This window comes from Nesterenkonia sphaerica (assembly GCF_005771565.1).
Taxonomy (GTDB): Bacteria; Actinomycetota; Actinomycetes; order Actinomycetales; family Micrococcaceae; genus Nesterenkonia; species Nesterenkonia sphaerica.
Genome location: NZ_VAWA01000004.1, coordinates 1 through 115,343 on the forward strand (window position 1 = coordinate 1; position 115,343 = coordinate 115,343).

At 66.0% G+C, this 115,343-nt stretch carries 101 protein-coding genes, 6 tRNA genes, 1 other RNA gene and 1 riboswitch (1 of these 109 running past the window's edge); of the genes, 74 read left to right on the forward strand and 34 right to left on the reverse strand.

What is annotated here, in order from left to right:
• Nucleotides 1-310 precede the first annotated feature (310 nt).
• From prfB to smpB, 4 genes are read left to right on the forward strand one after another with little or no spacing between them, the layout of a single operon-like run.
• Nucleotides 311-1,423, forward strand: a complete 1,113-nt coding sequence (gene prfB, locus FEF27_RS04100; protein ID WP_138169594.1) for a peptide chain release factor 2 — start codon at nt 311-313, stop codon at nt 1,421-1,423.
• A gap of 23 nt (nt 1,424-1,446) precedes the next feature.
• Entirely contained in the window at nt 1,447-2,601 is a 1,155-nt protein-coding gene (gene ftsE / locus FEF27_RS04105) for a cell division ATP-binding protein FtsE (protein ID WP_138169595.1), read from the forward strand.
• Nucleotides 2,598-3,515, forward strand: a complete 918-nt coding sequence (gene ftsX, locus FEF27_RS04110; RefSeq protein WP_138169596.1) for a permease-like cell division protein FtsX — start codon at nt 2,598-2,600, stop codon at nt 3,513-3,515. The genes ftsE and ftsX overlap by 4 nt, the downstream gene beginning before the upstream one ends.
• 34 nt (nt 3,516-3,549) lie before the next feature.
• Nucleotides 3,550-4,068 (forward strand): SsrA-binding protein SmpB, encoded by a 519-nt coding sequence (gene smpB / locus FEF27_RS04115; RefSeq protein ID WP_138169597.1) that lies wholly within the window; start codon nt 3,550-3,552, stop codon nt 4,066-4,068.
• A gap of 38 nt (nt 4,069-4,106) precedes the next feature.
• Here smpB and FEF27_RS04120 read toward each other — a convergent pair whose 3' ends face one another.
• Nucleotides 4,107-4,364 (reverse strand): DUF6480 family protein, encoded by a 258-nt coding sequence (locus FEF27_RS04120; RefSeq protein ID WP_138169598.1) that lies wholly within the window; start codon nt 4,362-4,364, stop codon nt 4,107-4,109.
• Between the two features lie 111 nt (nt 4,365-4,475).
• Between FEF27_RS04120 and FEF27_RS04125 the strand changes: the two genes are divergently transcribed.
• Nucleotides 4,476-6,080 (forward strand): DNA-3-methyladenine glycosylase 2 family protein, encoded by a 1,605-nt coding sequence (locus tag FEF27_RS04125; protein WP_138169599.1) that lies wholly within the window; start codon nt 4,476-4,478, stop codon nt 6,078-6,080.
• On the opposite strand, the gene FEF27_RS04130 is transcribed toward FEF27_RS04125, so the two are convergent.
• The 12 genes from FEF27_RS04130 to FEF27_RS04185 all read right to left on the reverse strand — a co-directional run bounded on the left by FEF27_RS04130 (nt 6,046) and on the right by FEF27_RS04185 (nt 15,264).
• Nucleotides 6,046-6,537, reverse strand: a complete 492-nt coding sequence (locus FEF27_RS04130; protein ID WP_138169600.1) for a methylated-DNA--[protein]-cysteine S-methyltransferase — start codon at nt 6,535-6,537, stop codon at nt 6,046-6,048. The two genes, FEF27_RS04125 and FEF27_RS04130, sit on opposite strands and share 35 nt — an antisense overlap.
• A 114-nt stretch (nt 6,538-6,651) precedes the next feature.
• Nucleotides 6,652-7,027: a transfer-messenger RNA gene (gene ssrA / locus FEF27_RS04135) on the reverse strand.
• 93 nt (nt 7,028-7,120) lie between these two features.
• On the reverse strand, nt 7,121-7,525 hold the full coding sequence (locus FEF27_RS04140) for a CrcB family protein (RefSeq protein WP_138169601.1): 405 nt from the start codon (nt 7,523-7,525) through the stop codon (nt 7,121-7,123).
• On the reverse strand, nt 7,522-8,040 hold the full coding sequence (locus FEF27_RS04145) for a fluoride efflux transporter FluC (RefSeq protein WP_166429906.1): 519 nt from the start codon (nt 8,038-8,040) through the stop codon (nt 7,522-7,524). Before FEF27_RS04145 ends, FEF27_RS04140 begins: the two co-directional genes overlap by 4 nt.
• 22 nt (nt 8,041-8,062) lie before the next feature.
• Entirely contained in the window at nt 8,063-8,782 is a 720-nt protein-coding gene (locus tag FEF27_RS13765) for a metal-dependent transcriptional regulator (protein ID WP_138169603.1), read from the reverse strand.
• 4 nt (nt 8,783-8,786) lie between these two features.
• Nucleotides 8,787-9,650: a metal ABC transporter permease gene (locus FEF27_RS04155; protein WP_243729068.1), complete on the reverse strand. Its 864-nt coding sequence runs from the start codon at nt 9,648-9,650 to the stop codon at nt 8,787-8,789.
• Nucleotides 9,647-10,378, reverse strand: coding sequence for a metal ABC transporter ATP-binding protein (locus FEF27_RS04160; RefSeq protein ID WP_138169604.1), 732 nt, complete (start codon nt 10,376-10,378; stop codon nt 9,647-9,649). Before FEF27_RS04160 ends, FEF27_RS04155 begins: the two co-directional genes overlap by 4 nt.
• Before the next feature lie 6 nt (nt 10,379-10,384).
• Nucleotides 10,385-11,299: a metal ABC transporter solute-binding protein, Zn/Mn family gene (locus FEF27_RS04165; protein ID WP_138169605.1), complete on the reverse strand. Its 915-nt coding sequence runs from the start codon at nt 11,297-11,299 to the stop codon at nt 10,385-10,387.
• 25 nt (nt 11,300-11,324) lie between these two features.
• A complete protein-coding gene (hisN, locus tag FEF27_RS04170) occupies nt 11,325-12,146 on the reverse strand; it encodes a histidinol-phosphatase (protein WP_138169606.1) in 822 nt (273 codons plus the stop codon).
• 9 nt (nt 12,147-12,155) lie between these two features.
• A complete protein-coding gene (gene rsgA / locus FEF27_RS04175; RefSeq protein ID WP_138169607.1) occupies nt 12,156-13,232 on the reverse strand; it encodes a ribosome small subunit-dependent GTPase A in 1,077 nt (358 codons plus the stop codon).
• Entirely contained in the window at nt 13,229-14,509 is a 1,281-nt protein-coding gene (aroA, locus tag FEF27_RS04180) for a 3-phosphoshikimate 1-carboxyvinyltransferase (RefSeq protein ID WP_243729070.1), read from the reverse strand. Before aroA ends, rsgA begins: the two co-directional genes overlap by 4 nt.
• 113 nt (nt 14,510-14,622) lie before the next feature.
• A complete protein-coding gene (locus FEF27_RS04185; protein ID WP_138169609.1) occupies nt 14,623-15,264 on the reverse strand; it encodes a DoxX family protein in 642 nt (213 codons plus the stop codon).
• A gap of 169 nt (nt 15,265-15,433) precedes the next feature.
• Between FEF27_RS04185 and FEF27_RS04190 the strand changes: the two genes are divergently transcribed.
• The 3 genes from FEF27_RS04190 to FEF27_RS13845 are packed head-to-tail and all read left to right on the forward strand — an operon-like array spanning nt 15,434 to nt 16,463.
• Entirely contained in the window at nt 15,434-16,066 is a 633-nt protein-coding gene (locus tag FEF27_RS04190; RefSeq protein ID WP_138169610.1) for a sigma-70 family RNA polymerase sigma factor, read from the forward strand.
• The gene (gene rsrA, locus FEF27_RS04195; RefSeq protein WP_138169611.1) at nt 16,066-16,341 is read left to right on the forward strand and encodes a mycothiol system anti-sigma-R factor; all 276 of its coding nucleotides are present in this window, start codon (nt 16,066-16,068) and stop codon (nt 16,339-16,341) included. Before FEF27_RS04190 ends, rsrA begins: the two co-directional genes overlap by 1 nt.
• Nucleotides 16,342-16,388: 47 nt before the next feature.
• Complete coding sequence (locus FEF27_RS13845; protein WP_373868394.1) at nt 16,389-16,463, forward strand: 50S ribosomal protein bL37; 75 nt, start codon at nt 16,389-16,391, stop codon at nt 16,461-16,463.
• Between the two features lie 45 nt (nt 16,464-16,508).
• Here the strand turns inward: FEF27_RS13845 and FEF27_RS04200 are convergent, their stop codons facing one another.
• Nucleotides 16,509-17,126, reverse strand: coding sequence for a GDSL-type esterase/lipase family protein (locus FEF27_RS04200; RefSeq protein ID WP_138169612.1), 618 nt, complete (start codon nt 17,124-17,126; stop codon nt 16,509-16,511).
• Nucleotides 17,126-20,992 (reverse strand): multifunctional oxoglutarate decarboxylase/oxoglutarate dehydrogenase thiamine pyrophosphate-binding subunit/dihydrolipoyllysine-residue succinyltransferase subunit, encoded by a 3,867-nt coding sequence (locus FEF27_RS04205; RefSeq protein WP_138169613.1) that lies wholly within the window; start codon nt 20,990-20,992, stop codon nt 17,126-17,128. Before FEF27_RS04205 ends, FEF27_RS04200 begins: the two co-directional genes overlap by 1 nt.
• A 126-nt stretch (nt 20,993-21,118) precedes the next feature.
• Here FEF27_RS04205 and guaB1 point away from each other — a divergent pair, with 126 nt between their 5' ends.
• The 6 genes from guaB1 (at nt 21,119) to FEF27_RS04235 (ending at nt 27,832) form a co-directional block, all read left to right on the forward strand.
• Nucleotides 21,119-22,597 carry a GMP reductase gene (gene guaB1, locus FEF27_RS04210; protein ID WP_138169614.1) on the forward strand — a complete coding sequence of 493 codons (1,479 nt, stop codon included), beginning with the start codon at nt 21,119-21,121 and terminating at the stop codon, nt 22,595-22,597.
• Between the two features lie 153 nt (nt 22,598-22,750).
• The gene (locus tag FEF27_RS04215) at nt 22,751-24,139 is read left to right on the forward strand and encodes a hemolysin family protein (RefSeq protein ID WP_138169615.1); all 1,389 of its coding nucleotides are present in this window, start codon (nt 22,751-22,753) and stop codon (nt 24,137-24,139) included.
• Nucleotides 24,136-25,209: a hemolysin family protein gene (locus FEF27_RS04220; protein WP_138169616.1), complete on the forward strand. Its 1,074-nt coding sequence runs from the start codon at nt 24,136-24,138 to the stop codon at nt 25,207-25,209. Before FEF27_RS04215 ends, FEF27_RS04220 begins: the two co-directional genes overlap by 4 nt.
• A gap of 52 nt (nt 25,210-25,261) precedes the next feature.
• Complete coding sequence (locus tag FEF27_RS04225) at nt 25,262-26,188, forward strand: metal ABC transporter substrate-binding protein (protein WP_166429908.1); 927 nt, start codon at nt 25,262-25,264, stop codon at nt 26,186-26,188.
• Nucleotides 26,185-26,970 carry a metal ABC transporter ATP-binding protein gene (locus FEF27_RS04230; RefSeq protein ID WP_243729072.1) on the forward strand — a complete coding sequence of 262 codons (786 nt, stop codon included), beginning with the start codon at nt 26,185-26,187 and terminating at the stop codon, nt 26,968-26,970. The genes FEF27_RS04225 and FEF27_RS04230 overlap by 4 nt, the downstream gene beginning before the upstream one ends.
• The gene (locus FEF27_RS04235; RefSeq protein WP_138169618.1) at nt 26,963-27,832 is read left to right on the forward strand and encodes a metal ABC transporter permease; all 870 of its coding nucleotides are present in this window, start codon (nt 26,963-26,965) and stop codon (nt 27,830-27,832) included. The genes FEF27_RS04230 and FEF27_RS04235 overlap by 8 nt, the downstream gene beginning before the upstream one ends.
• On the opposite strand, the gene FEF27_RS04240 is transcribed toward FEF27_RS04235, so the two are convergent.
• Together FEF27_RS04240 and FEF27_RS13295 are read right to left on the reverse strand one after the other, a co-directional pair.
• Nucleotides 27,787-28,524, reverse strand: coding sequence for an alpha/beta hydrolase (locus tag FEF27_RS04240; protein ID WP_166429909.1), 738 nt, complete (start codon nt 28,522-28,524; stop codon nt 27,787-27,789). The genes FEF27_RS04235 and FEF27_RS04240 overlap by 46 nt on opposite strands.
• Nucleotides 28,525-28,531: 7 nt before the next feature.
• A complete protein-coding gene (locus FEF27_RS13295; protein ID WP_166429910.1) occupies nt 28,532-28,948 on the reverse strand; it encodes a Fur family transcriptional regulator in 417 nt (138 codons plus the stop codon).
• Nucleotides 28,949-29,010: 62 nt separating this feature from the next.
• Here FEF27_RS13295 and FEF27_RS04245 point away from each other — a divergent pair, with 62 nt between their 5' ends.
• On the forward strand, nt 29,011-29,445 hold the full coding sequence (locus FEF27_RS04245) for an HIT family protein (RefSeq protein WP_138169620.1): 435 nt from the start codon (nt 29,011-29,013) through the stop codon (nt 29,443-29,445).
• A gap of 25 nt (nt 29,446-29,470) precedes the next feature.
• Here the strand turns inward: FEF27_RS04245 and hrpA are convergent, their stop codons facing one another.
• A complete protein-coding gene (gene hrpA / locus FEF27_RS04250; protein ID WP_138169621.1) occupies nt 29,471-33,346 on the reverse strand; it encodes an ATP-dependent RNA helicase HrpA in 3,876 nt (1,291 codons plus the stop codon).
• 128 nt (nt 33,347-33,474) lie between these two features.
• On the opposite strand from hrpA, the gene FEF27_RS04255 reads away from it, so the two are divergent.
• A tRNA-Leu gene (locus FEF27_RS04255) sits at nt 33,475-33,558 on the forward strand.
• A gap of 73 nt (nt 33,559-33,631) precedes the next feature.
• Here the strand turns inward: FEF27_RS04255 and FEF27_RS04260 are convergent.
• Nucleotides 33,632-34,348: a lysophospholipid acyltransferase family protein gene (locus tag FEF27_RS04260; RefSeq protein WP_138169622.1), complete on the reverse strand. Its 717-nt coding sequence runs from the start codon at nt 34,346-34,348 to the stop codon at nt 33,632-33,634.
• Between the two features lie 71 nt (nt 34,349-34,419).
• On the opposite strand from FEF27_RS04260, the gene FEF27_RS04265 reads away from it, so the two are divergent.
• The 3 genes from FEF27_RS04265 to FEF27_RS04275 all read left to right on the forward strand — a co-directional run bounded on the left by FEF27_RS04265 (nt 34,420) and on the right by FEF27_RS04275 (nt 38,212).
• Nucleotides 34,420-34,788 carry a hypothetical protein gene (locus FEF27_RS04265; protein WP_138169623.1) on the forward strand — a complete coding sequence of 123 codons (369 nt, stop codon included), beginning with the start codon at nt 34,420-34,422 and terminating at the stop codon, nt 34,786-34,788.
• A 96-nt stretch (nt 34,789-34,884) separates the two neighbouring features.
• On the forward strand, nt 34,885-36,714 hold the full coding sequence (locus FEF27_RS04270) for an AMP-dependent synthetase/ligase (RefSeq protein WP_138169624.1): 1,830 nt from the start codon (nt 34,885-34,887) through the stop codon (nt 36,712-36,714).
• A gap of 154 nt (nt 36,715-36,868) precedes the next feature.
• Nucleotides 36,869-38,212 carry a class II 3-deoxy-7-phosphoheptulonate synthase gene (locus FEF27_RS04275; RefSeq protein ID WP_138169767.1) on the forward strand — a complete coding sequence of 448 codons (1,344 nt, stop codon included), beginning with the start codon at nt 36,869-36,871 and terminating at the stop codon, nt 38,210-38,212.
• Between the two features lie 11 nt (nt 38,213-38,223).
• Here FEF27_RS04275 and FEF27_RS04280 read toward each other — a convergent pair whose 3' ends face one another.
• Both FEF27_RS04280 and FEF27_RS04285 read right to left on the reverse strand, forming a co-directional pair.
• On the reverse strand, nt 38,224-39,696 hold the full coding sequence (locus tag FEF27_RS04280; protein ID WP_138169625.1) for a protein kinase domain-containing protein: 1,473 nt from the start codon (nt 39,694-39,696) through the stop codon (nt 38,224-38,226).
• A gap of 33 nt (nt 39,697-39,729) precedes the next feature.
• A complete protein-coding gene (locus tag FEF27_RS04285) occupies nt 39,730-40,848 on the reverse strand; it encodes a polyprenyl synthetase family protein (protein WP_138169626.1) in 1,119 nt (372 codons plus the stop codon).
• A 12-nt stretch (nt 40,849-40,860) separates the two neighbouring features.
• On the opposite strand from FEF27_RS04285, the gene dinB reads away from it, so the two are divergent.
• The 24 genes from dinB to nrdR all read left to right on the forward strand — a co-directional run bounded on the left by dinB (nt 40,861) and on the right by nrdR (nt 68,388).
• Nucleotides 40,861-42,075 carry a DNA polymerase IV gene (gene dinB / locus FEF27_RS04290; protein WP_138169627.1) on the forward strand — a complete coding sequence of 405 codons (1,215 nt, stop codon included), beginning with the start codon at nt 40,861-40,863 and terminating at the stop codon, nt 42,073-42,075.
• A gap of 125 nt (nt 42,076-42,200) precedes the next feature.
• Nucleotides 42,201-42,614, forward strand: a complete 414-nt coding sequence (locus FEF27_RS04295; RefSeq protein WP_138169628.1) for a DUF3040 domain-containing protein — start codon at nt 42,201-42,203, stop codon at nt 42,612-42,614.
• A gap of 334 nt (nt 42,615-42,948) precedes the next feature.
• Nucleotides 42,949-43,380 carry a division/cell wall cluster transcriptional repressor MraZ gene (gene mraZ, locus FEF27_RS04300; RefSeq protein ID WP_138169629.1) on the forward strand — a complete coding sequence of 144 codons (432 nt, stop codon included), beginning with the start codon at nt 42,949-42,951 and terminating at the stop codon, nt 43,378-43,380.
• Nucleotides 43,381-43,523: 143 nt separating this feature from the next.
• Nucleotides 43,524-44,525 (forward strand): 16S rRNA (cytosine(1402)-N(4))-methyltransferase RsmH, encoded by a 1,002-nt coding sequence (rsmH, locus tag FEF27_RS04305; RefSeq protein WP_138169630.1) that lies wholly within the window; start codon nt 43,524-43,526, stop codon nt 44,523-44,525.
• The gene (gene ftsL / locus FEF27_RS04310) at nt 44,522-45,166 is read left to right on the forward strand and encodes a cell division protein FtsL (protein ID WP_138169631.1); all 645 of its coding nucleotides are present in this window, start codon (nt 44,522-44,524) and stop codon (nt 45,164-45,166) included. Before rsmH ends, ftsL begins: the two co-directional genes overlap by 4 nt.
• Before the next feature lie 21 nt (nt 45,167-45,187).
• A complete protein-coding gene (locus FEF27_RS04315) occupies nt 45,188-46,963 on the forward strand; it encodes a peptidoglycan D,D-transpeptidase FtsI family protein (RefSeq protein ID WP_138169632.1) in 1,776 nt (591 codons plus the stop codon).
• A complete protein-coding gene (locus FEF27_RS04320; protein WP_138169633.1) occupies nt 46,957-48,570 on the forward strand; it encodes a UDP-N-acetylmuramoyl-L-alanyl-D-glutamate--2,6-diaminopimelate ligase in 1,614 nt (537 codons plus the stop codon). The genes FEF27_RS04315 and FEF27_RS04320 overlap by 7 nt, the downstream gene beginning before the upstream one ends.
• Nucleotides 48,570-50,027 carry a UDP-N-acetylmuramoyl-tripeptide--D-alanyl-D-alanine ligase gene (locus FEF27_RS04325; RefSeq protein WP_138169634.1) on the forward strand — a complete coding sequence of 486 codons (1,458 nt, stop codon included), beginning with the start codon at nt 48,570-48,572 and terminating at the stop codon, nt 50,025-50,027. The genes FEF27_RS04320 and FEF27_RS04325 overlap by 1 nt, the downstream gene beginning before the upstream one ends.
• Nucleotides 50,028-51,134, forward strand: coding sequence for a phospho-N-acetylmuramoyl-pentapeptide-transferase (mraY, locus tag FEF27_RS04330; RefSeq protein ID WP_138169635.1), 1,107 nt, complete (start codon nt 50,028-50,030; stop codon nt 51,132-51,134).
• The gene (gene murD, locus FEF27_RS04335) at nt 51,116-52,657 is read left to right on the forward strand and encodes a UDP-N-acetylmuramoyl-L-alanine--D-glutamate ligase (protein WP_138169636.1); all 1,542 of its coding nucleotides are present in this window, start codon (nt 51,116-51,118) and stop codon (nt 52,655-52,657) included. The genes mraY and murD overlap by 19 nt, the downstream gene beginning before the upstream one ends.
• A gap of 11 nt (nt 52,658-52,668) precedes the next feature.
• On the forward strand, nt 52,669-54,135 hold the full coding sequence (locus FEF27_RS04340) for an FtsW/RodA/SpoVE family cell cycle protein (RefSeq protein WP_138169637.1): 1,467 nt from the start codon (nt 52,669-52,671) through the stop codon (nt 54,133-54,135).
• A gap of 18 nt (nt 54,136-54,153) precedes the next feature.
• Nucleotides 54,154-55,248: an undecaprenyldiphospho-muramoylpentapeptide beta-N-acetylglucosaminyltransferase gene (gene murG / locus FEF27_RS04345; RefSeq protein ID WP_138169638.1), complete on the forward strand. Its 1,095-nt coding sequence runs from the start codon at nt 54,154-54,156 to the stop codon at nt 55,246-55,248.
• Nucleotides 55,245-56,651, forward strand: a complete 1,407-nt coding sequence (gene murC, locus FEF27_RS04350; RefSeq protein ID WP_138169639.1) for a UDP-N-acetylmuramate--L-alanine ligase — start codon at nt 55,245-55,247, stop codon at nt 56,649-56,651. The genes murG and murC overlap by 4 nt, the downstream gene beginning before the upstream one ends.
• A complete protein-coding gene (locus FEF27_RS04355) occupies nt 56,648-57,409 on the forward strand; it encodes a cell division protein FtsQ/DivIB (protein ID WP_138169640.1) in 762 nt (253 codons plus the stop codon). Before murC ends, FEF27_RS04355 begins: the two co-directional genes overlap by 4 nt.
• Before the next feature lie 322 nt (nt 57,410-57,731).
• On the forward strand, nt 57,732-58,922 hold the full coding sequence (gene ftsZ, locus FEF27_RS04360; protein ID WP_138169641.1) for a cell division protein FtsZ: 1,191 nt from the start codon (nt 57,732-57,734) through the stop codon (nt 58,920-58,922).
• A 33-nt stretch (nt 58,923-58,955) separates the two neighbouring features.
• Nucleotides 58,956-59,666, forward strand: a complete 711-nt coding sequence (locus tag FEF27_RS04365) for a purine nucleoside phosphorylase YfiH/LACC1 family protein (RefSeq protein ID WP_243729074.1) — start codon at nt 58,956-58,958, stop codon at nt 59,664-59,666.
• A 41-nt stretch (nt 59,667-59,707) separates the two neighbouring features.
• On the forward strand, nt 59,708-60,532 hold the full coding sequence (locus tag FEF27_RS04370) for a YggS family pyridoxal phosphate enzyme (protein ID WP_138169642.1): 825 nt from the start codon (nt 59,708-59,710) through the stop codon (nt 60,530-60,532).
• 49 nt (nt 60,533-60,581) lie between these two features.
• On the forward strand, nt 60,582-61,208 hold the full coding sequence (locus FEF27_RS04375) for a cell division protein SepF (RefSeq protein ID WP_138169643.1): 627 nt from the start codon (nt 60,582-60,584) through the stop codon (nt 61,206-61,208).
• Nucleotides 61,209-61,261: 53 nt separating this feature from the next.
• Nucleotides 61,262-61,549 (forward strand): YggT family protein, encoded by a 288-nt coding sequence (locus FEF27_RS04380; RefSeq protein WP_138169644.1) that lies wholly within the window; start codon nt 61,262-61,264, stop codon nt 61,547-61,549.
• Between the two features lie 134 nt (nt 61,550-61,683).
• Complete coding sequence (locus tag FEF27_RS04385; RefSeq protein ID WP_166429911.1) at nt 61,684-62,583, forward strand: DivIVA domain-containing protein; 900 nt, start codon at nt 61,684-61,686, stop codon at nt 62,581-62,583.
• Nucleotides 62,584-62,688: 105 nt separating this feature from the next.
• Nucleotides 62,689-63,309 (forward strand): signal peptidase II, encoded by a 621-nt coding sequence (gene lspA, locus FEF27_RS04390; RefSeq protein WP_138169646.1) that lies wholly within the window; start codon nt 62,689-62,691, stop codon nt 63,307-63,309.
• Nucleotides 63,306-64,247: an RluA family pseudouridine synthase gene (locus tag FEF27_RS04395; RefSeq protein WP_138169647.1), complete on the forward strand. Its 942-nt coding sequence runs from the start codon at nt 63,306-63,308 to the stop codon at nt 64,245-64,247. Before lspA ends, FEF27_RS04395 begins: the two co-directional genes overlap by 4 nt.
• An 8-nt stretch (nt 64,248-64,255) precedes the next feature.
• Complete coding sequence (gene dnaE, locus FEF27_RS04400) at nt 64,256-67,804, forward strand: DNA polymerase III subunit alpha (protein WP_138169648.1); 3,549 nt, start codon at nt 64,256-64,258, stop codon at nt 67,802-67,804.
• Nucleotides 67,805-67,887: 83 nt separating this feature from the next.
• A complete protein-coding gene (gene nrdR, locus FEF27_RS04405; protein WP_138169649.1) occupies nt 67,888-68,388 on the forward strand; it encodes a transcriptional regulator NrdR in 501 nt (166 codons plus the stop codon).
• Between the two features lie 72 nt (nt 68,389-68,460).
• On the opposite strand, the gene rpe is transcribed toward nrdR, so the two are convergent.
• The 5 genes from rpe to FEF27_RS04430 are packed head-to-tail and all read right to left on the reverse strand — an operon-like array spanning nt 68,461 to nt 73,019.
• The gene (gene rpe / locus FEF27_RS04410; protein WP_138169650.1) at nt 68,461-69,108 is read right to left on the reverse strand and encodes a ribulose-phosphate 3-epimerase; all 648 of its coding nucleotides are present in this window, start codon (nt 69,106-69,108) and stop codon (nt 68,461-68,463) included.
• Nucleotides 69,105-70,613, reverse strand: a complete 1,509-nt coding sequence (locus tag FEF27_RS04415; protein WP_138169651.1) for an RsmB/NOP family class I SAM-dependent RNA methyltransferase — start codon at nt 70,611-70,613, stop codon at nt 69,105-69,107. Before FEF27_RS04415 ends, rpe begins: the two co-directional genes overlap by 4 nt.
• Entirely contained in the window at nt 70,610-71,560 is a 951-nt protein-coding gene (gene fmt / locus FEF27_RS04420; RefSeq protein WP_138169652.1) for a methionyl-tRNA formyltransferase, read from the reverse strand. Before fmt ends, FEF27_RS04415 begins: the two co-directional genes overlap by 4 nt.
• Nucleotides 71,557-72,096, reverse strand: coding sequence for a peptide deformylase (gene def, locus FEF27_RS04425; RefSeq protein ID WP_138169653.1), 540 nt, complete (start codon nt 72,094-72,096; stop codon nt 71,557-71,559). The genes fmt and def overlap by 4 nt, the downstream gene beginning before the upstream one ends.
• 50 nt (nt 72,097-72,146) lie before the next feature.
• The gene (locus FEF27_RS04430) at nt 72,147-73,019 is read right to left on the reverse strand and encodes a cytochrome (RefSeq protein ID WP_138169654.1); all 873 of its coding nucleotides are present in this window, start codon (nt 73,017-73,019) and stop codon (nt 72,147-72,149) included.
• Between the two features lie 116 nt (nt 73,020-73,135).
• On the opposite strand from FEF27_RS04430, the gene FEF27_RS04435 reads away from it, so the two are divergent.
• From FEF27_RS04435 to ilvD, 26 genes are all read left to right on the forward strand, one after another.
• Nucleotides 73,136-73,209, forward strand: a tRNA-Gly gene (locus tag FEF27_RS04435).
• Between the two features lie 30 nt (nt 73,210-73,239).
• Nucleotides 73,240-73,310 (forward strand) — tRNA-Cys (locus FEF27_RS04440).
• A 28-nt stretch (nt 73,311-73,338) separates the two neighbouring features.
• Nucleotides 73,339-73,410: transfer RNA gene (locus FEF27_RS04445), tRNA-Val, on the forward strand.
• Nucleotides 73,411-73,431: 21 nt separating this feature from the next.
• Nucleotides 73,432-73,505 (forward strand) — tRNA-Gly (locus tag FEF27_RS04450).
• Between the two features lie 71 nt (nt 73,506-73,576).
• Nucleotides 73,577-73,701: riboswitch (FMN riboswitch) on the forward strand.
• 14 nt (nt 73,702-73,715) lie between these two features.
• On the forward strand, nt 73,716-74,795 hold the full coding sequence (gene ribD, locus FEF27_RS04455) for a bifunctional diaminohydroxyphosphoribosylaminopyrimidine deaminase/5-amino-6-(5-phosphoribosylamino)uracil reductase RibD (protein ID WP_243729084.1): 1,080 nt from the start codon (nt 73,716-73,718) through the stop codon (nt 74,793-74,795).
• On the forward strand, nt 74,796-76,808 hold the full coding sequence (ribB, locus tag FEF27_RS13815) for a 3,4-dihydroxy-2-butanone-4-phosphate synthase (RefSeq protein WP_138169655.1): 2,013 nt from the start codon (nt 74,796-74,798) through the stop codon (nt 76,806-76,808).
• Complete coding sequence (ribH, locus tag FEF27_RS04465; protein ID WP_138169656.1) at nt 76,805-77,302, forward strand: 6,7-dimethyl-8-ribityllumazine synthase; 498 nt, start codon at nt 76,805-76,807, stop codon at nt 77,300-77,302. The genes ribB and ribH overlap by 4 nt, the downstream gene beginning before the upstream one ends.
• Before the next feature lie 23 nt (nt 77,303-77,325).
• Nucleotides 77,326-77,589 (forward strand): phosphoribosyl-ATP diphosphatase, encoded by a 264-nt coding sequence (locus tag FEF27_RS04470; protein WP_138169657.1) that lies wholly within the window; start codon nt 77,326-77,328, stop codon nt 77,587-77,589.
• An 11-nt stretch (nt 77,590-77,600) separates the two neighbouring features.
• Nucleotides 77,601-78,527, forward strand: a complete 927-nt coding sequence (gene hisG / locus FEF27_RS04475; protein ID WP_138169658.1) for an ATP phosphoribosyltransferase — start codon at nt 77,601-77,603, stop codon at nt 78,525-78,527.
• Between the two features lie 44 nt (nt 78,528-78,571).
• Entirely contained in the window at nt 78,572-79,336 is a 765-nt protein-coding gene (gene hisF, locus FEF27_RS04480) for an imidazole glycerol phosphate synthase subunit HisF (RefSeq protein WP_138169659.1), read from the forward strand.
• A gap of 13 nt (nt 79,337-79,349) precedes the next feature.
• On the forward strand, nt 79,350-79,673 hold the full coding sequence (hisI, locus tag FEF27_RS04485; RefSeq protein ID WP_138169660.1) for a phosphoribosyl-AMP cyclohydrolase: 324 nt from the start codon (nt 79,350-79,352) through the stop codon (nt 79,671-79,673).
• Complete coding sequence (gene trpE, locus FEF27_RS04490; RefSeq protein WP_138169661.1) at nt 79,673-81,316, forward strand: anthranilate synthase component I; 1,644 nt, start codon at nt 79,673-79,675, stop codon at nt 81,314-81,316. The genes hisI and trpE overlap by 1 nt, the downstream gene beginning before the upstream one ends.
• A 12-nt stretch (nt 81,317-81,328) precedes the next feature.
• A complete protein-coding gene (locus FEF27_RS04495) occupies nt 81,329-81,913 on the forward strand; it encodes a Trp biosynthesis-associated membrane protein (protein WP_138169662.1) in 585 nt (194 codons plus the stop codon).
• An 82-nt stretch (nt 81,914-81,995) separates the two neighbouring features.
• Nucleotides 81,996-82,406: an HGxxPAAW family protein gene (locus tag FEF27_RS04500; RefSeq protein WP_138169663.1), complete on the forward strand. Its 411-nt coding sequence runs from the start codon at nt 81,996-81,998 to the stop codon at nt 82,404-82,406.
• Between the two features lie 11 nt (nt 82,407-82,417).
• Entirely contained in the window at nt 82,418-83,233 is an 816-nt protein-coding gene (gene trpC / locus FEF27_RS04505) for an indole-3-glycerol phosphate synthase TrpC (protein WP_138169664.1), read from the forward strand.
• A 56-nt stretch (nt 83,234-83,289) separates the two neighbouring features.
• Nucleotides 83,290-84,498 carry a tryptophan synthase subunit beta gene (gene trpB / locus FEF27_RS04510; RefSeq protein WP_208009681.1) on the forward strand — a complete coding sequence of 403 codons (1,209 nt, stop codon included), beginning with the start codon at nt 83,290-83,292 and terminating at the stop codon, nt 84,496-84,498.
• A complete protein-coding gene (trpA, locus tag FEF27_RS04515) occupies nt 84,495-85,286 on the forward strand; it encodes a tryptophan synthase subunit alpha (RefSeq protein ID WP_138169666.1) in 792 nt (263 codons plus the stop codon). The genes trpB and trpA overlap by 4 nt, the downstream gene beginning before the upstream one ends.
• A 13-nt stretch (nt 85,287-85,299) precedes the next feature.
• Complete coding sequence (gene lgt, locus FEF27_RS04520) at nt 85,300-86,355, forward strand: prolipoprotein diacylglyceryl transferase (protein WP_138169667.1); 1,056 nt, start codon at nt 85,300-85,302, stop codon at nt 86,353-86,355.
• 219 nt (nt 86,356-86,574) lie between these two features.
• The gene (gltB, locus tag FEF27_RS04525) at nt 86,575-91,176 is read left to right on the forward strand and encodes a glutamate synthase large subunit (RefSeq protein WP_243729093.1); all 4,602 of its coding nucleotides are present in this window, start codon (nt 86,575-86,577) and stop codon (nt 91,174-91,176) included.
• Nucleotides 91,169-92,635 (forward strand): glutamate synthase subunit beta, encoded by a 1,467-nt coding sequence (locus tag FEF27_RS04530; protein ID WP_138169668.1) that lies wholly within the window; start codon nt 91,169-91,171, stop codon nt 92,633-92,635. Before gltB ends, FEF27_RS04530 begins: the two co-directional genes overlap by 8 nt.
• A 100-nt stretch (nt 92,636-92,735) precedes the next feature.
• Nucleotides 92,736-94,268, forward strand: coding sequence for a pyruvate kinase (gene pyk / locus FEF27_RS04535; RefSeq protein ID WP_138169669.1), 1,533 nt, complete (start codon nt 92,736-92,738; stop codon nt 94,266-94,268).
• Nucleotides 94,269-94,368: 100 nt separating this feature from the next.
• A tRNA-Leu gene (locus FEF27_RS04540) sits at nt 94,369-94,451 on the forward strand.
• Nucleotides 94,452-94,492: 41 nt separating this feature from the next.
• A complete protein-coding gene (locus FEF27_RS04545; protein ID WP_138169670.1) occupies nt 94,493-96,550 on the forward strand; it encodes a DEAD/DEAH box helicase in 2,058 nt (685 codons plus the stop codon).
• A gap of 127 nt (nt 96,551-96,677) precedes the next feature.
• A complete protein-coding gene (locus FEF27_RS04550) occupies nt 96,678-97,292 on the forward strand; it encodes an ANTAR domain-containing response regulator (protein WP_138169671.1) in 615 nt (204 codons plus the stop codon).
• A gap of 12 nt (nt 97,293-97,304) precedes the next feature.
• Nucleotides 97,305-98,204 (forward strand): EamA family transporter, encoded by a 900-nt coding sequence (locus tag FEF27_RS04555; RefSeq protein ID WP_138169672.1) that lies wholly within the window; start codon nt 97,305-97,307, stop codon nt 98,202-98,204.
• An 82-nt stretch (nt 98,205-98,286) separates the two neighbouring features.
• Nucleotides 98,287-100,053: a dihydroxy-acid dehydratase gene (ilvD, locus tag FEF27_RS04560; protein WP_138169673.1), complete on the forward strand. Its 1,767-nt coding sequence runs from the start codon at nt 98,287-98,289 to the stop codon at nt 100,051-100,053.
• 24 nt (nt 100,054-100,077) lie between these two features.
• Here the strand turns inward: ilvD and FEF27_RS04565 are convergent, their stop codons facing one another.
• Genes FEF27_RS04565 through FEF27_RS04600 form a run of 8 tightly spaced genes read right to left on the reverse strand, consistent with a single transcriptional unit; the run spans nt 100,078 to nt 109,760 of the window.
• The gene (locus FEF27_RS04565) at nt 100,078-100,863 is read right to left on the reverse strand and encodes a FadR/GntR family transcriptional regulator (protein WP_138169674.1); all 786 of its coding nucleotides are present in this window, start codon (nt 100,861-100,863) and stop codon (nt 100,078-100,080) included.
• Complete coding sequence (locus FEF27_RS04570) at nt 100,864-102,648, reverse strand: dipeptide ABC transporter ATP-binding protein (RefSeq protein ID WP_138169675.1); 1,785 nt, start codon at nt 102,646-102,648, stop codon at nt 100,864-100,866.
• Nucleotides 102,645-103,532, reverse strand: coding sequence for an ABC transporter permease (locus FEF27_RS04575; RefSeq protein ID WP_138169676.1), 888 nt, complete (start codon nt 103,530-103,532; stop codon nt 102,645-102,647). The genes FEF27_RS04570 and FEF27_RS04575 overlap by 4 nt, the downstream gene beginning before the upstream one ends.
• Nucleotides 103,529-104,473 (reverse strand): ABC transporter permease, encoded by a 945-nt coding sequence (locus FEF27_RS04580; protein WP_138169677.1) that lies wholly within the window; start codon nt 104,471-104,473, stop codon nt 103,529-103,531. Before FEF27_RS04580 ends, FEF27_RS04575 begins: the two co-directional genes overlap by 4 nt.
• Nucleotides 104,474-104,495: 22 nt before the next feature.
• Nucleotides 104,496-106,040, reverse strand: a complete 1,545-nt coding sequence (locus FEF27_RS04585) for an ABC transporter substrate-binding protein (protein ID WP_138169678.1) — start codon at nt 106,038-106,040, stop codon at nt 104,496-104,498.
• 13 nt (nt 106,041-106,053) lie between these two features.
• On the reverse strand, nt 106,054-107,490 hold the full coding sequence (locus FEF27_RS04590; RefSeq protein WP_138169679.1) for an amidase: 1,437 nt from the start codon (nt 107,488-107,490) through the stop codon (nt 106,054-106,056).
• Nucleotides 107,491-108,282 (reverse strand): SDR family NAD(P)-dependent oxidoreductase, encoded by a 792-nt coding sequence (locus FEF27_RS04595; RefSeq protein WP_138169680.1) that lies wholly within the window; start codon nt 108,280-108,282, stop codon nt 107,491-107,493.
• A 14-nt stretch (nt 108,283-108,296) separates the two neighbouring features.
• Nucleotides 108,297-109,760 (reverse strand): aldehyde dehydrogenase family protein, encoded by a 1,464-nt coding sequence (locus FEF27_RS04600; protein WP_138169681.1) that lies wholly within the window; start codon nt 109,758-109,760, stop codon nt 108,297-108,299.
• A gap of 144 nt (nt 109,761-109,904) precedes the next feature.
• Here FEF27_RS04600 and FEF27_RS04605 point away from each other — a divergent pair, with 144 nt between their 5' ends.
• The 5 genes from FEF27_RS04605 to serA all read left to right on the forward strand — a co-directional run.
• Entirely contained in the window at nt 109,905-111,050 is a 1,146-nt protein-coding gene (locus FEF27_RS04605) for a 3-isopropylmalate dehydrogenase (protein WP_138169682.1), read from the forward strand.
• 235 nt (nt 111,051-111,285) lie between these two features.
• On the forward strand, nt 111,286-113,109 hold the full coding sequence (locus FEF27_RS04610) for an acetolactate synthase large subunit (protein ID WP_138169683.1): 1,824 nt from the start codon (nt 111,286-111,288) through the stop codon (nt 113,107-113,109).
• Nucleotides 113,110-113,112: 3 nt separating this feature from the next.
• Nucleotides 113,113-113,658, forward strand: a complete 546-nt coding sequence (gene ilvN, locus FEF27_RS04615) for an acetolactate synthase small subunit (protein ID WP_138169684.1) — start codon at nt 113,113-113,115, stop codon at nt 113,656-113,658.
• A 35-nt stretch (nt 113,659-113,693) separates the two neighbouring features.
• Nucleotides 113,694-114,719 carry a ketol-acid reductoisomerase gene (ilvC, locus tag FEF27_RS04620; protein WP_138169685.1) on the forward strand — a complete coding sequence of 342 codons (1,026 nt, stop codon included), beginning with the start codon at nt 113,694-113,696 and terminating at the stop codon, nt 114,717-114,719.
• A gap of 101 nt (nt 114,720-114,820) precedes the next feature.
• A protein-coding gene (serA, locus tag FEF27_RS04625) for a phosphoglycerate dehydrogenase (protein ID WP_138169686.1) crosses the window boundary here: on the forward strand, nt 114,821-115,343 show its start. 1,073 nt of this gene lie beyond the right edge of the window; only the first 523 of its 1,596 coding nucleotides appear in the window; the start codon lies at nt 114,821-114,823; its stop codon lies off the right edge, out of view.

The window sequence follows — 115,343 nt, forward strand, 5'->3', positions numbered from 1 at the left end:
CACCACCAACTGAAATCCCACGGATACTTCCACCCACCACCAGGCACGGAACCACCACCGGGATCGCACGGTAAAGCCCCGCCAGGGCCACTTCCACCAGGGACACACCCACCAGATTCACTACCCGGATCACTGCGCCCCACCCTGACCTGGAACCCCACCCCCGTCACCATCCGCTACTGACCACCTCCACCGCAGGGGCCTGCGGTCCTGAGCGGGCACCGGGCTGCCCTAACACCGAACCCGGCGCCTCGGCGCGCCAGTGCTGTTGGTGCTGCCACTGGAGTGAGCCCGGTACTGTAGATACGTTATGGCAGAAATAGACTTTCCCGCCGAGCTCGCCGAACTGCGCGACACGCTGCGGCGCATCACCGACGTCATCGACGTCGACGCCCTTGCTGCTGAGGTCTCTGACCTTGAGCAGGAGGCCGCCGACCCCAACCTCTGGGACAACCAGGAGAACGCCCAGAAGGTGAACTCCCAGCTCAGCCACAAGCAGGCCCAGCTCAACCGCGTCCGGTCGTTGGATGCGCGTATCGAAGATGCTGAAGTGATGGCTGAGATGGCCGCCGAGGAGAACGACGCGGAGACGGCCGCAGAGGCAGCAAATGAACTCGTCTCCATTCGCAAGGCATTGGCTTCTCTTGAGATTGTCACTCTCATGTCCGGGGAGTATGACGAGTACGACGCCGTGGTCACCATCAGGTCCGGTGCCGGGGGAGTGGATGCGGCAGACTTCGCCGAGATGCTGCTTCGGATGTACACCCGCTGGGCAGAGCGCCGTGACTGGAACGTCAAGATCCTCGACACCTCCTACGCAGAAGAGGCTGGCATCAAATCCGCCACCTTCGAGGTACAGGCGCCCTACGCTTACGGCACCCTCTCGGTAGAAGCCGGCACACACCGGCTGGTGCGCATCTCGCCGTTCGACAACCAGGGCCGGCGGCAGACCGGGTTCGCAGCAGTGGAAGTCATCCCGCTGCTTGAGGGCACTGAGTCCATCGACATCGATGAAAACGATCTGAAGATTGATGTCTTCCGCTCCTCCGGCCCCGGCGGGCAGTCCGTCAACACCACCGACTCTGCGGTGCGCATCACCCACCTCCCTTCCGGCATTGTGGTCTCGATGCAGAATGAGAAATCGCAAATCCAAAACCGAGCTGCAGCACTGCGGGTTCTTGAGTCACGCCTCCTGCTGCTGAAGAAGGAGGAGGAGAAGGCCCAGGAGAACGAAATGAAGGGTGATGTGAAGGCCAGCTGGGGGGACCAGATGCGCTCCTACGTTCTGCATCCCTTCCAAATGGTCAAAGACCTGCGTACCGGTCACGAGGTCGGCAATGCCCAAGCCGTCTTTGACGGCGACCTCGACGGCTTCGTCGAAGCAGGCATCCGTTGGCGCGCTCAAGGCTCCTCCAGCAACTGACCCCTCAAGGCTGACTTCCCCCTATGATCCGCTTCGAAAACGTCACACGGACGTACCGCTCCGGCGGCAAACCGGCACTCGACGACGTCTCTGTGGAGTTCCACCGCGGCGATTTCGTCTTCCTGATTGGAGCCTCCGGCTCCGGCAAATCCACCCTGCTTCGCATGATCCTGCGTGAGGGCCTGCCCCAGAAGGGGAAGGTCACCGTGGCGGGGCAGAACCTCGTGCTCATGCTCGAGCGTCGGGTGCCGCACTACCGGCGCAGCATCGGGATGGTGTTCCAGGACTTTCGGCTGCTGCCGGACAAGACTGTTTACGACAATGTGGCCTTCGCCATGCGTGTCATTGCCGCGCCCCGGGGACAGATCAAGAAGCAGGTCATGAAGACCCTGGAACGGGTCCAGCTGGACCATTTGGCTCGCCGCTACCCCCATGAAATCTCCGGGGGAGAACAGCAGCGAGCCGCCATCGCCCGGGCCATCGTCAACCAGCCCGCGATTGTCCTTGCCGATGAGCCGACCGGGAACTTGGACCCGCGGGCCTCGGCAGAAGTGATGAAGATCCTGCGCTGGATCAACGCCTCCGGGGCCACGGTGGTCATGGCCACCCACGACCGGGCGATCGTCGATGAAGCACAGCGCCGAGTGGTACAACTGCATAAGGGCAAGCTGGTCCGCGACGAACCCCGCGGCGCCTACGACCCCCCGGAAGGCTCACCGGCTTGGGAGGTCCTCTCCGAGGAGCTGGAAAACAGCGGACTCCAGGCATCAGATCCGATGCCGATGCTCACCCAGCCGCTTCCCGTCCTTCCGGAGCCGCAGCCGGAGCCGGAGCCCAACCAGCCCGCAGCGGCCAAGGAGTCACCAGGGTTCAGAGTGCGCGAGTACCAGGTCACCTTCCCAGAGGATGACCCGCAGCACGACGACGCCGAGGCCGAGGAGCCCGCCGCTGAAGTCGATGCCGCAGCCGTCCCCGAATTCGAAGACGACGAGGACACCGACACCTTGGCCCCAGTAGAGCAGCCCTCGGCCCTGCCCTCACCTGCGGAGTCTGCCGCACCCAAGGTGCCGCGTCCGCGGGCTTCCGCCGCAGAGGCCACCTTCACAGATACCCAACACACCGTCGATCAGCTTCGATCCTCACAGCCGCGGGGCATCTTCGGCAGGAGGAAGCGATGAACCAGCTGATGTACCAGCTGGGGGAAACCTTCAGCTCCTTGCGCAAGAACGTGGCCATGGTGGCCTCCGTCGTGCTGGTGACATTCATCTCGCTGACATTTGTCGGTACCGCAGCGCTGATGCAGCTGCAGATCAACCAGATGACTCAAGACTTCTACGATCGGCTGGAAATCTCCGTCTTCCTGTGTACTGACGCCTCTGCGGAGGCCGTATGCCCCACCGGCGCGGTGACCGATTCCCAGCGAGAGTCGATTGAAGAGATGATCGACACCGGAGCGGCGAATCAGTACGTCGACTCCTACCGCTACGAAAGCCAGGAGGAGGCACTGGAGAACTTCCTGGCCGACCGGGAAGACAGTGTACGAGCCGCAAACGTGACGGCTGAAGATATGACCGAGTCCTTCCGGCTGCTGTTGGTGGACCCCCAGGACTTCGGGATCGTCAATGAACTCTTCGCAGGAGTCCCCGGGGTGGAGAACGTGGCGGACCAGCAAGCGGTGCTGGACCAGATATTCGGGATCCTCAATGGCCTGACCGTAGTGGCACTGATCATTGCCGGGGTGATGATTGTGTGCACCGTGCTGCTGGTCTCCACGACCATCAGGCTCTCGGCGTTCAGCCGCCGGCGCGAAACCTCCATTATGCGAATGGTCGGGGCGTCGAAGTCCATGATCCGCACACCATTCATCTTCGAAGGGATCATCGCCGCGCTCGTGGGGGCGGCGCTGGCCTGCGCGGCCACGTGGGTCGTCGCGGAGTTCCTCATAGGGCAGTGGTTGGCCCAGCAGGTGACCGGGATCGTCTTCATCGGTGCGGCAGAGTCCTGGTTGGTGATGCCCGGCCTGGTGCTTTCGGCCATGCTGCTGGCCGGGCTGGCATCCTGGGTGACGGTCAGGAAACACCTCCGGGTATAGTAGAGGGTTAGCTTTGTGGGCGCTGACGTGATCTATGAGGAGGTGCGCCGTGGCGAAGAAGAAAAAACCGGAGGCCAAAGACCCCAATAACAATGTGGTGGCTCGGAATCGGCGCGCCTACCATGACTTCACTATCCTCGACACCTACGAGGCCGGGATTGTGCTGACCGGCACAGAGGTGAAGTCACTGCGCGAGGGACAAGCTTCGCTGGTGGATGGATTCGCGGCGTTCGACAACCGCCACGAGTTGTGGCTGGAGCAGGTGCACATCCCCGAATACCTCAACGGGACGTGGACCAACCACGCCGTGCGGCGCAAGCGGAAACTTCTGCTCCACGGCAAAGAGCTGATCAAGATCTCGCGCCAGATCCAAGATCCGGGTCTCACGATCGTGCCGCTGAGCCTGTATTTCAAAGATGGTCGGGCAAAGGTCGAGATCGGCATCGCCAAAGGTAAGCGGGAGTTTGACAAACGGCAGACCCTGCGCGAGAAGCAGGATAACCGGGAGGCGCAGCGGGCTATGCGCATCCGGAACCGGCACGCCGCGGACTGACAAGCGGTAGGTGCTGTGCCGGGCTCACCGCAATAGGGTCAGCCCAACGCCCCTGCAAAGTAGGCGATAATCAGCAGCAGCACCAGGAAGCCGACCACACCGACGAGGATCATCATCACGACTTTCGACTTCGGTGGTCGCGACGGTGCCGGCGCTGGAGGTGTAGCCAGCTCAGCATCGGATTCGGGAGGGGTCTGGCCGGGTTCTAAGTCCTCGGCACGGCGCAGGCCCGGGTTGTGGCCCTGCGGGGGCTGAGTTCCCCTCTCGCCAGAATTGTCCGTGGGATGGTTCGTCATGACTGATCACCCTCTCCAAGAGCGGCGTACTCTTGTCCTATTCGCGGTCATTGTGTGCGAGAGCTGGATCACACCAGCATAAACATCAGTTACTCCAGGTCAGGTGGATGCATGCTCAACACAGCCTCCAATCCCGTAGAGGAGGCCTCATCCCGGGTGTTTGCTGAACGCTTCCGCGCCGTGCAGGCCAGGGACCGCCGCTTTGACGGTCAGTTCGTCACAGCGGTGCAGACCACCGGCATATACTGCCGGCCATCCTGCCCAGCCGTGACGCCCAAACCCTCCAATGTGCAGTTCTTCTCCACCTCAGCGGCCGCCCATGAAGCTGGATTCCGGGCCTGCAAACGGTGCCTGCCCGACGCGTCTCCGGGCAGCCCCGAATGGAACCGGCGTCAGGACCTAGCTGGCCGGGCGATGCGGCTGATCCGCGAAGGCGCACTCAACGACGGCGACGTGACCACTTTAAGCAGCCACCTCGGATACAGCTCCCGGCACATTCACCGCACGTTGGTGGCTGAACTCGGAGCCGGCCCTGCCGCATTAGCCCGAGCGCACCGGGCGCAGGTGGCCCGCAACTTGCTGGTCAGCTCCGAGCTGAGCATTGCTGAGGTCGCGTTCTCTGCCGGATTCGGCTCCGTCCGGCAGTTCAATGACACCATCCGCCAGATCTACGCCGTCACACCCAGTGAAATCCGGGCTCAGGCCTGCCCTAACCCGGAGCCGGCTGAGAGTGAGCCTGCTGCGATGCAGCTGCGGCTGAGCCTTCCGGTCCGGCAGCCCTTCGATGCCCGCGGGGTATTCGGCTTTCTGGCTGAGCGTGCGCTTCCGGGGGTCGAGGAGGCTCAGCTGGAAGACCGACGGCTGCGCTACAGCCGATCTGTGCGGCTTCCGCATGGGCCCGGGGCGGTGGAGGTCACCGCAGTGGCCGATGAAGATACCAACTGGCGACTGTCCATGAGGTGTGAGGTGGCCTCCTTGGCTGATGTCGGCGTCGTGCTGGCCAGGGTGCGCCGGATGTTTGATCTGGATGCCGACCCCCAGGCGGTGGACAGCGCGCTCATGGCTGATCCTGCGCTGGGGCCGCTGGTGGAGGATGTCCCCGGCACGCGGCTGGTCGGCACCCCCGAGGCCGAGGAGTATGTAGTCCGAGCCGTGGTGGGCCAGCAGATCTCTGTCAAGGCCGCGCGCACCCACCTCAGCCGGCTGGTTCAGCGCATCGGCCGCCCTGTGGAGTCGTCTTTCGCAGGGGTGGACAGGCTCTTCCCCGCGCCCGAGGAGATTTTGTCCGCCGTGCCGGAGCCACCGTCAGAGGGCCCTTTGGACCCGGATCGGCCGCTGAAACTTGCTCGGCGGTCTATCCGGACGGTGCGAGCGGTGTGCCAGGCGCTCGGCGAGGGAGCGCTGAGTCTGCACCCGGGGGTGCATCCGGATCAGCTTCGCACTGCGTTGGTCGCACTACCGGGAATCGGGCAGTGGACTGCCGCCTACTTGGCCCTGCGAGTACTCGGTGACCCGGATGCCTGGATGACCGGCGACGTCGCGCTGGTTGCCGGGGCGCGCCGACTGCGGCTGCTGGAGCCGGAAACGTCCCCGGACGCGGCTCACCGCCAGTTGGAGCAGCGGGCTCGGCAGTGGGCGCCATGGCGGTCCTACGCTGCGATGCACCTCTGGCGTGCTGCCGCTAACGGAGCTCCCGGTCCAGCAGACGCCGTTTGAGCTCCGGGCCGTAGCGGAACCCGCCGAGCGTGCCGTCAGCGCGCAGCACGCGGTGGCAGGGCACGAACAGTGCTGCGGCGTTGCGCGCGCATGCACCGGCGGCTGCGCGGACCGCGGCCGGGCTTCCGGAGCGCTGTGCGAACTCGGTGTAGCTGACCGGGTTTCCGGGCTTGACCAGTCGGAGGGTCTCCCACGCGCGTTCGCGGTAGGGTCCGGACTGCTGCCGGACCGGGACGGTGCTGGGGGCTTCCACGTCTCCCGCGTAGTAGGCGTCGACGGCTTCCACGGCTTGGCGCATCACCAGCTCAGCTCCGGTGGGCTGCAGCCCCGCTCTGAGCCGCGGGTGAATGAGCCCGCCGAGCGCCTTGGGATCGGCCGTCCACCCTGAGGCCAGGACCCACCGGTCATCGGCGATGATGGTGAAAGGCCCATCGGGGGTGGTGATCGTCGAGTGCACAAGTCTATTTCACCGTCTGCGGTGCTTCCCGTCTAGCGGAAATCGGACCTGTGCGTGGCGCCTGGGAAGCACTTGGGCACAAAAAACCCGAGCGGGGTGACCCGCTCGGGCAATCTGTGGAGACGGCGGGAATTGAACCCGCGTCCGACCTGGATTTTCGTGGACTTCTACGTGTGTAGTCCGCTGAGCGTGTTGCTCGGTCCCAGGTGTCTCACGGACAAGCACCTGACGGACCCAGCCGCATTTGGTGTCGAACACTCTCCCTGCGGCGGGAAGAGTGTTCCATTGGCCATCTAGCTGATGCCAGACACTGAGCCGATGGCGAACTCAGGCTGACAGACTCGCGTCGCTGCTATCAGGCAGCGAGGGCGAAGTCAGTGCGCTTAGATTCGGCACTTATTGGGTTGCGCAAGGGGTATTAACGTGGTCACTTGGCGTCCACGACACGCTTCTCCACGATCACCTCAGATCGTCGAAACCGATCGTCCCCGTATTGAGTTTTCAAACTCGTACCCCGCATGCTGCGGGTGTATCAGTCTATCTCAACAGGAAAGGTGCTTCCAGCATTCCCGCTGGGCTGACGTCATTTCCCCAATTGCCACCCCAGCGCCAGCCCTACCACGGCTGCCAACACTCCGCAGACCACAGAGATGCCCCACATGCCGACTGCTGTCCAGCGCGCGCCCGATGTCCACTTCTGCGCGGCCCGCAGCGCCACTGTAGCGAATGTGCTCAGGGCACCGGTGAGCCCCATGGCCAACAGCCCGACCGTCATAGGCTGCCAAGCGACCTGCTCGTCTGCTGTGCCGCTGGCGGCGACCCCGCTGACGAAGCCCACCAGCAGGCCGAGGCCGAGACAACCCAGTGTGTTCGCCAGCAGTATGCCAGCGCGCAGGTAGCGATCGAGTAGAAATCGCGCGATGGCGCCCACTGCACCACCGACAGCCCCGGCGATCACCACGCCGACGGTCAGCTCGGGCATCATCATGGGCGGTCCTCCTGCAGGACCGGCGCCGAACCCCCGGCAGGCCCCAGGATGGCCTTGCCTATGGTGATCCCCGCGGCCGCAGCTGCGGTGCAGAAGACCATGGAAATCATCAGATAGGCCCCGGCCTCCCAGATTTCCGGTGGGACCACCAGGTCCGATGTGAGCTGGGCGAAGACGTCGGGCCGCTGCACTGAGGTGCCGGCCAGGATTACCGAGGAGAACGTGGTGAATGACCCCAGGAAACCGGTCCCGATCACCGGCAGCGTCCAACGCGGCAAGCCCGGCCACGCCTGGGAGAAGCCGAAGAGCAGGCCCAGTCCGGCGGATCCGGCCAGGTTCACCAACAGCGTGATCCATGGAAACCGCATGAACTGTTCGTCCGAGAGCTGTACCAGCAGCAGCCGGAGCACAGCCCCGCAGGCCCCCGCCACCGCGATGCACGCCACCAAGGCCGGCAGCGACAGCTCTGTGCTGCCAGAGGGCTCTGCTCGGGCGTGTTCCTCGGAAATGGGCACGACGTCCAGGATAGACCGTCGGTCAGCGGGCCGTGACGCTGACGCGCACAGCGTGGGCGATCTCGTGGCCGATCGAGACGGTCTTGTCTCCATCCGGCCCGCTGATCACCACATCCCCGTCAGCGGAGGTCACCACCGTCACCGCTGAACCGATGGGCACTTCCTGCTCATCGAGCACGCGGAGAGCCGCCGGAACCCCGTCATCGACCTGCTCCACGCGCACTTCAGCTTTGGGCGGGACCTGGCACAGCAGCGTGGTCTCCGGGTAGCTCAGGCTCAGGTCTCGGGTGGGAATGGGATCTCCGTGCGGGTCGGTGGCAGGATGCCCCAGCCGGGCGTCGAGCCGCTCCACGAAGGTCTCTGAGACTGCGTGCTCCAAACGCTCCGCCTCATCGTGGACCTCGTCCCAGCCGTAGCCCATTTCGCGCACCAGCCAGGTCTCGATCAGCCGGTGCCGGCGCACCATCGCCAGGGCCAGCCGGCGGCCCTGCTCCGTGAGCCGCACCGGGGCATAGGGCGTATGGTCCACCAGCCCTTGTTCCGCCATCTTGCGAATCATCAGCGAGACCGAGGGATTGGACACCCCGAGGGTCTTGGCCAGCGCGCTGGCGGTGACATCAGCACCTTCCCATTCGGCCAGCCCATAGATGGTCTTCGCGTAGTCCTCCACAGAAGTCGTCGCCGGCGCGGACGCCCCCGTGGTGGGGAGCGTCGAACGGCCCTGGGCTGAGGTGCGTGGCATAGGACTATTCTGCCAGCCTCGGCGCGGGCCGACGACGCCGCCAGGCACGAGCGATGAGGCCCCGCCGGGGTGAGAAGAGGTAGGCCAGCGTGAACTGTGCGGTCGCTGCGAGCACAATCGAGCCGCCGGTGGAGACGTCCCACCAGTAACTGGCGTAGACACCGGTCACCGCAGCGACGGCGCCCACGGCAGCTGAGAGCGCCAGCATCGCTCCGAAGCTGCGCACCACCAGGAAAGCGGTCGCCCCCGGTATGACCAGGGCGGCGACTACCAGAATGACACCGAGGGTCTGCAGTGCGGTGACCGTGGTGAGCGCCAGCAGCACCAGCAGCACACCGGTCAGCGCACCCACAGGCAGACCGATGGCCCGAGCGTAGGTCCGATCGAAGGCCAGCAGGGTGAAGTCCCGGCGCTTCAGCAGCAGGACGGTCGTGGTGACTGCTCCGAGTGCGGCCACCTGATAGAGGTCTGCCCGTGAGGTGCCCAGCACATTGCCGAAGAGGATGTGCTGCAGGTGCGTCAGTGTTGTCACCGTCGACATCAGCACCAGGCCCAGGGCGAACAGCGAGGTGAAGACGACCCCGATGGTCGTATCGCGTTTCAGTGCTGTGGTCTGTCCCAGGAGGCCGATCAGCGCCACCGCGGACATTCCGAAGACGAAGGCACCGACACCCAGTGGCAGACCCACGATGAAGGCCAGCACGATGCCGGGCAGAATGGAGTTCGCGACCGCTTCGCCCATCAGTGACCACCCCATGAGCACCAGCCACGCCGAGAGCATGCCGCAGACAGCAGCGGAGATGACGGCCACGGCGAGGGCGTTCTGCATGAAGGGATACTGCAGCGGCGTCAGCAGCAGCTCGATCACGACAGCGCCTCCCCAAAGGCCTGGGCCAGCTGCTCATCGGTGAGCACCGTCTCCGGTGGGCCAGCGGCCAGGATCTTGCGGTGCAGCAGAATCACCTCATCGGCCAGACGGTGCACTCCCTCCAGGTGGTGGGTGGAGATCAGCACAGTGGTCCCTGCCGCTCGGAGGTTGTGCAGCACACCGGTGATGAGCCGCTCGCTGGTCCGGTCCACCCCCGCAAATGGCTCGTCCAAGAGCATCAGGGGGGCCTGCTGAGCCAGGGCGCGGGCGACGAAGGCTCGTTTGCGCTGCCCCCCGGAGAGCTCCCCGATCGACCGTCTGCGGTATTCACTCAGTTGCGTCTGGGCAAGCGCCTCATCCACTGCGTCCCGGTCAGCGGGGCGGCTCAGCCGCACGAAACCCATATGCGGGTATCTGCCCATCATCACCACTTGTTCCACGGTGATGGGGAAGGTGGGGTCGATCTGCTCGTGCTGGGGCACATAGGAGACCAGATTGCGACGTCGCGCCCGGGCCGAGTCGGTGCCGAAGATGCGGATGCGGCCGCTGGAGGCCGGCACCATTCCCAACAGCGCGGAGAACAGAGTGGACTTACCGGAACCGTTGGCCCCCAGCAGCGCAGTCACCGTAGCAGGCGCCAGACTCAGGCTGACCTCCTCCAGGGCTGTGACACCTGGATAGCCTGCGGTCAGGGAGTCGACGACGACTGGTGTGGGGTGGGTGCTCACCTGGGGTCACTCCGTCTGGCCCAGGATGGTGCCGGTGGTGTGCTGGAGCAGCTCCAGGTGGGTGGCTGCGGGGCCATCGGCCTCGGTCAGGGAATCCACGTACAAGGGTCCGGCGAGCTCAGCGCCGGTGGTCTCGGCCACCTGGGACTGGGCCCCCTCATTGACTGTGGATTCGCAGAAGATCGTCTCCACCTCGTTCTCCTCAACGAACCGGATCTGCGCCTCGACCTGCTGGGGGGTGCCTTCATTCTCTGCGTTGAGCGGCCACAAGTAGTGCTCGCTGAACCCGAGGTCGTCAGCAAGATAGCCGAAGGCGCCTTCACATGTCACCAGCACGGGGGCGGGGGCTGCCGCAGCCTGGGCGCGGGACTCCTCCGTGAAAGTCTCGAGCTGCTCTCGGTAGTCTGCGGCGCGCTGCGCGAACTGCTCCGCGTCCTCGGGAGCGAGTTCGGTCAGTGCGGCCTCAATGTTGTCGATGTAGATCTGCGACTGTTCGGGGGAGACCCAGCCGTGCGGATCTTCCGGCAGGTCAGCACCGGGTCCAGGATCGTCCGGATGGCCGGGCAGCCGGGTGATCGGCCGGGTCTGGATGCCCTCAGATGCGGTGACCGTGGGGGCGTCGGAATGGGCGATGAACTGCTCGAACCATTCCTCCAGCCCCAGGCCGTTCTTAATGATCAGGTCCGCATCGGCTGCGGCTTGGACGTCCGAGGGGGTGGGGTCGTAGGCGTGGACTTCGGCTCCGATGGGAGTGATGGAGCGGACCTCGACGCTGTCGCCGCCGATGGTCTCGGCCATGTCCGCCAAGACCGAGAAGGTGGTCACCACTAACGGGGGTCCGTCGGCCTCCGGCTGGTCGAGTCCGCAGCCGGTCAGGGCCAGGAGGCTGAGGCCTGGCAGGACGAGGAGATGTTTAGGCATACCTACACATTAGAGTTAGACATGCCTAAAAGTCGAATGCGGGTTCCTGAGTCTGTGCCTGCAGCGCTTCCAGGGCCTGCCGGTGCAGCCGGCCGTTGGTGGCCAGCGCATTGGGTCCGGTGCACCCGGGGTCGTTGTCCAGCGAGGTGAACTCACCGCCGGCTTCGGTGACGATGGGGACCAGGGCTGCCATGTCATAGAGCTCCAGCTCAGGCTCGGCGGCGATGTCGACACTTCCTTCGGCGACCATGCAGTATGACCAGAAGTCGCCATAGGCACGTGTGCGCCAGACGCTCTCCGCCAGGTTCAGGAACTGGGGGAGGCGGTCGATGTCCCGCCACCCCTCCAGGGAGGAGTAGGAGAAGCTCGCGTCGCTGAGCGTGGAGACCTGGGAAACACCGAGGTGTTTGGCGGCTGAGAGTGATTTGCCGGTATAGGCGCCACCGCCCTCGGCGGCCCACCAGCGCCGGCCCAGGGCCGGGGCGGAGACCAGTCCCACCACCGGCTTGCCGTGGTCAGTCAGGGCGATCAGCGTGGCCCAGACCGGCACTCCCCGAATGAAGTTCTTGGTTCCGTCGATGGGGTCCAGGACCCAGCGCCGTGGACCGGAGCCGGTCTCCCCATACTCCTCGCCGTAGACGGCGTCCCTGCCGCGGGCTCGGGCCAGCTGAGCACGGATCAGATCCTCGGCCTCCCGGTCGGCGACCGTCACCGGGGTCAGATCCGGTTTGGTCTCCACGGTGAAGTCCATCCGGTGGAAGTGCCGCATGGTTTGTGCATCGACCGCGTCAGCGATCATATGGGCCAGACGGAGGTCTTCGGTGTAGGGACTGGAGGCGAGGCTCATGACTTTACTCTACGGTGCACCGAGGTGTTTCTCGGTTTCATCCTCGGGGCTGCCCTGGAGTGAGTGGAGCAGGTTCCGCAGACTTCTTAGGCGTGCTGGGCCGTGGTCGCCGGCATGGCCCTGCTCCACCCATTCGTCCAGCGCGCAACCCCCGGCGGGGGATTCATGCCGGCAGCCTGGCTCACAGGAGGCAGAACCCTCCACGAGATCCTCAAAGGCGGCAAGGACATCATCGGGGTGCACATGCGCCAGGCCGAAGCTGCGGACACCCGGGGTGTCGACCACCCACCCGTCGGGCTCCACGCGCAGAGCCACTGCTGACGATGACGTGTGCCGTCCCCGCCCGGTGACTGCGTTGACGCCGCCGGTGGCGCGGTCGGCGCCGGTGAGAGCATTGACCATGGTCGACTTCCCCACCCCTGAGTGCCCGATGAGCACGGTCACCTTCCCGGCCAGCATAGTGCGCAGCTGCTCCTGGGCGGCGGCAGCGAGCTGCTGATCCGCGGTGTGGCCGGAGATGACAGTGGGCAGATCGAGCTCGGCGTAGTGGGACACCAGCCCGGCGGGGTCCGTAGGGTCGGGGGCGAGGTCCGCCTTGGTGATCAGCAGTATCGGTTCGATGCCGGCGTCGTAGGCGGCGGCGAGGGCCCGGTCGATGAACCCGGTTCGCGGTTCGGGATCCGCAGAGGCCACGACAATCAGCAGCTGGTCTGCATTGGCGACGATGACTCGCTCGGCCTCGTCGGTGTCGTCGGCGGAGCGACGCAGCAGGGTACGCCGCTCTTCGATGCTCACCAGGCGGGCCAGGGTGCCCGGGGCGGCGGAGGTGTCACCGGCAAGCCGCACTATGTCCCCGGGGACCACTGGAGAGCGGCGCAGCGCTTTGGCCCGCATGGCTGTCACCACGCGCTCCGGGGCAGAAGCATCGGCCTCCAGGAAACAGGTGTAACGACCTCGGTCCACCTGGACTACGCGGGCCAGCGGAGCGCTGGAGTAGTCAGGTGTCTCTTTGGTGCGGGGACGGGAGCCACGCTTGTTCGGCCGCACCCGCACCCGGGATTCATCCCAGGAGTCCCAACGGCTCATGCGCCTACCAGAGCGGACCACCGGTGCGGAAAATCAGGCATGGTCTTGGCGGTGCTGCCGATGTCCTCCACCACGACACCGGGGACGGCAAGCCCCAGCACTGCTGCGAAAGTCGCCATCCGGTGATCGGCGTAGCTCAGCACGGTGGCCGGGGATCTGACCGGGGAGAGGATCCGGAAACCGTCTGCGGTCTCCTCAGCGGTACCGCCCAGGCGGCGCACCTCACGCACCAGCGCGGCGATCCGGTCGGTCTCGTGGCCGCGCAGGTGCCCCACGGAGGTGAACGTGGTCTCACCGGCGCACAGTGCGGCCAGGGCGGCGACGGTCGGCGTCAGCTCTGCGGTGCCATCGATGGCACCCGGGCTCACCAGCTGTGTCGGCCCGCGGACGGTGAGCGTACCGGTGGTCTCCGAGGTCGGGGTCAATGACACTTCGCAGCCGAAGTCGCTCAGCAGCTTCGGCCACCGGCGTCCGATCTGCGTGGACTCCAGCGGCCATCCGGGCATACTCACCTCGCCGGAGGTGACGGCTGCGGCGCACAGGAAGGGTCCGGCGTTGGAGAGATCGGGTTCGACCCGGACGGTGAAGGGAGCGATGGGCCCCGGTTCCACACGCCAGGTGAATGGGGCTGGAGAGCTGGTCTCCACGCCCAGCTCCGCCAGGACTTGCAGCGTCATCTCCACATGCTCCAACGAGGGAACCTCGGTGCCGGTGTGGCGCAGGGTGAGCCCCTGCGGCATGCTGGGTGCGGCCAGCAGCAGCCCGGAGACGAACTGGCTCGAGGCAGAGGCATCGATGCTGACCTCGCCGCCGCTGATGCCCTCCGGGGCGTGGACCACGAAGGGGAGGTGCCCGGCGGTGCCCTCCTCCTGGACCTGCGCACTGAGTGCGCGCAGCCCCTCAAGGACCGCGCCCATGGGGCGTATTCGAGCCTCAGGGTCGCCGTCGAACCGCACTCGCCGCCGTGTGAGCGCGGCGACGGCGGGCAAGAACCTCATCACGGTGCCGGCCAGGCCGCAGTCGACCGAGACCGGCTCGCTGCTCGGTGGCCGCGGGTTCAGGCTTAGCGGGGTCAGGCCCAGCGGGGTCAGGCGCACGGCAGCCTCACCGCTGGCGTCCCATCTCTCGATGTGCTCTGTCCCTGCACCGAGGGCCTCCAGGGCGCCCAGCATCAGGGAGGAGTCGCGGGAGTCCAGCGGGTGAACCACCACGCTGGGCCCCTGCGCCAAAGCCGCCAGCAGCAGGTACCGGTTGGTCAGTGACTTGGAGGCAGGCACCGTCACCTGCCCGTGCACCGGCGAAGAGCGGTGTGGAGCTGGCCACCCAGGGTCCGATTCCGGGACTGACGGCGCGGCGGTGTGCTGGTGCGTATTCACCGGAGGCTCTGGGTTCAGGACACCTTGTCCTTGGCTTTGTTCGCCTGAGCAGCAGCCGAGCGCACGGCTTTTCGCGCCTGCTTCTCGGTCTTCTTGAAGCTCTTCTTCGCGTCCTTCTCCCAGGAGCTCAGCGTCTTGGCCGCGTCATCGCCGAGGTGTTCGGCCCATTTGCGGGTGTTGTCCCCGAACCGGGTGCCCTGTTTCTTGGCGCGCTTGGAGATGTGCTCCGCCCGCCAAGCCAGGGACGGCCGACCGTTGAGGTCCACCAGCGCGAAGCTCAAGCCACCGAGTATGGCGATGTTCTTCAGCAGGATCTTCCGCTGCACTACCTCATCACCGGGAGACTGCAGTTCGGCGGAGCGGAACTCGGCGTAGGAGTTCAACTTATGCGCCCCGCTGAGCGCGAAGGCTGCCACGCGGGGGAACTTGCCTACAGCCAGCGCGAGTCCCGCAGCGACCTGGACCCCGCCGAGCACCTGTGCGGTGAGGCGGGGGTTCGCTGACAGCTGCTCAGCTTGCGGAACGAAGCCGGAAATGTCGTTCAGAGCGGGTGAGAGCTCCTCCGCAGCCTCATCGGGGTTGCGCAGCTTCTCCACACCGTCATAGATGAAGGTGGCGCCGAGCAGCGGCCGGGCGAATTTGCGGATCAGAGTCATGCTAGTTCCTCCTTGAGGCTTCAGTCCCGCGCCTTAAAACGCTTGTCCGGGTCTAATCTACCAACTGGTGAGGAATGTGGGAGCCCCTGCGGTGGTTCTCACTAGCATGAATGTGGCCGTGTTAGACCGTCCCGCGAAGGATCAGGTGGTGGGCGTAGACTCGGCAGTGATGAGTGAGCACACTGCCCCTGCCTCCACATTGTCCGAGGAGATCGACGTTGCTGCGGAGACCGAGGCCGCGCGCCGGACCAGGTTCGAGCGTGAGGCGCTGCAGTACGTGGATCAGCTGTACTCGGCGGCGATGCGCATGACCCGTAATCCTCAGGACGCCGAGGATCTGGTCCAGGAGGCGTACACGAAGGCGTATTCGGCGTTCCACCAGTACAAGCCTGGCACCAATCTCAAAGCATGGCTGTACAGGATCCTCACCAACACCTACATCAACATCTACCGCAAGAAGCAGCGCCAGCCGCAGCAGGCCAACACCGACACGGTCGAGGACTGGCAGATGGCCCAAGCGGCTGAGCACACCAGTTCGGGACTGCGCTCGGCCGAGGCGGAGGCGCTCGACCACCTTCCGGACACCGACGTCAAAGAAGCGCTTCAGCAGATTCCCGAGGAGTTCCGGCTGGCGGTGTACTTCTCCGACGTGGAGGGGTTCGCCTACAAAGAGATTGCGGAGATCCTCAACATCCCCATCGGGACAGTGATGTCCCGACTGCACCGGGGAAGGAAACTGCTGCGGAATCTGTTATCGGACTACGCGCGGGAGCGCGGCTTTAGGCGGCCGGAGGAAACCTGATGGGCACTGAGAACTGCAGGGACTGCGAGTCGACGGCGGAGGCCGTAGAACGCCTGGAACGCATTTACGAGTACTTGGACGGAGCACTGTCCCGGGACGACATCAATGATGTCCAAGATCACCTCAGCGACTGCCCGGAGTGCGCCTCGGACTACGATCTCGAGTGCCTGATCCGCTCCGTGGTCAAACGCTCCTGCACCGAGCAGGCTCCGGAGACACTGAAGCTGACCATCATCCAGCGCATCAGTCAGATCAAGGTTGAAGCCCGCCACTGAAGATGTTCCTGTAAACTTGGGCGGGTTGTCGACGAAAGGAGTCCACTATGGGTAAGCGTGGACGTAAGCGTAAGGCGCGCCGCAAGAACAGTGCCAACCACGGCAAGCGGCCGAACGCCTGAGCATCATCAGCGACGTAGAGCTCCATCAGGTCAACTGGTGGAGCTCTACTCGTTAATGCCCAGCCAGGCGTACCAGCCGCGGTGCAGCACCAGCCAGGCGATCAGGCCGAAGGCTGCCTGTCCGGGCCGGCCTTCATTGGCAGTGAGATCCGTGCGCCACTGGGCATGATCGGCAAGCGGGGTGAAGGCGTCCACATAGGTGTGTCCGCGGCGTTCGGCGACGTCCATATAGGCCCGGTTGAGCTCAGCCACGCGCCGGTTGTGGTCCGGATCCAATCCGGGCACCGGTCCCACCACGAAGCACCTGATGCCCTGCTGGGACGCCCGGTCCAGAATGTTGGCCAGGTTCAGCCGAGCCCGCGCTGAGGAGGCGTCTCGCAGGTCCTTATCGTTCAGCGCCACCAGGAGGTAACGCTCGGCGGCCTCGCTGCCGGCAATGGGCCCGAACCGCGACGCCGCCTCCGCCTCCCAGCGCTTGGAGAGAGCTTCTACGCCCTCCCCGGGCACGGCGAGGACATAGGGCTCCAGCTGGAGGCCCTCCAACGGCGTCTTCGACAGCACACGGCCGAACCATCCCAGAGCGCGGGGGTCGGCCGCAGGGGTCAACAGCTCGTCGCCGACGGCCACCAGCCTGACCCTCCGCGAGGGCGACTCCTCATCCATCACTGATCCAGGTGCGGGAAGGCTTGGGCGAGCAGCGCGTCCAGCTCCTCAGCATGGCGCTTCGCCTGCCCGACCGAGGTGGCCGCGGACTCAGGCCGTGCCACCAGGGAGAAATCCTGGGACAGCTGGGGAGCGAAGTTCATTCCGAAGAACGGCCATGGGCCCTGGTTCACGGGCTCATCCTGGGCGTAGATGAAGGACTCTGCCTCGGTGTACTTGTCGAGTTCCTGCTGCAGGGTCTCCACCGGCATCGGATAGAGCTGCTCGAGCCGCACGATGGCGGTGGTGTCGTCGTCGTGCTTGTTGCGTTTGGCCACCAGGTCGTAGTACAGCCGCCCGGAGACCACGACCACTCGCTTGACCTTCTTGGGATCCACGTCCCGGTCCGGGATGACTTCCTGGAACGTCCCGGTGGTGAAGTCCTCGACCGAGTTGGCCGCTGCCTTCAGCCGCAGCAGCTGCTTGGGGCTGAACACGATGAGCGGGCGGCGCGGACGAGCCACGGCCTGCCGGCGCAGCAGGTGGAACACATTGGCCCCGGTGGAGGGCATGACCACAGTCATGTTGTCTTCGGCGCACAGCTGAAGGAAACGCTCGGGGCGCCCGGAGGAGTGGTCGGGACCCTGCCCCTCATAGCCGTGCGGGAGCAGCATGACCAGGGAGGAGCGCTGGCCCCACTTCTGCTCCGCAGTGGCCACGAACTCGTCGATGATGATCTGGCCACCGTTGACGAAGTCGCCGAACTGGGCCTCCCACAGCACCAGCGAGTTGGGGCTCTCCACCGAATAGCCGTATTCGAAGCCCAGCGCCGCGTACTCCGAGAGATGGGAGTCGTAGATGAAGAACCTGCCCTGGTCGTCACTGAGGTTCTTCAACGGGTACCACTCGTCGCCGTTGTTGCGGTCGTGGAAGACCGCGTGGCGCTGCACGAAGGTGCCGCGGCGCGAGTCCTGACCCGACATCCGTACCGGGATGCCCTCCATGAGCAGGGAGCCAAACGCGGCGATCTCGGCGAAGCCCCAGTCGATGCCGCCTTCGCGTGACATCTTCGCGCGTTTCTCCAGCAGGGACTTCAGCTTCGGGTGCGGAGTGAATCCGTCGGGAATGTTGGTGTGGACCTCGCCGATGTGCGCCAGCTGCTCGCTGCTGATGGCGGTGTCCTGCGGCGAACGCTCCGGAGTCTCCTCCTCCTCCTGGGAGGCGGTGGGAGCGAGGTCGCTGCTGGAGGGTCCCCCGCTTCGCTCGACAGTGGAGATCGGCTGTGTCTGTGCCGCATGGGTCTCGGTGAAGACGCGCTCCAGCCGCTGGCGGTAGTCCGCCAGGGCTTGGTCGGCCTCCTCCTGCGTGATGTCACCGCGTCCGACCAGAGCTTCGGTGTAGAGCCGGCGGGTGGTGCGCTTGGCCTCGACGAGGTTGTACATCTTCGGCTGGGTCATCGAGGGGTCGTCGCCTTCGTTGTGACCGCGGCGGCGGTAGCAGACCAGGTCGATCACCACGTCCTTGTTGAACCGCTGCCGGTACCGGAAGGCCAGCTGGGCCACGCGGGCGACGGATTCCGGGTCATCGGAGTTCACGTGGAAGATCGGAGCCTGGATGGCCTTGGCCATATCCGTGCAGTAGGTCATGGACCGCGCCGCAGAGGGCGCAGTGGTGAAACCGACCTGGTTGTTGACCACCACATGTACGGTGCCGCCGGTGCGGTAGCCGCGCAGCTGGGACATGTTCAGCGTCTCCGCCACCACGCCCTGTCCGGCGAAGGCTGCGTCGCCGTGGATCAGCAGCGGCATCACCGAGAAGCTGTCGAGCTTGTCCGCTCCGCGGTCCAGCCGGTCCTGCATGGCACGCACGACGCCTTCAAGGACTGGATTGACTGCCTCCAGGTGGGAGGGGTTGGCGGCCAGATACACGCGGGTCGTGTTCCCGCGGTCGGAGGTGAAGGACCCCCGGGTGCCCAGGTGGTACTTCACGTCACCGGAGCCGGTGCCGGCTTCCCGTCCCTCGAACTCGCGGAAGACCTGCGCATAGGTCTTCCCTGCGATGTTGGTGAGCACGTTGAGGCGCCCGCGGTGGGCCATGCCGATGGCCACCTCGTCGAGTCCCTCATCGGCCGCACCGGAGAGGATGGTGTCCAGCAGCGGAATGAGCGACTCGCCACCTTCGAGGGAGAAGCGCTTCTGGCCCACGAACTTCGTCTGCAGGAAGGTCTCAAACGCCTCTGCTGAGTTCAGTCGGGCCAGAATCCGGAACTGTTCGTCCCGGCTGGGCTTGGTGTAGGGGTGCTCGACCTCCTCCTGGAACCAATCCCGCTCCTCAGGCGACTGCAGGTGCATGAATTCGATGCCGGTGTTGCGGCAGTAGGTGTCGCGCAGCACACCGAGGATGGAGCGCAGCGGCAGGGACTGCTTCCCCCCGAAGCCCCCGGTGGGCCATTCGCGGTCGAGGTCCCACAGGGTCAGCCCGTGGTTCTCGATGTCCAGGTCCGGGTGGGCCCGCATCTTGTACTCCAGCGGGTCCACCGAAGCCATCAGGTGGCCCCGGACCCGATAGGAGTGGATGAGCTGCTGGATCCGCGCGACCTTGTTGATCTGCTCCTCAGGATTGACCTGAATATCGGCTGACCAATGGATGGGCTGATAGGGGATGCGGAGAGCCTCAAAGATCTCCTCGTAGAAATCGTCCCTGCCCAGCAGCATCTCGTGGATGGTCTTGAGGAACTCCCCGGATCCGGCACCCTGGATCACGCGGTGGTCGTAGGTGGAGGTCAAGGTGATGACCTTGGAAACCGCCAGATTGTTCAGCGTCTTCTCCGAGGCGCCCTGGAATTCCGCCGGGTACTCCAGTGCACCAACACCCACAATGACGGCCTGTCCCTTGGACAGCCGGGGGACCGAGTGCACGGTGCCGATGCCGCCGGGGTTGGTCAGGCTCACGGTGGTCCCGGAGTAGTCCTCGGGGGAGAGCTTGTTATCACGGGCGCGCTTGACGAGATCGTCATACGCGGCCCACCACTGGGTGAAGCTGAGCTGCTCGGCTGCTTTGATGTTCGGCACGATCAGTGCGCGGGTCCCGTCGGGGCGCGGCATGTCGATCGCGAGCCCGAAGTTCACATGCGCGGGGTGCACTGCGGTGGGCTTGCCATCGACCACGTCATAGGTGACGTTCATCGAGGGGTGCCCCCGCAGCGCCTTGAGCATTGCATAGCCGACCAGGTGCGTGAAGGAGACCTTCCCGCCACGGGTGCGCCGGAGGTGATTGTTGATCACCGTGCGGTTGTCGATCAGCAGCTTCGCCGGGACTGCACGCACTGTGGTCGCGGTGGGCACCTCCAGCGAGGCGTCCATATTTGCGGCGATCGCCTTCGCGATGCCCTTGAGGACTTTGTGCTCATCCTCCTGGGGCTTCGGCGCCTTCTCGCTGGAGCCACCCTTGGCTGGCTCCGAGGGGATGGGGCGGGTGGGATCAGCGCGGCGCGTGGCCGCCTGGCGGCGTGCCGGCGGCTTGGAGGCCGGTGCGGAGCTCTTCTCCGCCTGAGGCTTCTGCGAGGCCTCAGGCTCAGCAGGCTTGGCGGTGGACGGGGTGGTCTCATCCACCGGCTTCTGATTGCTGGCATCCGGCTCAGAGTCGACGCTCTTCCGGGGTGTTTTCTCGGCGGCGTCGCCGGAGGCGGGTTTCTGCTGCGCTGCAGTGTCCGCCTGAGCTTGGTCTGGACCACCGTTGGCCGATTCAGCCTCCAGGTTGCGGAAGATGTCCGCCCATTTCCGGTCTACCGAGTCCGGGTCTAGTCGGAACTGGTCATAAATGTCGGCGACCAGCCATTCGTTGCCGGGAAATTCTTCCGCGAGACGGCTGGACGTTAGCTCTGGCACTGTGAATACGCCTCTTCCATTGCGATCTGGTTGCCGGGCACAGCGTCGTGCCTCAGTGGATCATTCGCCATCAAGCATAATGACTTTCTCCGGTTGGTTGCCACCGTTCACGGTATCGTGTCCGTGATGCAACTGATCAGTGACCCCGACTACGACCTCACCTACGCGGACGTGTTCCTCATTCCGTCCCGCTCCGCGGCGTCTTCGCGCTTCGAGGTGGACCTCTCCGCCGACGACGGGACCGGCAGCTCCACGCCGCTGATCGCAGCGAATATGACAGCGGTGACCGGCCGGCGCATGGTGGAGACCATGGCCCGCCGCGGCGGCCTGGGGGTGCTGCCGCAGGATGTGCCCACCGGAATCATCCGGGAGGTCACCGACTGGGTGAAGTCCCGGCACCCGGTGCTGGAGACCCCCCTGAAGGTCACCGGCAGCGACACTGCTCTTGACGTCCTGCATCTGCTGGACAAGCGCAATCACGGGGCGGTGTGCGTGGTGGACGACGCCGGCCAGCTGGCCGGAGTGGTCACCGCCGCGGACACCGCCGGGGTGGACAGGTTCTCCTCGGTAGCCTCGCTGATGCGGATGCCGCAGGTGCAGTTCACCGACCAGGACCTGCTGCCCGACGACGCCGCCTCCGCAGTGGCCCTCGAGCCGGCCTTCGCGGCCATGGAGTCGGCCGGGACCAACTACGCGCCGGTCACCACCGCCTCCGGGGAGCTGCTGGGAGTCCTCACCCGAGCAGGCGCTCTGCGCTCGACCATCTACCGCCCGAACGTGGACCGGTCCGGACGGCTGAAGGTCGCCGCGGCGGTGGGCATCAACGGGGACGTGCGCGGAAACGCCGAGTCGCTGCTGGAGTCCGGTGTGGATGTGCTGGTGGTCGACACCGCCCACGGGCACCAGCAGAAAATGATCGAGGCCCTGGGTGAGGTGCGGCGTGTCGTGCAGGCGCTGGAGCAGCCCGTGCCCGTGGTCGCCGGGAACGTAGTTACCGCCGCGGGAACCCGTGAACTGATCGAGGCAGGGGCGGACATCGTCAAAGTGGGCGTAGGGCCGGGGGCGATGTGCACCACCCGAATGATGACGGCGGTGGGCAGACCGCAGTTCTCGTCCGTGCTGGAGTGTGCCCAAGCCGCCCGGGAGCTCAATGCCCACGTCTGGGCCGATGGAGGCGTGCGATACCCCCGAGACATCGCACTGGCCCTGGCCGCAGGCGCCTCCCAGGTGATGATCGGCTCCTGGCTGGCCGGGACCTATGAGTCTCCCGGGGACCTGCTCACCGCTGCCGACGGGCGCCGGTACAAGGAGAGCTACGGGATGGCCTCGGCCCGTGCGGTTCAGCACCGCACCTCGACGGAGTCGGCGTTCTCCCGTGCCCGGAAGGGCATGTTCGAAGAGGGAATCTCCACCTCCACCATGTTCCTGGACCCGGCGCGGCCCGGCGTTGAGGACGTGATGGACTCCATCACCGCCGGTGTCCGCTCCTCCTTCACCTATGCCGGTGCCCGCACCCAGGTGGAGTTCCGCCAGCGTGCAGTCGTCGGCGTCCAATCAGCTGCCGGCTACGAGGAGGGCAAGCCCGTTCCCACCGGCTGGACGTGAGGCCCAGCGGCTCGCCACTGACCAGCGGCAGCGGAGGAGTCCGCGCCCCGGGCGCGGTGTAGAATCAGGATTCTTATGGAGTATCGACAACCCGGCGTTCCCCGGACTGGCTTGCTGTCTCTCATTAGTCCAGCGCGGAGGTGGCTGCGCTAAGTGGAGTGGATCCTCCTTCTGGTCGGCATTCTGCTGATCCTCGGCAACGGGTTCTTCGTCGCCGTTGAATTCGCCCTGGTGGCGCTCGACCAGCCGACAGTTCAGCGCGCAGTGGATCTGGGCGATAAGCGTGCGGTGCCGCTGATGCGATGCCTGAAGTCTCTGTCGACCCAGCTCTCCAGCTGCCAGCTGGGCATCACCCTGAACACCCTCCTGATCGGCTATGTGACAGAACCGGCGCTGGGCACGCTGCTGCGGCCTGTCATCGAGGCCGCCGGAGTTCCGGATGCCGCGGCCTTCGGCGTCTCACTATTCGTGGCGATGATCATTGCCACTCTGGCCACCATGCTGATGGGTGAGCTGGTGCCGAAAAACCTGGCAGTGGCTGAATCTTTCCGGATCGGGCGCGCTCTGGCCCGCCCCCAGCTTGTCTTCACCGCAGTGTTCAGACCGCTGATCATCGTGCTCAACGGTTTCTCCAACAAAGTGCTTCACCGGTTCGGACTCGAGGTCAAGGAGGAGCTCTCCGGGGCGCGCACTCCCGAGGAGCTCTCGGCCATGGTCCGCCGCTCCGCCAGCCTCGGTACTTTGGATGAGCAGGCCGCCACCTTTCTGGACCGGACACTCCGCTTCGCCGACCAGACTGCCACTGATGTGATGACTCCGCGGCCGCGGATGGTCACCATCGACGCCGAGGCCTCCCTGGACGAGCTGATCGACACCGCCCGGCGCACCGGCCATTCCCGGTTTCCCGTGCTGGGCGAGTCGGGGATCGACGAGGTGCGCGGCGTCGTCCATGTGAAGAAGGCGGTGGCCGTTCCGCGCGGCAAACGCGAACCGCTGGTGGCCGCCACGGTGATGAGTGAGGTGGCGCGAGTCCCGGAGACCATTCACCTTGACGCCCTGCTGGCCGAGCTGCGCCGGGCGCCCCTGCAGATGGCAGTGGTGGAGGACGAATATGGGGGGACTGCCGGGGTGGTGACCCTGGAGGATCTGGTGGAGGAGATCGTCGGCGAAGTCGCCGACGAGCATGACGCCCTCACACCCGGGGTGCTCCAGTCCGCCGCAGGGGAGTGGTACTTCCCGGGCCTGATGCGCCCTGATGAGATCAATGCGCAGATCTTGGAGTTGGAGATCCCGGAGAATTCCGCCTATGAAACGGTGGCCGGATTCATCCTCAATGAGCTGGGGCGGGTGGCCGCCCTGGGGGACGAGGTGGAGTTCCCGGCCGGACGGCTCCGGGTGGTCGGCATCGACGGCCGGCGGATCGACCGATTGAAGTTCCTGCCTGACCCCGAGGCCCGCCGCGCAGCCTTGGAGGCGCATGCCGAGCAAGTCCGGAAGCTTGCCGAAGAGCGCGCCGAACGGCAACGGACGGGGGGACGATGACCTCAGAGCTGTGGGGCCTGGTATGGCTGGTGGTGCTGTTAGCCGGCAACGCGTTCTTCGTGGCCGGGGAGTTCGCCGTGCTTTCGGCCCGGCGCAGCCAGATCGAACCCAAAGCCGACGCGGGGTCGAAGCGGGCAAAGACGGCGCTCTATGCCATGGAGCACGTCAGCCAGATGCTGGCCATCGCCCAGCTGGGCATCACCGTCTGCTCGCTGCTGCTGCTGCTGATGGCCGAACCCGCCATCCACCATATGCTCGAGGTGCCGTTCGAGGCGCTGCGGCTGCCGGATGCGGCCAGCTATGCCGTCAGTCTGGTGGTGGCGCTGATGCTGGTCAGCTTCCTGCACGTCACCTTCGGGGAGATGGTCCCGAAGAATTTTGCCGTCTCAGTGGCTGACCGGGCGGTGCTGCTGCTGGCCCCGCCCCTGGTGCTGCTCTACCGGGTGTTCATGCCGGTGATCTGGCTGCTGAACAGCTTCGCGAACCTGACTCTGCGGGCCTTGGGGGTCACCCCGCGCGATGAGGTGATCTCCACCTTCACCCTCGAGGAGCTGGAGTCCATCGTCGCGGAGTCCAAACGTGGTGGGACGATGACGGACGAGGCCGGGATCATCGCCGGGGCGCTGGACTTCACCGAGCACACGGCTGAAGAAATCATGGTTCCGGTGGAGGAACTGGTCACCGTCCCCCAGGACGTGACCCCGACCAAGGTGGAGAAGGCCGTCGGGCGCACAGGGTTCTCCCGATTCGTCGTCGAGTCCGAATCCGGCGCGTACTCTGGGTACCTGCACCTCAAGGACGTCATGGCGCTGCCGGAGGCTTCAGTCGACGCGCCGGTCCCGGTCACTGTGGTGCGCTCGCTGGGCAATATGCGCACCCGTGATGACCTCGACAGCTGCCTGGCGGCGATGCAGGCCTCCGGCTCGCACCTTGCGCGCGTGATGGACGACGCCGGGGAGACAGTGGGCATCCTGTTCCTGGAGGACATCCTGGAAGTGCTCGTCGGCGAGATTCATGACATCACTCAGGCCCGCGACAGCAGGCGCCAGCATTCGGTGGACAACGCCTGAGGGCGCGCCTGCTGACATTGAGAACAGTTTGCAACAAGTGTACTCTGGGCGAATGCAAAAATCTTTTCTGGCCGCCGCTGCGTGTGTCGGGATGCTGCTGCTCGCAGGCTGCGGAGACGATTCTCAGGACGCTGCTGCCCCGGAGTCAGATGCTTCAGCAGAAGAGACCGGACTGACCGTGGTGGCCTCCATTGACGTCTATACCGACCTCGTGCAGGGGATTGCCGGAGACACCGTGGAGGTGGTGCCGATGGTCGACTCCACGGCGGTGGACCCCCACTCCTACGAGGCCACGCCGCAGGACCGGCTGCAGGTGGAGAATTCAGACGTGATCATCGCCAACGGTGGCGGCTACGACGCTTTTATGACGCTGCTGGCCTCCGCCGCCGACAAGGATGACCAGGTCTATCAGCTGATCCCAGGGGACAACCAGCACGGGGAGGACGCCGGCGGAGACTGGGAGAACGAGCACATCTGGTACGACCTGACCCAGATGAGCGAGTTCGTGCTCGATTTCGCTGAGCATCTGGGCCAGCTGGCTCCCGAGAACGCGGACTTCTACTCCGAGAACGCTGAGGCGCTCGCCGGTGATCTCGACGCCCTGGCCCAGCGGAACCGTGAGCTGAGCGCTGAGGGTCTGAGCTATTTGGCCACCGAGGCCGTCAGCGGGTTCCTGCTGGATGATGCCGGTTTTGACAACGCGACCCCGGTGGAGTTCCTCAGTGCCGTGGAGCACGGCGACGATGTCTCACCACGGCTGTACTCTGAGGCGCTCGGCCTGGCGGAAGAGGTGGACCTGCTGGTGTTCAACCCCCAGACCGAGACCCAGCAGGCAGCCCGGATCCGCGATGCCGCCGAGTCCGCCGACGCGGTGGTGCTCGAGTTCACCGAGACCCTGCCGGAGGACTCGGACGGGTATCTGGAGTGGATGGAGGCCAACCTCGACCTCCTGGAAGGCGCCCTGGAGGAGATGCGTTGACCGACCCAGCACTGCAGCTGGAGGCCGCTGCTGTCGGATTCGGCGCGCGCAGTCTCTGGTCGGAGGTCGACATCTCCCTACAGCGTGGGGAGTTCCTGGCCGTGCTGGGCCCCAACGGGGCCGGCAAATCCACCTTCCTCAAAGTGCTGCTGGGGCTGCAGCGGCTCACCGCCGGCACCGTCGAGGTGATGGGAAGACCTGTACGCCGGGGGTCGTCGCAGGTGGGCTACATACCGCAGCACCACCAGTTGGAGCTGGAGACCCCGCTGCGCGCCCGCGACCTGGTGGCCCTGGGCCTCGAAGGGCATAAGTACGGGCTGCCATGGGTCAGCCGCCGAGCCCGAAGACGCATCGACGAACTGATCGAGCAGGTCGGCGCACAGGACTATGCCCAGCGCCCGGTGGGGGTTCTCTCCGGAGGTGAGCAGCAGCGGCTGCGGGCCGCCCAGGCGCTGGCCGGTGACCCCGGGCTGCTGCTGTGCGACGAGCCGCTGCACTCGCTGGACCTGAACCATCAGCGCGCGATCACCGAGCTGATCCGCCAGCAGGCGGTGGACCGCGGAGCTGCGGTCGTCTTCGTCACCCATGAGATCAATCCGGTCATCGAGCATGTCGACCGTGTTCTGTACTTCGCACGCGGAGCCCACCGGGTCGGTACTGTGCAGGAGGTGATGCGCTCCGAGGTGCTGACCGAGCTGTATCAATCACCTGTGGAAGTGATCGAACACAGAGGGCGACTGGTCGTGATGGGCGAACACTCCGAGGGGACCCACCATGCTTGAGCGACTGGCCGCCTCATTCAGCACAGAGAACTACTGGGAGCTGTTCCAACTGGTGCAGAACTCGGTGCTCACCGCCGCTGTGCTGGGCCTGATGGGCGGAATCATCGGCGTCTTCATCAACCTGCGCCGCGCCGGTCTGGTCGTCCATGGGATCGCCGAAATCAGCTTCGCCGGGGCCGCACTGTTCCTGCTGATGGGCCTCGACGTGGTTCTGGGCTCCACCCTGGGAGCGGTCGCGGCGGCTGCGCTGATCGGTGTGCTCAGCATCCGTGACCGGGAGGTCAGCGCAGTGACCGCGGTGCTGATGCCGTTCGGGATGGGACTCGGTATCCTCTTCCTCTACCTGTATCAGGGCCGGACCGCGAATAAGTTCGGTCTGCTCACCGGTCAGATCGTCGGCGTTGACGATATGCAGACCCGGACGCTGATCTCCGTGGCGGTGCTGATCAGTGTGATCCTTATCCTCATCTGGCGCCCGCTGATGTTCTCCTCAGTGGATCCGCAGCTGGCGGCCGCCCGCGGCGTCCACGTCAACCTGCTGACCATCGCATTCATGGTCCTGCTCGGCGGGGCCGTGGCCATGAGTGTGCAGGTGGTGGGGGCGCTGCTGGTGCTGGCGCTGCTGGTGGTCCCCAGTGCGGCAGCACTGAAAGTCGCACGCCGCCCCGTGGTGGTGGTGCTGCTCTCCTGCGGCTTCGCCCTGTTCTCAGCGGTGGCCGGCATTATGATCGCCATTATGGGGACGGTGCCCATCAGCCCTTATATCACCACGATCAGCTTCCTGATCTACGTGGTGTGCCTGCTGGTGGGCCGGCGTCAGCGGGCCCGGTTCGCCGCCGTCACAGCGGACTCAATGAACTGAGTGGTGCGTCTGCCTATCAGCTGCGCATCATGATCCAGTGGTGCCACGTGCCGGCTGCGGCGCAGAATCGCCTCCTGGGTCTGCGGCACTGAGCGTTTCAGCAACTCTGCTGAGCCGGAGCCGACCACATTGTCGATGGGGGAACGCAGCAGCAGCACAGGAGTTCCTGCACAGGCCAGGATGGGAAGTGCAGCCCGAGCCCGGGCGAAGATCCGGTCCAGCTGAACCACCGCGCGCAGCGGCGTGACCTCGTAGGCCTCCTCGGTGACGCCGGGCTTGGCGATGTCCCCGGCGACTGCCGCGACGGTCGGTTTGGCTCGCCACAGGATCCGGGCCAGCCGTCCAGTGCCCGGCTTCAGCCGCAGCCCCGGGTTAATGACGACGACGCCTGCGGACTTCTCCTGCGCGGCGACCCACAGTGCCAGCGCCCCGCCCATGGACAGCCCCACAGGAACCACGACGTCGCAGTCCGCACGCAGCCGCGCATAGGCGTCAGTGACGGCTTCCCACAGTGCTTCGGCCGGAGTGGCCGCCAAGTCCTGCCACTGGGTGCCGTGTCCGGGAAGCAGCGGCAGCTCCACCTGGTAACCAGCCGCGGCGGCAGCATCTGCCACCGGGCGCATGGACTCGCGCGTGGAGGTGAAGCCGTGCAGGATCAGGGCACCTGCTCGCTGCTGCGGATGCTCGCTCATCAGCGCTCTAGGCTGCGGAGCAGCTCTGGCAGAGGCCGTAAACCTCCAGGGTGTGCCGCACTTCGGTGAACCCGTTGGCCCCGGCCAGCCGGGCGACCCAGGACTCCATTTCCGGGGCTTCGAACTCCACGGCGAGCCCGCAGCTGCGGCATACCAGGTGGTGGTGGTGGACCTCCGCGGCGCAGCGGCGGTAGATCGCCTCCCCATCATCGGGCCGCAGGACATCCAGCAGCCCCTCCTCCTGGTGGTTCTGCAGCACCCGGTAGACCGTGGCCAGGGACACCTTTTCTCCGCGGTCACTGAGAATCCGGTGCAGCTCCTGGGCGGAGACAAAGTCCTCCAGCTCGCTCAGCGCGGCCCACACAGCCCGCTTCTGACGGGTGGATCTGCCCTTCACCGGAGGGGTTGAGATGCTTGTGCTCATGGTGTCACCAGGGTAGCAGGCAACCCTGTTCACGCTCCGGAACGGAGGGATACAGTGGAGCCATGAGTACTGTGTTCAGCAAGGTGATCAGTGGCGAGCTCCCGGCCCGTTTTGTGTGGCAGGACGAGCTCTGCGTGGGGTTCTTTTCGATAGCTCCGCTGGCCTACGGCCACACCTTGGTCGTTCCCCGCACGGAGGTGGACCGGTGGACCGATGCTGACAGTGAGCTGATGGCGCATCTGACCACCGTGGCCCAGCGAATCGGCAAAGCGCAGGTGGAGACCTTCGGCTCCGCCCGGGCCGGCCTGGTCGTGGCCGGATATGAAGTGCCGCACCTGCACCTGCACGTGTGGCCCTCGAACTCGTTGGCAGACTTCGACTTCTCGAAGGCCATGCAGGATCCCGACCCGGCGCAGATGGATGAGTCCGCAGAGAAGCTGCGCGTGGCGCTGCGCCTGATGGGCGACGCTGAGCACGTCCCGGCGGAGCAGGACTGAACGGCCACTTCCCCAGTGCCCGGGGCTACTGCCCGCCAGTCTGAGCCTGCTTGAGCGCCCGGCGGAGCCGCTTCACGCTCACCGGCTCGGCGGTGCCCAGCTGCTGAGCGAAGAAGTTGACCCGCAGCTCCTCAATCATCCACTTCACCCCGGTCAGCTCGGCAGGCACCGGCAGCTGCGGGGGCACCGCCTCCACCGCGGCGTCGAACTCATCCTCCACCTGCTGGACCTGCTGCATGTCTGTGGCATCCCGCGCCACGCCCTGACCGGACTCCAGCCGATCCAGCCGCACCAGCATCGCCCGGAGATACCGAGGCAGGTGGCGCATCCGGGCGAAGCCGGTACTGGTGACGAACCCCGGATAGATCAGCTGTGCGATCTGCGCCTGCATATCGGCCACCGCCGGCTGCAGCGCGGCGGACTTCACCGCACTGAGCCGGGCGCGGACCTCCGTGTGCAGGGTGAGGACCTGGGCCAGCACGTCCGTCAGTGAGAGCACCGTCTCAATCAGATCAGCTCGCGCCTGCCGGGCCAGCTGCTGGAAGGCATCAGCGGTGTAGGGCAGCTGCTGGGGCACCAGATGGTCCAGTACGGCAGCGGTGGACTCGCTCACCAGCTCCTCCACCTCGCCGAACTGCCCGAAGGCCAGCCGTTCCCGGTTGCTCAGATGCTCGACCACATAGCGCTGCGGGGAGGGAAGCACCTCGCTCAGCAGTGCGACGACGCCGCGCCGGTGGGTCCGCTGCTGCTCGTGGGGGGACTGGGTGATGGTGACCCGGACCCCGGATGTGCCCTGACCAGTCGAGGGGTCCGGGGTCAGGGCGGGGTAGCCGGTGACCTGCCGGCCTTCAGCTTCGGCGGAGACCTGCTGGGGCAGGGTGCCGAACGTCCACGAGGTCTGGTGACGCTGCCCCAGATCAGCACCCAGCGGCACGGCTTGGGCGGGGCGGCCCTGCTGTGCAGGGGAGGGGGCAGGCTTCTGGGTGACCGAACGGCCGATGGCTTCGCGGCTCTCACCGCTGAAGCGCACTTGAAGCTCAGCGAGGTCGAATCCGGAGTCCAGGAGCCGGCCCCGGTCGCTGATCACCCCGAAAGTGAATCGCAGGTGGTCCGGCAGCGACTCGAAGTCCAGGTCTCCGGGCTCCACCACCACACCCTTGAGCCGTCTCAGCACAGTGGCGAGGGCGGTGCGCAGAGGTGTGCTGGCGGCGTCGTACTCCTGCTCCACCTGTTGGCGTGCCTGGGCTGCGACATCCGGGGCGGGAACGAAATTGCGCCGCAGCTGCTTGGGCATGGACCGGATCAGGGCGGTGATCATCTCGGTGCGCCGGCCGGGAATGAACCACTCAAACCGGTGGGGTTCGAGCTGGTTCAGGAACAGCACAGGAATCCGGACGGTCACCCCGGCTTCGTAGGCGTAGGTGAGCTCCAGCTTCAGCCCGTCGTGGTCAAAGTGCTCCGGGAAGGCCTCGAGGTCCACCTGCTCGGCCTCCGGCGCCAGCAGGGTCGAATCCGGGAGGTCCAGCAGATCTGGGGTGTCATGGCGCTGCTTCTTCCACCAGGCGTCGAAGGCTCGCTGGGAGGTGATGTGCGGCGGCAGCCTTTCGGCGAAGAATTCCACCAGATGGTGGTCCGCTGCGCGGAGATCCTTGCGGCGGGTGCGGTCCTCCAGCTCGGCGATCTCCTTGAACCGCGCCCGGTTGCGCTGGTCGAAATGATGCCGGGTGTTCCAGTCGCCTTCGATCAGCGCGTGCCGGATGAACTCCTGGGCGGCGAACTCGGGGTCGATCTTCCCGTAGAGGACGCTGCGGTCGGCCACCAGGGGAACGCCGAAGAGGGTGACTCGTTCAGTGGCCACCACCGCTCCACGCTTGGCGGACCAGACGGGGTCGGTGTAGCTGCGTTTGACCAGGTGTCCGCCGATCTCCTCGGCCCACGCCGGGTCCACCGCCGCCACTCCACGGGCCCACAGGCGGGAAGTCTCCACCAGCTCAGCGGCCATGACCATATCCGGGTTCTTCTTGAACAGGCCGGAGCCGGGGAAGATCGCGAAGCGGGTGCCGCGTGCCCCCTGGTAGTCGCGGGTGCGCGGGCTATACACGCCCAGGTGGCTGAGCAGTCCCGCCAGCAGCGACTTGTGGATCTGGTCATGCTTGCTCACGTGGTCCACCGGGTCGCGGGTGCGGATCCGCCGGGGAGAGAGTTTCCCCTGCTGGGCCAGCTCTCCGAGCTGATGGACCAGGTCCTGCCACTCGCGGATGCGCAGCCAGTTCAGATGCTCCCGGCGGCACAGCTTGCGGAACTGGCTGGAGGAGAGCTCGGCCTGCTTCTCGGTGAGGTAGCGCCAGAGGTTCAGCAGGGCGGAGAAGTCGGATTTCTCATCGGTGAAACGGGCGTGCAACTGGTCTGCGGCGTCGCGCTGTTCGGCGGGGCGCTCGCGCACGTCTTGGATGGACAGCCCCGCTGCCAGCACGGTGACCTCGGTGAGGCACTCTCGGCGTGCGGCTTCGACCATCATGCGGGCCAGACGGGGATCCACCGGCAGCGCGGCGATCCGTCGGCCGGTGGAGGTCACCCGGCCCGAGCGCTCCAGGGCGCCGAGCTCAGAGAGCAGCCGCACCGCGTCATTGACCGCCTTGGCATCAGGCTTCTGCACGAAGGGGAAGTCCAGCAGCTCCTGGGGCGTGGTGGTGATGCCCATCGCCGACATCTGCAGCAGCACGCTGGCCAGTGAGGTCCGCAGGATCTCCGGGTCGGTGAATTCTGGGCGGGACTCGAAGTCCTGCTGGGCGTAGAGCCTGATGCAGATGCCGTCGCTGGTGCGTCCGCATCTGCCGGCACGCTGATTGGCGCTGGCTTGGCTGATCGGCTCGATCGGCAGTCGCTGCACCTTGGTACGTGTGGAGTACCGGGAGATTCGTGCGGTGCCGGTGTCGATCACGTACTTGATGCCCGGCACCGTCAGCGAGGTCTCTGCCACATTGGTCGCCAGCACAATACGCCGGCGCCCGCCGGGGTTGAATACCCGCTTCTGCTCCTGTAGGGACAGCCGCCCGAACAGGGGCAGAATGTCCGCACCGGCCAGCCTCCGGTGGTGACGTACGGTCTCGGCCAAGGCCTCGGCGGCGTCACGGATTTCGCGCTCACCGGGGAAGAAGACGAGGATGTCGCCATCTGGCTCGGCGCTGAGCTCCACCACCGCATCGCAGACGGCGTCGAGTTCGTCGCGCTCGGCAACCGGGGTGGGCTCCTCATCACTGGCCGCATCCAGGTCAGTGAGCGGCCGGTAGCGGATCTCCACCGGATAGGTGCGCCCGGAGACCTCAATGATGGGGCAGCCGCCGAAGTGTTCACTGAAACGCTCCGGATCGATGGTCGCCGAGGTGATGATCACCTTCAGGTCAGGACGCTCAGGCAGGAGCCGTTTCAGATAGCCCAGGATCACATCAATGTTGAGGCTGCGCTCATGGGCTTCATCAATGATGATCGCCGAATACTTCCGCAGCTGCGGGTCACGCTGGATCTCGGCCAGCAGGATCCCGTCGGTCATGAGCTTCACTGAGGTCTCCGCCCCGACTTCCGCAGTGAAGCGAACTTGGTACCCGACGGTGCTGCCGAGATCCGAGCCGAGCTCTTCGGCCAATCGCTCGGCCACCGACCGTGCCGCCAGCCTCCGGGGCTGGGTGTGACCGATCAGGCCCTTCCGGTCCAGCCCCAGCTCCAGCAGCATTTTCGGCAGCTGAGTGGTCTTTCCGGAGCCGGTCTCTCCGGCGATGACCACCACTTGGTGCTCACGCACCGCATCCAGGATGGTGCCACGCTCATGGGTGACCGGCAGCTGGTCGGGGTAATTGAGGCTCTCGGCCGTGTGGTCGGCAGCGGTGTAGGCGGTGGCGGACATATGCTGCCGAGTCTATCGGTCTGCTCGATTAGGAACTTCCGCTGTGCTCGGGTTAGGATGATTCTCGCTGTTTTCAGCAGATTCAGGCCCCCAGGGGCTCGGAGAAATCCGGGATAACGGGGGCCATTGCGCGAGTGGCGGAATTGGTAGACGCGCTGGCTTCAGGTGCCAGTGCCTTCACGGGCGTGGGGGTTCAAGTCCCCCCTCGCGCACCCGGGTATAAAGCAGGACCCCCTGACCTTCGGGTCTGGGGGTCCTGCTTCTTTCCAGATGAGAGAGTGCCGCTCAGGAGCTGGACGGGCTCCCTTGACCGCCTGCGTCCATCCTTTTCTTGACCGAGGCATAGATGTCGACATATTCCTGCCCGGAGAGCCTCATGATCTGCGACATAATCTTGTCGGTCACCGCCCGCTGGGCGAACCGGTCATCCGCATTGGCGTAATACGCATCGAAGTGCAGCGGCTCACCGATGATCAGGCCCACTCGGTGCACCCGAGGAATGGTGCGATTGATGGGCTGGACCTTGTCGGTGCCGATCAGCGCCATCGGAATGACGGGGACACGGGTGCGCAGCGCCAAATGCGCCACACCGAGCTTGCCTCGGTAGAGACGGCCATCAGGGCTGCGGGTGCCTTCGGGGTAGATGCCGAGCAGATCTCCGTGCCGCAGTGCCTCCTCACCGGCGGCCAGCGAGTTCTGGCTTGCGGCTCCACCGGACCGATCCATGGGAATCTGCCCGGTGATGTCGAAGAACCAGCGATTCCACTTCCCGGTGAACCCCTTGCCCTTCCAATAGTCATTCTTCGCCAGGAACCTCACTGGTCGCGGCACAGCCACCGGGATGAACACCGAATCGGAGAAAGACATGTGGTTGCAGGCCAGAATCGCCGGGCCTTCGGCAGGGATGTTGTCCAGCCCCTTAACCCAGGGGCGGAACACAGTGTTGATCGCCGGACCGACCAGGAACCTTTTTGCATTTCGGTAGAAGGTTAGCGACGCCACGGTCAGTCTCTTCCTCTCGAGCCGGGGACAGGCGCTACTACTCTACTGGCGCGAACCGATAGTCTGACTCTATGAGCAATTCACGTGAGGACGGTCACCACTACCGCCGCCGCACCGCCCGGCCGCAGCCGGGGCGCCCGGTCCCGAAGAACCTCGGTCAGCGCGGCCCTCGTGACTTCACCCCGGCGGCCGAGGAGGAGGAAGACTTTCGTCCGCCGAACCCCAAGAGTCCGGTGGCCGGGGCCAAACCCGGGGTAGTCGTTGGCGCCCTGCTGGTCCTGGGCGGGATCGTGTGCCTGATTGTCTTCCCGTTCCTCCCGGTAGGTTTTCCGGGCTGGACCACCGCAGCGCTGATTGCCGCCATCCTGCTGGGTCTGGTGGTCCTGTTCATGCAGATGCCCGCCAAACGGGCCGGCAGCGACGACGGCGCGCGGGTCTGAGCTGTCACACCGCGCGTGCTGATAGTGTGAGTTGAAGCACATATACTGGGCAGTAAGTGCTCGTCATCCGTACATCACCTGGGAGGAGAAGCACCTGTGAAGGAATACGCAGTGCCAGCCGCGGTGGAGGTCGACCAGGACCTCAACATCACTGATCTGCTTGAGCGGCAGGTCACCGAAAATCCCGGCAACGTCCTCTTCGGCCGTCAGCTGAGTCCGGGGGAGTGGACCGACGTCTCCGCCGCCAGCTTCCGAGACGACGTCGTCTCCCTGGCCAAGGGCATGATGGCCAAGGGCATCGGCGCAGGTGACCGCGTGGCGATCATGGCCGCCACCCGATATGAGTGGACGCTGCTGGACTTCGCGATCTGGTACGCCGGTGGCGTGACAGTGCCGATCTATGAGACATCCTCGCCCTCCCAAATTGCGTGGATCGTGGAAGATTCCCAGGTCAAGATGGTCTTCGCGGAGACGGATTCGCACGCGAAAGCCGTCGACCGGGCTATCACGCAGGAGAAGTTGGACTCGGTGGAGCACCTGCTGACCATCGACAGCGAGGACTTGAATGAACTGCGCCGCCTAGGCAGTGATGTCTCCGATCTCGAGGTGGAGACCCGGCGGTCTGCCGCGACACTGGCGGACCTCTCGACCATCATCTACACCTCCGGAACCACCGGTAAGCCCAAGGGCTGTGAGCTGACCCACGGCAACTTCGTGGAGCTGAGCCTCAATGGGACGGCCTCACTGCACGAAGCGATCAACTCCAGCTCCTCCACGGTGCTCTTCATTCCGCTGGCACACGTCTTTGCCCGGTTCATCTCCGTGATCTGTGTGGCGGCCGGCGCCCGCGTGGGTCACACTGCGGACATCAAGGAACTGGTCGACGACCTCGGCACCTTCAAGCCCACGTTCCTGCTGGCCGTCCCGCGCGTGTTCGAGAAGATCTACAACGCTGCGATGATGAAGGCTGAAGGGGATGGGAAGGGCAAGATTTTCCAGAAGGCCGCACAGACCGCCATCGACTACTCCAAGGCGCAGGAGAGCGGCTCGGCAGGGTTGGGCCTGAAGCTCAAGCACGCCGTCTTTGACAAGCTCGTCTACTCCAAGCTGCGTGCCCGCATGGGTGGGGAAGTGAAATACGCCGTCTCCGGCGGCTCCCCGCTGGGAGCCCGGCTCGGGCACTTCTTCCACGGTGTCGGACTGCACGTGTTGGAGGGCTACGGCCTGACCGAAACCACCGCGCCGCTGACCGTCAACGCACCGCAGGCCACCAAAATCGGCACCGTCGGCCAACCACTGCCCGGCTGTGCGGTGAAGATCGCCGACGACGGGGAGATCCTCGGCAAGGGCGTCTGCGTCTTCCGCGGCTACCGGAACCGGCCCGACCTGGCAGACGAGACCTTCGATCAGGACGGCTGGTACCGCACCGGGGACATCGGCTCGCTCGACGATGAGGGCTACCTCAGCATCACCGGGCGCAAGAAGGAGATCCTGGTGACTGCGGCCGGGAAGAATGTGGCACCGGCGCAGCTGGAGGACCAGATCCGTGCCGACGCGATCGTCTCACAGGTAGTGGTGGTCGGAGACGGCAGGCCGTTTGTGGCGGCACTGATCACCTTGGATCCCGAAACGCTTCCGGTGTGGCTGCAGCGTCACGACATTGCCGAGGACACCCCGATGGCGGAGCTGATCAAGCACCCGACGATCATCAACCACATCCAATCGGTGGTCGACGCAGCCAATGAGTCCGTCTCCCGGGCAGAGTCCATCCGCACCTTCCGGCTGCTGGAAGATGATTTCACCATCGAGTCCGGGCATCTGACCCCGTCTATGAAGATTCGCCGGGCAGACGTGATGCGGGACTACGCCGAGGTGGTGGAGAACCTCTACGCCGACGCGGCCCAGGCGCGCGCCGAACAGTCCTGAACCGGTCCTGTTCGCTCCGCGGCGCGCCCACCATATGGAACATCACTGAAGGTATTAGGCGGGCTGTTACGGGGACCATTAGGCTGTGAGGGTGAATGCTGCAAACGATTCCCGCACTGAAACCCCACTGACCGCCCCAGGTGAGATTGTTCACATGGGTGCCGCAGAGTATCCGGGGTTGGACGCATGGCGTGACCTTCCGCTGCAGCAGCAGCCCGACTGGCGGGACCACCCCGACTTCGCATCAGCCACCGCTGAGCTGTCGGCGAATCCGCCGCTGGTGTTTGCCGGTGAGGTGGACAAGCTGAAACGTCGGTTGGCTCATGTCGCCAATGGTGAGGCGTTTCTGCTGCAGGGCGGGGACTGTGCCGAGACTTTCGCCGACGTCACCGCAGACAAGATCAGCGCCAAAGTCAAGACCCTGCTGCAGATGGCCGTGGTGCTCACCTACGGCGCTTCGCTCCCTGTGGTGAAGATGGGCCGGATGGCCGGGCAGTATGCGAAACCGCGCAGCTCGGACATGGAGACCCGTGGAGACGTCACGCTGCCCAGCTTCCGCGGAGAGATCGTCAACGGTTTCGACTTCACCCCCGAGGAGCGCCTTCCGGACCCCAAACGGATGCTGAAGGCTTACCATAAGTCCGCCGCCACTTTGAACCTGATCCGCGCGTTCACCGAAGGCGGCTTCGCGGACCTGCGCGCAGTGCAGCAGTGGAACAAGGGTTTCATGGAGAACCCCGCGCACGCCCGGTACGAGCAGATCGCTGGGGAGATCGACCGAGCGGTCCGGTTCATGAGCGCCTGCGGAGTCGAGTTTGAGAGTCTCAAGCGCACCGAGTTCTACGCCGCCCACGAGGCGCTGCTGCTGGACTACGAACGAGCCCTGACCCGCATCGATTCGCGCACTGCCAAACCCTATGTGACCTCGGGCCACTTTGTGTGGATCGGGGAGCGGACCCGAGACCTCGACGGCGCGCACGTCGACTACCTCTCCCGGGTGCGCAATCCGCTGGGGGTCAAGCTGGGCCCCTCGACCACGCCGAGCACCGCCCTAGAGCTGATCGAGAAGCTGGATCCGCAGCGCGAGCCGGGACGGTTGACGTTCATTGCCCGGATGGGCGCGGGCAATGTCCGCGAAAAGCTGCCTCCGCTGGTGGAAGCCGTGCGCGATGCCGGTGCCAAGGTGGTGTGGGTGACCGATCCCATGCACGGCAACACCATCACCGCGAAGAACGGCTACAAGACACGACGGTTCGACGACGTCCTCGACGAGGTCCGTGGATTCTTCGAGGTCCATCAGGCCGCGGGCACCTATCCGGGCGGTCTCCATGTGGAGATGACCGGTGACGACGTCGCCGAATGCCTCGGCGGCTCAGACGTCATTGACGAATCAGCCTTCAACACCGGTTACGAGTCTCTGGTGGACCCCCGGCTGAATCACAAGCAATCTCTGGAACTGGCCTTCCTGGTGGCCGAGGAACTCACCCGGGTCACCTGAGCCGGCGGATCTCAGCCGCCCAGGGAGGGGATGAAGCGGTTGCTGATGCCCAGCTGGTAGCCCAACAGCATCAGCACAGCCATGAGCATCAGCACAATGACAAATGCCACGATCTGCCGCACCTGGGATGGGCCATGGAGCTGTTCCAGCGGGCGCTGCCGCTGCCGCTTGTCCGCGTAGGGATCATAGCTGCGCCGGCGTGCCTGGCTGGTCCGGGGCTGCACACCGGTGGGAGGATCCTGCACGCTGAGCCAGCCCAGCTGCAGGGGCACTTCCGCGACGGTCTGCCGGTCCTCCACCGCGAGGCTGCCCCATGATTCCTGCCCAGCCTCCTGCGCAGCCGCCTTCCCGGAGGCGGGGGCCTGTGGCCGGGGCGCGGGGGGCACATCTGCTGCTGAGTGCCCCAAGGCGGTGGTGACGTCGTCGTCCCAGCTGTTCCGGTCCTCCACCGCAGTGGGGAAATCCTCGGCGTTCATCGCTGCGGTGGCGGCCTCAGGCTCCGGCTCTGGCTCCGGCTCCGGTTCCGGCTTCGCCGCGGGCGGGGTGGCCGGCAGCAGATGGGTCGAGGTGCTGGGGGCGTCCTCGTCCCCTGCACCGGAGCCGTGATGCCGCTGGTGCTTCACCAGCGCGCCGTCGAAGTCCAGCTGCTCGGCCGTGAGCTGTTCCCGGACAGTCTCGAGCAGCTGAAGCATCTCATCAGCGTTCTTGGGCCGTTGGGCGGTTTCTGCGCGCGTAGCGGCGCGGACGAGGTCATCCAATGGAGTGGCCAGCCCGGGCACATAAGCGGAGGGCGCTGGCACCGTGGAGTTCACGTGCTGAAAGGCCACGCGTACTGGGGTGTCACCGGTGAAAGGTTGGACCCCGGTGAGCAGCTCGTAGAGCAGGATGCCCACCGCGTAGATGTCTGCCCGCTCGTCGGCGCCTTCGCCGGAGAGCAGCTCCGGGGCGATGTAGGCCACCGTCCCCATCAGAGTGGACGTCCCGGAATGATGGGTCGCGGCCCGCGCCAAACCGAAGTCGGCCAGTTTGATGCGCCCTTCCGGGGAGACTAAGACATTCTCCGGCTTGATGTCCCGGTGCACCAGCCCCGCGCGGTGAGCGGCGGAGAGCCCACCGAGGATGGCCTGGGCATAGGCCAACGCCAGCCGGGGGGTCATCGGACCCCGTTTGAGCAGGGTGCGGAGAGTGGCCCCGGGGACATACTCCATGACCATGTATGCCGTCTCCCGCGTCTGACCCTGATCGAGGACCTGGACCACATTGGGGTGACTGATCAGCGCCGAGTTGCGCGCCTCCTGCTCAAAGCGCTGGACAACCTTCCTGTCCTCCGCCATATGAGGAAAGAGCACCTTGATGGCGACGTTGCGGTGGAGGCGCTCATCGTGGGCCAGGTACACCGTGGACATACCGCCACGAGCCACACGTTTGTCGATGGTGTACCGCTCGCCGATAGTGGCGCCGATCCAACTTTCTTCGGAGCTCATTGGATCAGGGTACCGAAGTTGACCGGGCGGATCTCATGAGGTGCGCGAGACCAGCAGCTCAGCCACGGTGTCCAAGTCACGGAGCACCTGCGGGCTCACGCCCAGCTCCGCCAGATGCGCCCTTGCGGCAGCGCTGCGGGCGGTCAGCTGGCTGATGTCCGCTTCGACTTCCGCCACCGCACCGGCGGCGGTGAGGATCTGCTGAATGCGCACCGCCTGCGACTCCGTGAGGCTGGGGTCACCGAGCAGGGCCTCCAGCTCGGCGGCCTCAGCGGCAGGCGCCCGGTGCAGCCCGTAGGCAATGAGTTCAGTGCGCTTTCCCTCCCGCAGATCATCGCCGACCGGCTTCCCCGTCACGCGGGCGTCGCCGAAGACTCCCAGGAGATCATCGCGCAGCTGGAAGGCGATGCCCAGGGGCAAGGCTGCCTCCGCCAGCGCTGCCCCGAGCTCGGCGGATCCGCCGGCCAAGGCGCAGCCAAGTTCGATGGGGTGCTGCGTGGAATACTTGGCTGACTTGAAGGTCAGAACCGTACGTGCCTGGGCCAGCGCCTCAGCCTCGGTGGCAGGCGGATGCGCGACCTCAGCCACCACATCCAAGTACTGCCCGGTGATGACCTCGGTGTGCATGCGCCGGAAGACTTCACCGGCACGCCGGGCATGCGCCGGTGCGGACTGGCTAGCCCGTTCGAACAGCTCAGAGGCCCAGGACAGGGCGAGATCTCCACTGAGGATGGCACCCGTGGTGCCGAAATGCGCCCCGTCTGCGCCCCACCCCGCCTGACGGTGATGCTGTTGGAACTTCACATGCACACTGGGCTGGGCGCGCCGGGTAGCGGAACGGTCGATGACGTCATCGTGGACCAGCGCAGCAGCCTGGAAAAGTTCCAGGGCGGCTGCCAGGTGAAGCAGCGCCTCATTGGCAGGGTGCTCGTCGCTGTGACCGTCGGCAGCGGCCCGCCAGCCAATCCAAGCCAGCACGGGCCGAAGTTTCTTGCCACCAGTGCTCAGTGCGATCAGTGAATCAATCAGCGGTGCGGAGGCGGAGGCGATGGCGGCGAGCTGATCCTTCTTCTCGACCAGGAATGCGTCGAGGTGGGCATTGACCGCCGCGACGAACTGAGCCTGGCCGGAGGGAGGTCCTGGGGTGGGCATACCCTTGATCCTATGGGTTCCGAGCAGGCGAAGTCTCCAGGGCGTGGCTCGCCGATCTTCGCCCACGTGGACATGGATGCCTTCTACGTGGAGGCGGAGCTGTTGGACAAGCCGCAGCTGCGTGGCAGGAAGGTGATTGTCGCCGGAGAGGGCCGGTCGGTGGTGCTTTCCGCCTCCTACCCTGCCCGGGCCGATGGCGTTCGTTCGGCCATGCCGCTGGCCCGCGCCTGCCGCCTGAGCCCGGAGGCTGTGGTGATTCCGCCGCAGATGCAGCGATACCGGCAACTCTCAGCTGAGATCATGGGCTATTTCGACACACTGACACACCGAAAGGAGCAGCTCAGCGTCGATGAGGCGTTCCTAGACCTCACCGGTGCTCGACGGCGGCTGGGCACGCCGGAACGGATGGGACAGATGATCCGCACCGGCCTGCGGGAGCGAGTCGGCCTGCCGGCTTCGGTGGGCATCGCCGACCGGAAATTCATCTCCAAGATCGCCTCCACCCGCGCCAAGCCTGACGGGTTGCTGGTGGTGCCCCCGCACCGCAGACTGGAGTTTCTGCACAGTCTGCAGGCGGATCAGCTGTGGGGGGTCGGCCCCAAGACCGCGGAGGTGCTGGCTCATATGGGTCTGCGCACGGTCCGGCAGATCGCGGAAACTCCCCAGGAGGTGCTGGTTCACCGGTTCGGGGCTGTGGGAGACCATCTTTACGCTCTGGCCTGGGGGATTGACCCGCGCCAGGTGGAGCCCCAGCGTGCTGATAAGAGCATCGGGGCCGAGGAAACCTTTGACACCGATCTCAGCGCAGACTCCGAGCTGCACCGCGAGCTGCTGCGCCTGGCGCACCGGGTCGCAGCACGGTTGCGAGCTGCCGACCTCAGCGCCAGCGGCGTCAGTCTGAAGCTGCGGTGGAAGGATTTCTCCTCCCTGACCCGCTCAGCCTCGCTGTCCCACCCGACCCAGTCCGCACCTGAATTGCATCGGCACGCGGTACGCCTGTTGGAGCGGCTCGGACCGCGAAAGCAGCCGGTGCGGCTGATTGGGATCCGCGCTGACCGACTTACGGGAGCAGATGGGAGCCTGCAGCTGAGCTTCGACGCCCATGACGATGACTGGGTGGCAGCTCAGCGGGCGCTGGACGAGGTGGCGGGGAAATTTCCGCAGGCTGCGCTGCGTCCTGCCACGCTGCTGGACCCCCGCACCAGGCGCAGCGGCGGTGCAGCCTGAGGTGCGGCTGGGAATTGCGTGGCAAATTCGTGACAGCGTCAGCCCGGGCTATGAGGACAGGCGCTACAGAAGATAGACTGGATATCCACAGATTTTGACACAACAGGACGACATAGGAGCATCCCATGCCACTTTCGGAGCGCGAACAGCGGCTGCTGAAAGAGCTGGAGCAGCAGCTCCAGTCCGATGACCCTGGCTTCGCCAGCTCTCTCGAGGACTCAACAGTCGGTGGGGCGTTCAATGTGCGCAACCTGGTGCTCGGTCTGTTGGTGACAGTAGTCGGCGTCGGGGTCCTGATCGCCGGTATCTATCAGCAGTGGATTCCGCTGGGCATCGTGGGCTTCCTCATCATGGGGCTGGGCGTCTACTTCGCCACAGCTGGCGGACCCATCGGGCCCAAGCGAGGCAACGGCGGCGGCAACGGCGACGGCGGCGGCGGTTCAGGCGGCTCGGGGCCGCGCAGCTCCACACCCAGCCCCTCGGGCGGGAACTTCATGAGCACCTTGGAACAGAAATGGGAGGAGCGCCGCCGCCCCTAGTCGCGGACCTCCACTTTCCACCACACTCTCCACTTTCCACCACGCGAAGGAAAAACCCCCGCTGCGGCGGGGGTTTTTCTCGTCTCGGGCTCTGAGGCCCCGGCCCTGATGAGGCAGGGCCTCCACCGCGCTCCACTGCGCACCCACCTCCGACCAAACCGGCAAAACTGCTGCTCAGAAGCATGTGCAGCGTGCCAGTCCGGTGGCCGAGCGGCGCTATTTCGGCACGGAATGGTGGTGTCTGGTTGGTTTGTGGTGGAAAGTGGAGTAAAGTGGAGCGCGATGGGACGAAGTGTCCTGATCGTCCAGACTGAGGCAACGAGGGGACGGCGCCATGTTTCTCGGCACCTACACTCCGCGCCTGGACGAGAAGGGGCGTCTGATCCTTCCGGCGAAATACCGGGACGAGCTCTCAGCGGGGCTGGTCCTGACTCGCGGGCAGGAGCGCTGCATCTACGTCTTCAGCACTGGTCAGTTCGCGGCAGTGCACGAGCAGATGCGGCAAGCGCCGCTGACCTCCCGTCAGGCACGGGACTACATCCGCGTATTCCTCTCCGGAGCCTCGGACGAGACTCCGGACAAACAGGGGCGAATCACCATTCCCCCCGGGTTGCGTGAATACGCAGGACTTGACCGAGAGGTCACGGTGATCGGAGCGGGCGACCGCGCTGAGATCTGGGACTCCACGGCCTGGAACACCTACCTGGAGGAAAAGGAGTCAGAGTTCTCCTCCACCGACGAGGAGGCCATCCCCGGCCTCTTCTGATGACAACTTCATACGGGCCCTTGAGTGAGCCTCCTTACCGGACTGAGCAGTCCTGACTTCACTTCCCCGATGTCAGGCCGGGTGAAGTCCGGTGGGGGAGCCGATTCAGGGGCCCGATTTCGTCCAGAGGTGCGGAGGTGAGGATGAGCGCTCAGTCAGCAGCCAGCCGGCACACGCCGGTCATGGTGCAGCGCTGCACCGAACTGCTCGCTGAAGCCTGCCGCGGGGTCGAATTCGGCAAGGTGCCGGTGGTCATCGATGCCACCCTAGGCATGGGCGGACACTCAGAGGCAATGCTGACCGAGCTGCCGGAGGTCGTCGTGGTCGGAATCGACCGTGATCCCCAGGCCCTGGAGATGGCCACCCAGCGACTTGAACGGTTCGGCTCGCGATTCCGCGCAGTTCGAGCCGTCTACGACTCGGTCGCGGAGGTGGCCGAAGAGCTGGCAGAGGACGAAGTCCTCGCCGGGGTGCTGTTCGATCTGGGTGTGTCCTCCCTTCAGCTCGACGAGGCCGAGCGCGGTTTCGCCTACTCCTATGATGCGCCCCTGGACATGCGGATGGATGCCGCGGCTGACTCGGCCGACCCCACCGCGGCAGAGCTGCTGGAAGAGATCTCAGAACCGGAGCTGAAGCGCATCCTCTCCGAATTCGGGGAAGAGCGCTATTCAGGCAGAATCGCAGCAGCCATCGTCCGGGAGCGGAAGCGCTCACCACTGCGCACCACGGCTCAGCTGGCCGCCGTGATCGACGCTGCGGTGCCGGCGGCCAGCAAGCGCACCGGGGGCCATCCAGCAAAACGAAGCTTCCAGGCCATTCGGATCGCGGTCAACCGGGAGCTGGAGGTGCTCACCCGGGCAGTGCCAGCAGCACTGGATGCGGTCGACGTCGGCGGGGTGGTCGTGGTGCTGTCCTATCACTCACTCGAAGACCGCATCGTGAAACGGGCCTTCGCTGCGCGCACCACCTCCTCAGCGCCGCCGGGTCTGCCGGTGGAGTTTGAGGAGCACAAACCCACCTTCGAGTCGCTGCTGCGGGGTGCCATCGCCCCCACCGAGGCCGAAATCACAGCGAATCCGCGAGCAGCCTCTGCCAAGCTGCGCGCTGTCCGAAAGACCAGACCACAGTCAAGGAACCGAGTATGAGCGTGCTACCCCTCGCAGCGTCACGGCCCGCCGCGCGCCTGAGCCAGAGCGCTTCAGCGCAGAAGGCGGCGGATACTCCCGCGCTGCGTGCGCTGCCCAAAGTGCGGCGCCGCCAGCGCGGTCTCATGGTGGGAGTGCTCACCCTGCTCATCGCGGCCCTGGCAGCGGTGCTGGCGACCAACATCTACGTCGCCAATGCGCAGTACGAAGTGGTCCAGCTGACCAACGAACACCGCGACCTGGCCCACCAGAACCAAGCTCTCGCGCAGCAGGTGCAGTTCCTGGAGTCCCCGCAGGCCCTGTCGAACTCTGCGGTGACCATCGGAATGGTGATGCCCGCCACGGCCGGAACCTTCGATCTGAGCACCGGAGAGATCGTCAGCAGCGCCGAGCGCGCCTCCAGCTCCGAGGTTCCCTCAAGCTTTGTCAGCACTCCGACCGCGGCTCAACCTGACCTTGCGGCTGTGGAAGTGGCCGACCCGGCGGCCAGCGCGGTCAGCGGACTGCTCGGTACCGGCGCGTTGCACACCCTCCGCCAGCCCACCGCAGGAGACAATGGAGCCGGCACTGCCGCTGGGGTGCCCCGCTCAGAGACCGGACTGCACGGTGGGACCATACCCGCCCCTGACCTGACCAACTGACACCGCAAGGAGTACGCACGGATGGCGCGAACCCTGTCGTTGCGGATGCGCATCGGGCTGGCCATTGTGCTGGCGCTGCTGGTGGTCCTTGGGGGGCGCCTGTTTCACATTCAGGGACTGGATCCGGCCGGACACGCCCACCAAGCGGTGTCGAACCGCCTCCACACCGTCGAACTTCCGGCAGCCCGCGGGGACATCCTCGACACCCAGGGTCGGCTGCTGGCCGGCAGCGCGGACCGCTATGACATTGTCGCCGACCCCCGGCTCGCCGGCGACTACACCGTGCCGGACCCCGACCTGGGGATGCAGCGGCCGGTCACTGTGGAGCAGACAGCGGAGGAGCTGGCGGCCCTGTTGGACGCCGAGCCTGCCGACGTGCTGGACCGCCTCACCGCTGAGGACACGCACTACTCCACCATTGCGCGAAACGTCACCCCGGAGGTCCACCAGCGGGTCATGGAGCTGCGCGCCCCAGGGGTCTATTCCGAGCCGGTCTCGGAACGGACATACCCCTCGGGTCCGGTGGCCGGTTCCATCATTGGATTCGTCGGATCGGACGGTCCTCTTGAAGGACTGGAGTCGCAGGCCGATGACGCGCTCTCAGGAGCCCCCGGCGAACGGATCTACGAGGTGGGCGCCGACGGAGTACGCATTCCCACCGCCACCTATGAAGAAATCCCCGCTGAGGATGGCCAGGATGTGCGCCTGACCATCGACCAGGACATTCAGTGGTTCGCCCAAGAGGCTATTGCGGAGAAGACCAACGAGTACAACGCCCAGTGGGGCAACGCCACCGTAGTCGACCTCCGCGAAGGTCGGGAGGGCGAGATCCTGGCCATGGCCGACTCCGAGACAGTGGACCCCTCGGATCCGGCGGCCACCGACGAGCTCTTCCGCAGGCCGCTTGCGCTGACTCAGGACTTCGAACCGGGCTCCGGGGGCAAGTCCGTGACGTTCGCCGCCGCACTCGAGGAGGGCGTCGTCGGGCCAGAAACTGAGTTTCGGGTGCCCTACCGGATGACCGTCAACGGCGAAACCATCCGCAACGCGCGCTCCCACGCCGACTACGACATGACCACCGCCGGTATCTACGCCCGGTCCTACAACACCGGCACCCTGATGATCGGCGACCGCATGGAGGAACAGACCCGGTACGACTACCTCCGCAAGGTCGGTTACGGCGAACCCATCGACATCGGGCTCGGTGTGGAGGGCCAGTCCATCCTGCGGCCTCCGGAGGAGTGGGACCGCCGCCAGCCGCTGACCACACAATTCGGCCAGGGATACACCGGCAGCGTGCTGCACAACGTGCAGCTCTATCAGATGCTCGCCCAGGACGGGGTCAAACATCCATTGCGGATAGTCGATGCACACCTCGACCCCGATGGTCAGGAGCACCCGGTGACCACCGACCCCGAACGGATCTTCTCCTCCGACACCTCGCAGGAGATGCTCAAGCTCATGGAGGGCGTGGTGGAGTACGGCTCCGCCATGGGTGCCAAGATTGAGGGATACCGGGTCGGCGGCAAGAGCGGTACCGCCGAGGCCGCCGGGGCGGCAGGCGGATTTGACGGCTACACGGTCAACTTCATCGGCGTCGCCCCGTTGGACGACCCGCAGTTCGTGGTCTCGATCACGGTGCACAGGCCGGTCGGAGAGTTCGGCGACTGGGACCTCACCAACACCTTCCGTGACATCATGACCCACGCGCTGACCAGCTACGATGTGGCGCCCTCGGAGGCGGAGTCGGGGGCCTATGATGGGTTCGTGGGCCAACGTCAGGATTATCCGTGGTGAATCGCACAGGTGCCAGTGTGGGCACCTTGACCGAGCAGCTGATCGCTGCCGGGTACCACCCCATCGTGACCCCAGTGGCCCAGTCCGCTGACCAGGTGCGGCTTACCGGGGCCGCTATGAGTCCGCAGAGCGTTGAACCCGGAGACCTGTTCGTGGCCGTCACCGGGGCCCGCGCCCATGGTGCCGACTTCATCAGCGAAGTCATTGACCGCGGGGCTGCTGCGGTGCTCACCGACCCGGCAGGGGTGGTCAAGGTGCGCCAGGCCGCCGGATACCGTGTGCCCGTCATTGAGGTAGCGGGAGTCCGGGACGCCGCCGGACCTGCCGCTGCGGCGATCTACGGCACTACCGCGACCTCTGACCCGGCACTGTTCGGCGTCACTGGCACCAATGGCAAGACCACCACCACGTACTTCCTGCGCTCCCTGCTCCGAGCGGTGCTGACTCCCCAAGGCAGGAAGACCGGGCTGATCGGGACTATCGAGATTGCCGCAGGGGAGGAGCGGATCGCCTCAGAGATGACCACCCCGGAAGCGGTGGCACTGCACAAACTGATGCATTCGTTCCGTGAGCGCAACGTCGCCGCTGCCGCCATGGAGGTCTCCTCACACGCCATCAGTTACCAGCGCATCTCCGGGCTCTACTACGACGTCGCAGGTTTCACCAATCTCACTCAGGACCACTTGGATCTGCACGGGACCATGGAAGCCTACTTCGCGGCGAAAGCGGAGCTCTTCCGCCGGGCGCGCACCCGGACCTCGGTCATCACCGTCGACGACGCCGCCGGGCACCGCATGGCTGCGGAGGCCACCGGTCACGTGGTCACGCTGGCGACCACCGGCCAACCCGCTCAGGCGCACTGGGAAGTGACCGACGTCGCTCCGGCCGGGCTGGGCAGCGCCTTCACCCTGGTCTGCCGCCGCACCGGTGAACGGATCCGTACCTCCACCGCTCTGCCGGGGGCGTTCAACGTCTCCAACGCCGCGCTGGCGGCAGTGATGGTGCTCGAAGCCGCCACCAGCAGCGAACGCACCCAGGACTTCCAGCGTGAGGATGTGGTGGAAGCGCTGCAGACCGCCCAGCCTTTCCACATTCAAGTCCCCGGCAGGATGCAGGTGATCGCCGAGCAGCCGGCAGCCATTGTCGACTTCGCCCACAACCCCGACGCGATGATCCGTGCGCTGGAGGCGGTGCGCCGCCCCACCGGACGGCTGATCATGGTCATCGGCGCCGCCGGGGAGCGTGACGTCACCAAACGCCCCACGATGGGTGCGATCGCGGTGCGCATGGCAGACCACGTCATCATCAGCGACGACGACCCCCATGGGGAGGACCCCGCGGAGATTCGGGCGGGCCTGCTGCACGGAGCCCGCGACGCTATCGCCACCGGCGGTCTGACCACCCACCTGGAGGAGATCCACCCCCGGGAGGAAGCCATCAGGGCGGCGGTCGCAGCCGCCGGTCCGCAGGACACCATCCTGCTGGCCGGCCGCGGCCATGAGGTCCACCAGGATGTGGCGGGCACCCGGGTTGAGATCGACGACCGGGAAGAACTCACCCGAGCCCTGCAGGCCAGGGGTTATTCCACACTGGACGGAGGCGCCTGATGATAGAGCTGACTGCCGCAGAGGTCGCCGAGGCGGTCGCCGGACGGCTCCGCGGGGTCACCGACGCCCACCAGCTGAGACTGACCCACGCCGACACCGACTCCCGGACGATGCAGGCCTCGGCGCTGTTCATCGCCAAACCGGGCGAGGTCACCGACGGCCACCGTTTCATTGACGACGCTCTGGCTGCCGGGGCTGTGCTGGTGCTTGCCGAGCGGGAGACTGACGACCCCGCAGGGCGTCCCCACCCGGCGGTGCTAGTCGACGACGTGGTACAGGCCATGGGGATGCTGGCGCACGAGATCGTCCGGCGGATCCGACGGCATTCGGCGACCACCGTGATCGGAATCACCGGCTCCGCGGGCAAGACCACCACCAAAGACCTGCTGGCGGCTCTGCTGCGGCCGGAGGGTCCCACCGTCGCTCCGCAAGGCTCCTACAACGGCGAGGTTGGAGTGCCGCTGACGGTTTTCAGCGCCGAACTGGACACTCGTTACCTCGTCATCGAGATGGGCGCTGATGCGCCCGGAAACATCCGCGAGCTGTGCACCATGGTGCCACCGGACATCGGGGTGGTGCTGATGGTGGGCACCGCGCATGCCGGCAAGTTCGGCGGCGCGGACAGGATCGCACAGACCAAAGGGGAACTGGCTGAACTCGCCGGCGCACACGTCATTCTCAACGCCGACGACGCGCAGGTCGCGGCCATGGCGCGGCGGGCCTCGGCTCCAGTGACCTGGTTCGGTTCCGCCGCAGCAGACTCCGACGGACTGACAGTTGCCGCCCGGGAGGTGACGCAGCGGCCCGACGGCCGATTGGAGCTGACGCTGGTGTTCAACCCGGCCCAGGCATCCAGCTCTGAATTCCGTGTTGCCAGTGGGCTCATCGGTAGTCATCACCTCACCAACCTCCTCGCTGCGGCAGCGGCTGCCTACCGTGCCGGCGTGGCTGCCGAGGACATCGCCGACCGGCTCAGCGGATTGGGCCCCAGCTCCCGGTGGCGAATGGAAAGCACACAGATCCCCTGGGAGGGCCAGCGGAACGCGGTCACGATCCTCAATGACGCCTACAACGCCAACCCGGAGTCCATGCGGGAGGCCCTGCGCACCCTGGCCGTGCTGATGCGCGACAATCACAGGCGCGGTGTCGCAGTGCTGGGGCCGATGTACGAACTGGGTGAGGACTCGGTGTGGCTCCACCATCAGATGGGCGAGACGGTGGTGCGGCTGAATATCGATCTGACTCTGGTGGTGGGCGAAGCCGCATACGCCCTCTACCGCGGGGCTGTCGCTGAAGGCTCGTGGGGAGCGGAGGTGCACTGGGTGGCCACGCTCGAGGAGGCCGAAAGGTGGCTCCGCACCGCCCTCCGACCAGGGGACATCGTGCTTTTTAAGTCTTCCAACTCTGCGGGGCTTAGACTTTTGGGTGACAAATTTGCCGCCGACGGAAGGAACTGAGTGATCGCCGTTGTCATCGGTGCTGCCGCTGGGCTGATCCTCACCCTTCTCGGTACGCCCCTCTTCATCCGTTTCCTGGTCAAGCGCGGGTACGGGCAATTCATCCGTGACGATGGACCCACCACCCATCATGTGAAGCGGGGAACGCCCACCATGGGCGGGGCCGTGATCATTGTGGCGGTGATCCTGGCCTATGCCGCGACCCATGCTGTGCTGCTGCTCACCGGCGACACCGCCTCTGGGCCCAGTGCCTCCGGTCTGCTTCTGCTGTTGCTGATGGCCGGAATGGGACTGGTGGGCTTCTTTGACGACGCCGCGAAGATCACCAAGAAGCAGTCGTTGGGGCTCACCCCGTGGGCGAAGATCACCGGGCAGGGGGCAGTCGGTGTGCTGTTCGCCGTGCTGGCGCTGCAGTTTCCCAACGCCCAAGGCATCACCCCAGGCTCCACCGCGATCTCCTTCGTCCGCGAAACGGTGGTGGACTTCGCCGTCGTCGGCGCCGTGGCCGGAGGCATCCTCTTTGTCCTGTGGGCGAACCTCATCAACACTGCCGCCACCAATGCGGTCAACCTCACGGACGGGCTGGACGGGCTGGCCAGCGCCGCCACCGCCATGGTCACCGCCGCCTATGTGATCATCTCCATCTGGCAGTACAACCAGTCCTGCGGTCGGGCCCGCGCGGTGGATGCGGTCTGCTACTCGGTGCGGGACCCCATGGACATGGCCACCGTGGCTGCGATCATCACCGGGGCACTGATCGGTTTCCTCTGGTGGAACACCTCCCCGGCGAAGATCTTCATGGGCGACACCGGCTCCCTGGCATTGGGCGGAGCGCTGGCCGGTTTCGCCATCCTGACCCACACCCAGCTGCTGTTCGTCATCCTGTGCGGACTGTTCGTGATCATCACCGCCAGCGTGATCATCCAAGTTGGTTACTTCAAACTCAGCAAAGGCAAACGCGTATTCCTCATGGCACCCCTGCAGCACCACTTTGAGCTCAAAGGATGGGCCGAGGTGACCGTCGTGGTGCGTTTCTGGATCATCGGCGCCCTCGCAGTCGGTATAGGGCTGGCAGTCTTCTATGGCGAATGGGTCCTCGCGCAGTGAGCGCCCACCCCGTGACCCTTCCCCAGCTGCGCGGCTGGGACGGCCCCTGGGCGGGGTTGCGAGTCCTGGTCACCGGCTTCGGAGTCACCGGCTTCTCCGTAGCCGACACGCTGGCCGAGCTCGGCGCGCAGGTCGTGGTGGTGGACGGTCAGGAGACAGACACCCGGCGCGACGACGCCGCCACACTGGCCACCATGTGGGGAGACCGCCTGGACTTCCGGTTCGGTGAGCCGCACACCAGCACACTGCGGCACTTCGGAGCGGAGGCTCCCACCGGGGGGCTGCCGGAACTGATTGTCACCTCACCGGGATGGCGGCCGGATTCCGCGCTGATCCAGGCCGCAGCAGCGGAGCAGGTGCCAGTGTGGTCAGATATCCAGCTGGCCCGCCGGCTCGGAGCCCGCCCCGGCGCCCGGGAGCCGGACTGGCTGGTGCTCACCGGCACCAACGGCAAGACCACCACGGTGAAGATGCTTGAGGCGATGCTCCTGGCCGATGGGCGCCGCGCTGTGGCCTGCGGGAACATCGGCATGCCGATCCTTGACGCGATCCGCGACCCGGAAGGCTACCACGTGCTGGCGGTCGAATTGTCCAGCTTCCAGCTGCACTACACCGAACCGCTGCATCCAGCTGCCGCCGCGGTGCTGAACATCGCTGAGGACCACATGGACTGGCACGGCGGGTTCGAAAGCTATGTGGCGGATAAGGCCAAGATCTACGAATCCACCCGGCTGGCGTGCGTCTACAACGCCGAGGATCCCGTCACTGAGCGGATGGTCGCCGCCGCCGAGGTCCAAGAGGGTGCGCGCGCCATCGGATTCACCACCGACTCCCCAGACGTCTCCATGCTCGGGCTGGTGGACGACATCCTGGTCGACCGCGCCTTCCTCGACAACCGCCGCCACCAGGCCCTCGAGCTGGCCACGCGTGCCGACTTCGGCACCCTCGCTCCCCGGCACCTGGTGGCCAACGCCCTGGCTGCGGCTGCGCTGGCGCGCGCGGTCGACGTCGCCCCGGCTGCCGTGCAGCAGGCCATCCAGTCCTACGCGCCGGCCGAGCACCGGATCCAGCCGGTGGCCCAAGCCGACGATGTGCTCTGGGTCAATGACACCAAGGCCACCAATCCGCACGCCGCCGCCGCTTCCCTAGCGAGCTTCACCGATGTGGTGTGGATCGCCGGCGGGCTGTCTAAAGGGGTGGATTACGACCCGCTGGTGCAGCAGGTCGCAGCGCGGCTTCGGCACGTGATCCTCATCGGTACAGACACCACTCAGCTGCGATCCAGCCTTCAGCGACACGCCCCGCAGGTGCCTGTCACAGAAGCTTCCGGCGGTGATGATGGAGAGACCGTCATGCGCAGCGCCGTGGAAGCAGCACATCGCTATGCCCAACCCGGGCAGGCAGTGGTGCTGGCCCCCGCGGCGGCATCGATGGACCAGTTCGCCTCCTACATCAGCCGGGGCGAGCAGTTCATCGCCGCAGTGACGGCGCTGATGCGGGACAAAGGATTCACCCCACCTTAGGGAGGAGCACCATGGACAAGCGGTCACCGCGTCTGCCCTCCTCCCAGCCGCTGCGCGGCCGCGGCGAATCCGCGGTCCTGACCCCGGCCAGCGCAGGCTCCCCGCAGGAGCCCGCCCGGGCTGAGGAGACCAGCTCCATCCGCAGCCACCTGCGGCTGGTCGATGATCCCGACCAGGACGACGCTGCAGATGCCGTGGAGGAGGCACCCTCCGATGGGTCCCTGGGACGTGCCTGGAAGGCGCGGCAGGCGCAGCGCCGTGCCGAGCGCATCACCAAGTTCTGGGGCCTGTTCGAAGGTGGCAATCCATACACCAACTACTGGCTGGTACTGGGTCCCACCATCGCGCTGGCGGTCTTCGGCCTGACCATGGTCCTGTCCTCGACCTCCGTCGATGCTGGCGGCCAGCCCTTCACCACCGCCACACGGCAGGCGGTCTGGGCCGGAATCGGACTGCTGGGCATGCTGGTCATGACGGTGGTGCCCACCCGGTGGATCGGCGGAATCGGCTGGGCGGCCATGATCATCGCCAGCGTGCTGCTGGCACTGGTGGCGTTCTCCCCCTGGGGATACACCAGCGGTGGATCCACCAACTGGCTCCGCATCGGACCAGTGCAGGGGCAGCCCTCCGAGGTCGCCAAACTGGCGCTGGTCCTGTGGGGAGCAGCGGTGCTGGCCCGGAAGGGGAAGCTGGTCAGCCAGTTCACCCACTGGATGATGCCCTTGGTCGCCCCTGGAGCGCTGTCGGTACTGGTCCTGGTCCTCGCCGGCGGCGACCTCGGAACCAGCCTGGTGATCATCCTCATCGTGGCCGCACTGCTGTTCACCGCAGGAATCGGGATGCGCTGGTTTGCGCTGGCCGGACTGATGGCCTCCGGCGCGGTGGCGCTGCTGATGTGGATCACCCCCTACCGGATGATGCGGGTCTACGCCTGGCTGGGGATGAACTGTGACCATCCCACCGAGCCGTGCTACCAGACCGAGCAGGGTCTCTACGCCCTGGCCTCAGGAGGCTTCTGGGGGGTGGGCCTGGGCCAGTCCCGGCAGAAGTGGGACTACATCCCGGAGGTGCACAACGACTTCATCTTCACCATCATCGGTGAAGAGCTGGGGCTGCTCGGCACAGTCACCGTCCTGGGCCTGTTTGCGGTGCTGGTGGTCGGGATCTTCCGGGTCGCCAACGGCATCACCGGCCAGACCTACCACGCGCGCTTCGTCAAATTGGTCTGCATCGGTGTCATTTCATGGCTGGTCGGTCAAGCCTTTATCAACATCGCTATGGTCACCGGGCTCATCCCCGTGGTGGGGGTCCCGCTGCCCTTCATCTCCTACGGCGGCTCCGCGCTCACCATCGCCCTGATCGCGATCGGAGTGATCCTCAACTTCGCTCGCCGGCAACGCATTGAGTCCAGGACCCCCCGCCGGCGGACCAGAAAACGGCGCAAGCGGTCTACACTGGCACGGCCGGACACCACCTGAACCACGCAAAGGAACCACATGACAGCTGCCACCGTCGTCCTCGCCGGCGGAGGAACAGCCGGGCATATCAGCCCCCTGCTCGCCATCGCCTCCGCTGCCGAACGTCTCGACCCCACCGCGCAGTTGTCCGTCATCGGCACCTCCGCCGGATTGGAGACACGGCTGGTGCCCGAGGCCGGGTATGAGCTGGACCTGATCGAGAAGGTGCCGTTCCCGCGCAGACCCAACCGTGACCTGTGGCGCTTCCCCCGCCGGTTTGCGCAGGCGAGCCGGCAGGCCGAGCAGATACTGCGGAGACGGCGGGCCGACGTCGTGGTGGGGGTCGGTGGTTACGTCTGCCCTCCGGTCTACCGGGCTGCGCAGAAGCTCAACATCCCTGTCGTGCTGCACGAAGCCAACGCCCGCCCCGGGCTGGCCAACCGTTGGGGTGCCCGGCAGGCCGCCTTCGTCGGCACCGCGTTCCCGCACACACCGCTCAAGTCCGCCACGCACGTCGGTATGCCGATGTCGAGGGACGTCTCGCAGTTGGATCGCGACCAGCTCCGGGTCCAAGCCCGTCAGCAGCTGGGCCTGGACACCGAACGCACCACTCTGGTCGTCACCGGCGGCTCCTCGGGGGCGCGGAGCCTCAACGAGGCGATTGCCGACGCCCTCGAGGATCTGCTGGCCACCGGCGCGCAGGTGCTGCACCTGACCGGGCCGCAGAAGGCAGTCCGCGACGCCGGGGGAGCGGTCCGTGCCAAGGCCGGATACCACCAGCGCGAATACCTCGACGGGATGCACCTGGCCTACGCCGCAGCCGATCTCATCGTCGCCCGCGCCGGGGCAGCCACCGTCTGCGAAGTCGCCGCCGTCGGCTTGCCCGCAGCATTCGTGCCGCTGCCCATTGGCAACGGCGAACAGGAGCTCAACGCGCGCAGCCTCGTGGAGGCCGGCGGGGCGCTGCTGGTGAAGGACCAGCACTTCACCCGGGACTGGATCCGCCGCAACCTGGTGCCGCTGCTGGAGACTCCGCGGCTGCTCGCCGCCATGACGCAGCAGTCAGCTTCCCGGGGAATCACCGACGCCGATGAGCGGATGGCCCGCGCCGCACTGGAGGCTGCTTCGCGATGAGCCTGCACCATCTCGGCCGCGTCCATTTCCTCGGCCTCGCCGGCGTCGGCGTCTCAGCGGTCGCCCGGCTGATGCTCGCCGCTGGAGTCCCCATCTCCGGCACCGACGCCAAAGAACTCCCGGTACTCGATGAGTTCCGCGCCGCAGGAGTCCCGGTGCGGGTCGGCTACAGTGCACAGAACATCGACTCACTGCAGGCCGAAACCGGCGAACGCATTTCCACCGTCATCGCTTCCTCGGTGGCCACCGCCGGCAACCCGGAATATGACGCCGCCGCAGCAGCAGGGGTGCGTGTACTGCACCGCTCCCAGGGACTGGCCGCCTGTATGGCGGACAGACGCGCCATCGCAGTCGCAGGCACGCACGGGAAGACCACCACCAGTTCCATGACGGCGACCATGCTGGAGGCGGCCGGGTACGACCCCAGTTTCGCCATCGGTGCCACCGTGGCGGGATTCGACACCAATGCCCGGCTGGGTGCGGGGGACTGGTTCGTGGCCGAAGCCGATGAATCCGACGGGTCGCTGCTGAACTACACCCCGGAAATCTCTGTGGTGACCAACGTGGAGCCTGACCACCTGGACCACTACGGCACCGCCGAAGCAGTCCAACAGGTGTTCATCGACTTCACGGAGCGGATCCAACCCGGCGGCACCCTGGTGCTCTGTCTCGACGACCCGGGGGCACGGGCCCTGTTGAAGGAGGTGCAGCAGCCGCTGACCGCCCGCGGTGTGCGACTCCTGACCTATGGCACAGACCCGCACGCCGACCTCAGGCTCAGCGCGGTGCAGCCGGAGAATTTCCGGCAGCAGGCTACGCTCAGCCTGCGCCGCGCCGGCGAGCAGGAGACGAGCTGTGCCATGGTGCTGCAGGTACCAGGGCTGCACAACGCCCTCAACGCCACCGCAGCGGTCGCCGTGGGGCTGGCCGCAGGACTCGGACTCGCCCCGGCGGCCTCCGCCGTGGGCCGGTTCAGCGGCAGCTCCAGACGATTCGAACTCCGCGGAGACCACCACGGCATCGCCGTCTACGACGACTACGCCCACCACCCCACCGAAGTGGCCGCAGTACTCAGCGGAGCCCGCAGCGCCACCGAAGGCCGGGTGCACGCCATCTTCCAGCCCCATCTGTTCAGCCGGACCCGGGACTTCGCCGCGGAGTTCGGCGCGGCGCTGGAAGCCGCAGACACCGCGATCGTGCTGGAGATTTACCCTGCTCGGGAAAAACCCATCGTCGGAGTCACCGCCGAGTTGCTCGGGCACCGGGTTCTCAGCGCCGCCGACGCCGCAGCTGCGGTCGCCGAAGCCGCCGCGCCCGGCGACATCATCCTCACCATCGGCGCCGGGGACGTCACGCACCTCGGTCCCGTCATCCTGGACGCCCTCCGGGAGACGCACCGGTGACTGCGGACTCCGAGGCCGCTCTCGAGTTCCCAGAACCTGAGGCGGTCGGTGCCCGGCGACGGCGTCGTCGTGCTCTTCTGACGCTGGCAGTGGCGTGTGCGGGGCTGTTGGCGCTGGTGGCGACCATCTACTTCTCGCCGCTGCTTCCGCTGCGCGCGGTGGAGATCCACGGCAATGAGCTGCTGACTGACCAGCAGGCCCAAGAGCTGCTCAGTGATCTCTACGGCGAGCCGGTGGCGCAGGTGGGAACCGGCAAAGTCCGGGAACGGCTCCAGGAGCAGAACGTCGTCGCAGAGGTCTCCAGCCGGGTGGAGCTTCCCGGCACGCTGCATGTGGACATCGTGGAGCACCCCCCGGTGGCCGAGGTCCACCAGGACGGGGACGTGCTCCTCTACTCCGAGCGGGGGGAGGTCATCCGGGTCTTCGCCGGCGCGGAGCAGCTGGAGGCCGAGACCTACGCCACAGCCGAAATCTCCTCGGAAGCCGCATTGGAGGACGAGGCGGTCTTCGGGACCATCGTCTCCGTGCTCGGCGAGCTGCCCCCCGACGCGCGCGCGCAACTGGACTCCGCCACCGCCGACTCCATCGACTCCGTCCAGCTGCAGCTCGAGGACGGCCGCACTATCGTGTGGGGCGCTGACGAGCGCGGCGAAGAGAAGGCCGCAGTGCTGCAGGCGATCCTTGAGTCCTCCGAACGAGCCTTCAACCGCGCCGAAGTCATCGACATATCCACGCCGTCGACACCAGTGACACGGTGAGTCAGTTTTCAGCAGGTAAGCTGTGGACACAACTGAAGATCCCACACCCCCTGATCAGCTAAGGTTCAAGCTCAACTTGAACCTTGCTGCCGGTACCGGCGGAGCAGAAGAATGAGACCCGTCACGAAGACTCCCGGCCGGTGAGCGGCACGTTGGGACGGGGTCTCCGGCGCAATGGCCTCCCGAGACATCCGCGAACTGTCTCGGTCGGTATCGGACGCACTGGGGACGGGGAAGACAGTGAGGAGCCGTTCTCGGCTTCGCTCACCGACGGGGGTCTTCGTGCATCTGTGACATCTCAACAGCTAAGGGACAAACACACGTGGCTACACCGAGCAATTACCTCGCCGTGATCAAGGTCGTCGGCATAGGCGGCGGCGGCGTCAACGCCGTCAACCGCATGATCGAAGTCGGTTTGCGCGGCGTGGAGTTCATCGCCATCAACACGGACGCCCAAGCGCTGCTGATGTCAGACGCCGACGTGAAGCTCGACGTCGGGCGCGAGCTCACCCGTGGTCTGGGAGCTGGTGCCAACCCCGAGGTGGGACGGCAGGCCGCAGAGGACCACAGCGAGGAGATCGAGGAGGTTCTCCGCGGGGCCGACATGGTCTTCGTCACCGCCGGTGAAGGCGGCGGCACCGGCACCGGCGGCGCTCCCGTGGTGGCCAGAATCGCCCGCAGCCTGGGCGCGCTCACCATCGGTGTGGTGACCCGACCGTTCACCTTCGAAGGGCGCCGACGCGCCAGCAGCGCCGAGGCCGGCATCGAGGGCCTGCGCGACGAAGTGGACACGCTCATTGTCATTCCCAACGACCGGCTGCTCTCCATCTCAGACAAGAACGTCTCGGTGCTCGACGCGTTCCGTTCGGCAGACCAAGTCCTGCTCTCCGGTGTGCAGGGCATCACCGACCTGATCACCACCCCCGGTCTGATCAACCTCGACTTCGCCGACGTGAAGTCAGTCATGCAGGGGGCCGGTTCAGCGTTGATGGGCATCGGCTCCGCCAACGGGGAGGACCGGGCCGTCAAAGCTGCCGAGCTGGCCATCGCCTCACCGCTGCTGGAAGCCAGCATCGACGGCGCCCACGGCGTGCTGCTCTCAATTCAGGGAGGGTCCGACCTGGGTCTGTTTGAGATCAACGAAGCCGCCCGGCTGGTTCAGGAAGTCGCCCACCCGGAAGCCAACATCATCTTCGGCGCGGTCATCGACGATGCGCTCGGCGATGAAGCACGGGTGACCGTCATCGCCGCAGGATTCGATCAGGCTGACGTCACCTCCAAGCCCGCGGTCCAAGCAGCACCACCCCAGCAGCACCGGCCCGTCGCGCCCGTGGCGGGGGCTACCGCGGGCGCATTCGCGGCCTCAGCCAGTTCCCAGGACACCGCTCCGCAGGTCCGCACGGCCCCGGAGCCGGCTGCAGAGCAGCCCGAGGAGAAACTGCCTGAGATTGTTGAATCCGATTACACGGGCAAGAACGACGACGACCTGGACGTTCCGGACTTCCTCAAGTAGCTCGCGGCTCAGCACAGAATTCGAGCACACACGGTGGCGGCGCTGTGGTGGCAGTCCGAGGCGGGACGCTTCGGGCTGGGATTCACTTCACGTGCGGCGGGCAACCTCGCCCACCACGCAGGCAGCGGCGACGCCGCGGCCCACCGCCTTCAGCTGGAGTCCGAACTGGGCGTGCGCCCCAGGGCATTCCGCTACCTGAACCAGGTGCATTCGGCCCAGGTGGCCGACGCCTCCGCCGCGACAGGGACCGTGACCGCCGACGCGTGGATCTCGCCCTCCGGTTCGGAGCCTTTGGCGATCCTGGTCGCTGACTGTCTGCCCGTGCTGTTCTGCGGTGAGCGCGTCGACGGCAGCCAGCTCAGCGCCGCTGCGCACGCTGGACGCAGCGGTCTGCTCAGCGGAGTGTTGGAGCACACGGTGGCGGCCCTGAGGCAGCACGGTGCCTCCGGTATCACTGCGTGGATCGGCCCAGGAGCCTGCGCCGACTGCTATGAGGTGCCTCAGGAGATGTTCGACCAGCTCACTGCCGCACGCCCTGCGCTTGCCTCGCAGACCCGCTGGGGGACCCCGGGGCTGAACCTGCGCGCCGAAGCCCGCAGTGTCCTAGAGACTTCAGCCGTGACCGTGTTCGAGGCTGATGGATGCACTATCGAGGACCCCGACCTGTTCTCCCACCGGGCCAGCAGCGCCGGACGCGGCCCCGAGGGGCGCTTCGCCGGTCTCATCTGGCCGCTGGCGCCCTGAAGGGTTAGGCGCGCCCGGGACGGGAAGTTAGGCTGGAATACGTGGATTTTGCGACTGCCTTCCGTTCCGCGGCCGAGAACGCCGACGATCCCCGCAGCCGCCAGTTGGCATCGAACCTGGCCGCGGTCCACGAGAGGATCGATCGGGCGCGCCACCGCGCAGGCAGGACCGACCGCCCCGAACTGATCGTGGTCACCAAGCGTTTCCCCGCCGAAGATGTCCGGCGGCTGCTCGAACTTGGTGTCCGGGACATTGGAGAGAACAAAGATCAGGAGGCCGCCGCCAAAGCCGCAGAGGTGGCCACCTGGCTCAGCGAAGAGAATGCCTCCACACCGGCCGCCTCTGAGGAGCCGCTCGCTGCGAGCTCCTCGGAGCTGCCGCGCTGGCACTTTATCGGCCAGCTGCAGACCAATAAGGCGAAGTCCGTGGTGCGCTACGCCCACTCGGTACAGTCTGCGGACCGACCCAAACTGATCCGGTCCCTGGCCGCGGCCGCAAACACCGCAGCGGAGGAGGGGGTCCGCAGACATCCGTTGGAAGTCCTGATCCAGGTGGATTTGCGCAGCCCTCTGCCCGAAGATCACCGCGGAGGAGCGGCGCCCACCGAGGTGCTCGCCCTAGCCGAACAGATCGCCTCCAGTGACCAGCTCCAACTCGGCGGGCTGATGGCCATTGCTCCGTTGGGGGAGGCCCCCGCCCCAGCGTTCGCCAGGCTGGGCGAACTCTCGCAGTTGCTGACCTCCGAGCACCCGGAGGCCACGGCCATCTCAGCAGGAATGAGCCAGGACCTCGAATCGGCTGTCAGCTGTGGTGCGACACGCCTGCGCATCGGGCGCGATGTCCTCGGTGAGCGGCCCAGCCACTAGTAATGTCGGGATCGCAACGCAACTGTTACCTTCCCCAGGAGCTGCAACCATGGCCGGTGCATTCAAGAAGACAATGATCTACCTCGGTTTAGCCGATGGTGACGACTACAACGACGACAGCTTCGGCAGCGACGAGCGTCCCTCGTCCCGCCACGCCTCCTCAGCCGGCGCCACCGCGACGAATACGCGGACCGCACCTGCTGAGGCGCAGCCGACGGGGGCGGTGGTGTCGCTGGCAGACCGCGCCCCGACCGCAGCCACCGAAGGCAGCGACAATACCGACCCGGCAGGCTCCTACAACAGCACCAACCTTGCGCTGGCCCCGGACTACCGGGCGCCAGTCACCCCCATCAAGCGTGCACCCTCCTCCCGGGACGAAAGCTCAGAAATGCGAAAGATCACCACGGTCCACCCCCGCTCCTACAACGATGCCAAGATCATCGGCGAGGCCTTTCGTGAGGATATCCCGGTGATTATGAACGTCACCGAAATGGGTGAAGGAGAGGCCAAGCGTTTGGTGGACTTCGCCGCAGGCCTGGTCTTCGGGCTGGGCGGCTCGATTGAGCGGGTCACCAATAAAGTCTTCCTGCTGACTCCGCGGAACGTGGAAGTTGTGGCTGAGGAGAAAGCCGCGGCTGAGCCCGAGGCGAACGCCAAGTTCTTCAACCAGTCCTGAGACGGCTGCCTGAAGATGGCTCAATCACGTCCGCTGAGGTAGCCTGAGCACCCGTGGACCTCATCACTGCACCGTTGTATCTGCTGCTGACCGTTTATCAGTTTGCCCTGATCATTCGGATCATCTTTAACATCACGGAGTCTTACGCTCGGCTCTGGCGTCCGCAGGGACTGGTGCTGATGCTCGCGGTGGGCGTCTACGCGGTGACCGACCCGCCCTTGCGGTGGCTCAACCGCAAGATTCCGCCGCTGAACCTCGGCGGCGTCTCCCTGGACATGGCGTTCATCGTCGTCTTCTTGGCAGTGGTGATCGCCAAATCGCTCATCGCCGGGTCAGCCTGAATCAGGTTGGTGGGCAATCCCAGTGAACCGTGACTTGAAGGTTCGGGTCGAAGCGGTCAAAGTTGGCTGGGTATTGTGTGGGATGAGACGCTTTTATGCCACAACCGGCCACTGACGATGAGGTGACGCTTTCCATGGCTCTGACGCCAGATGACCTGCTGAACAAAGAGTTTCCGGAGACCAAGTTCCGCCCCGGTTATGACAAGGACGAGGTGGACGATTTCCTCGATGAGGTAGTCGTCGAGTGGCGCCGGCTCATCCAGGAGAATGAGGAGCTGCGGGCCGAGAACACCAAGCTCCAGGAGCAGCTCGACGGCAGCGACTACGTCGAGCCCGATGAGCTCAACGATGCGGGCCTGTCCGGATATGCAGGAACCTCCGCAGAGCTGACCGAAGCGTTCGAGCCGGTTGAGGATGACGCGGCGGTTGAGACCGTCGCGGCCGAGGATGAGCCCAAGGGCGACCCCGATGTCACCGCGTATCCGGAATACGCACTGGGAACCAGGCCGGCGCAGGAGCGCGCGGCGGAGGAGCCCGCCCCCTCCGCGGCAGGACCGGCCGCAGAAGCCGCCGGTGTGCTCGCGATGGCTCAGAAGCTGCACGATCAGTACGTGGCCGAAGGTGAGCAGAGCCGAGCTGCGTCAATCGCTGAGGGCAAGTCCAAGCGCGCCGAACTCATCCGCGAGGGTGAGACCACCCGGGAGGAACTGATCAATGAGGGCACCACTAAGCGTGCGGAACTGATCAAGGAAGGTGAGCAGACCCGGGCGGAGTACATTGCCGAGGGCGAGGCCAAACGGACCGAGCTGATCACCGATGCGGAGACCCGCGCTGAATCCATGATCGAGGAAGCTGAGCTGACCTCCACCAGGACCCTGAACGCCCTGGAGCGGAAGAAGGGCGATTTGGAGGCCCGCGTCAGCGAACTGACCGGCTTCGAACGTGACTACCGGGCACGGCTGAAGGACTATATCGAGAAGCAGCTCGCGGAGCTGAACACCCAGGGCACCATCGAAAAAGAGACCACCGGGTAGGCTGCTCGCTCACCTCTGCAGAAGGGATCCCACCGCGTGGTGGGATCCCTTCTGCGTTTGCTGCACCTGCTCCGGGCGTTTGAGCGGGACTAGTAGACTCTTCGGGTGCCCGATACTCCTTCACCGCCGGACCACCCGTCCGCCTCCGCAGCTGAAGCCCCACCCCGGCGACCCCGGCGGCGCGTCGCGGTCACCGTGGCGTGTTTGCTCGCCCTGAGCGCGTGGATGCTGGATCAAGCCACCAAGCTGTGGGTGGAGCGCAGTATGGAGCTTGGCCAACAGATTGATGCGCTGCCACCGGTGCTCTATTGGCGGTACCACCTGAATCCGGGCGCGGCGTTCTCCATGGGAACTGACCACACCTGGATCTTCACCATCATTCAGACGGTGGTGCTCTGCGTCGGCCTGTTCTACCTGACTCGGCTGGGCGGCTCATGGCTGTGGACGCTGGGCGTGGGCGGCCTCATCGGCGGGGTGGCGGGCAACCTGACTGATCGGCTCTTCCGCCCACCGTCGCTGGTCGACGGTCGCTTCCACCAGTTCGGTCAAGGCCATGTGGTGGATATGATCGCGGTGCCGCACTTCGCGGTGTTCAACGTTGCCGACAGCTTCATTGTGTGCTCCATCATCGGCCTCTGCGCCATGATGCTCTTCGGCCTGAACATGGACGGCACCAGGGACAGCAAGGCGAAGCCGGACTCCGACGAAGCAGAGGCGCCCCGATGACCGAACACACCGTTCCCGCGGAGCTGGCAGGAAAACGAGCCGACGCCGTCGTCGCCGGAATCAGCGGCATTTCCCGGTCCGAAGCCGCCGGTTGGCTCAGTGAGGGGCGCGTCACCTGGGCCCAATACCGCACTCAGGGCCGGGAGGCCGGTGCCCCAGTGAAGAAGTCAGAGCGGCTTCCCGAAGGCGCTCAGATCGCCATCGATGAACCCGATCCCGTTGACCTGAGCCATATTGAGGTGGAACCAGTGCAGGACTTGACGCTGCTGTACGAGGACGCGGACCTCGTGGCTGTGCACAAACCAGTCGGTGTCGCGGCGCATCCCTCGCCGGGGTGGCGCGGCTCCACCGTCATCGGCGGACTGCTGGCCCAGGGTGTCCAGATCACCACCTCAGGGGCCCAAGAACGCCGCGGCATCGTACACCGCCTGGACGTCGGCACCTCAGGGGTCATGGTTGTGGCGAAGACCGAGCGCGCCTACAGCGTGCTGAAGGAGGCCTTCCGGAACAGAACACCCACCAAGATCTACCATGCGCTGGTTCAGGGATTGCCCGACCCGCACGAGGGGACCATCGACGCGCCTATCGGCCGGCACCCGGGACATGACTGGCGCTTCGCCGTCATGGACGGCGGACGCGAGGCCCGGACGCACTACCGGCTCATTGAGGCCTATGTCAGGGTCAGCCTCATGGACATCCGGCTGGAGACCGGGCGCACCCATCAGATTCGTGTGCACTTCGCTGCGCTGGGACACCCCTGCGCAGGTGACCTCACCTATGGGGCGGACCCCCACCTGGCGGCGGAACTTGGGCTGACCAGACAGTGGCTGCACGCCGTGGAGCTGGGCATCGATCACCCGGTGAGCGGAGAGCGGCTCACCATCCGCAGTGAATATCCGCAGGATCTTGCGCAGTCGCTGCGCCTGCTGGAGGAGTAGGAGCCGCTATGGCTGAGAATTTCGTGCACCTGCACAACCACACCGAATATTCCATGCTCGACGGCGCGGCAAAGATCGATGATCTCTTCGCGCGTACGGAAGAGTTGGGTATGCCGGCAGTGGCGATGACAGACCACGGATTCCTCTTCGGGGCCTACGAGTTTTGGAAGACGGCACAGAACTATGACGTCAAACCCATCATTGGGCTCGAAGCGTACCTGACCCCCGGGACGCACCGCTCCGAGCGGCGCCGCGTTCGCTGGGGGGAGGGGTCGGTCGGAGAGAAGGATGTCTCCGGCGGCGGCGCCTACACCCATATGACCATGTGGGCCCGCAACACCGACGGGATGCACAACCTGTTCCGACTCGGCTCCCGGGCCTCCATGGAAGGCACCTTCTACAAACCCCGCGCGGACCGGGAGCTGCTGGCCGACTACGGCACAGGCCTGATCGCCACCACCGGCTGTCCCTCCGGTGAGATTCAGACGCGGCTCCACCTCGGGCAGTACGAGGAGGCCAAGCGCGCCGCCGGAGAGTTCGAGGAGATTTTCGGCAAGGGCAATTTCTACTGCGAACTGATGGATCACGGTCTGCCTATCGAGCGCCGGGTGCGCCAGGACCTGCTCCGGCTGTCGAAAGACCTGCAGCTGCCGCTGGTGGCCACCAATGACCTGCACTACACCCACCAGCACGACCACAAGGCTCATGGTGCGCTGCTGTGCCTGCAGACCGGGGCGACCCTCGATGACCCCAACAGGTTCAAGTTTGACGCCGAGGAGTTCTACCTGAAGTCCCCGGCGGAGATGCGGCACCTCTTCCGGGAGGTTCCCGAGGCCTGCGACAACACCCTCGAAATCGCCGAACGGTGCGAAGTCACCTTTGACGAAAATGCCTCCTACATGCCGCGCTTCCCCGTCCCGGACGGTGAGACCGAAGAGTCCTGGTTCATCAAGGAGGTCGAGAAGGGGCTGCACTACCGGTTCCCCGACGGGATCCCCGACGCCGCCCACGAGCAGGCCCGCTACGAAATTGGCGTGATCACCCAGATGGGGTTTCCCGGGTACTTCCTGGTGGTGGCTGACTTCATCAACTGGGCCAAGGAGAACGGCATCCGGGTCGGACCGGGACGCGGCTCCGGAGCGGGGTCCATGGTGGCCTTCGCCATGCGCATCACCGACCTCGATCCGCTCCAGCACGGACTCATCTTCGAGCGGTTCCTCAACCCCGACCGCGTCTCCATGCCCGACTTCGATGTGGACTTCGACGACCGGCGCCGCGGCGAGGTCATCGACTACGTGGTGCGGAAATACGGCGACGAACGCGTCGCAATGATCGTCACCTACGGCTCCATCAAATCGAAACAGGCCCTGAAGGACGCCGCCCGGGTGATGGGGGAGCCTTTCCAGACCGGGGAGACCCTGACCAAGGCCATGCCCCCCGATCAGCAGGGAAAGCCTCTGCCGCTGGCCGATATCCACGACAAGGACTCCAAGCGCTACGCCGAGGCCGGCGAATTCCGCGAGATGATCGAGGCGGACCCGCGGCTGAAGGAGATCTTCGAGGTCGCGACCGGACTGGAGGGGCTGAAGCGTCAGCCCGGCGTCCACGCCGCTGGGGTCATCATGTCCTCTGACCCCCTGATCGACATCATCCCGCTGATGCGCCGGGAGCAGGACGGGGCGATCATCACCCAGTTCGACTACCCGATCTGTGAATCGCTGGGCCTGATCAAGATGGATTTCCTGGGGCTGCGGAACCTGACGATCATCTCCGACGCCTTGGAGAACATCCATCTCAACAAGGGAGTCGAGATTGATCTGGAGAACCTGGACCTCAATGATCGGCCCTCCTACCAGCTGCTGGCCCGCGGAGACACCCTCGGTGTGTTTCAGCTCGACGGCTCCGGTCTGCGCTCGCTGCTGCGCCAGATGCGCCCGGACAACTTCGAGGACATCTCCGCTACCATCGCGCTTTACCGGCCGGGGCCCATGGGCGCGAACTCGCACACCAACTACGCCCTGCGGAAGAACGGGCAGCAGAAGGTCACCCCGATCCACGCCGAACTGGAAGAGCCCCTTGCTGAGATCCTGGGCACTACCTACGGGCTGATCATCTACCAGGAGCAGGTGATGGCCATCGCCCAGAAGGTGGCCGGCTACAGCCTCGGCCAGGCCGATATCCTGCGCCGGGCCATGGGGAAGAAGAAGAAGTCGGAGCTGGACAAGCAGAAGGTCGGCTTCTTCGAAGGGATGGCCTCCAACGGATACTCCGAGGAGGCGGCCCAGACACTGTGGGACATTCTGCTGCCGTTCTCCGACTATGCGTTCAATAAGGCGCATTCGGCAGCCTACGGGCTCATCGCCTACTGGACCGCCTACCTGAAGGCCAACTACCCGGCGGAGTATATGGCTGCGCTGCTGACCAGCGTGGGGGAGAACCGAGACAAGCTCGCCATCTACCTCTCCGAATGCCGGCATATGGGCATCACCGTGACCGCCCCGAGCATCAATGAGTCCGCCCTCACCTTCACCCCCGTGGGTGACGACACGATTCGGTTCGGCATGGGCGCGGTGCGCAACGTCGGGGCGAATGTGGTCAGCGGTATCGTCGACGCACGTCAGGAGAAGGGCCGGTACACCTCGTTTGTGGACTTCTTCTCCAAGGTCCCGGCGCAGGTGTGCAATAAGCGAACCATCGATTCGCTGATCAAAGCTGGCGGCTTTGATGAGCTGGGACACACCCGCCGGTCCCTGGTCACCGTCCACGAGCTGGCAGTGGACCAGGCGATCCGGCAGAAGAAGGATTCTGAGCAGTACGAAACTGACATTTTCGGCGCATTCGCAGACGAGGAGAGTGACACCAGCGGCGGGTTTGAGGCGCTCAGCGTGCCGCAGCTGCCGGAGTATGAGAAGAAGGACAAGCTCAATTTTGAGCGAGAGATGCTCGGCCTCTACGTCTCCGACCACCCGCTCTCCGGTATGGAACGCACGCTGGCGGCGCACGCGGACCGCTCGGTGCCCAGCGTGGTCAGTGAGGACGGACCGCCCGACGGCGCCACCGTCACCGTTTGCGGCATGATCACCACGCTGGCGCGCAAGGTGGCCAAATCCGGCAACCCCTACGCACGGGCGGAGATTGAGGATCTGACCGGCTCGGTGGAGGTCATGTTCTTCGGCAAGACCTATCAGGCGGTCTCCATGGTTCTGGCTGAGGACCTCATCGTCGCGGTGAAAGGCCAGGTCGACCGCCGTGAGGACGGCGCTGTGGTGCTGAAGGCCATGGATGTCACCGTTCCAGAGATCACCGAGGACGGCGGATCCGGACCCGTGGTGCTCTCCATGCCCGTGCAGAAGGCCACTGAGCGGGTCATCACAGAACTCGGATCGACCCTACAGGCGCATCGCGGAACCTCCGATGTGCACATCCGACTGCTGAAAGGTGACCGGGTGGAGCTGATCAAGCTGGGAGTGGCTTATCAGGTCTCGCCCTCGCCCTCACTGTACGGCGACCTCAAAGTCCTGCTCGGCCCCTCCTGCCTCGAAGCCTCATCCCCCTAGGCCTGCGGCACTAGATGTTGGTGTGACGAGGTTGTTCGACACAATATGTAGTAGTTAGACTGGGTATTGGGAGAGGAGGCCACATGTTCTGCCCGTACTGCCGCCACGACTCATCGCGCGTGGTGGACTCACGGACGCTGGAGGACGGATCCGGGATTCGCCGGCGCCGGCAGTGCCCCCAGTGCTCCAAACGCTTCACCACCGTGGAGACCACCAGCCTCAGCGTCATCAAACGTTCCGGGGCGGCGGAGCCCTTCGACAGGTCGAAAGTCATCAACGGAGTGCGCAAAGCCTGCCAGGGTAGACCAGTGACTGCCGACGACCTCGCCGTACTCGCCCAGGAAGTCGAAGAGACGGTCCGCGCCTCCGGCAATGCCGAGATAGACGCCAACGACGTCGGCTTGGCTATCCTCGGTCCGCTGAAGCGCCTGGACGTGGTGGCCTATATGCGGTTCGCCTCGGTCTACCGCGGGTTTGAGAACCTGGATGACTTCGAAGCCGCGGTGCAGGAGCTCCGACGCGAAGAACTGGAACCGCAGACCGCAGCGGCAAAGGTGGTGCAGCCGCGATTCGGATTCAGGTAGACTCTCTGACATACCGGTGGTGGACTCTTCAGGGGAAGGTTGAGACCACCACCGGTTTTCCATTGCTGATGGTCACTCCAAGAGCTGGCGCAGACCGCTGATGGCAGCATCAGGATCCGCCGCGGAGTAGACGGCAGAACCGGCGACAAACGTATCGGCCCCGGCCTCCGCAGCCCGCAGAATCGTCTCCCGGTTGATCCCTCCGTCGACTTGGACAGCCACCCTTCCTCCGAGATCGTCCGACGCCCGCCTGGCGGCTGCGACCTTGGCCAGCATCTCGTCCATGAACGACTGCCCGCCGAATCCGGGCTCCACCGTCATGATCAGCAGCATGTCCAGTTCGCTGATCAGCTCCAGATGAGGTTCCAGCGGTGTATTCGGCTTCACCGCCATAGCGGCCCGGGCGCCGTGGGAACGCAGCTGACGAGCAATCCGCCCCGGGTGCGCGGCAGCCTCAACGTGAAATGTCACTGACTCCGCGCCCAGCTCCGCGTAGGCGGGCGCCCACCGGTCAGCGTCGTCAATCATCAGGTGCACATCCAGCGGCAGGCTCGTCGCTGCACGGATCGCCTCCACCACCGGCAGGCCCAGAGTGAGATTGGGCACAAAGTGGTTGTCCATGACGTCGACGTGCACGGCGTCCGCGGAGGGGATGCGCGCCAATTCTGCGGCCAGGTTGGCGAAGTCAGCGCTGAGAATGCTGGGGTGGATCGCGATCATCGAGCCTCTTTCCTGAACAGTGCCAAAAACATGGCATCGGTGCCGTGGGCGTGCGGCCACAGCTGCACGCAGCCGGCTGCGGTGGCACTGAGGGCCGCTGGAGCGGCAGCAAGCAACTGACGCCCGGCCGGCAGGGCCAGGTCCTCCATCAACGGCTGCGCCTCCAGCAGCGTCAGCTCCGGGTGCCGGCTGAGAGTGTCCTCCACCTGGACCAGGGTCTCTGCCGGATGCGGCGAACACGTCACATAGGCCAACAGGCCCCCGGAAGCCAGCACCCCCACTGCGGCCTCGAGCAGCTCCTGCTGCAGGTGGGTCAGCTGCGGCAGGTCACTGGGCTGCCGGCGCCACCGAGCCTCCGGGCGACGCCGCAGCGCCCCCAGCCCGGTGCACGGAGCGTCCACGATGATCCTGTCGTAGACCTGGCCGGTGTCACTGATGCTGCGGCCGTCGCCGGTGCGCACGCTCCAGGCCTGCGGACTGATCGGGGCCAGGGCCTTGCGCACCAGCTCAGCACGGTGCGGGGCGGGCTCGTTCGCGGTCAGATGCGCTCCCGCCTCAGCGGCCAGACTGGCCAGCAGCGCAGCCTTCCCCCCGGGGCCGGCACACAGGTCCAGCCACCGCTCTCCAGGTGCGATGGCCGGTCCAGCAAGTGCTCTGGCGACCCACTGGGAGCCGATGTCTTGAACCCGCAGGATGCCTTCCCGGACCCCGTCCAGCCGGCTGATGTCGCCGCCGCGGAAGACCGCAGCGGCCTCGATCACCTCTGAGCGCACGGCCCCGGCAGCGACCGCCGCCTCGATCGCGTCTCCGGGCTGCTGCCCACCGGCGTGCAGCCCCACCAGGTGAACCTCGGGCGCTGCGTTATCAGCCTCCAGCAGCGGCACCAACTGCTCAGCACGTCCGTGAAGCTTCAGCGACTGCCGCATCGCGCGCACGATCCACGGCGGGTGAGCGTGACGCAGAGCCAACGATTGCACCTCGTCCAGCTCTGCAGTCAGCTCCTGGAACCACTCCTGCAGTGTCCGCACGCCCACTTTGCGCAGCACCGCATTGACGAGCCCAGAAGCACCTGCGCCGACCTGGTCCCGGACCAGGGCCACGGTCTCGTTCACTGCTGCGTGGTCATCGACCCGCATTGCCAGCAGCTGGTGGGTACCCAGCCGCAGCGCATTGAGCACCGGCGGGTCCAGCTGCTCCAGCGGGCGGTCCACCGCCTGGGCGAGGATGGTGTCATAGGTGCCTTGGGCGCGGAGGGTGCCATAAGTCAGCTCAGTGGCGAAGGCGGCGTCGCGCTTGTTCAGCCGCGCGCGCCGAATCTCCGCCGGGAGCACGAGATTGGCGTAAGCATCGTCCAGCGCCACCGCACGGAGCACACGGAAGGCGGTCAGCCGGGCCGGATCAGCTCGTCGGCTGCGCTGTGCAGGAGCGGACTGGCTGAACTTGCGCGGTCCGCCCCGATGGCGCTGACGGCCCTTGGCGTTGCGGCGCTGCGGCTCCTGGCTCACGGGGTGCCGCCCAGGCGCACATCACCGGGCTGGCCGCGCAGCCAGTCGGCAGCGGGCATCATCTGTTTGCCCGCCGGCTGCACGGTGGTCAGCACGACGCCGCCACCACCCCCGGTGGTCATCACCACCACGCGCTCTGCCTTGTGCCGGTCCGAGTCCTGCAGCGAGACATCACCCGGGGTGCCGCCCGGCGTGCCGTGGAAGATGCGCGCGACCCCCAGTTTCAGCCGCGAGCCGTCGCAGAGCGTCCACGCTCCGGGCTCCGGGATCGTGGCGTTAATCCGGTCAGCGACCTTGCGCGCCGGTGCGCTGGGATCGATGAAGGCATCATCTCGGGTGAGCTTCGGCGCCATAGAGGGTTTACCGGTCTGCGGAACGGGCTGTGCGGTGCCGCTGAGCAGACTCGGCAGCAGGTCCATCAGCATGCGGTTGCCCAGGCTGGTGAGGTCCTCCAGCACCCGACCCGCGGAGGTCATCTCTGGTATCTCATAGGTCCTGGTGGCGTGAATCGGACCGGAATCCATACCCTTCTCCAGCTGGAAGATCGTCGCCGCAGTGGTGCGTTCCCCGTTGAGGATGGCGTGCTGGACCGGGGCGGCCCCGCGGTACTTGGGCAGTTCCGAGTAGTGCAGGTTCACCCATCCGTGGGTGGGAACCGTCAGTGCAGGCTCAGGCAGCAGCGCACCATAGGCGACGATCACTCCCAGTTGCGGCTGCAGACGGCTCAAGGCGGCAGTGGTCGCTTCATCGACCTTCGACGTCTTCAGCACCGGCAGCCCAGCATCCTGAGCCACTGCGGCTACGGGGGAGGGCGTCAGCACACGGCGTCGGCCCACCGCTGCGTCGGGTCTGGTGAGCACCCCGGCGACCGGAAAGTCGGAGGTGATCAACCCCAGGAGCACATCGGCGGCAATCTTCGGAGTGCCCGCAAAAACAATGCCGCTCATGCCATGACCGCCTTCCGCAGTGCTCGGTAGGCCTGCTTCTTGTGCTCACCGGTGAGACGGTCCAAGAAAAGTGCGCCGTCCAAATGGTCGAGCTCGTGCTGGAAACATGCCGCCAGCAGGCCGGTAGCTTCTACCACCACCGGTTTCCCCGCGGCGTCGATGCCCGAGAGTGTGGCCTCAGGGAAGCGCTGCACCGGGGCGTAGATCCCCCCGGCGATGGACAGGCAGCCCTCACGCACCACCGGATCCTGGGCCTGGTCATCTTCCCGGGCGACGAAGCCCGGGGTGCCGGAGAGCTCGAGTTCCGGGTTGATGACCGCCCCGCGGCTCTGTCCCACGTGCCAGGTGAAGATCCGCAGACTGACTCCGACCTGAGGGGCTGCCAGGCCGATCCCGCCGACCTGCTCCATCGTCTGGTCCATCTCGGTGACCAGGCGGCATATACGCGAATCAGGTGCGCCATTGCGGAGCGGAACCGGTGACGAGGGGCTGCGCAGGACCGGATCACCGATCTGCCGAATGGAAAGGACAGACATATGCACTATTGTCGCATCACCTCACGCCCACACGCGGCAGCACGAGCGGCTCAGGCAACCTCGGCTGCCGCAGCCGGCGGCGGCCCGAGGGTGCGCAGAGCGTGCCCCTGTTCAGTCACTTCCCGGGAATGCTCCCAGACCTGACGCAATGCCCAGAACTTGCGCCAGTGTGCGCGCAGCCCCGCAGCCTGGGCCTGGACGGGAACCACTTCGGTCTCCGAGACCGCCACTGCCAACAGCAGCGGCATCTCACCGGAATCACCCCGGTACGGCCAAGGCTCCCACGTGCCCGAGACGGGGTCGACCAGGACCTCCTCGGCGCGCATTCCGGCCACGAGCTGCATCACCACGGAGTCGCGGACCGGCTTGGCCCGGCCGTCGCGGCCCACACCTTTGGTCTTGAAATCCAGGATGCACGTCCGGCCGCCGATCTCGGCGACCAGATCCAAGGTGCCGGCGTAGCCGACTGTGTGATTCCACACGGTGACTTCTGCGGCGATGGGCTTGACCCCGTAGAGCTGCCACCACTGATCGAAACGGTCTGCGAACCGCGTCTCTCCGTGTTGTGCCAGCACAGCTCGGGCCGCGTCCGGGTCAGCACTGTGGCCCAGCACGCTCCGTGCCACCTGCTCGGCGTAGTGGTGGACACGGTCACCCCGGGCAGCCGCGGCGTCGCGAAACCGCTCAGCAGCGGCTGCGGCGTGGCGCGCCAGGCTCCGCAGCTCCCCGGGCGACCCCAGGGCGCCGGAGAGCCGAGTGTCTCTGATGAGTTCAGTGGCCGCCATATGCCCGGACCACCCCGTCATGTCCTGGGCCTCCTGGGCGATCACGGTGGTGATCGACGGGACCTCAGGGGGCTGCGACAGCGAACGAGAGTACATTCTGCCGAATTCGGTAGCGTGGGCCAGCCGCGGATCAGTCATGGTCATTCAGTCTGCCACGACCCCCGGAGACCCCCGCGGTCGCACGATTGGACGGTCCGCGCCGTGGTGGGTTAGAGTTTCATGTCGTTGACCTGCCGGATCCGGCAGCAAGACACGCGGATGTAGCTCAGCTGGCTAGAGCATCACCTTGCCATGGTGAGGGTCGCGAGTTCGAATCTCGTCATCCGCTCGCGAGGGGCATATGGACCCGAGCGACCCCGGTGGGGTGGCCGAGTGGTGAGGCAGCGGCCTGCAAAGCCGTTAACGCGGGTTCGATTCCCGTCCCCACCTCGCAACGGTCACCACGGCCGGGCAGCAGGCGTGATTGGCGCAGCGGTAGCGCGCTTCCCTGACACGGAAGAGGTCACTGGTTCGATCCCAGTATCACGCACAGCTGACTACGGTCAGCAACGCGGATGTAGCTCAGCTGGCTAGAGCATCACCTTGCCATGGTGAGGGTCGCGAGTTCGAATCTCGTCATCCGCTCGCAACGGACACCTATGACGCTCGGTCTCTTCGGATACCGAGCGTCATTTTTTTGTGGCACGATAGAGGCCACGTGCTTACGGGATCGGTGCAAGTCCGAACCGGCGGTCAGAGTCCGCGACCCGGTGCCCACTGCGCCGGTTGAATCGGTGAAATTCCGGTACCGACAGTCACAGTCTGGATGGGAGTAGCACAGAAGGAGACTGTCCATTGGGCACTGCCCACCCGCCCCGCAGCGGCGAGCTCATGAACGCCGCGCTCAGCGCCGCCACACTCGGACCGCGGGGAGCGAACCCGCTGGTCGGCTCCGTACTGGTCGATGAGCACGGCCATATCCTCGCCACCGGCCACCACCGGGGAGCAGGCACCCACCATGCCGAACGGGACTGCCTCATCGCCGCGCGAAAAGCCGGCATCACCGACTTCTCCTCCACCACGCTCTACACCACCCTGGAGCCCTGCACCCACTACGGACGCCAGCCGGCGTGCACCGACCTCATTCGCGAGGCCGGGGTCCGCACAGTGGTGACCGGTGCCCGCGACCCATCCCCCCACGGCGGCGGAGTCGAGGTGCTGCGCAGCAGCAGCATCGATGTGGTGGAGGGCGTGGGGAGCCAGCAGTGCGAGCAGCTCAACCACCGGTGGAATGCCGCAGCGCGGCAGAAGCGGATCTTCGTCACCGTGCACCTGGCCCAGAGCATCGATGCCCGGATCGCCGCCGCTGACGGCACCAGCCAATGGATCACCTCTGCGACCTCCCGGGAGCACACTCACCGGATCCGGCAGCGGGTCGACGCCATCCTGGTGGGCACCAACACCGTCGCCACCGACGATCCCCGGCTGACCGCGAGGGATGCCCAAGGGGACCTCACGGCTGACCAGCCGCTGCGGGCAGTGATGGGACTGCGCGACGTTCCTGAGGCCGCCCGGCTGCGCCAGCACCGCCCAGAGGGGCAAGGGTGGCTGCATCTTCGCACCCGTGACCCGCTCACCGCGCTGCAGCGCCTTGCCGAGACTCAGCACCGCGGACACCCGGTCAAGCACGTCCTGGTCGAAGGCGGCCAATCCGTGCTCTCAGCGTTCTTCGCCGCTGACCTGGTCGACGAAATCTTCCTCTACACCGCACCCCTGATCCTGGGCAGCGGACGGACCAGCCTGGGCGAGATAGGTGTGCGCACCCTGTCCGAGGCCCGGCGCTATGCACTCGACGCCGCCGACGGCGGCCCCATCACCGTGATGGACAACGACGTCTGCATCCATCTGCAGCCGGAGCCGAAAGGAGCCCACTGAATGTTCACCGGCATCATCACCGGCATCGGCCGCGTCATCGACCGGATTCCTGACCCAGCCAAAGGGGTGGAACGGCTGATCTTCTCCGCGCCAGGCCATGTGGAGGGCCTGACCCTCGGCGGCTCCATCGCCGTCAACGGGGTGTGCGTCTCCGCAGTGGAAATCACCGGCGAGACGCTCACCGCTGAGCTGATCCCCGAGACCCTGCAGCGCACCACCTTCGGCGATCTCCACACCGGTGACCAGGTGAACCTGGAGCGCTGCCTGCCCTCAGGCGCCCGGTTGGACGGCCACGTGGTCCAAGGCCACGTCGACGGCATCGGCGTCCTGGTCCAACGGGACCCCAGCGACGGCCGCCACCGCTTCACGCTGCCGCCGGCGTTGGCGGAGTTCGTCGCGGAGAAGGGATCGATCGCGATCGACGGAGTCTCCCTGACTGTCACGTCCGCCAGCACCGCTGGCCCCCACCCGGGGCAGGACCCCGAAGGGCAGGCACCGTGGTTCGAGGTCGGGCTGATCCCCGCCACCCTGAAGGAGACCACCCTCGGGGCCAAAGAAGTGGGCAGCCGCGTCAATCTGGAGGTGGACGTGCTGGCCAAATACGTCCGCCGGATGCTCACCTTCACCGGTCACTCAGCGAGTCAGGCCCACGCACCGGCCGGTGCGCCGGCGCTGCCCACGGTGCCCCAGCCCGCCACCCCCGCGCCGCTGCTGGACCCCATCGAGGTCGCCCTGAACCACCTCGCCGCCGGACGGCCGGTGGTCGTGGTCGACGACGCCGACCGGGAGAACGAGGGGGACATCATCTTCCCCGCAGCCGCCGCGACAGCTGAGCTGATGGGCTTCACGATCCGACACAGTTCAGGTGTCATCTGCGTGCCGATGACCGCCGAGCGCGCACGGCACCTTGACCTGCCGCCGATGGTCAGCTCCAACGAGGACCCCAAGGGGACCGCCTACACCGTCAGCTGCGATGCCAAAGCAGCCGAGTCCACCGGCATCAGCGCTCACGACCGCGCCGCGACCGCCACCGTGCTGGCCAGTGCGGAGACCGGCCCGGAGGACCTCACCCGCCCGGGGCATATGTTCCCGCTCATCGCAGACCCACGGGGGGTCCTCGGCCGCGACGGACACACCGAGGCCGCCGTGGACCTCTGCCGTCTCGCCGGACAGTCAGAAGTGGCAGTCATCGCTGAACTGGTCCACGACGACGGTTCCATGATGCGCCTGCCAGCCCTGCGGGAGTTCTCCGACGCCCACGAACTAGCCCTGATCAGCATTGCTGACCTCATCGAATACCGGGGCGGCACCCCGCGGCCCGATGCGGTGCGCGAGGCCTACCTCACCTCCTGGGAAGCGCCCAAGGAGGAGGCCTCCCGCCTGGTCAGCGGTGGGCCAGTGGTGACTCTGCCCACCGATTTCGGCGTCTTCAACGCACAGGTCTGGACCGAACACGCCACCGGTCACGAGCATCTGCTGCTGGCGGCCCAGGACCCGGACCCGGAGCAGCCCCTGGTGCGCCTGCACTCCGAATGTGTCACCGGGGATGTCATCCACTCCCACCGCTGCGACTGCGGCACCCAGCTGGCCTCCGCGCTGGACACCGTCCACGAACTCGGCGGATACCTGCTCTATCTGCGCGGGCACGAGGGCCGGGGAATCGGTCTGGCCAACAAGCTGCGGGCCTATCAGCTGCAGGAACAGGGCGCGGACACCGTGGAAGCCAATGAGATGCTCGGCCTGGCCGCGGAGCTGCGCGACTTCACCGGCGCCGCAGCCATCCTCCACGCCGCCGGGGTGAGCAGCCTGCGGCTGCTGACCAATAACCCAGCAAAGGTGCAGGCGCTGGCCGCCACCGGTCTGCATGTCACCCAAGTGCCCAGCAACGGGGTCGTCCGGCCGGACAATGAACGGTACCTGCGCACCAAACGCGACAAGATGGCACATATGCTCGACCACCTGGCGTTGAATGAGCAGAACGAGAGCACCCAGCAGACAGAGGAGACCCCATGAGCGGAGCCGGAGCCCTGAGTATCGACCCCGAGGAGCTGGCCACCCTGCGTCAGACGGCCCCGGAGCTGCGTGTGGCCGTGGTGGCGTCCCGCTGGCACAGCCGCATTATGGGTGGGCTGACAGGAGGGGCTGAGAGGTTCTTCGACGACGTCGGGATCAACGCTGCCCGGGTCACCCGGCTGGCTGCCCCGGGCAGCTTCGAACTGCCGGTGCTCGCCGCCGGGGCCGCACATCACCACGATGCCGTCGTGGCACTAGGGGTGGTGATACGCGGCGGCACCCCCCATTTCGACTACGTCTGCTCTGCGGCCACCGACGGGTTGGTCAAAGTCACCGTCGAGACCCGGACCCCAGTCGGCTTCGGCCTGCTGACCTGCGATGATGAGCAGCAGGCGATCGACCGGGCCGGTCTGGAAGGCTCCCGCGAGGACAAAGGGTATGAGGCAGCTCACGCCGCAGTGGCCGCCGCCGTCCAGCTGCGCACTCTCGGCTGAACGCTCAGAGTAAGCTGGGAGCAATGAAAACCTTTGACGAGCTCTTCACCGAACTGTCCCGCAAGGCCCAGGAACGCCCGGAGGGCTCCGGCACCGTTGCCGCGCTGGATGCGGGAGTCCACCAGATTGGGAAGAAGATCGTGGAGGAGGCCGCCGAAGTGTGGATGGCCGCGGAGTACGAATCGGTGGATGCCGCCTCCGAGGAGATCTCCCAGCTGCTCTACCATCTGCAGGTGATGATGCTCGCCAAGGGAATCAGCCCCCAAGACGTCTACCGCTACCTGTGAAAGAGGCCCCCATGTCTGAGCTCCCCGCTGCGCCCACCACCGGACCGGGGCCGCAGGAGGGACACAAGCTGCGTGTCGCAGTGCCCAATAAGGGCGCACTGTCAGAGGCAGCGATGGCCATGCTCACCGAGGCCGGATACCTGCAGCGCCGCGACCGCAAAGAGCTGGTCATGGTGGATGAGGAAAACGGCATCGAGTTCTTCTACCTGCGTCCCCGCGACGTCGCAGTCTATGTGGGTTCCGGGATCCTGCACGTGGGCATCACCGGCCGGGACCTGTTCCAGGACGCCCGGGTGGAGACCGGTGCCCAAGAGATCATGGGCCTGGGCTTCGGCCGGTCCACGTTCCGGCTGGCCGGGCCGCAGGGGCAGTTCAGCCAGGCTGCGGACCTTGCCGGCAAACGGGTGGCGACCTCCTACGATGCGCTGCTCAGCCACTGGTTCACCACCGAACAGATCCCGGGTGTTGAAGTGGTCCACCTCGACGGCGCGGTGGAATCCGCGGTCCGTCTCGGTGTGGCAGACGCCATCGCTGACGTGGTCGAGACCGGCAACACGCTCAAAGCCGCTGGCATGGAGACGTTCGGTGACCCGGTGATGGTCTCCGAGGCGATCCTGATCTCCGGCAGGGGTGCAGAACAGGACGACGACACCGCCATCCAGCGCGACACCGATCGACTGATCCGGCGTCTGCAGGGCGTGCTGGTGGCCCGCCAGTACGTGATGATGGACTACGACATCCGCAGAGCGGACCTCGAGGCCGCGACCGCCATCACCCCTGGACTGGAGTCACCCACCATCTCCCCGCTGGCTGACCCGGATTGGGTCGCAGTGCGGTCCATGGTCCCGGCCAAGCGCACCAATCAGCTGATGGACCGGCTCTACGAACTGGGCGCCCGGGCTATCCTGGTCACCACAATTCACGCCTGTCGCGTCTGACGGCACGGCGGCACGGCACCAGAGGTGAAGGAAGGAACAGCGCCATGTCTTTGGCTGTACGGGTGATCCCCTGCCTGGACGTCGACGCCGGGCGGGTGGTCAAGGGCGTTAACTTTGAACAGCTCCGCGATGCCGGCGATCCGGTGGAGCTGGCCCACCGGTACAACCTGGCAGGGTGTGACGAGCTGACCTTCTTGGACGTCACCGCCTCCTCCGCAGCCCGGGAGACCACCTACGACGTCGTCACTCACACCGCCGAGGAAGTGTTCATCCCGCTGACCGTCGGAGGTGGGGTGCGCAGTGTCGAGGATGTGGACCGGCTGCTGAAATCCGGGGCCGACAAGGTCTCGATCAATACCGCCGCGGTGGCGCGGCCGGCCGTGATCAACGAAATCGTGGCCCAGTTCGGAAGCCAGGTGCTGGTGCTCTCGGCCGATGTCCGCCGCAGTCTGGCCACCGAGTCGGGATTCGAAGTCACCACCCACGGCGGCCGCCAGGGCACCGGCCTCGACGCCCTGGAGTGGATCGCCGAAGCCTCCGAACGCGGCGTCGGCGAGATCCTGCTCAACAGCATTGACGCCGATGGCACTCAGGAAGGATTCGACTTAGAGATGATCGCCGCCGCGCGGGCGGTGACATGGGTGCCGCTGATCGCCTCTGGGGGTGCAGGGAAGCCCGAGCACTTCCCCGCCGCGATCGACGCCGGGGCTGACGCGGTGCTGGCGGCCAGCATGTTCCACTTCGGCCCGGTGGACATGATCGCCCGGGTGAAGGAGACGCTGCGCCAGGCCGGTCACAGCGTCCGATGAAGGAGACACTGCGATGACAACGCTGCAGGACGTGAACTACAACGCCGACGGACTGGTCCCCGCCATCGCCCAGGACGCCCAGACCGGCTCGGTGCTCATGCTGGCGTGGATGAACGCCGAGGCACTTGAAGCCACCCTGCGGACCCGGCGAGGGACCTATTGGTCACGGTCGCGGCAGCAGCTGTGGACGAAGGGGGAGACCTCCGGCAATGTCCAGCACGTGGCCTCGGTCTCCCTGGACTGCGACGGCGACACTGTGCTGCTGGCGGTCGCCCAGACCGGCCCGGCCTGCCACACCGGCACCGCCACCTGCTTCACCGGAAGAGAGATCGGCTAATGCACGCACTCGGTGCCGTGGCCCCGGCCAAGGACAAATTCCTCGCACTCGCCGAGGGACATCGGGTGGTTCCGGTGACCATGAAGCTGCTCGCTGACGCGCACACCCCGCTGAGCATCTATCGTGCACTGGCCGCTGATGCCCACGGCGCCGGACAGCCCGGGACCTTCCTCATGGAGTCAGCCGCCCCCGGGGCCGCCTGGTCGCGATACAGCTTCATCGGGGTGCGCTCGCTGGCGACCCTGACGGAGGTCGACGGCGAAGCCCACTGGTTGGGCACACCGCCTGCGGGGGCCCCGGCACACGGCAATGCCGCTGAGGTGCTGCGGGACACGCTGGACTTTCTGGGCAGCCGGGCCTTCGCGGAGGAGCTGCCGCATCTGAGCAGCGGCCTGGTCGGGTATGTCGGGTGGGACGTGGTCCGGCACTGGGAGCGCCTCCCGCACCCGCCTGGTGGGGGGCTGGGACTGCCGGATATGGCCATGAATCTGGTCTCCGACCTGGCTGTGCACGACAACCGTGACGGCACCATCACCCTGATCGCCAATGCCATCAACACTGACGGCCGGGCCTCCGGAGCCGACCGGGCCTACGACGACGCCGTCGCACGGTTGGCAGCGATGAGAGAACGGCTGGCCCAGCCTGTGGAACCTGGTCTGGCGGCCGCTGAGCCGGACTGGGCCCAGGCGGTGGAGGCCGACCTGGAGCACCGGGTGGAGCACAGCTGGGATCAGGACGAATACCTGGCCACCCTGGGCAAGGCCAAGCAGGCCATCATCGACGGTGAAGTCTTCCAGATCGTGGTCTCCCGCCGGTTCGAGGTGGCCACCGATGTTGATGCGCTGGCGGTCTACCGGATGCTCCGGCTGCTCAACCCCAGCCCCTACATGTACCTGATGCACTTCAGCACCCCAGAGGGTGAGCCGTATCAAGTGGTCGGCGCCTCCCCGGAGGCGCTGGTCACCGTCGACGCCCAGCGCAACGTGGTCTCCCACCCCATTGCCGGCACCCGACCCCGTGGCCACACCCCTGCGGAGGACAAGGCCCTGGCCACAGACCTGCTCGCGGACCAGAAGGAGCGCGCCGAGCACATCATGCTGGTCGACCTTGCGCGCAATGACCTCGCCAAAGTCTGTGTGCCCGGTTCGGTGGACGTGACAAAGTTCATGGCGGTGGAGCACTTCAGCCACGTGATGCACCTGACCTCGCACGTCCAAGGGAAGGTCGCGGCGTCGTTCTCCCCGTATGATGTGCTGGCCGCCACTTTTCCCGCAGGTACCCTCTCCGGCGCGCCCAAACCCCGGGCGCTGCAGCTTCTGGATGCCTGGGAGCCGACCCGCAGAGGCGTCTACGGGGGAGTGGTGGGATATTTTGACCTCTCCGGTCGGATGGACGCAGCCATCGCCATCCGCACCGCAGTGCTGACCGGAGGGCGAGCCTACGTGCAGTCCGGCGGTGGGATCGTGGCGGATTCCGATGACGAGGCCGAGCGGCTGGAGACTGTGAGCAAGGCCGCCGCCCCGCTGCGGGCGGTGCTTGCCGCCGGGCGCCTTGTGCCCGTCGGCGGCACCGCAGAAGCCGCTGACATCACGTCCTCCGGCGCAGCGGGAGACAACCGACTGCCAAGAACCCCGACTGAATAGGTGACACCACTGATGGGCCATCTCGCCTACATCTTCCAACGGCGCAACACCATCCTCATCATCCAAGTGGGATCGGTGCTGCTGCTGATCTCCACTGCCCTGACCTGGGTGACCGCCACCGGGCTGCCCGAGACTGCCGCCGCTGACGAACTCGGACTCCTGGGCGGAGAGATGTCTCCCACGGTGCGGGCGATGGGCTTGGTAGGTGTGGCCGGGGGAGTGGCAGCAACTATCGCGCGCAAATGGGTCCGCGGTCTGATCGGCGCAGTGCTGCTGGGTGCTGCCGTCATCTCGCTGATCGGAGCGGGACTGACCCTGCTTGAGCCGGCCGCCACTGCAGCCCCGGCGCTGGCGGAGTACACCGGCACCACCGACCCCGCCGCGGCCTACACCCCGGGCTTCGCCGTATGGCTGGCCATTCTCGGTGCCATCATGCTGCTGGTCAGCTCTCTGGCGCTGCTGCTGTTCTCGCCGGGCTGGAGCGACGAAAGAACCGCCAAGAAGTACTCACGCGGCCGCGCCGGTGCAGAGAACCCCGACGAGATTGACCTCTGGGACGACCTCTCCGACGGTGATGACCCCACTGCGCGCCGCTGAGCCCAACCAGGACGAGAACGACCTCGGCTGATCTGGCAGAATGGGTGAGAAGGTTTTCGACATCGTGTAGAGGAGCAGGTCAATGGCTGTCAGCCAGGTGAGCGTACAGGAAAAGACGCCGGTCCGGGACGTGGAGCAGGAACCCACCGCGGCCGACGAGTTCATCCACCACGACCACATCGGCCACGGGTCCACCCCTGCCGCATGGGCACTGTCCGGCACAGTGGTGCTGGCCAGCGTCATCGCCGGTGTGGGGTTCATCGGACTGGCCTGGTCGGATGCCTGGTGGATCGCCATCGCCATCGGCGCTGCGCTGATTCCGGTCGCGCTGATCCTGGGCCTGGTGCTGAAGAAGGCCGGCTACGGGGTGGAGATGGACTCGGCAGCGGTGCTGCGCCAGGGACGCGACCCCCGCGAGCACGCAGGTCCCGCCGTGCCGGACAACACCCAAGGCGGGGCGGCCAAACGCCAGCCCGACGCCAGCACCAGCTGAAGCCGCACTGCATGACCACAGTGCTCGACTCCATCATCGACGGGGTCCGTGAAGATCTTGCCGCGCGCCAGGAGCAGGTCCCGCTGGCCACCATCCGGCAGCAGGCCGCCACCCAGCCCCCGGCGCTCGATGCCCTCCAGGCGCTGCAGACTGGCCGCACCGACACAGCCGGAGTGCGGATCATCGCGGAGGTCAAGCGCTCCTCCCCGTCCAAAGGTGCGCTTGCCCAGATCGCCGACCCGGGGGCACTGGCTGCCGCCTACCAGGCTGGAGGGGCAAGTGTCATCTCGGTGCTCACCGAGCCCCGCCGGTTCGGCGGCTCCCTGGACGACTTGGCCGCCGTCCGCGCGGCCGTGGACATCCCCGTGCTGCGCAAAGACTTCATGGTGGAGGAGTACCAGTTTCACGAGGCACGTGCCTACGGTGCCGACCTGGTGCTGCTGATCGTGGCCGCACTGGATGACGCTCAGCTGCGTGACTTCCTCGCCCTGACCCACGACCTGGGGATGAACGCGCTGGTGGAGGCCCACACCGAAGAGGAGATCGAACGTGCCGTGGCGGTGGGTGCCCGGATCGTCGGGGTCAACGTGCGCAACCTGAAGACATTGGACGTCGACGTCAATCACTACTCAGCAATGGCCCGCCACCTGCCGCCGGAACTTGTACAGGTGGCCGAATCCGGGGTGACTGGACCGGACCAGGTGTTGGACTACGCTCGCCAAGGCGCCGATGCGGTGCTGGTGGGCGAGGCGCTGGTCAAGCACGGCAACCCCACAGAAGCCGTCCGGAGCTTCCGGGCGGCCAGCCTGGCCAAGGAGGCACAGTGACCACTCAATACCGTGACGCATCGGGGCCCTATTTCGGTGACTACGGGGGCCGGTGGATGCCGGAATCCCTGGTGGCGGCGCTGGACGAGGTCGCCGAGACCTTCACCGCAGCCAAAGCCGACCCCGCATTCACCCAGGAGTACTTCCGGCTCTGCCGCGAATACACCGGCCGGCCGTCCCTGCTGACCGAAGCGAAGCGCTTCGCTGCTGAAGCCGGGCAGGCACGGATCTTCCTCAAGCGCGAGGACCTCAACCACACCGGCAGTCACAAGATCAACAATGTGCTGGGCCAGGCCCTGATCGCACGCCGGCTGGGCAAGACCCGGCTCATCGCCGAGACCGGCGCCGGCCAGCACGGGGTGGCCACTGCCACCGCGGCCGCGCTGTTCGGCATGGAGTGCGTGGTCTATATGGGGGCGGCCGACACCCAGCGCCAGGCGCTCAACGTGGCCCGGATGCAGCTGCTCGGGGCCCAGGTGGTCCCTGTCGATCACGGAGCGCAGACGCTCAAAGACGCCATCAACGAGGCCCTACGCGACTGGGTCGCCAGTGTGGAGACCACCCACTATGTCCTGGGCACCGTGGCCGGCCCTCATCCCTTCCCGGAAATGGTCCGCTGGTTCCACCAGGTCATCGGCGAAGAGGCTCGCGAACAGGTTCTCACCCAGACCGGACAGCTGCCCGATGCGGTGGCCGCCTGCGTCGGCGGAGGATCCAACGCCATCGGCATCTTCCACGGATTCCTGGACGACCCCACCGTGGCGCTTTACGGCTTCGAGGCCGGAGGCGAGGGAGTGGAGACCGGCCGTCACGCCTCAGCAATCACGCTGGGCCGCTCCGGAGTCCTCCACGGGGCCAGAAGCTACCTGATGCAGGACGAGGACGGCCAAACCGTGGACAGCCATTCCATCTCCGCCGGGCTCGACTATCCCTCCGTGGGCCCCCAGCACGCCTACCTCAGCGATCAGGGCCGGGTGACCTACCAGCCGGTGACCGATGCGGAGTGCATGTCGGCCTTCGAATCGCTGTGCAGAACAGAAGGAATCATTCCGGCCATCGAATCCGCCCACGCCCTGGCCGGGGCCGCACGCCTCTCCGCCGAATGGGGCAGTGACGGTGCCGAGAAGGTGATCATCGTCAACCTCTCCGGACGCGGGGACAAAGACGTGGCCACCGCCGCCCGGTGGTTCGACCTCCTCCCAGAGCAGGACGTCGAGGACCAGTCGGAGGAGTCAGCGGCCCCCAACACAGGAGTCCAAGCATGACAGCCCCCACCCAGTCCAAGAGCGCGGCGGCCATCGACGCCGCGGCCGCAACAGGACGCGCCGCGTTCATTGGGTACCTGCCCGCGGGCTACCCGGACAAAGAGACGTGCATCCAGGCAGCCATCGCGCTCATCGAAGGCGGTGCCGACATTCTCGAAGTCGGCATCCCCTACTCGGATCCGGTGATGGACGGCCCCGTCATCCAGCAGGCCACCACAGAGGTCCTCGCCCGCGGATTCCGCATCAGCGAGGTCTTCGACATCGTCCGGGCCGTGACAGAGGCCACCGGTGCCGCAGTGCTGGTGATGACGTACTACAACATCATTGACCGCATGGGCGCCGAAGAGTTCGCCCGCCGGCTCGCCGAGGCAGGCGGAGCTGGGGCCATCACCCCGGACCTGATCCCCGACGAGGCAGCCGACTGGATCGCCGCGACAGATAAGTACGGGCTGGACCGGGTCTTCCTCTCCGCGCCGACCTCCTCACCGGAACGCGCAGAGCTGGTGGCGCGGTCCTCCCGAGGCTTCGTCTACGGTGTGTCCATTATGGGCGTCACCGGTGCGCGCGAATCAGTCTCCGCAGTCGCCGAAGAGGTGGTGGCCGCCTCCAAGTCTGCCGGGGCACCACGGGTCTGCGTCGGCCTCGGGGTCTCCTCGCGCTCCCATGTGGAAGAGATCGGCAGCTACGCAGACGGCGTGATCGTCGGCACCGCACTGGTGGCGGCGCTGCGCGACGGCGGAGCAGAGGCTGTCGGGCAGCTGGCTCGCGAGCTCTCGGGCAACTCCTGATACGGTGCCACCTATGCTGCTGAACGCCCTGCCTCCTGCTGCCCAGACCCTCGCCGGGTTCCCCCCACCGCCGCTGCGCGGCATTGACCTGCCCGGACCGTTCTTCGTGGCCTTCTACACCCTGGCCATCATGACCGGCATTGTCCTGGCTGTAGTGGTGGCCACCCGCCTGTGGAAGTCCCGCGGGGGCCACAGCGACGACATCTTCTCCGCGATGCTCTGGGCGGTGTTGATCGGCATCCTGGGCGCCCGCCTGTATCACGTGGTCAGCTCACCGGATGCCTACTTCGGGCCCGACGGCGACCTCACCAGGATCCCGCAGCTGTGGCAGGGCGGACTGTCCATCATCGGAGCGGTGATGGCCGGCGCGCTGGCGGTGTGGATCTTCTGCCGCCGCAACGGAATCAAGTTCGGCGCCTTCGCCGACGCGATCGTGCCCGGAGTCATTCTGGCCCAGGCCATCGGTCGCTGGGGCAACTGGTTCAACCAGGAGCTCTTCGGCCGCGCCACCGACCTCCCCTGGGGTCTGCGCATTGACACCGACCAGCAGCACCAGGGACTCACCGGCAGCCTCCCCGCCTACGCCGCCGAGGGGGGACTGTTCCACCCCACCTTCCTGTACGAATCCCTGTGGAATCTGCTGGGCTTCGTCGCGCTGGTCTTCCTGTTCAAACGCTTCCAGTTCCGCCAGGGCCTGATCGCCTGGACCTATGTGGCCTACTACGCACTGGGCCGGTTCTGGATCGAATCGATGCGCATCGACGAGGTGAACAAGTCCACCCAGTACCCGCTGCGCGATGTCATCGGGTTGGACTGGAGACTGAACCAGATCATCGCGTTCGTGATCTTCGTGGCCGCCGCCGCCATTCTGGTGCGGCTGTTCCTCACCCGCCCACGGACGCTGGCCGAGCAGGCTGAGCACGCCGAGATCTACACCCCGGACTCCACGCAGCGCAGCGGCGAGCCCGCCCTGGAGCCGGCGGGCGCCGATCCGGAGGCTGCCGGAACTGAAGCCGAACCGCCCGCGGAGCAGCGGCCGCCCGGCACCGGTCCACGGAGTGAACATTGAGCTGGCAGACTTGCGCCGGCTTCACCGCAGGCGCAAGATAGAACACCGGCACTCGAACGCCGAGTGCGCGCGAGCACCTGCAGTGATGACCCCCCACGTGATGCAGGTGCCCCCGCAGTGCCCACCCACGGCGCTGAATCAGGCCTGACGACGCTGTCACGCACCCGAAGCGAAACGCCCCCTGAAGCCGCCGCTCCCTTGAGGAAGGAATACACGCCTGTGAGCCCGAACAAGGTGATCTCCCCTTACGAGCGCTACGCCGCCTTCCCCGCAAAGGCTGGGCTCTACGATCCCGCCAAAGAGCACGAGAACTGCGGTATGGCCGCTATCGCCACCCTGCGGGGTGAGCCCGGCCACGACATTGTCGACTACGCGCTCCACGCGCTGCGCTGCGTCGAACACCGCGGCGCCACCGGCGGAGACGTCGGCACCGGGGACGGTGCAGGCATCATCACGCAGATCCCGGACGAATTCTTCCGCGCCGTGGTGGACATTGAGCTGCCCGCCGCAGGCGAATACGCCGCCGGCACCGCGTTCCTGCCGCAGGATGAGGCCGAGCGTGAAGACATCATCGCCAGCTTCGAGGAGATGGCCGAAGTCCAGGGACTCACCGTCTTGGGCTGGCGCGACGTGCCGGTCGACGACTCCATGATCGGCAGCCTCTCCCGGGACGCCATGCCCTTCTTCAAGCAGGCCTTCCTCACCATGGCCGATGAGGACTCCCTGGAGTATCAGGAATCCGCCCCAGGCACCCTGGACCAGCGGGCTTGGCGGCTGCGGAAGCGGGCTCAGGTCCGGCTGGGCGTGTACTTCGCCTCCCTGTCCTCCCGCACCATCACCTATAAGGGCATGCTGACCACCGCCCAGCTGGAGCCCTTCTATCCCGATCTCTCCGATGAGCGCTATAAGTCCACACTGGGCATTGTGCACTCCCGGTTCTCCACCAACACCTTCCCCTCCTGGCCCCTGGCGCAGCCGCTGCGATACCTGGCGCACAACGGCGAGATCAACACTGTCGAGGGCAACCGCAACTGGATGCGCGCCCGGCAGGCCACCATGTTCGGGCCCGTGTTGGGCGATGACCCCGAGTACCTCTTCCCCATCTGCACCCCCGGGGCGTCCGACTCCACCAGCTTCGACGAGGCAGCGGAGCTGCTCATGCTCTCGGGGCGCCCGCTGTCGATGGCGATGCGCATGATGATCCCCGAGGCGTGGGAGAACCACGAGTCGATGGACCCGGACCTGCGGGCCTTCTACGAGTATCACTCCACGCTCATGGAGCCGTGGGACGGCCCCGCCGCCATTGCCTTCACCGATGGCGACCAGCTGGGTGCGGTGCTGGACCGCAACGGGCTCCGGCCGGCCCGCTGGTGGGTGACCGAGGAAGGACTGGTGGTGCTCTCCTCGGAGGTGGGTGTGGCACAGCTGGAACCCTCCACTGTGGTGCGCAAAGGCCGCGTCGCCCCAGGGATGATGTTCCTCGCCGACACCAAAGCCGGACGCATCATCGAGGATGAGGAGATCAAAGCAGACTTCGCCTCCAAGCAGCCCTGGCGCGAATGGGTCGAGGACAACCGCGTCACCCTCGAGGACCTGCCGGAGCGGCTGCACGTGAAGCACCCGGCCGGTTCAGTCCGCCTGCGTCAGCAGACCTTCGGCTACACCCACGAAGAGCTGCGAATTCTCATCGGCCCCATGGCCGCCACGGGCGCTGAGCCGCTGGGCGCAATGGGAACCGACACACCCATCGCGGTGCTGGCTGAACGGCAGCGGCTGCTGTTCGACTACTTCGTCCAGACCTTCGCCCAGGTCACCAACCCGCCGCTGGACGCGATCCGGGAAGAGCTGGTCACGTCACTGTCCCGCCACGTCGGAGCCGAAGGCAATCTCCTGGACACCGGCCAGGTGAAGTCCAAACAGATCAAGCTGGACTTCCCGGTGCTGACCAACGATCAGCTGGCGCGCATCGCCAACCACCGCAAGGCCGATGGCAGCAAAGCGGCGCTGCGCATCCGGGGGCTCTTCCGCGTAGGGTCCACCGAGGAGGAGTTCCGCCAGCGGATCCGAACCCTGTGCGAGCAGGTTTCGGCCGCCGTCAACCGCGGGGTCAGCTACATTGTGATCTCCGACCGGGACTCCAATGCGCAGTGGGCACCGATCCCCTCCCTGCTGCTGGTCTCCGCCATCCACCACCACCTGCTGAAATCGGCCAACCGCACCAAAGCCTCACTGTTGGTCGAGGCCGGGGATGTGCGCGAAGTCCACCACGTAGCCTGCCTGATCGGCTATGGAGCCTCAGCAGTCAACCCATACCTGGCCATCGAGACCGCCGAGGACATGGTCCGCCGCGGTGACATCTCCACAGTCACCGAGGACCAAGCGGTGAGCAACCTCATCAAGGCTCTGGGCAAAGGTCTGCTGAAGATCATGTCCAAGATGGGCATCTCCACGGTGAGCTCCTACTGCGGCGCCCAGACTTTCGAAGCCGTGGGGCTGGCCCAGAATGTGGTGGACCAGTTCTTCTCCGGCACTGACTCGCTGATGGGCGGCGTCGGACTGGATGTGCTGGCACGGGAAGCTATGGAGCGCCACGCCAAGGCCTACCCGCCCTCCGGGAACGGGCTCGGCCGGGGCGAGGAGCTGGAGGTCGGCGGAGAATACCAGTGGCGGCGTGAGGGCCCGCCGCACCTGTTCAACCCGGAGACGGTGTTCAAGCTCCAGCACGCCTCCCGGACCCGCCGCTATGACATCTTCAAGCAGTACACCAAAGCGATCGATGACCAGTCCAAGGCGCTGATGACCCTGCGCGGTCTCTTCACGTTCGAAAGCCGCCGGCCCTCGGTGCCGATCAGCGAGGTCGAACCGGTCTCAGAGATCGTCAAACGGTTCCAAACCGGTGCGATGAGCTACGGGTCGATCTCACAGGAGGCCCACGAGACTCTCGCGATTGCCATGAACCGTATCGGAGGCCGCTCCAACACCGGCGAGGGCGGCGAGCACCCGCAGCGGCTGATCGACCCCGAACGGCGCAGCGCCATCAAACAGATCGCCTCCGGCCGCTTCGGCGTGACCAGTCAGTACCTCACCCATGCCGACGATCTGCAGATCAAGATGGCACAGGGAGCCAAGCCCGGTGAGGGCGGCCAGCTCATGGGCAAGAAGGTCTATCCCTGGGTGGCCGAGACACGGCACTCGACCCCGGGAGTGTCGCTGGTCTCCCCGCCGCCGCATCACGACATCTACTCCATCGAAGACCTCAAGCAACTCATCTACGATCTCAAGCGCGCCAACACCGGAGCCCGGGTGCACGTGAAGCTGGTCTCCCTGCACGGGGTGGGCACTGTGGCGGCCGGAGTGGCCAAGGCCTCAGCCGACGTCGTGCTCATCTCCGGACACGACGGCGGCACCGGTGCCTCACCGTTGAATTCCCTGAAGCACGCCGGGACCCCCTGGGAGCTGGGACTGGCTGAGGCGCAGCAGACGCTGATGCTCAACGGGCTGCGCGAACGCATCACCGTCCAGGTCGACGGTCAGCTCAAGACCGGACGCGACGTGGTCATCGCTGCCCTGCTCGGGGCCGAGGAATACGGGTTCGCCACCAGCGCGCTGGTCGTCTCCGGCTGCATTCTGATGCGCGTCTGCCACCTGGACACCTGCCCGGTGGGTGTGGCCACCCAAAACCCCACGCTGCGCGAACGCTACACCGGCAAAGCGGACCACGTGGTCAACTTCTTCGAGTTCGTTGCCCAAGAAGTCCGCGAATACCTCGCCGAGCTCGGCTTCCGCAGTCTGGATGAGGCGATCGGACACGTTGACTCGCTGAACATCGAGGACGCCAAGCGCCACTGGAAGACCGACGGCCTTGACCTGGGCCGGGTGCTCACCGGCTGGGATCCGGAGGACCCCCAGGTGGCCAGTCAGCTGCGCCGGACCACCACCCAGATCCACGAACTGGAGAAGCACTTCGACGTGGACCTCATTGAACAGGCCCAGCCCGCCATCCACCACGGCGAACCGGTGCAGATCCAGCGCAGTGTGGTCAACACAGACCGCGCAGTGGGCACCATGCTCGGCCACGAGGTCACCAAGGCGCGCGGACTCTCCACCATGGAGAACAACACCATCGACATCACCCTCACCGGGCAGGCCGGACAGTCCCTCGGGGCGTTCCTGCCCCACGGAATCACCATCCGGCTCTCCGGGGACGCGAACGACTACGTCGGCAAGGGCCTCTCCGGGGGTCGCGTGATCGTCGCCCCGGAGCCGGAGGCTCCCTTCGAAGCGTCCGAAAACGTCATCGCCGGCAATGTGATTGGTTACGGCGCCACTGCCGGAGAGCTCTTCCTCTGCGGTCAGGTGGGCGAGCGGTTCCTGGTGCGCAACTCCGGCGCCACCGCCGTGGCCGAGGGCGTGGGCGACCACGGGTGTGAGTACATGACCGGCGGTCAGGCCCTCATCTTGGGCTCGGTGGGCCGCAACTTCGGTGCCGGCATGTCCGGCGGCACCGCGTTCGTGCTGGACTTCGATCAGACCCAGCTGAACACCCAGGCGGCCACCAATGGCGAACTGCTGCTGCTGAGCCCCGACGAGGAGGACCGGCAGATTATTCTGGACCTGCTGCGCCGTCACTTCGAGGAGACCGGCTCAGCTCTGGCCGAGCGGCTGCTGGAAGACCCCCACGCGGTCCTGGAGCGCATCACCAAGATCCTTCCGCGTGACTTTGACCGGGTGCTCACCGCGCGCAGCGCAGCCCTCGACGAGGGACTGGACCCCGACGGCGACGCCGCATGGCAGAAAATCTTGGAGGTGACCAATGGCTGATCCGCGTGGGTTTCTGAAGCACCGCGAACGCCAAGACAGACCATCCCGCCCGGTCCCGGTGCGCATCATGGACTTCAAAGAGGTCAAGGAGCGGCAGGACCGCGGGGTCACACAGACCCAGGCGGGACGATGCATGGACTGCGGCATCCCGTTCTGCCACACCGGGTGCCCGCTGGGGAACCTCATTCCCGAGTGGAACGACCTGGTCTGGCGGGACCAGTGGGACGAGGCGTACAACCGGCTCCATATGACCAACAACTTCCCGGAGTTCACCGGGCGGATCTGCCCGGCGCCCTGTGAGACCTCCTGCGTGCTGGGCATCAACCAACCGGCAGTGACCATCAAGCAGTCTGAAGTGGAGATCGCCGACGAGGCCTTGGAGCGGGGCTACGTGGAGCCGGTGCCGCCGAACCGGCTGACCGGCAAGACCGTGGCCGTGGTCGGCTCCGGCCCGGCCGGACTGGCCGCAGCCCAGCAGCTGACCCGCGCCGGGCACACCGTGGCAGTCTATGAGCGCGACGACCGGCTCGGCGGTCTGCTGCGCTACGGCATCCCGGACTTCAAAATGGAAAAGCACCTGGTGGACTTCCGCATTACGCAGATGGAGGCGGAAGGCACTCGCTTTTACCCCTCCACGGAGATCGGCTCGGACATCACCTGGGACAGCCTGCGCAACTCCTACGACGCCGTCATCGTCGGCACCGGAGCCATGGTCCCCCGGGACCTGCGGATCCCGGGCCGGGGACTGAGCGGCATTCACTTCGCCATGGACTACCTCGTGCAGTCCAACCGTGCGGTGGCCGGAGATGACGTGCCGGATCAGATCCACGCCAAGGACAAACATGTGGTGATCCTCGGCGGTGGGGACACCGGCGCCGACTGCATCGGTACCGCCCACAGGCATCAGGCGAAGTCTGTGACCACACTGGCCATCGGCAAGGAGCTGCCCCGGCAGCGGCCCGAGCATGAGCCGTGGCCCATGGACCCCCGGGTCTTCGAGGTCTCCAGCGCCCATGAGGAGGGCGGTGAGGTCAAGTGGCTGGCCTCCACCGTGGAGTTCCTAGGTGACGAGCACGGCAATGTCCGCGCCCTGCGCGGGGCCGAGACCCAGTACAACAGCGACGGCACCCGCACCCCCAAACCTGGCACCGAGTGGGAGATACCCGCAGACCTGGTGCTGTTGGCGCTGGGATTCACCGGCGCGGAACCGGAGACACTCACCGACCAGTTGGGGATGGAGTTCGCACCCAGCGGGACGGTGCAGCGGGCCGAGGATTACCAGACCAATGTCGAGGGCATCTACACCGTCGGCGACGCTGGCCGGGGTGCGTCCCTGGTGGTCTGGGCCATTGCCGAGGGCCGAGCCGCCGCCGCGAAGGTCGACGAATACCTCGAGGGCACCACCCGGCTGCCGGCACCAGTGTCCCCGAGCGACCGAGCCATCACGCTGGCGCCCTGACACGCCGCCTGGCCCGCCCGGCGGCCATTCTGCGATAGGCTCACAGTCACATCCGGCCCAATGTCGTGCCATTTTCCGTACCGACCACCAGAGGTGAGGCATGAGACACGCGAAGATTGTTGCCACATTCGGCCCAGCCACCGCCGGCTATGAGAGGACGCGAGAGCTGATTGAGGCCGGCGTGGACGTGGTGAGAGTCAATATGAGCCACGGCGAGTACGCCGTCCACGAAGAGACCTACCACACTGTCCGCGAAGTGGCCCAGGATCTCCGCCAGGCGGTGGCCATCTTCGCCGATCTGCAGGGGCCGAAGATTCGGCTCGGCCGCTTCGCCGCCGGACCGCACCAGCTGGAGGCCGGACAGCGCTTCACCATCACCACCCGCCAGGTCGAGGGCACCGCCGAGCTGTGCTCGACCACGCTGGAGACTCTTCCGCAGGACGTCAGCGTCGGGGACACCCTGCTGATCGACGACGGCAAGATCAGCCTGCGCGCCGTCGAAGTCGGCGAAACCGACGTCGTCACCGAAGTGGTGGTCCCCGGACAGGTCTCCAACAACAAAGGCATCAACCTGCCCGGAGTCGCTGTCTCAGTGCCGGCCCTGAGCCAGAAGGATGAGGACGATCTGCGCTGGGCGCTGCGCACCGGCTTCGACATGATCGCGCTGTCCTTCGTCCGTGACGCCGCAGACATCGAAGCGGTGCACCGGATCATGGATGAGGAGGGACGGCGGGTCCCGATCATCGCCAAGATCGAGAAGCCCCAAGCAGTGGCGGCCCTGCAGGACGTCATCGACGCCTTCGACGCCGTCATGGTCGCCCGCGGCGACCTCGGCGTAGAGCTTCCCCTGGAGGAGGTGCCGCTGGTGCAGAAGCGCGCCGTGGAGCTCGCCCGGCGCTGGGCCAAACCGGTGATTGTGGCCACCCAGGTGCTGGAGTCGATGATCGACAACCCCCGGCCCACCCGGGCGGAGGCCTCCGACTGCGCCAACGCGGTGCTCGACGGCGCTGATGCGGTGATGCTCTCCGGGGAGACGTCGGTGGGCAAGTACCCGGTCCAGACGGTGAAGACCATGGCCTCCATCATTCAGGCCACGGAGGTCAAGGGACTGGAGCGGATCCCCCAGCTGGGCACGAAGCCGCGCACCCGCGGCGGTGCCATCACCCGCGCGGCCAATGAGATCGCCGAACAGCTGGAGGTGCCGTACCTGGCGACCTTCACCCGTTCCGGCGACTCCGCACGCCGGCTCTCACGGCTGCGTCCGAAGCAGCCGATCTTCGCCTTCACCCATGTGGAGCACACCCACAACACCATGTGCCTGTCCTGGGGCGTCCAGCCCCGGTGGGTGGAATTCGCCTCCCATACGGACAGGATGACCGGCCAGGTGGAGAAGCTCCTGCTGGAGGAGGGGGTGGCCGTCCCGGGCGATCTGGTGGTGATTGCTGCCGGCTCACCTCCCGGACAGGCCGGCACCACCAATATGGTCAAAGTCCACCGCATCGGCGATCTGCCCGATGGTGGGCTCAGCGTGGAGGCACTGCGGCGCGGCGAGGTTCCGGCCACAAGGGAGCCGATCCGCCCATGGCCTTCGGCCAGCGCCTCCAGCGCCGCCTCGGCACACAGCGCTATCTGAGCACTGCCGGTGCGCGTGGCGCCGAGCATCGGTGCTGCGCGTTCCCGGATGCGGGGGCAAATTCTCTTCAGGCCCTCCGGCAGGTATTGTTAACGGGCTTGCCCGCGTGGCGGAATGGTAGACGCACCGCACTCAAAATGCGGCGATCGAAAGATCGTGTGAGTTCGAGTCTCACCGCGGGCACTGACACCACCCTGTAGCAACCGACCACCGTGCGGGGGACCATGAGCTCGGCAGCAGCCGAACTTGCTGATGACGCCTTCATCATCAGCCGCGAACAGCACCAAGAGACCCTGCGCATCGAAGCTGTCGTCGCCGCCGCTGCGGCCGGGAAGTGGTACGAACGGGTCATCCTCGAACGGCACCACCACACCGTGCGAGCCAGCTGCACCTGCGATGAGCCCCACACTGCAGACGGCGCTGAATGCGTGCACGCGCAGGCCGCGCTGATCGCCTCCGGACTGGTACTTCCCCCACTGGGGCCCGGCCACCGGCGGGCCACCGCCCCGCCACAGGTACAGATCGGCACCTCCACCACCAGCGGCGACTGGTTCGACCTGCACATCACCGTCACCATCGAAGATGAAGAGGTCGACTTCGAAGCCCTGTTCGCCGCGCTGGTGCGCCAGGACCCCATGTTCGTGCTGCCCTCCGGGACCTGGTTCCCCCTGGATTCTCCTGAGCTGGACCAGCTGCGCAGCATCATCGACGAAGCGCGCAGCCTCAACGATCCGCGCGCGCCGCTGCGGGTCCACCGATACCAGATCGACCTCTGGGAGGAACTGGGCCAGGTGGGGCTGGTCTCCGCCCAGCAGCACCGCTGGTGGGAAGCCCTCCGGAAGCTCACCCAGGAGGACCGGATCGACCCGCTGCCGGCCCCGGCGGGGCTGCGTGCGCAGATGCGGCCCTATCAGCACGCGGGCTACAGCTGGCTGAGTTTCCTCCATGACCATGGGCTCGGCGGCATCCTCGCCGATGACATGGGCCTGGGCAAGACGCTGCAGACCCTGGCCATGATTCAGAGAGTTCACGAATGCAATCCCGCAGCAGCACCATTTCTGATCGTCGCTCCCACTTCGGTGATGAACAACTGGGCAAGGGAGGCCGCAGAGTTCACCCCGGATCTGCAGGTCTGCGTGGTCAGCGCCACCGAGCAGCGCCGCGGACACAGCCTCGCTGAGGTGAGCGCCGGGGCTGACCTGGTGGTGGTCTCCTACGCACTGTTCCGGCTCGAATTCGATTCCTATGACACCCTCCAGTGGTCCGGGCTGGTGCTCGACGAGGCTCAAATGATCAAGAATCACACCTCTCGCGGGTACCGGGCCGCCCGTGATCTGCGCACCCCTTTCAAACTCGTGGTGACCGGCACCCCGATGGAGAACAACCTCCACGAGCTGTGGGCCCTGACGTCGATCGCCTGCCCAGGTCTGCTGGGCGGCCGCAGGGAGTTCGGCCGCACCTTCCGTGATCCCATCGAGAAGAATCACGACACCGCCCGACTGGCCCGGCTGCGCAATCGGCTGCGGCCGTTCCTGCTGCGCCGCAGAAAAGAGCGTGTCGCGGCAGAGCTCCCCGCCAAGCAGGAGCAGGTCCTTGAGCTTGAGCTCGACAGCGAACATCGCCGGCTCTACGACCGCAGGCTCCAGCGGGAACGGCAGAAGGTCCTGGGGCTGGTGGAGAACTTCACCGTCAACAGGTTCGAGATCTTCCGGTCCTTGACGCTGCTGCGCCAGCTGGCCCTGGACCCGGAGCTGGTGGGGGAGGGGACGGCACCCTCGGCCAAACTCGACACGCTGGCTGCCCTGCTGCGCGAAGCCGTGACTGACGGCCACCAGGTGCTGGTGATCAGCCAGTTCACCCGCTTCCTGGGCAAAGCACAGAAGGCGGCGGCGTCGTCGGGGATCCCCACCGCGTATCTGGACGGTTCCACCACCGACCGTGCCGCGGCGGTCGAGCAGTTCCGGTCCGGTGCGGCGCCGGTGTTCTTCGTCTCCATGAAGGCCGGAGGGTTCGGCCTGAACCTGGTGGAGGCGGACTACGTGATCCTCCTGGACCCCTGGTGGAACCCTGCGGCGGAGGAGCAGGCCATCGACCGGGCACACCGCATTGGGCGGACGCGGACCGTGCTTGTCTACCGCCTGGTCTCTCAGGACACCATCGAGGCCAAGGTGATGGCACTGAAGGCATCCAAGGCTGAGCTCTTCACCCGGGTCCTCGACGACGCCGGCGCAGCAGACCCCGGGGCAGTGACTGCCGAGGACATCCGTGCGCTGATCAGCTAGGCCTCTGATGAGCAGTCTCCGATGAGCTAGGTGCGCGGCGAGGAGGGCGGTAGGATCGGGTCGAATACCATCATCACGCAGGGCTCAGCGGGGCCGCTGCAACTCGCGACGAAGATCGAGGAGATCTGTGACTGAGCAGGAGGAAGCCTCAACCCAGGAGGCGGCAGCGGAGGGCAAGCGCCGGGTCTTGGTCGCTGAAGACGAGACGCTGATCCGGTTAGACATCGTCGAAATCCTCACTGGCGCCGGCTACCACGTGGTGGGAGAAGCCGAGAACGGCGAAAAGGCGGTGGACCTGGCGCGCGAGCACACCCCGGACCTGGTGGTCATGGATGTGAAGATGCCGGTCATGGACGGGCTCACCGCAGCGAAAATCATCGCCGAGGAGAAAATTGCCCCAGTGGTGATGCTCACCGCCTTCTCGCAGCGTGACCTGGTCGAATCCGCCCGGGAGGCCGGGGCCATGGCCTATGTGGTGAAGCCCTTCAGTGAGAGCGACCTCATTCCGGCCATCGAGGTGGCCGCTGCGCGGTTTGATGAGCTGCGCGCCCTGGAGAGCGAGGTTTCCTCCCTGGCGGAGAAGTTTGAGACTCGCAAACTGGTGGACCGGGCCAAGTCGCTGCTGATTTCGAAGATGTCACTGAGCGAGGCCGATGCCTTCCGGTGGATCCAGAAGACTTCCATGGACCGGCGCCTCACCATGCGTGAAGTGGCGGAAACCGTGGTTGACCAGATGGGCTGACGCCTCTCCACGATGCCCCTCCGCCATGTGTGCCTGGCGCTGATTGTGATTCTGCTCTGGGGTGCAAACTTCATCGCGATCCACTTTTCGCTCCAGCAGTTTCCGCCGTTATTCCTCGTCGCGCTGCGCTTTCTGCTGCTGGCGGTGCCGGTGCTCCTGTTCGTCCCGCGACCTCAGGTGAAGTGGCGCTGGCTGCTGGGCTATGGCCTCGGATTCGGCACCTTGCAGTTCTTCGGCCTGTACCTAGGCATGGCCGCCGGTTTCCCTGCTGGGCTGGCCTCATTGGTGCTGCAGTCCTCCGCGCCGTTCACCGTGCTGCTGGGGGCGCTGCTGCTGGGCGAACGCCTGGGCAGTCGCCGCGCCGTAGGTGTGGGCACCGCCGTACTGGGTCTGGCCGTGGTGGGGCTTGCCCGGGGCGGGGCCGACGGGTGGCTTCCGTTCCTGCTGGTGGTCCTGGGTGGGTTCGGCTGGGCGCTGGGAAATCTCGCCTCTCGGCAGGCCCAGGCTGCCCAACCGCTGCGCCTGGTGCTGTGGATGTCGGTCATCCCGCCACTTCCGATGCTGGCACTGTCCATGCTGGTGGAAGGACCGGAGAGGGTGGGCACCGCCGTGGCCACCTCCTTCACCGCTGCGGCCGCACCCGCCTGGTGGGGCCTGGGCTTCACCATTGTGGGAGGCACCATCATCGGGTCCGGAATCTGGGTGTGGCTGATGGGGCGGCACCCGGCCGGAACAGTGGCGCCGTTCTCCATGCTGGTGCCGGTGGTCGGTATTCTCCTGGCCTGGTGGGTCTTGGGCCAGACTCCTGCGCTGGGGGAGATCCTCGGCGGGGTGCTGGTCCTCGCCGGAGTGCTGTGGGCCAACGGACGGCCGCTGCGGCTGCCTCCGCCGCGTCCGACGCCCCGGGCCTGAGCCTGGCTTGCGGGGTTCCCACGTTGTGAGACGTGCCACCGCAGCTGTGAGCAGGGCGAGAGGTCCGCGTAATATGGCACACATGTCCGCACCCACAGAGCACAACGGCGCCGAAGCCCCCGCCACTGTCCCTCCCACACCGGTCACCGGTCCCAGCATCCCGGAGAAACCGCGGTCCTGGCAGGTCACCGACGGCTACACCCGCGCACCCGCCCGAGGTATGCTCCGCGCGGTCGGCATGGGCGACGACGATTTCAAGAAGGCTCAGATCGGAATCGCCAGCTCGTGGAACGAGATCACCCCGTGCAACCTGTCCCTGGACCGCCTGGCCAAGGCGTCCAAAGAGGGCGTCCACGCAGGCGGCGGCTACCCTATGGAGTTCGGCACCATCAGCGTCTCAGACGGCATTTCCATGGGGCATGAGGGGATGCACTATTCGCTGGTCTCCCGTGAGGTGATCGCTGACTCAGTGGAGACGGTCATGCAGGCCGAACGCCTCGACGGGTCGGTGCTGCTGGCAGGCTGCGATAAGTCACTGCCGGGGATGCTCATGGCTGCTGCCCGGCTGGACCTCTCCAGCGTCTTCCTCTACGCCGGCTCCATCATGCCCGGGGTGGCCCGGTTCAAAGACGGCACGGAGCGCGAGGTCACGCTGATCGACGCCTTTGAGGGGGTCGGCGCCTGCGCACGGGGGACCATCACCGAAGATGACCTCGATGTGATTGAGCGGGCGATCTGCCCCGGCGAAGGTGCCTGCGGCGGCATGTACACGGCCAACACCATGGCCTGCATCGGCGAGGCGCTGGGCCTGTCCCTGCCCGGATCGGCGGCACCGCCGAGCGCGGACCGCCGCCGCGACTACTACGCGCACAAGTCCGGAGAAGCAGTCGTGGAGATGCTGCGCCAAGGGATCACCACCCGCGACATCCTCAGCCGGGAGGCATTCGAGAATGCCATTGCGGTCACCATGGCCTTCGGCGGCTCCACCAACGCGGTGCTTCACCTGCTGGCCATTGCGCGCGAAGCTGGTGTGGACCTGCAGCTGGAAGACTTCAACCGGATCGGTGACAAAGTCCCGCATCTGGGGGACCTCAAGCCGTTCGGACAGCACGTCATGGTGGACGTGGACCGGGTTGGCGGCGTGCCGGTGGTGATGCGCGCGCTGTTGGATGCCGGACTGCTGCACGGGGACTGCCTCACTGTGACCGGAAAGACTGTGGCGGAGAACCTCGCCGAGATCAATCCGCCGGATGTGGACGGCAAGATCATCCGCTCCCTGGACAACCCCATCCACCACAACGGTGGTATCGCGGTGCTGCGCGGCAGCCTTGCCCCAGAAGGCGCAGTGGTGAAATCTGCCGGCTTCGACGCGGAAGTCTTCGAAGGCTCAGCCCGGGTCTTCGAGCGGGAACAGGAGGCACTCAAAGCGCTGGAGGAGGGCAAGATCCAGGCCGGCGACGTCGTCGTCATCCGGTATGAGGGTCCCAAGGGTGGGCCCGGAATGCGGGAGATGCTGGCGATCACCGGTGCCATCAAGGGTGCGGGCCTGGGCAAGGACGTGCTGCTGATCACTGACGGACGGTTCTCCGGAGGCACCACGGGGCTGTGCATCGGCCACATTGCTCCGGAAGCCGTCGACGGCGGGCCGATCGCCTACATCGCCGACGGCGACTCCATCCGGGTGGACATCCCTGGACGCACTATCGATCTGAAGGTCGATGAGCAGGAGCTGCAGCGCCGACGCTCCAGCCCGGACTGGCAGCCGCTGCCTCCCTATGTCACTACCGGGGTGCTGGGCAAGTACGCGAAATTGGTGCACTCCGCTGCTGAAGGCGCCTTCTGCGGCTAAGTACCGGGCACGTCGGCGGGGGAGTCAGCCGACCAGCGGGGAGAGCGCCTTCAGCTCGAGGTCGCTGAGCCGGTCCTTGTAGAACCTGTAGATGTTCTCCGTAGCGGTCCGCCGTGCCCCGCCGGTGTCCCCGTCCCGGATGCGCTGGGTCAGTATGGCGGCATCCTCTGCGGAGCGCCGAAGCCGGGCCCGCAGGGCGGGAACATCCTCCTCCTCGCCCAATCGCTGACGTGCCACGGTGGTCAGCGCCTCATCGACCGCCTGACCGGTGACCTGAAGCAGCTGGTTGCCGGAGGCGGCGCGGATGGAGGAATGGAACCCCGAGAGGAGCTCGCCGAACTCTGTGGCCAGATCGGTGGCGGCCCCCGCCCCGGCTGCGCCGGCCCGGTGGGCCAGATCGTCCAGCGCGGCCGCGCAGGCAGAGATCCGCTGCTTCGCCTCCCCGGGATCCGCGGCTGCGGCAAGCAGCGAGGCTTGTCCCTCCAGCAGCAGCCGGAACTGGAGAAGTTCTGCCCGGGTGGTGCCATGCTGGTGAGTCATGCGCGCCAATGGCCGTTCCAGCGCCTGCGGGGTGAAGGGTAGGATTTCGGCACCGCGGGGGTCCCCGGCGCGGCTGCTGACCACACCGGTGGCGTGGAGCACTCGCATTGCCTCCCGCACCGTGGGCCGGGAGACGGAGAAGGTCTCCATCAGCTTCCGCTCCCCGGGCAGACGGTCACCGGGATGGAGCCGGCCCTCCCGGATGCCCTCCTCAATCTGGTCCACGATGATCTCGTAGGAGTTGACCTTCTTGACAGGTTCGAATCTCATTCAGCGGGCTCCTTCCCGGACGCGGGGGATCGCAGCGACCAGCTCAGCGGTATAGGGATGCCGAGGTGACTCCATCACCTGGTCAGCGGGTCCACACTCGACTATGCGGCCTGCGTTCATTACAGCGACCACATCGCAGCTGTGCCGCACGACGTTGAGGTCGTGGGAGACGAAGACCAGCGTCAGCTGGTACTCCTCGACGAGGTCATCAAGGAGGTTCAGCACCTGGGCCCGCACTGAGACATCCAGTGCGGAGACGGCCTCGTCCGCAATCAGAACCTCGGGCTTGGTGGCCAGCGCCCGGGCGATGGCGATCCGCTGGCGCTGACCGCCGGAGAACTCATGGGGGTACTTCCCAGCGGCGCTGCGCGGCAGCCCCACCTGCTCCAGCAGCTGTTGCACCCGCCCCTGGCGCTCTTGGCGACTGGCACGGTGTATGGGCTCAGCGATGATGTCGGTCACACTCATCCTCGGATCCAGTGATCCCATCGGGTCCTGGAACACCAGCTGCACGGTCTCGCGCAGCCACCGCAGCTTCCGCTCCGGACGCCCCACCACCGATGCACCTGTCACCTCAATCTCCCCGGAGGTGGGTTGGTCAAGGGCAGCGAGCAGACGCAGCAGCGTCGACTTCCCGCACCCGGACTCACCGACGATTCCAAACCGTTGACCGCGTGCGACATCGAAGGAGACCCCCCGCAGGGCGGTGACAGTGCGGCCGGCACCGAAAAGCCGTTGCTTTCCGTACCTGCGGGTCAGGTCACGGACCCGGATGGCAGGCTCACTGACCCTGTTGAACACGGTGCCTGACTCGTCAGCAGAAAGTGTGAGGTGTTCCGCCTGCGGCGGTTCCGCGGCGGGGCTGCGGGCGCCTGTCGGATGAGCTCCCGCAGCCTGGGGTCTGGTCTGCACTGCCTCAGGAGCGGACTCCAGGGTCAGCAGCCGGCCAGTGTGGGGGTGAGTCTCCAAGCCGGAGGCGGCGATCAGCGCCCGCGTGTAGGGGTCCTCTGGGTCGGTGAAGACACGGTCGATGGAACCACTCTCCACAATCCGGCCGTGACGCATGATGATGACCCGGTCGCACACCTCGGAGACGACGCCGAGATCGTGGGTGACGAACAGCAATGATGAACCAGCGTTGTTGACCTGCTGGCTCATCAGCTCCAGCACCCGCTTCTGCACGGTGACATCGAGTGCGGTGGTGGGCTCATCGGCCAGCAGCAGCTCCGGTCCGTTCGCCATGGCCATCGCCAGCATCACTCGCTGCCGCTGCCCGCCGGAGAGCTGGTGGGGGTAGACCCGGGAGGTGGGACCCGGTTCAGGGATCTGTACCGAGGTCAGCAGCTGGATCACCTCGGCCCGCAGATCCGACGCCTGGGGCCGATGGATTCGGATGACCTCCGCGAGCTGATCGCCGACTTTCATCAGTGGGTTCAGCGCCGTCATCGGCTCTTGGAAGACCATGGACAGGCGGTTGCCACGGATTCCCGAGAGCTCGTTCTCGTTGGCGGTCAGCAGGTCCAGGGCCTGCGGTTCGCCGTCCAGGGGAGCCTGGGCCGGCGCAGCGCCGGCAAGCCTGATGCGGCCTTCGGCGCTGAGGCCACCGCCGAGCAGACCGATGATCGACAGGCAGGTCAGCGACTTGCCGGAGCCGGATTCGCCGATCAGTCCCACGCGCTCGCCGCGCCGAATGTCAAAGCTGATGCCGTGAACCAGTTCTTCACTGCCGGCGCTGACATTGAGATTTTCCACGCTGAGCAGGGTCTGGGAGGACTCGGGTCTCACCGGGTGACCTCCATTCGGGGGTCGAACCGATCCCGGAGCCCATCGCCGAGCAGGTTGAAGCCCAGGACCGCCACTGCCACCGCAGCCCCGGGCCACAGGACAGTCAGCGGGGCGATCTGCAGCACAGACTGGCCGTCCTGCAGCATCCGGCCCCAGGAGGCTGTCGGTGGAGGAGTGCCCAAGCCCAGGAAGCTCAGCGCCGCCTCGGCGAGGATGGCGATGGCGAACCCCACACTGGCTTGCACGATCAGGATTCCGCGAATGTTCGGCAGCACATGACGCACCGCCAGGTAGACGGGCCCGCGTCCGGCAGCGCGCGCGGCCAGGGAGTACTCCCGGCTGAGCACCTGCAACGTCCCGGACCGCACGACTCGCGCGACTCCGGGGGCCAGTCCCAACCCCAGGGCGATGACGGCGGTCAGCGTGCTGGGTCCGAAGACGGCAGCCAATACAATGGCCAGCAGCAGTGCCGGGAAAGCCTGCAGAATGTCATTGCCGCGCATCAGCCACATCCCGGCTCCGCGGTCAGTCATGGCTGCGACAATTCCGATCGGCAATCCGATGGTGAATCCCACCGCGACAGTTCCCAGCCCCACCAGCAGTGGCACGCGTGAACCGGCAAGAACCATGGAGGCGATATCGCGCCCCAAGCCGTCTGTGCCCAGCCAGTGCTGGGCACTGGGGGCCGCCAGCCGGTTGACCGCGTCCGTTGCGGTGGGATCCTGCGGGGTCCACACCAGGGACACCAGGGCCATCAGCACCACCCCCGCCACCAGGGTGCCCCCGGCGACCACCAGCGGCGTACCGCCGCGCCGACGAGGAGGGCGCCGGACGGAACCCGGTGCGCCTGAGGTGAGGGGAAGACGTGGTGGAAGGGTCGTCATGAGGGCATCCTGAGTCGGGGGTCAATCACCGGGCGCAGTAGGTCGACCAGCAGGTTCACCAGCAGGACCAGCACCACCACGCACATCACGATGGACTGAATCATGATCAGGTCCCGGTTGGCCACGGCGCGAATCAGGGTCGAACCCAGTCCAGGCACCACGAAGACGGTCTCGATGACGACCGCGCCGATGATGAGGTTGGCGAACTCGATGCTGGTCACTGTCAGCACCGGCACCAGCGCATTTCGCAAGCCGTGTCGGACCAGCGCCGAGGCGGGCTTCAGCCCCTTGGCTCGGGCGGTGCGCATAAAGTCCTCACGCATGACCTCGAGCACGGCAGCGCGGGTGTAGCGAGCCAGGATGGCTCCGTTGACGAGCCCAAGCGCCAGGGCGGGCAGAGCGATGTGGCGGAGGAAGTCCACCCCGGCGATCGGAGGCTGCCACCCCCCAGAGGGCAGCCACCCCAGCGCGACTGAGAAGATCGCGATTAGCAGCAGTCCGGCAAGGAAATTCGGTATCGAAATGCCGAGCTGGCTCAGCCCGGAGAAGATGGTGCCGTCGGGGCGTTGGTGCCGCACCGCGGCCAGGATCCCCAGCGGCAGAGCGATGAGAATGGCCACACCGATGCCGCCGAGCACCAGCAGCAGTGTCACTTGGAGAGCGTCGAGAACCTGAGGTGCCACCGGGGACCTGGTGGCGTAGGAAACTCCCATGTCCCCGGTGAAGAACCCCATGATCCACTCCAGGTACCTCACCGGAAGTGGACGGTCCACGCCGAGCTGCTCGCGCAGAGCCTGCACCTGCTCTTCACTCGCCTGGAGTCCCAGCTGAGCCCGTGCCGGGTCGCCCGGCAGGACTCCGAGCAGGAAGAAGACCACCAATGAGGCCACGAAGACCGTCACGGCGAAGACGCCCACCCGGCGCAGCACGTTCAGCAGCACGATTCTCCCCAGCGCAGCAGAATTATTCGGAAACGGTCACATTGGACAGGTCAATACCCACCCCAAGGTCGTTCAGCGGCAGGCCGGAGACGCCCTCCGTGGCCAGCCCGACGTTCGGCGGGTTATACAGCCATACGCCGGGAGTGTCTTCCACGATCAGCTCAGTGAGCTCCTGCATCCTGGAGGCATATTCTTCGTCGTCGGTGGCTGCGGCAGCCTCGTCGAACAGTTCCCGGGCCGCGTCCGAATCGTAGCCCCAGTAGTAGTCGGGGAAGGCGTAATTATTCATATTGCGGGGTTCGACGTGGTTGATGATCGTCAGGTCGAAGTCCTGATTGACCATGTTCTCCTCCACCCAGACGGCTGGAAACTCTTGAGTCTCCAGGGTCACGTCGATGCCGACTTCTCTGAGGTTGTCCTGGATGACCTGAGCGGAGGCTTCGGCGTATGCTCGGTTGGGCACATTGAACGTCAGCGCCTCGACCTCTGCTTCCTCGAGTAGCTCCTGCGCAGTCTCTGGATCGTAGGCGTATGTGCCGGTGAAATCCGAGTAATACGGGTCGGTGGGGACGCTGGGTCCGCCCAGGATCTCGCCGTAGCCGGCGGTTGCGGCTGCGAGGACAGCTTCCTTGTCGATCGCGTGGTGGATAGCTTCGCGCACCTCATCCTGGGCAAGCGCCTCATGATCGGGGTTCATGGACATCACCACCACCCCCTGGCTGGTGCCGACGCGCACCTCAATATCCTCATCGGCCTCGAAGCTTTCGAACTGATCGAAGGCCTCAGAGCGCAGGACGGCGTCGACGCCGCCGGTGCGGATCGCGTTGGCCGCAGCTGATGCGTCCTCATAGTAGACAAGCTCGACGCCGGCTACTCCCGCCGGTTCAGCCCAATAGTCCTCATTGCGGGCAAACTCCATCCGTACCGCATTTTCATAGCTGACAAATTCGAAGGGCCCGGTGCCATTGGCCTCGGTGGCCAAGTCCTCCACACTGTCGGGGGAGAACATGGCCCCCAGCGGCCCCGCCAGCCAGAAGAGCGCGTTATAGTCCGGCTCGGACAGTGCGACGGTGACCTCGTAGTCATCCACCACCTCCACCGACTCGATGGCGTCCAGGGCTTCCGGGGTGTTCGCCGACCACTGGTCAAGCCGTTCGAGTGAAAACTTGACGATCTCGGCGTCGAAAGCGGTGCCATCGTGGAAGGTGACACCCTCCTGAAGATGAAAGGTGTATTCCTGACCGTCGTCGCTGATGTCCCAGGATTCAGCCAATAGCGGCTGAATTTCGCCATCCTCATCGAGCCGGACCAAACCTTCGTAGACGTTGTACAGCAGAGCCTCGAAGACGGCTGCACCACCGGTGGTCGTAAAGTCCAGGTTGGCGGGGACGGCGAACATTCCGATGCTGACGTTGGCGTCCGGGGCCTCACCGGTGCCGGTGGCCTCGGTCCCGTCTTGGTCCGTGGTGCCGGCGTCGTCCCCGCCTGCCCCACAGGCGCTCAACGTCAGGGCGCCGACGGCCAGCACGGCCGTCAGCGGTGTTCCTGCTCGGATCAGTCTCTGCATGGTGGTGTCCTCCTCATAGTGCGGTTGGGCGGTGATCTGCCATGGTCAGGCGCGGCCAGGGCCGGAACGCCTCGGGCGAGCGTGCGGATTCGAAGAAAGCGGCTGCGGCGAGGGCCGTGCGGTCAGCGTGCCGGTGAGCGGCGATCTGCACGCCCACCGGGCTCCCCGCGCTGGTGAAGCCTGCGTTGACGCTGACGGCGGGCATCCCGGAGAAGTTGTACCCGACACAGAATTGGATGTGCGACATCGCAGACTCCACATCATTGGAGGGCATCGGCCATTCGGCCGGGAACGCGGGCCCGGGAGCGGCGGGGGAGAGCACAAGATCGAAGGGCTCGGCAGCATGGAGCACTCTGCGTCCGAGGTCGATCTGAGCATCGTGGGCGGCAAGGGCCTCTTCGGCAGTGATGTCCGCTGCCCCGCGGCACCACTGCGCGATGAAAGGCAGCACGCGGCTCTGCTGCTCCGGGCTCATCTGACGGAACTTCCTCCAGTGGCTGGCCCGCCAGAATCGGTCGATCAGCTGCACTGTGCCGGGGGCCAGATACGGGGGCAGCTCGGTGACGGTGGCACCGGCAGCGGCGAAGACCTCCGTGGCCTGGCGAATCACCGCGGCGACCTCTGGGTGAACGGGGGCGCCGTCACCGACGTCGAGGACCACGCCGATGCGCAGGTCCGAGGGGTCCAACTGCAGATCCAGCCAATCGGTTCCGTCGGTAGGCAGCGACCACGGGTCGGCAGGGTCCGGCCCAGTCAGCACGCTCATCGCTCGCGCGAGGTCGATGACGCTGCGTCCCATGGGGCCGATGGTGCGCCCCGGATAGGGCGGATCCACACTGATCCTGCCGTAGGTGGGTTTGAACCCCGCCACTGCGCACCACGAGGCGGGCAGGCGGATGGAACCGCCAATGTCGGAGCCGAGGTTCAGCGGGGCGTAACCGGCGGCAGAGGCCGCGCCCGCCCCGCCGGAGGAGCCCCCGGGACTCCACTGCAGATTCCACGGGTTCCGGGTGATGGGGTGCGCCGAGGCGATGCCGGAGGAGAGCATCCCCAACTCCGACATGGTCGTGCGTCCGAGCAAGCAGCCGCCTGCTTGAAGTGCGCGCTGAGTCACCGGGGCGTTCTTTTCAGCGGCGACGCGTTCGGACGCGGCTGAGCCGAGGATCGTCGGCTCCCCGGCCACCTGCTGATTCTCCTTCAGGGTGAAGGGCACCCCGTCCAGAATGCTCAGCGGCCGGCCCCGTTCCCAGCGGCGACGGGAGGCCTCGGCGGCGGCCAGCGCGTGGTCGTCGAAACGCTCCGACATCGCGCGCAGCGCCGGTTCATACTCATCGATCCTGTGCAAGCACGCAGTGACGACTTCGACCGGGTCCACCTCACCTGAGGCGTAGCCTGCGCGCAGTTGCGCGGTGTCCAGATCGGCCAGCGAGGGTGCGGATGCAGAATCCATCTATCCCCCCTGTGAGCTGGACGTCGGAGGAGTGAACCGGCCGTCCACCGAGGTCCAGCCGCCGTCCACCCGCAGGGTGGTACCGGTGATGTAACTGGCGGCGTCCGAGGCCAGATAAACCACCGCTCCGGCCAACTCAGCCGGGACCGACCACCGCCCCAGCGCGTTCTTCGTGGCATATGCCTGGTACCACTCCGGCTGGGACTTGATCTGCTCGGTCAGGGCAGTCTCGACAATGCCGGGGGAGATGGCGTTGACTCTGACTCCGCTCTCCCCGAACTCGGCAGCGGCAGTCTTGACCAGCTGCACGGCACCGGCTTTGGTCGCTGCGTACACCGACTGTCCCGGCTCCACCACCTGGTCCCGGATGGAAGAGAAGATGATCAGGCTGCCGGTGCCGCGGCGGACCATCGTCTCCCCGAAGAACTTGATCACCGAGAACGTCCCTTTCAGGTTGAGGTTGACCACGCGATCGAAGTCCTCTGGCAGGTATTCGAGAATGCGTTTGCGGACATTGGTCGCGGCGGTGAGCACCACGATGTCCATCTCGGGCATCCGCTCGGCAGCGGTGCGGACGGCTTCGGCGTCGGTGATGTTCAACATCACGGCACTCCCGTGCACTGCTGCGGCAGTCTCTTCGGCCGCCGCGAGGTCCCAGTCCGCGCAGGTGACGTCCGCGCCGTGAGCGGCCAGCGCCCGGGCAGCAGCGCTGCCGATCCCGCCTGCTCCAATGACCAGCGCCCGTCGGCCCTCGAGCCGGAAGAGGTCTTGGTAAGTGGTCTGATCGTCCATGTGCTGTCCCAATCTCATTCCGGCCGGATGATGGCCATGCGGGTCACGGTGAGTTCTTCGATGGCGAACCGGGGGCCCTCGCGCCCCAGGCCGGAGTCCTTCACGCCGCCATAGGGCATGATGTCGGAGCGGAAGCCCGGCACCTCATTGACCACGACGCCGCCGACCTCCAGTTCCTCAATGGCCCGGAAAGCTGTGGCCAGAGTGCGGGTGAAGATGCTTGCGTGCAGCCCGTAGCGCGAGCGGTTCGCTGTCTCCAGTGCGGTGTGCACATCGGGTACCGAGCGCACAGCGATCACCGGCGCGAAGATCTCTTCGCACCACGCCTGTGCTTCCTCCGGCACGTCGAGCAGCACTGCGGGCGTCACGCTGCGGTCCTGCACGGTGCCTCCGTAAACCAGCTCCGCGCCGGCTTGCTGGGCTTGTTCGATCCAGTCCAGCACCCGGGCTGTGGCTGCTTCGTTGATCAGCGGCGCCACCTGGGTCTCGGCATCGCGGGGGTCGCCAGTGCGCAGTGCCCTCACACGCGGCAGCAGCTCACTGAGAAACTCCTCGCGCACCGCCTGACAGACAATCACCCGTTGCACTGCGATGCACGCCTGGCCGTTGAAGTAGAACCCGCCACGCACCACGGCCTCAGCTGCCTTGGGCAGGTCAGCCTCGGTGTCGACGATCAGCGCCGCATTGGAACCCAGCTCAAGCAGGGTCTTACGCGGCGCGGCGTCACGGGCGATCTGGTGCCCCACGGCATCCGAGCCGGTGAAGGACACCGCAGCGGTGCGGGCGTCGGTGACCAGCACACGGCCCACCTCAGCGTCGCCGGTCACCACCTGGATCATCTGTTCCGGTGCGTGGTGAGCAGCCGCCGCTTCGCGGACCAGGGCGGCCAACCAGAGTGTGGTCAGCGGGGTTGCTGGAGCGGGCTTACAGATCACCGGGCAGCCGGCGGCAATTGCCGGAGCAATCTTGTGACTGGCCAGCAGCAGCGGCGCGTTGTACCCAGCGATCCCGACCACGAGCCCGACCGGCTTCCGCGTCCAGAAGCCCAGCATCCCGGCGCCGGCCTCCTGCATATCCAGCGGAACCGTTTCCCCGTGGATGTGCCCCACCTCCTCAGCTGCGGCCGACCAGGTGAAGAGGGTGCGAGCCACCTCCAGCGCACAGTCAGCGCGCACTTTCCCGGTCTCCGCGATCAGCAGTTCAGTGAATTCGTCGGTGCGTTCGCGCAGTGCCGCATGCACCTGCAACAGGATCGCTCGGCGCGTCCCCGAGCTCAGCCGCCCCACAGCTGGCACCACCGCTGCACCGGCAGCCAGGGCGGTGCGCGCATCCTCGGGCCGGCCGACCGGGGCGTGACCAATCGGTGACCCGTCAAAGGGGAAGGTCACCGGTGCGGCAGCCAGCCCAGAAAGCCATCCGCCGCCGATCGGAAGCCCGTCGGGGATAGGCGGCATGCTGAATTCTGCGTGGGTGCTCATGCGCTGCGGCTCCTTATCGCGGAATGACGGGCCTCGTCAGCTGGTCAGACCAGTACAGGGACAGCTACAGTGTGATGCAGATCTCATAAATTGGTCAAGTCCTATTTCGGGCCGGACCAGCGACATTGTGGAGGGCCGCAGCAGATGAACACATACTCCTTGGCTGTCATCGGTGGTGATGGCATCGGACCCGACGTGACTCAGGCTGCTCTGGCGGGGGTCCAGGCCGCGGCAGAGCGCTATGGCTTCACGGTCCGCACCACGAGCTTCGACCTCGGCGCTGAACACTACCTGCGCACCGGCGAGGTGATGGACCGCCCCACCACGGTCGCGCTTGAGAAGCACGATGCCGTCCTGCTGGGGGCGGTCGGGGACCCCCGGGTGGCCCCGGGAATTCTCGAACGAGGGCTCGTGGTCGCCCTGCGGACAGCATTCAACCAGTCGGTCAACATCCGTCCGGTGCGCCTCTATCCCGGTGTCGAGAGCCCGGTGCGCGGCGTGACCTCTCAGAACTGCGATCTGGTGGTGGTCCGGGAGAACACCGAAGGGCTGTATACCGGAGGAGGGTCCCTCTCCCATGCCGGGTCAGACCGTGCGGTGGCTGTGCAGAACTCCATCACCACCGCTGGGGCCACCGCCGAGGCGGTGGAGTTCGCATTTCAGCTCGCCCAGCAACGACGCCGCCGGGTGACCCTGTGTCACAAGACCAACATTCTTGTCCATGCCGGACAGCTGTGGCAGCAGACCGTCAACCGGATCGCTGAGAGCTACCCGGAGGTGGAGCATGATTATGTCCACGCCGATGCCATGTGCCAGCACTTGCCCCTGGATCCTGGGCGATTCGACGTCATCGTCACTGACAACCTCTTTGGCGACATCATCAGCGACCTGGGTGCTACCGTGCAGGGCGGACTGGGACTGGCCGCCAGTGCTAACTTCAACCCCCGCGGCACGGCCCCCAGCATGTACGAACCGGTCCACGGTTCCGCGCCTGACATTGCTGGCAAAGGATGGGCCAATCCGGCCGCCGCGGCGCTCTCGGCGGCCCTGTGCCTGGCGGGACTCGGACAGCGGGAGGCCGCGTTGAGTCTCGAGGCGGCCGTGGCATCAGTGGTCGCAGAGTTGCCTGCGCTGGCCGGTCCGGAGATGGGCGCCGACACTGCTGCCTTGGGGCACCGGATTGCCCAACGCGTCGCCGAGGGCGAGCCGGTCCGGGACGGGACCGGTGAGCAGTCCCTGATGAGCGCACTGGGCCGGCTCGCTCAGCGCGCCCACCCCATGTCCGTATAATGAGACGGGCACAGAGGGTATTGACGCAGCTCACGCTGGACGAAAGTATAGGACCATGCGCCAGATGCTAGAACTAGTAGTAGTACCCGTCATTGCCCCCGCCGGGGCATGAACGGTCTGCTGACTCAGCACTGACGCGAACCGATCGATCACCCCGGCACGAGGGCCCCGCACAGGGACTCCGCATCGCCGGGGTTTCGTCTGTGTCGGGGCAGATAGGGATTGGACAGTGACCATGTTGACAACCACAACAGCCGACCACCGGCTCTACGGGCCCGGAGGCAGCGCCGCGCCTGAGCAGGTGACCGGAAGCCAAGCGATCATCCGCAGCCTCGAAGAGCTCGGGGTCACAGACGTCTTCGGCATCCCCGGCGGGGCCATCCTGCCCACCTACGACCCGCTGATGGATTCCGAGAAGCTCAACCACATCCTGGTCCGGCATGAACAGGGCGCCGGCCATGCGGCCCAGGGTTACGCCATGGCGACCGGAGAAGTCGGCGTCTGCTTCGCCACCTCCGGGCCTGGCGCCACGAACTTGGTCACCCCACTGGCAGACGCCCACATGGACTCCGTGCCTATGGTCGCCATCACCGGGCAGGTCAACGCCTCAGTCATCGGCACTGACGCGTTCCAGGAAGCGGACATCGTCGGCATCGCCACCCCCATCACCAAGCACACCTACCTGGTCACCGACGCCGATGAGATCCCCCGGGTGATGGCCGAGGCCTTCCACATTGCGTCCTCCGGCCGCCCTGGGCCGGTTCTGGTGGACATCACCAAGTCAGCGCAGACCGCCCAGACCACCTTCGCGTGGCCGCCCAAGCTCGGACTCACCGGGTACAAGCCGGTCACCCGCGGGCATGCCCGGCAGGTGCGGGAGGCCGCCAAACTCATCGCCGCCAGCCAGCGGCCCGTCTTCTACCTCGGCGGCGGGGTCATCAAGGCAGACGCCTGCACCGAATTCGCCGCCCTCGCCGAAACCGTCGGCGCACCAGTGGTCACCACGCTCATGGCGCGCGGGGCATTCCCGGACAGCCACCCCCAGAACGTCGGGATGCCCGGTATGCACGGGAAAGTCTCCGCGGTGGCTGCGCTGCAGCAGTCCGACCTGCTCATCACCCTCGGAGCCCGCTTCGACGACCGGGTCACCGGCCAGCTGGACACCTTTGCCCCCGAGGCCAAAGTCATCCACGCGGACATCGACCCCGCAGAGATCTCCAAGAACCGGCATGCGGATGTGCCGATTGTCGGCTCCCTGAAGGAGATCATTCCTGAGCTGAACAACGCGGTGGCAGAAACCTTCGCCAAACACCAGCGGCCGGACCTCGAGCCCTGGTGGCAGCGGCTGAACCGCCTGGTGGAGACCTACCCGTTGGGCTGGACCACCCCCGAGGACGGGGCGATCGCCCCCCAGCAGGTCATCCAGCAGCTGAGCAAAGCATCCGGTCCGGAAGCGGTCTACGTCGCTGGCGTCGGGCAGCACCAGATGTGGGCCGCACAGTTTGTCGGCTACGAACGTCCCCGGCAGTGGCTGAACTCCGGCGGGCTGGGCACCATGGGTTACTCGGTGCCGGCGGCGATGGGCGCACAGGTCGGCAACCCGGATCGGACCGTCTGGGCCATCGATGGCGACGGCTGCTTCCAGATGACCAATCAGGAGCTGGCCACCTGCGCCATCAATAACATCCCCATCAAGGTCGCCGTCATCAACAATTCCTCGCTGGGCATGGTGCGGCAGTGGCAGACCCTGTTCTACGAGTCCCGCTATTCGAACACGGACCTCAACACTGCGCTGAACCCCTCCGGCGAGGAGGTCGTGCGTATCCCCGACTTCGTGAAGCTCGCCGAAGCCTACGGCTGCGTGGGGCTGCGCTGCGAGCGTGAGGAGGACATCGACTCTGTGATCGCCCAGGCCTTGGAGATCAACGACCGCCCAGTGGTCATCGACTTCGTGGTCTCGCGTGATTCCATGGTGTGGCCCATGGTCCCGGCCGGGGTCTCCAACAGCGATATCCAAGTGGCGCGCAATATGACCCCCGAGTGGGACGAAGAGGAGTAAGCCATGGCACCTACCCCAGCAGACGGCGTCGCCCGCCGGACTCTCTCCGTTCTTGTCGAGGACGTCCCCGGAGTTCTGGCCAAAGTGGCCGGACTCTTCGCCCGCCGCGCGTTCAACATCCACTCCTTGGCCGTCGGGCCTTCCGAGATTGCGGGTCTGAGCCGGATCACCGTGGTGGTTGACGCCGATGCGCGGCTCCTGGAGCAGATCACCAAGCAGCTGAACAAACTGATCAACGTCATCAAGATCATCGAGCTGGAGCCCGGCAACTCCGTGCAGCGTGAACACCTGGTGATCAAGGTCAAGGCCGACGCCGCAGCCCGTCTGCAGGTCACCCAGGCGGTGGAGCTGTTCAGGGCCAAGATCGTCGATGTCTCCACCGACTCACTCACCGTGGAGGCCACCGGGGCTGCCGATAAGCTCGATGCGCTGCTGTCAGTGTTGGAACCCTTCGGTGTGCGGGAGATCGTCAGGTCCGGATCCTTAGCCATCAGCCGGGGCTCCAAATCGATGACCGAGAAGATCTCCGCCGAAAAATCTTTCAAGTAATCAAGACCTCATCCCACAACCCGAGGAGAATACCTGTGACTGACCTTTACTATGACGACGACGCCGACCTGGGCCTGCTCAGCGGTAAGACCGTGGCCATCATCGGCTACGGCTCCCAAGGCCACGCCCACGCACTCTCCCTGCGCGATTCCGGCGTCGACGTCGTCGTCGGCCTCAAGGAGGGCTCCTCCTCCCGGGCGAAGGCCGAGGAGCAGGGCCTGAAGGTGGCCACTGTGGCTGAGGCTGCCAAGGCCGGTGACATTGTCATGATGCTGGTGCCCGATCAGCACCAGGCAGAGGTCTACAACGCGGACATCGCCCCGAACCTCCAGGCGGGCAACGCCCTGTTCTTCTCCCACGGGTTCAACATCCGTTTCGGCTACATTCAGCCCCCGGCTGATGTCGACGTCGCCATGGTCGCTCCGAAGGGCCCCGGCCATGTGGTCCGTCGCGAGTACGAAGCTGGCCGCGGTGTGCCCGCACTGATCGCCGTGGAGCAGAACCCCTCGGGTCAGGCCAAGGAACTCGCCCTGGCCTACGCCAAGGGCATCGGCGGGACCCGCGCCGGCGTCATTGAGACCACCTTCACCGAGGAAACTGAGACAGACCTCTTCGGTGAGCAGGCAGTGCTCTGCGGCGGAGCCTCCCAGCTGGTGCAGTACGGCTTCGAGGTCCTGACTGAGGCTGGCTACAAGCCGGAGATCGCCTACTTCGAGGTCCTGCACGAGCTGAAGCTCATTGTTGACCTCATGGTGGAAGGCGGACTGACCAAGCAGCGCTGGTCCATCTCCGACACCGCGGAGTTCGGCGACTACGTCTCCGGGCCCCGAGTCATCTCGCCCGAGGTGAAAGAAAATATGAAGGCTGTGCTGGCCGACATTCAGTCCGGGGCCTTTGCTGACCGGTTCATGACGGATCAGCGCAACGGTGCAAAGGAGTTCCAGGAGCTGCGGGCCAGGAACCAGAGCCACCCCATCGAGCCCACCGGCCGGGAACTGCGCAAGCTGTTCTCTTGGATCCCCAACGACGACGACTACACCGAAGGCACTGCCGCCCGCTGAGAGCCTCCGCAGTCCAGACAGTACTAGAGTGAGTGGGGGCCGATGGCGGCAACGTCGGCCCCCACTTGTCATGCACCAGTGATTCGAACAAGAAGGAACCCGTGAGCACTCGTCCCGTCGTAGTCCTAGCCGAAGAGCTTTCGCCGGCCACCGTTGAGGCCCTCGGCCCCGACTTCGAGATCCTGCAGTCTGACGGTACGGACAGGCCGCGCCTGTTCACCGACATCGCGACCGCCGACGCCCTCATGGTGCGTTCTGCTACCAAAGTCGATGCTGAGCTGCTCAGCCACGCTCGGCAGCTGAAGGTCGTGGCCCGGGCCGGCGTCGGGCTGGACAACGTGGACATCGCCGCCGCGACTGCCGCGGGAGTGATGGTCGTCAACGCCCCCACCTCCAACATTCTTTCGGCGGCGGAGCTGACCTGCGCGCACATTTTGGGACTGGCCAGAAATGTGTCCCCGGCCCACCAGGCGCTGAAGGCCGGGGAGTGGAAGCGCTCCAAGTACACCGGTGTGGAGCTCTCGGAGAAGACCCTCGGCGTTATCGGCCTCGGCCGAATCGGCGGTCTGGTCGCCGAACGCATGGCCGCCTTTGGCATGGACATCGTCGCCTACGACCCCTACG

What these genes read in the sequence shown, in the direction of transcription:
- FEF27_RS04185 (WP_138169609.1), bottom strand. Translation starts at nt 15,264, where the DNA reads ATGACTCTGATCCGCAAATTCGCCCGGCCGCTGCTCGGCGCCACCTTC.
- trpE (WP_138169661.1), top strand. Translation starts at nt 79,673, where the DNA reads ATGCACGCACTCGGTGCCGTGGCCCCGGCCAAGGACAAATTCCTCGCA.
- FEF27_RS04385 (WP_166429911.1), top strand. Translation starts at nt 61,684, where the DNA reads ATGGCTCTGACGCCAGATGACCTGCTGAACAAAGAGTTTCCGGAGACC.
- FEF27_RS04285 (WP_138169626.1), bottom strand. Translation starts at nt 40,848, where the DNA reads ATGCCCACCCCAGGACCTCCCTCCGGCCAGGCTCAGTTCGTCGCGGCG.
- FEF27_RS04375 (WP_138169643.1), top strand. Translation starts at nt 60,582, where the DNA reads ATGGCCGGTGCATTCAAGAAGACAATGATCTACCTCGGTTTAGCCGAT.
- mraZ (WP_138169629.1), top strand. Translation starts at nt 42,949, where the DNA reads ATGTTTCTCGGCACCTACACTCCGCGCCTGGACGAGAAGGGGCGTCTG.
- FEF27_RS04265 (WP_138169623.1), top strand. Translation starts at nt 34,420, where the DNA reads ATGAGCAATTCACGTGAGGACGGTCACCACTACCGCCGCCGCACCGCC.
- ribH (WP_138169656.1), top strand. Translation starts at nt 76,805, where the DNA reads ATGAGCGGAGCCGGAGCCCTGAGTATCGACCCCGAGGAGCTGGCCACC.
- FEF27_RS04140 (WP_138169601.1), bottom strand. Translation starts at nt 7,525, where the DNA reads ATGATGATGCCCGAGCTGACCGTCGGCGTGGTGATCGCCGGGGCTGTC.
- murD (WP_138169636.1), top strand. Translation starts at nt 51,116, where the DNA reads ATGGGTCCTCGCGCAGTGAGCGCCCACCCCGTGACCCTTCCCCAGCTG.
- FEF27_RS04565 (WP_138169674.1), bottom strand. Translation starts at nt 100,863, where the DNA reads ATGAGATTCGAACCTGTCAAGAAGGTCAACTCCTACGAGATCATCGTG.
- hisG (WP_138169658.1), top strand. Translation starts at nt 77,601, where the DNA reads ATGTCTGAGCTCCCCGCTGCGCCCACCACCGGACCGGGGCCGCAGGAG.
- rsmH (WP_138169630.1), top strand. Translation starts at nt 43,524, where the DNA reads ATGAGCGCTCAGTCAGCAGCCAGCCGGCACACGCCGGTCATGGTGCAG.
- murG (WP_138169638.1), top strand. Translation starts at nt 54,154, where the DNA reads ATGACAGCTGCCACCGTCGTCCTCGCCGGCGGAGGAACAGCCGGGCAT.
- FEF27_RS04395 (WP_138169647.1), top strand. Translation starts at nt 63,306, where the DNA reads ATGACCGAACACACCGTTCCCGCGGAGCTGGCAGGAAAACGAGCCGAC.
- FEF27_RS04500 (WP_138169663.1), top strand. Translation starts at nt 81,996, where the DNA reads ATGGCTGTCAGCCAGGTGAGCGTACAGGAAAAGACGCCGGTCCGGGAC.
- FEF27_RS04275 (WP_138169767.1), top strand. Translation starts at nt 36,869, where the DNA reads ATGGGTGCCGCAGAGTATCCGGGGTTGGACGCATGGCGTGACCTTCCG.
- fmt (WP_138169652.1), bottom strand. Translation starts at nt 71,560, where the DNA reads ATGAGCGGCATTGTTTTTGCGGGCACTCCGAAGATTGCCGCCGATGTG.
- FEF27_RS04315 (WP_138169632.1), top strand. Translation starts at nt 45,188, where the DNA reads ATGGCGCGAACCCTGTCGTTGCGGATGCGCATCGGGCTGGCCATTGTG.
- ftsX (WP_138169596.1), top strand. Translation starts at nt 2,598, where the DNA reads ATGAACCAGCTGATGTACCAGCTGGGGGAAACCTTCAGCTCCTTGCGC.
- FEF27_RS04610 (WP_138169683.1), top strand. Translation starts at nt 111,286, where the DNA reads ATGTTGACAACCACAACAGCCGACCACCGGCTCTACGGGCCCGGAGGC.
- FEF27_RS04125 (WP_138169599.1), top strand. Translation starts at nt 4,476, where the DNA reads ATGCTCAACACAGCCTCCAATCCCGTAGAGGAGGCCTCATCCCGGGTG.
- FEF27_RS13765 (WP_138169603.1), bottom strand. Translation starts at nt 8,782, where the DNA reads ATGCCACGCACCTCAGCCCAGGGCCGTTCGACGCTCCCCACCACGGGG.
- FEF27_RS04555 (WP_138169672.1), top strand. Translation starts at nt 97,305, where the DNA reads ATGCCCCTCCGCCATGTGTGCCTGGCGCTGATTGTGATTCTGCTCTGG.
- FEF27_RS04495 (WP_138169662.1), top strand. Translation starts at nt 81,329, where the DNA reads ATGGGCCATCTCGCCTACATCTTCCAACGGCGCAACACCATCCTCATC.
- FEF27_RS04325 (WP_138169634.1), top strand. Translation starts at nt 48,570, where the DNA reads ATGATAGAGCTGACTGCCGCAGAGGTCGCCGAGGCGGTCGCCGGACGG.
- FEF27_RS04165 (WP_138169605.1), bottom strand. Translation starts at nt 11,299, where the DNA reads ATGCCTAAACATCTCCTCGTCCTGCCAGGCCTCAGCCTCCTGGCCCTG.
- FEF27_RS04340 (WP_138169637.1), top strand. Translation starts at nt 52,669, where the DNA reads ATGGACAAGCGGTCACCGCGTCTGCCCTCCTCCCAGCCGCTGCGCGGC.
- FEF27_RS04235 (WP_138169618.1), top strand. Translation starts at nt 26,963, where the DNA reads ATGCTTGAGCGACTGGCCGCCTCATTCAGCACAGAGAACTACTGGGAG.
- ribB (WP_138169655.1), top strand. Translation starts at nt 74,796, where the DNA reads ATGTTCACCGGCATCATCACCGGCATCGGCCGCGTCATCGACCGGATT.
- FEF27_RS13295 (WP_166429910.1), bottom strand. Translation starts at nt 28,948, where the DNA reads ATGAGCACAAGCATCTCAACCCCTCCGGTGAAGGGCAGATCCACCCGT.
- prfB (WP_138169594.1), top strand. Translation starts at nt 311, where the DNA reads ATGGCAGAAATAGACTTTCCCGCCGAGCTCGCCGAACTGCGCGACACG.
- FEF27_RS04225 (WP_166429908.1), top strand. Translation starts at nt 25,262, where the DNA reads ATGCAAAAATCTTTTCTGGCCGCCGCTGCGTGTGTCGGGATGCTGCTG.
- FEF27_RS04240 (WP_166429909.1), bottom strand. Translation starts at nt 28,524, where the DNA reads ATGAGCGAGCATCCGCAGCAGCGAGCAGGTGCCCTGATCCTGCACGGC.
- FEF27_RS04280 (WP_138169625.1), bottom strand. Translation starts at nt 39,696, where the DNA reads ATGAGCTCCGAAGAAAGTTGGATCGGCGCCACTATCGGCGAGCGGTAC.
- smpB (WP_138169597.1), top strand. Translation starts at nt 3,550, where the DNA reads ATGAGGAGGTGCGCCGTGGCGAAGAAGAAAAAACCGGAGGCCAAAGAC.
- FEF27_RS04295 (WP_138169628.1), top strand. Translation starts at nt 42,201, where the DNA reads ATGCCACTTTCGGAGCGCGAACAGCGGCTGCTGAAAGAGCTGGAGCAG.
- ftsL (WP_138169631.1), top strand. Translation starts at nt 44,522, where the DNA reads ATGAGCGTGCTACCCCTCGCAGCGTCACGGCCCGCCGCGCGCCTGAGC.
- FEF27_RS04605 (WP_138169682.1), top strand. Translation starts at nt 109,905, where the DNA reads ATGAACACATACTCCTTGGCTGTCATCGGTGGTGATGGCATCGGACCC.
- rpe (WP_138169650.1), bottom strand. Translation starts at nt 69,108, where the DNA reads ATGATCGCGATCCACCCCAGCATTCTCAGCGCTGACTTCGCCAACCTG.
- lgt (WP_138169667.1), top strand. Translation starts at nt 85,300, where the DNA reads ATGCTGCTGAACGCCCTGCCTCCTGCTGCCCAGACCCTCGCCGGGTTC.
- FEF27_RS04430 (WP_138169654.1), bottom strand. Translation starts at nt 73,019, where the DNA reads ATGACTGATCCGCGGCTGGCCCACGCTACCGAATTCGGCAGAATGTAC.
- FEF27_RS04530 (WP_138169668.1), top strand. Translation starts at nt 91,169, where the DNA reads ATGGCTGATCCGCGTGGGTTTCTGAAGCACCGCGAACGCCAAGACAGA.
- FEF27_RS04575 (WP_138169676.1), bottom strand. Translation starts at nt 103,532, where the DNA reads ATGACGACCCTTCCACCACGTCTTCCCCTCACCTCAGGCGCACCGGGT.
- FEF27_RS04585 (WP_138169678.1), bottom strand. Translation starts at nt 106,040, where the DNA reads ATGCAGAGACTGATCCGAGCAGGAACACCGCTGACGGCCGTGCTGGCC.
- rsrA (WP_138169611.1), top strand. Translation starts at nt 16,066, where the DNA reads ATGGGCACTGAGAACTGCAGGGACTGCGAGTCGACGGCGGAGGCCGTA.
- def (WP_138169653.1), bottom strand. Translation starts at nt 72,096, where the DNA reads ATGTCTGTCCTTTCCATTCGGCAGATCGGTGATCCGGTCCTGCGCAGC.
- rsgA (WP_138169607.1), bottom strand. Translation starts at nt 13,232, where the DNA reads ATGAGCCGTTGGGACTCCTGGGATGAATCCCGGGTGCGGGTGCGGCCG.
- trpC (WP_138169664.1), top strand. Translation starts at nt 82,418, where the DNA reads ATGACCACAGTGCTCGACTCCATCATCGACGGGGTCCGTGAAGATCTT.
- FEF27_RS04245 (WP_138169620.1), top strand. Translation starts at nt 29,011, where the DNA reads ATGAGTACTGTGTTCAGCAAGGTGATCAGTGGCGAGCTCCCGGCCCGT.
- guaB1 (WP_138169614.1), top strand. Translation starts at nt 21,119, where the DNA reads ATGCAACTGATCAGTGACCCCGACTACGACCTCACCTACGCGGACGTG.
- dinB (WP_138169627.1), top strand. Translation starts at nt 40,861, where the DNA reads ATGGGTTCCGAGCAGGCGAAGTCTCCAGGGCGTGGCTCGCCGATCTTC.
- ilvD (WP_138169673.1), top strand. Translation starts at nt 98,287, where the DNA reads ATGTCCGCACCCACAGAGCACAACGGCGCCGAAGCCCCCGCCACTGTC.
- FEF27_RS04220 (WP_138169616.1), top strand. Translation starts at nt 24,136, where the DNA reads ATGACCTCAGAGCTGTGGGGCCTGGTATGGCTGGTGGTGCTGTTAGCC.
- pyk (WP_138169669.1), top strand. Translation starts at nt 92,736, where the DNA reads ATGAGACACGCGAAGATTGTTGCCACATTCGGCCCAGCCACCGCCGGC.
- trpB (WP_208009681.1), top strand. Translation starts at nt 83,290, where the DNA reads ATGCCGGAATCCCTGGTGGCGGCGCTGGACGAGGTCGCCGAGACCTTC.
- FEF27_RS04190 (WP_138169610.1), top strand. Translation starts at nt 15,434, where the DNA reads ATGAGTGAGCACACTGCCCCTGCCTCCACATTGTCCGAGGAGATCGAC.
- FEF27_RS04470 (WP_138169657.1), top strand. Translation starts at nt 77,326, where the DNA reads ATGAAAACCTTTGACGAGCTCTTCACCGAACTGTCCCGCAAGGCCCAG.
- FEF27_RS04545 (WP_138169670.1), top strand. Translation starts at nt 94,493, where the DNA reads ATGAGCTCGGCAGCAGCCGAACTTGCTGATGACGCCTTCATCATCAGC.
- FEF27_RS04600 (WP_138169681.1), bottom strand. Translation starts at nt 109,760, where the DNA reads ATGAGCACCCACGCAGAATTCAGCATGCCGCCTATCCCCGACGGGCTT.
- trpA (WP_138169666.1), top strand. Translation starts at nt 84,495, where the DNA reads ATGACAGCCCCCACCCAGTCCAAGAGCGCGGCGGCCATCGACGCCGCG.
- FEF27_RS04595 (WP_138169680.1), bottom strand. Translation starts at nt 108,282, where the DNA reads ATGGACGATCAGACCACTTACCAAGACCTCTTCCGGCTCGAGGGCCGA.
- hisI (WP_138169660.1), top strand. Translation starts at nt 79,350, where the DNA reads ATGACAACGCTGCAGGACGTGAACTACAACGCCGACGGACTGGTCCCC.
- nrdR (WP_138169649.1), top strand. Translation starts at nt 67,888, where the DNA reads ATGTTCTGCCCGTACTGCCGCCACGACTCATCGCGCGTGGTGGACTCA.
- dnaE (WP_138169648.1), top strand. Translation starts at nt 64,256, where the DNA reads ATGGCTGAGAATTTCGTGCACCTGCACAACCACACCGAATATTCCATG.
- FEF27_RS04120 (WP_138169598.1), bottom strand. Translation starts at nt 4,364, where the DNA reads ATGACGAACCATCCCACGGACAATTCTGGCGAGAGGGGAACTCAGCCC.
- hisN (WP_138169606.1), bottom strand. Translation starts at nt 12,146, where the DNA reads ATGAGCCTCGCCTCCAGTCCCTACACCGAAGACCTCCGTCTGGCCCAT.
- FEF27_RS04200 (WP_138169612.1), bottom strand. Translation starts at nt 17,126, where the DNA reads ATGGATGAGGAGTCGCCCTCGCGGAGGGTCAGGCTGGTGGCCGTCGGC.
- ilvN (WP_138169684.1), top strand. Translation starts at nt 113,113, where the DNA reads ATGGCACCTACCCCAGCAGACGGCGTCGCCCGCCGGACTCTCTCCGTT.
- hrpA (WP_138169621.1), bottom strand. Translation starts at nt 33,346, where the DNA reads ATGTCCGCCACCGCCTACACCGCTGCCGACCACACGGCCGAGAGCCTC.
- ftsE (WP_138169595.1), top strand. Translation starts at nt 1,447, where the DNA reads ATGATCCGCTTCGAAAACGTCACACGGACGTACCGCTCCGGCGGCAAA.
- FEF27_RS04590 (WP_138169679.1), bottom strand. Translation starts at nt 107,490, where the DNA reads ATGGATTCTGCATCCGCACCCTCGCTGGCCGATCTGGACACCGCGCAA.
- hisF (WP_138169659.1), top strand. Translation starts at nt 78,572, where the DNA reads ATGTCTTTGGCTGTACGGGTGATCCCCTGCCTGGACGTCGACGCCGGG.
- murC (WP_138169639.1), top strand. Translation starts at nt 55,245, where the DNA reads ATGAGCCTGCACCATCTCGGCCGCGTCCATTTCCTCGGCCTCGCCGGC.